This window comes from Vreelandella neptunia (genome assembly GCF_022489065.1).
Classification (GTDB): Bacteria; Pseudomonadota; Gammaproteobacteria; order Pseudomonadales; family Halomonadaceae; genus Vreelandella; species Vreelandella neptunia_A.
Map to the genome: position 1 here is coordinate 1 of NZ_JAKVTW010000004.1, position 115,343 is coordinate 115,343.

At 52.8% G+C, this 115,343-nt stretch carries 105 protein-coding genes and 1 other RNA gene (1 of these 106 running past the window's edge); 62 read left to right on the top strand and 44 right to left on the bottom strand.

Going from position 1 to position 115,343, the window contains the following annotated elements:
* Window positions 1-119: 119 nt before the first annotated feature.
* Window positions 120-1,145, top strand: a complete 1,026-nt coding sequence (locus tag MLE19_RS07690; protein WP_240717602.1) for an aspartate carbamoyltransferase — start codon at window positions 120-122, stop codon at window positions 1,143-1,145.
* A 37-nt stretch (window positions 1,146-1,182) separates the two neighbouring features.
* Here MLE19_RS07690 and ruvX read toward each other — a convergent pair whose 3' ends face one another.
* The 4 genes from ruvX to MLE19_RS07710 form a co-directional block, all read right to left on the bottom strand.
* Window positions 1,183-1,638: a Holliday junction resolvase RuvX gene (ruvX, locus tag MLE19_RS07695; protein WP_240717603.1), complete on the bottom strand. Its 456-nt coding sequence runs from the start codon at window positions 1,636-1,638 to the stop codon at window positions 1,183-1,185.
* A complete protein-coding gene (locus MLE19_RS07700) occupies window positions 1,638-2,195 on the bottom strand; it encodes a YqgE/AlgH family protein (RefSeq protein ID WP_240717604.1) in 558 nt (185 codons plus the stop codon). The genes ruvX and MLE19_RS07700 overlap by 1 nt, the downstream gene beginning before the upstream one ends.
* A gap of 73 nt (window positions 2,196-2,268) precedes the next feature.
* The gene (gene gshB, locus MLE19_RS07705) at window positions 2,269-3,225 is read right to left on the bottom strand and encodes a glutathione synthase (RefSeq protein WP_240717605.1); all 957 of its coding nucleotides are present in this window, start codon (window positions 3,223-3,225) and stop codon (window positions 2,269-2,271) included.
* A 77-nt stretch (window positions 3,226-3,302) separates the two neighbouring features.
* Entirely contained in the window at window positions 3,303-3,995 is a 693-nt protein-coding gene (locus MLE19_RS07710) for a CvfB family protein (protein WP_240717606.1), read from the bottom strand.
* A 172-nt stretch (window positions 3,996-4,167) separates the two neighbouring features.
* Here MLE19_RS07710 and MLE19_RS07715 point away from each other — a divergent pair, with 172 nt between their 5' ends.
* Together MLE19_RS07715 and MLE19_RS07720 are read left to right on the top strand one after the other, a co-directional pair.
* On the top strand, window positions 4,168-5,796 hold the full coding sequence (locus MLE19_RS07715) for a sodium:solute symporter (RefSeq protein ID WP_240717607.1): 1,629 nt from the start codon (window positions 4,168-4,170) through the stop codon (window positions 5,794-5,796).
* A complete protein-coding gene (locus MLE19_RS07720; protein ID WP_240717608.1) occupies window positions 5,789-6,304 on the top strand; it encodes a hypothetical protein in 516 nt (171 codons plus the stop codon). Before MLE19_RS07715 ends, MLE19_RS07720 begins: the two co-directional genes overlap by 8 nt.
* Window positions 6,305-6,346: 42 nt before the next feature.
* Here the strand turns inward: MLE19_RS07720 and MLE19_RS07725 are convergent, their stop codons facing one another.
* From MLE19_RS07725 to MLE19_RS07735, 3 genes are read right to left on the bottom strand one after another with little or no spacing between them, the layout of a single operon-like run.
* Window positions 6,347-7,102 (bottom strand): 16S rRNA (uracil(1498)-N(3))-methyltransferase, encoded by a 756-nt coding sequence (locus tag MLE19_RS07725; protein ID WP_240717609.1) that lies wholly within the window; start codon window positions 7,100-7,102, stop codon window positions 6,347-6,349.
* Window positions 7,103-7,105: 3 nt separating this feature from the next.
* A complete protein-coding gene (gene secB, locus MLE19_RS07730) occupies window positions 7,106-7,615 on the bottom strand; it encodes a protein-export chaperone SecB (protein ID WP_240717610.1) in 510 nt (169 codons plus the stop codon).
* 41 nt (window positions 7,616-7,656) lie between these two features.
* The gene (locus MLE19_RS07735) at window positions 7,657-8,079 is read right to left on the bottom strand and encodes a rhodanese-like domain-containing protein (protein WP_240717611.1); all 423 of its coding nucleotides are present in this window, start codon (window positions 8,077-8,079) and stop codon (window positions 7,657-7,659) included.
* 202 nt (window positions 8,080-8,281) lie between these two features.
* Between MLE19_RS07735 and gpmI the strand changes: the two genes are divergently transcribed.
* From gpmI to MLE19_RS07750, 3 genes are all read left to right on the top strand, one after another.
* Window positions 8,282-9,859: a 2,3-bisphosphoglycerate-independent phosphoglycerate mutase gene (gpmI, locus tag MLE19_RS07740; protein WP_240717612.1), complete on the top strand. Its 1,578-nt coding sequence runs from the start codon at window positions 8,282-8,284 to the stop codon at window positions 9,857-9,859.
* A 5-nt stretch (window positions 9,860-9,864) separates the two neighbouring features.
* Window positions 9,865-11,001 carry a murein hydrolase activator EnvC family protein gene (locus MLE19_RS07745; RefSeq protein ID WP_240717613.1) on the top strand — a complete coding sequence of 379 codons (1,137 nt, stop codon included), beginning with the start codon at window positions 9,865-9,867 and terminating at the stop codon, window positions 10,999-11,001.
* Between the two features lie 98 nt (window positions 11,002-11,099).
* Window positions 11,100-12,395, top strand: coding sequence for a S41 family peptidase (locus tag MLE19_RS07750; RefSeq protein WP_276322378.1), 1,296 nt, complete (start codon window positions 11,100-11,102; stop codon window positions 12,393-12,395).
* Here MLE19_RS07750 and MLE19_RS07755 read toward each other — a convergent pair.
* The 4 genes from MLE19_RS07755 to MLE19_RS07770 form a co-directional block, all read right to left on the bottom strand.
* Window positions 12,392-13,639: a UbiH/UbiF/VisC/COQ6 family ubiquinone biosynthesis hydroxylase gene (locus MLE19_RS07755; RefSeq protein ID WP_240717614.1), complete on the bottom strand. Its 1,248-nt coding sequence runs from the start codon at window positions 13,637-13,639 to the stop codon at window positions 12,392-12,394. The two genes, MLE19_RS07750 and MLE19_RS07755, sit on opposite strands and share 4 nt — an antisense overlap.
* 50 nt (window positions 13,640-13,689) lie before the next feature.
* Window positions 13,690-14,931: a 2-octaprenyl-6-methoxyphenyl hydroxylase gene (ubiH, locus tag MLE19_RS07760; protein ID WP_240717615.1), complete on the bottom strand. Its 1,242-nt coding sequence runs from the start codon at window positions 14,929-14,931 to the stop codon at window positions 13,690-13,692.
* A 93-nt stretch (window positions 14,932-15,024) separates the two neighbouring features.
* Window positions 15,025-16,365 (bottom strand): Xaa-Pro aminopeptidase, encoded by a 1,341-nt coding sequence (gene pepP / locus MLE19_RS07765; protein WP_240717616.1) that lies wholly within the window; start codon window positions 16,363-16,365, stop codon window positions 15,025-15,027.
* Window positions 16,366-16,390: 25 nt separating this feature from the next.
* Window positions 16,391-16,969 carry a UPF0149 family protein gene (locus MLE19_RS07770; protein ID WP_240717617.1) on the bottom strand — a complete coding sequence of 193 codons (579 nt, stop codon included), beginning with the start codon at window positions 16,967-16,969 and terminating at the stop codon, window positions 16,391-16,393.
* Window positions 16,970-17,160: 191 nt separating this feature from the next.
* Here MLE19_RS07770 and MLE19_RS07775 point away from each other — a divergent pair, with 191 nt between their 5' ends.
* The 3 genes from MLE19_RS07775 (at window position 17,161) to MLE19_RS07785 (ending at window position 18,381) form a co-directional block, all read left to right on the top strand.
* A complete protein-coding gene (locus MLE19_RS07775) occupies window positions 17,161-17,460 on the top strand; it encodes a cell division protein ZapA (RefSeq protein ID WP_240717618.1) in 300 nt (99 codons plus the stop codon).
* Between the two features lie 73 nt (window positions 17,461-17,533).
* A non-coding RNA gene (gene ssrS / locus MLE19_RS07780) (6S RNA) lies at window positions 17,534-17,716 on the top strand.
* 53 nt (window positions 17,717-17,769) lie between these two features.
* The gene (locus MLE19_RS07785; protein WP_240717619.1) at window positions 17,770-18,381 is read left to right on the top strand and encodes a 5-formyltetrahydrofolate cyclo-ligase; all 612 of its coding nucleotides are present in this window, start codon (window positions 17,770-17,772) and stop codon (window positions 18,379-18,381) included.
* 441 nt (window positions 18,382-18,822) lie between these two features.
* Here MLE19_RS07785 and ilvA read toward each other — a convergent pair whose 3' ends face one another.
* The gene (gene ilvA, locus MLE19_RS07790) at window positions 18,823-20,337 is read right to left on the bottom strand and encodes a threonine ammonia-lyase, biosynthetic (RefSeq protein ID WP_240717620.1); all 1,515 of its coding nucleotides are present in this window, start codon (window positions 20,335-20,337) and stop codon (window positions 18,823-18,825) included.
* Between the two features lie 119 nt (window positions 20,338-20,456).
* On the opposite strand from ilvA, the gene rpiA reads away from it, so the two are divergent.
* Complete coding sequence (rpiA, locus tag MLE19_RS07795) at window positions 20,457-21,128, top strand: ribose-5-phosphate isomerase RpiA (protein ID WP_240717621.1); 672 nt, start codon at window positions 20,457-20,459, stop codon at window positions 21,126-21,128.
* Between the two features lie 27 nt (window positions 21,129-21,155).
* Here rpiA and waaA read toward each other — a convergent pair whose 3' ends face one another.
* From waaA to MLE19_RS07810, 3 genes are read right to left on the bottom strand one after another with little or no spacing between them, the layout of a single operon-like run.
* Window positions 21,156-22,448 (bottom strand): lipid IV(A) 3-deoxy-D-manno-octulosonic acid transferase, encoded by a 1,293-nt coding sequence (gene waaA, locus MLE19_RS07800; RefSeq protein ID WP_240717622.1) that lies wholly within the window; start codon window positions 22,446-22,448, stop codon window positions 21,156-21,158.
* A complete protein-coding gene (gene hldE, locus MLE19_RS07805; RefSeq protein WP_240717623.1) occupies window positions 22,448-23,878 on the bottom strand; it encodes a bifunctional D-glycero-beta-D-manno-heptose-7-phosphate kinase/D-glycero-beta-D-manno-heptose 1-phosphate adenylyltransferase HldE in 1,431 nt (476 codons plus the stop codon). The genes waaA and hldE overlap by 1 nt, the downstream gene beginning before the upstream one ends.
* Window positions 23,868-24,965 carry a glycosyltransferase family 9 protein gene (locus MLE19_RS07810; RefSeq protein ID WP_240717624.1) on the bottom strand — a complete coding sequence of 366 codons (1,098 nt, stop codon included), beginning with the start codon at window positions 24,963-24,965 and terminating at the stop codon, window positions 23,868-23,870. The genes hldE and MLE19_RS07810 overlap by 11 nt, the downstream gene beginning before the upstream one ends.
* On the opposite strand from MLE19_RS07810, the gene MLE19_RS07815 reads away from it, so the two are divergent.
* Window positions 24,964-25,704, top strand: coding sequence for a 3-deoxy-D-manno-octulosonic acid kinase (locus MLE19_RS07815; protein WP_240717625.1), 741 nt, complete (start codon window positions 24,964-24,966; stop codon window positions 25,702-25,704). The two genes, MLE19_RS07810 and MLE19_RS07815, sit on opposite strands and share 2 nt — an antisense overlap.
* Here the strand turns inward: MLE19_RS07815 and MLE19_RS07820 are convergent.
* Both MLE19_RS07820 and MLE19_RS07825 read right to left on the bottom strand, forming a co-directional pair.
* A complete protein-coding gene (locus tag MLE19_RS07820; protein ID WP_240717626.1) occupies window positions 25,682-26,665 on the bottom strand; it encodes a glycosyltransferase family 90 protein in 984 nt (327 codons plus the stop codon). The genes MLE19_RS07815 and MLE19_RS07820 overlap by 23 nt on opposite strands.
* 17 nt (window positions 26,666-26,682) lie before the next feature.
* Complete coding sequence (locus MLE19_RS07825; protein ID WP_240717627.1) at window positions 26,683-27,711, bottom strand: glycosyltransferase family 4 protein; 1,029 nt, start codon at window positions 27,709-27,711, stop codon at window positions 26,683-26,685.
* A gap of 86 nt (window positions 27,712-27,797) precedes the next feature.
* On the opposite strand from MLE19_RS07825, the gene MLE19_RS07830 reads away from it, so the two are divergent.
* From MLE19_RS07830 to MLE19_RS07845, 4 genes are read left to right on the top strand one after another with little or no spacing between them, the layout of a single operon-like run.
* Window positions 27,798-28,550 (top strand): glycosyltransferase family 2 protein, encoded by a 753-nt coding sequence (locus MLE19_RS07830; RefSeq protein ID WP_240717628.1) that lies wholly within the window; start codon window positions 27,798-27,800, stop codon window positions 28,548-28,550.
* 31 nt (window positions 28,551-28,581) lie between these two features.
* Window positions 28,582-29,757 (top strand): glycosyltransferase family 4 protein, encoded by a 1,176-nt coding sequence (locus MLE19_RS07835; RefSeq protein ID WP_240717629.1) that lies wholly within the window; start codon window positions 28,582-28,584, stop codon window positions 29,755-29,757.
* The gene (locus MLE19_RS07840; protein ID WP_240717630.1) at window positions 29,721-30,440 is read left to right on the top strand and encodes a YrbL family protein; all 720 of its coding nucleotides are present in this window, start codon (window positions 29,721-29,723) and stop codon (window positions 30,438-30,440) included. Before MLE19_RS07835 ends, MLE19_RS07840 begins: the two co-directional genes overlap by 37 nt.
* 24 nt (window positions 30,441-30,464) lie before the next feature.
* Window positions 30,465-32,108: a sulfatase-like hydrolase/transferase gene (locus MLE19_RS07845; RefSeq protein ID WP_240717631.1), complete on the top strand. Its 1,644-nt coding sequence runs from the start codon at window positions 30,465-30,467 to the stop codon at window positions 32,106-32,108.
* Here MLE19_RS07845 and waaF read toward each other — a convergent pair.
* Entirely contained in the window at window positions 32,098-33,141 is a 1,044-nt protein-coding gene (gene waaF / locus MLE19_RS07850) for a lipopolysaccharide heptosyltransferase II (protein ID WP_240717632.1), read from the bottom strand. The two genes, MLE19_RS07845 and waaF, sit on opposite strands and share 11 nt — an antisense overlap.
* Window positions 33,134-34,090, bottom strand: a complete 957-nt coding sequence (gene rfaD, locus MLE19_RS07855) for an ADP-glyceromanno-heptose 6-epimerase (protein ID WP_240717633.1) — start codon at window positions 34,088-34,090, stop codon at window positions 33,134-33,136. Before rfaD ends, waaF begins: the two co-directional genes overlap by 8 nt.
* A gap of 109 nt (window positions 34,091-34,199) precedes the next feature.
* Between rfaD and glyQ the strand changes: the two genes are divergently transcribed.
* From glyQ to gmhB, 3 genes are all read left to right on the top strand, one after another.
* Window positions 34,200-35,171 carry a glycine--tRNA ligase subunit alpha gene (gene glyQ / locus MLE19_RS07860; RefSeq protein WP_240717634.1) on the top strand — a complete coding sequence of 324 codons (972 nt, stop codon included), beginning with the start codon at window positions 34,200-34,202 and terminating at the stop codon, window positions 35,169-35,171.
* Window positions 35,171-37,237 carry a glycine--tRNA ligase subunit beta gene (glyS, locus tag MLE19_RS07865; RefSeq protein WP_240717635.1) on the top strand — a complete coding sequence of 689 codons (2,067 nt, stop codon included), beginning with the start codon at window positions 35,171-35,173 and terminating at the stop codon, window positions 37,235-37,237. Before glyQ ends, glyS begins: the two co-directional genes overlap by 1 nt.
* 173 nt (window positions 37,238-37,410) lie before the next feature.
* Window positions 37,411-37,959, top strand: a complete 549-nt coding sequence (gene gmhB, locus MLE19_RS07870) for a D-glycero-beta-D-manno-heptose 1,7-bisphosphate 7-phosphatase (RefSeq protein ID WP_240717636.1) — start codon at window positions 37,411-37,413, stop codon at window positions 37,957-37,959.
* A gap of 187 nt (window positions 37,960-38,146) precedes the next feature.
* Here the strand turns inward: gmhB and gyrB are convergent, their stop codons facing one another.
* From gyrB to dnaA, 4 genes are all read right to left on the bottom strand, one after another.
* Entirely contained in the window at window positions 38,147-40,567 is a 2,421-nt protein-coding gene (gene gyrB, locus MLE19_RS07875; protein WP_240717637.1) for a DNA topoisomerase (ATP-hydrolyzing) subunit B, read from the bottom strand.
* Window positions 40,568-40,672: 105 nt separating this feature from the next.
* Window positions 40,673-41,776 carry a DNA replication/repair protein RecF gene (recF, locus tag MLE19_RS07880; protein ID WP_240717638.1) on the bottom strand — a complete coding sequence of 368 codons (1,104 nt, stop codon included), beginning with the start codon at window positions 41,774-41,776 and terminating at the stop codon, window positions 40,673-40,675.
* Between the two features lie 129 nt (window positions 41,777-41,905).
* Entirely contained in the window at window positions 41,906-43,009 is a 1,104-nt protein-coding gene (gene dnaN, locus MLE19_RS07885) for a DNA polymerase III subunit beta (RefSeq protein WP_240717639.1), read from the bottom strand.
* A 60-nt stretch (window positions 43,010-43,069) separates the two neighbouring features.
* Window positions 43,070-44,536, bottom strand: coding sequence for a chromosomal replication initiator protein DnaA (gene dnaA / locus MLE19_RS07890; protein WP_240717640.1), 1,467 nt, complete (start codon window positions 44,534-44,536; stop codon window positions 43,070-43,072).
* Window positions 44,537-45,069: 533 nt separating this feature from the next.
* Between dnaA and rpmH the strand changes: the two genes are divergently transcribed.
* From rpmH to mnmE, 4 genes are all read left to right on the top strand, one after another.
* Window positions 45,070-45,204 carry a 50S ribosomal protein L34 gene (gene rpmH, locus MLE19_RS07895; protein ID WP_008959105.1) on the top strand — a complete coding sequence of 45 codons (135 nt, stop codon included), beginning with the start codon at window positions 45,070-45,072 and terminating at the stop codon, window positions 45,202-45,204.
* A gap of 13 nt (window positions 45,205-45,217) precedes the next feature.
* Window positions 45,218-45,610 (top strand): ribonuclease P protein component, encoded by a 393-nt coding sequence (gene rnpA, locus MLE19_RS07900; RefSeq protein WP_240717641.1) that lies wholly within the window; start codon window positions 45,218-45,220, stop codon window positions 45,608-45,610.
* Between the two features lie 121 nt (window positions 45,611-45,731).
* Window positions 45,732-47,423 carry a membrane protein insertase YidC gene (yidC, locus tag MLE19_RS07905; RefSeq protein ID WP_240717642.1) on the top strand — a complete coding sequence of 564 codons (1,692 nt, stop codon included), beginning with the start codon at window positions 45,732-45,734 and terminating at the stop codon, window positions 47,421-47,423.
* A gap of 152 nt (window positions 47,424-47,575) precedes the next feature.
* A complete protein-coding gene (gene mnmE, locus MLE19_RS07910) occupies window positions 47,576-48,946 on the top strand; it encodes a tRNA uridine-5-carboxymethylaminomethyl(34) synthesis GTPase MnmE (protein ID WP_240717643.1) in 1,371 nt (456 codons plus the stop codon).
* A gap of 21 nt (window positions 48,947-48,967) precedes the next feature.
* Here mnmE and MLE19_RS07915 read toward each other — a convergent pair whose 3' ends face one another.
* The 4 genes from MLE19_RS07915 to rdgB form a co-directional block, all read right to left on the bottom strand.
* Window positions 48,968-49,813: a 23S rRNA (adenine(2030)-N(6))-methyltransferase RlmJ gene (locus MLE19_RS07915; RefSeq protein ID WP_240717644.1), complete on the bottom strand. Its 846-nt coding sequence runs from the start codon at window positions 49,811-49,813 to the stop codon at window positions 48,968-48,970.
* Window positions 49,814-49,908: 95 nt separating this feature from the next.
* Window positions 49,909-50,583: an OmpA family protein gene (locus MLE19_RS07920; RefSeq protein ID WP_240717645.1), complete on the bottom strand. Its 675-nt coding sequence runs from the start codon at window positions 50,581-50,583 to the stop codon at window positions 49,909-49,911.
* A 47-nt stretch (window positions 50,584-50,630) separates the two neighbouring features.
* Complete coding sequence (gene hemW / locus MLE19_RS07925) at window positions 50,631-51,815, bottom strand: radical SAM family heme chaperone HemW (protein WP_240717646.1); 1,185 nt, start codon at window positions 51,813-51,815, stop codon at window positions 50,631-50,633.
* Window positions 51,808-52,416 carry an RdgB/HAM1 family non-canonical purine NTP pyrophosphatase gene (gene rdgB, locus MLE19_RS07930; protein ID WP_240717647.1) on the bottom strand — a complete coding sequence of 203 codons (609 nt, stop codon included), beginning with the start codon at window positions 52,414-52,416 and terminating at the stop codon, window positions 51,808-51,810. Before rdgB ends, hemW begins: the two co-directional genes overlap by 8 nt.
* Window positions 52,417-52,691: 275 nt before the next feature.
* Between rdgB and MLE19_RS07935 the strand changes: the two genes are divergently transcribed.
* Window positions 52,692-53,384 carry a LuxR C-terminal-related transcriptional regulator gene (locus MLE19_RS07935; RefSeq protein WP_240717648.1) on the top strand — a complete coding sequence of 231 codons (693 nt, stop codon included), beginning with the start codon at window positions 52,692-52,694 and terminating at the stop codon, window positions 53,382-53,384.
* Between the two features lie 115 nt (window positions 53,385-53,499).
* Here the strand turns inward: MLE19_RS07935 and MLE19_RS07940 are convergent, their stop codons facing one another.
* From MLE19_RS07940 to MLE19_RS07960, 5 genes are all read right to left on the bottom strand, one after another.
* Window positions 53,500-53,769, bottom strand: coding sequence for a hypothetical protein (locus MLE19_RS07940; protein ID WP_240717649.1), 270 nt, complete (start codon window positions 53,767-53,769; stop codon window positions 53,500-53,502).
* Window positions 53,770-53,940: 171 nt separating this feature from the next.
* The gene (gene hemL / locus MLE19_RS07945; protein ID WP_240717650.1) at window positions 53,941-55,221 is read right to left on the bottom strand and encodes a glutamate-1-semialdehyde 2,1-aminomutase; all 1,281 of its coding nucleotides are present in this window, start codon (window positions 55,219-55,221) and stop codon (window positions 53,941-53,943) included.
* A gap of 36 nt (window positions 55,222-55,257) precedes the next feature.
* Complete coding sequence (gene thiD, locus MLE19_RS07950) at window positions 55,258-56,067, bottom strand: bifunctional hydroxymethylpyrimidine kinase/phosphomethylpyrimidine kinase (RefSeq protein WP_240717651.1); 810 nt, start codon at window positions 56,065-56,067, stop codon at window positions 55,258-55,260.
* Entirely contained in the window at window positions 56,067-56,498 is a 432-nt protein-coding gene (hemJ, locus tag MLE19_RS07955; RefSeq protein ID WP_240717652.1) for a protoporphyrinogen oxidase HemJ, read from the bottom strand. Before hemJ ends, thiD begins: the two co-directional genes overlap by 1 nt.
* A gap of 9 nt (window positions 56,499-56,507) precedes the next feature.
* The gene (locus tag MLE19_RS07960) at window positions 56,508-58,328 is read right to left on the bottom strand and encodes a chloride channel protein (RefSeq protein WP_240717653.1); all 1,821 of its coding nucleotides are present in this window, start codon (window positions 58,326-58,328) and stop codon (window positions 56,508-56,510) included.
* A 144-nt stretch (window positions 58,329-58,472) separates the two neighbouring features.
* On the opposite strand from MLE19_RS07960, the gene argC reads away from it, so the two are divergent.
* The 19 genes from argC (at window position 58,473) to mgtE (ending at window position 76,409) form a co-directional block, all read left to right on the top strand.
* Complete coding sequence (gene argC / locus MLE19_RS07965) at window positions 58,473-59,507, top strand: N-acetyl-gamma-glutamyl-phosphate reductase (protein WP_240717654.1); 1,035 nt, start codon at window positions 58,473-58,475, stop codon at window positions 59,505-59,507.
* Window positions 59,508-59,848: 341 nt separating this feature from the next.
* Entirely contained in the window at window positions 59,849-60,202 is a 354-nt protein-coding gene (gene erpA / locus MLE19_RS07970) for an iron-sulfur cluster insertion protein ErpA (RefSeq protein WP_240717655.1), read from the top strand.
* Between the two features lie 147 nt (window positions 60,203-60,349).
* The gene (locus tag MLE19_RS07975) at window positions 60,350-61,126 is read left to right on the top strand and encodes a transporter substrate-binding domain-containing protein (RefSeq protein ID WP_240717656.1); all 777 of its coding nucleotides are present in this window, start codon (window positions 60,350-60,352) and stop codon (window positions 61,124-61,126) included.
* A gap of 116 nt (window positions 61,127-61,242) precedes the next feature.
* Window positions 61,243-61,914: an amino acid ABC transporter permease gene (locus MLE19_RS07980; protein WP_240717657.1), complete on the top strand. Its 672-nt coding sequence runs from the start codon at window positions 61,243-61,245 to the stop codon at window positions 61,912-61,914.
* 23 nt (window positions 61,915-61,937) lie between these two features.
* On the top strand, window positions 61,938-62,696 hold the full coding sequence (locus MLE19_RS07985) for an amino acid ABC transporter ATP-binding protein (RefSeq protein ID WP_425356802.1): 759 nt from the start codon (window positions 61,938-61,940) through the stop codon (window positions 62,694-62,696).
* Between the two features lie 594 nt (window positions 62,697-63,290).
* Window positions 63,291-65,195 (top strand): tRNA uridine-5-carboxymethylaminomethyl(34) synthesis enzyme MnmG, encoded by a 1,905-nt coding sequence (gene mnmG / locus MLE19_RS07990; RefSeq protein ID WP_240717658.1) that lies wholly within the window; start codon window positions 63,291-63,293, stop codon window positions 65,193-65,195.
* A complete protein-coding gene (gene rsmG, locus MLE19_RS07995; protein WP_240717659.1) occupies window positions 65,192-65,854 on the top strand; it encodes a 16S rRNA (guanine(527)-N(7))-methyltransferase RsmG in 663 nt (220 codons plus the stop codon). Before mnmG ends, rsmG begins: the two co-directional genes overlap by 4 nt.
* 4 nt (window positions 65,855-65,858) lie before the next feature.
* Window positions 65,859-66,626 (top strand): ParA family protein, encoded by a 768-nt coding sequence (locus MLE19_RS08000; RefSeq protein WP_240717660.1) that lies wholly within the window; start codon window positions 65,859-65,861, stop codon window positions 66,624-66,626.
* Between the two features lie 15 nt (window positions 66,627-66,641).
* Window positions 66,642-67,571 carry a ParB/RepB/Spo0J family partition protein gene (locus MLE19_RS08005; protein ID WP_240717661.1) on the top strand — a complete coding sequence of 310 codons (930 nt, stop codon included), beginning with the start codon at window positions 66,642-66,644 and terminating at the stop codon, window positions 67,569-67,571.
* A 231-nt stretch (window positions 67,572-67,802) separates the two neighbouring features.
* On the top strand, window positions 67,803-68,198 hold the full coding sequence (locus MLE19_RS08010) for an ATP synthase subunit I (protein ID WP_240717662.1): 396 nt from the start codon (window positions 67,803-67,805) through the stop codon (window positions 68,196-68,198).
* 12 nt (window positions 68,199-68,210) lie between these two features.
* Window positions 68,211-69,038, top strand: coding sequence for a F0F1 ATP synthase subunit A (gene atpB / locus MLE19_RS08015; RefSeq protein WP_240717663.1), 828 nt, complete (start codon window positions 68,211-68,213; stop codon window positions 69,036-69,038).
* A 64-nt stretch (window positions 69,039-69,102) separates the two neighbouring features.
* A complete protein-coding gene (gene atpE, locus MLE19_RS08020; protein WP_007112217.1) occupies window positions 69,103-69,330 on the top strand; it encodes a F0F1 ATP synthase subunit C in 228 nt (75 codons plus the stop codon).
* Window positions 69,331-69,407: 77 nt separating this feature from the next.
* Complete coding sequence (locus tag MLE19_RS08025; protein WP_240717664.1) at window positions 69,408-69,878, top strand: F0F1 ATP synthase subunit B; 471 nt, start codon at window positions 69,408-69,410, stop codon at window positions 69,876-69,878.
* A gap of 11 nt (window positions 69,879-69,889) precedes the next feature.
* A complete protein-coding gene (locus MLE19_RS08030) occupies window positions 69,890-70,426 on the top strand; it encodes a F0F1 ATP synthase subunit delta (protein WP_240717665.1) in 537 nt (178 codons plus the stop codon).
* Window positions 70,427-70,442: 16 nt separating this feature from the next.
* Window positions 70,443-71,987 carry a F0F1 ATP synthase subunit alpha gene (gene atpA / locus MLE19_RS08035; RefSeq protein ID WP_240717666.1) on the top strand — a complete coding sequence of 515 codons (1,545 nt, stop codon included), beginning with the start codon at window positions 70,443-70,445 and terminating at the stop codon, window positions 71,985-71,987.
* Between the two features lie 65 nt (window positions 71,988-72,052).
* On the top strand, window positions 72,053-72,940 hold the full coding sequence (atpG, locus tag MLE19_RS08040; RefSeq protein WP_240717667.1) for a F0F1 ATP synthase subunit gamma: 888 nt from the start codon (window positions 72,053-72,055) through the stop codon (window positions 72,938-72,940).
* Between the two features lie 73 nt (window positions 72,941-73,013).
* Window positions 73,014-74,393: a F0F1 ATP synthase subunit beta gene (atpD, locus tag MLE19_RS08045; RefSeq protein ID WP_240717668.1), complete on the top strand. Its 1,380-nt coding sequence runs from the start codon at window positions 73,014-73,016 to the stop codon at window positions 74,391-74,393.
* A 24-nt stretch (window positions 74,394-74,417) separates the two neighbouring features.
* Window positions 74,418-74,846, top strand: coding sequence for a F0F1 ATP synthase subunit epsilon (locus MLE19_RS08050; protein ID WP_008959070.1), 429 nt, complete (start codon window positions 74,418-74,420; stop codon window positions 74,844-74,846).
* Window positions 74,847-75,032: 186 nt separating this feature from the next.
* A complete protein-coding gene (gene mgtE / locus MLE19_RS08055) occupies window positions 75,033-76,409 on the top strand; it encodes a magnesium transporter (RefSeq protein ID WP_008959069.1) in 1,377 nt (458 codons plus the stop codon).
* A gap of 38 nt (window positions 76,410-76,447) precedes the next feature.
* Here the strand turns inward: mgtE and MLE19_RS08060 are convergent, their stop codons facing one another.
* Window positions 76,448-77,641, bottom strand: a complete 1,194-nt coding sequence (locus MLE19_RS08060; protein WP_008959068.1) for a cation diffusion facilitator family transporter — start codon at window positions 77,639-77,641, stop codon at window positions 76,448-76,450.
* Window positions 77,642-77,857: 216 nt separating this feature from the next.
* On the opposite strand from MLE19_RS08060, the gene MLE19_RS08065 reads away from it, so the two are divergent.
* From MLE19_RS08065 to glmS, 4 genes are all read left to right on the top strand, one after another.
* Window positions 77,858-78,658: an undecaprenyl-diphosphate phosphatase gene (locus MLE19_RS08065; protein ID WP_240717669.1), complete on the top strand. Its 801-nt coding sequence runs from the start codon at window positions 77,858-77,860 to the stop codon at window positions 78,656-78,658.
* 41 nt (window positions 78,659-78,699) lie between these two features.
* Window positions 78,700-79,842, top strand: coding sequence for an FAD:protein FMN transferase (locus MLE19_RS08070; protein WP_240717670.1), 1,143 nt, complete (start codon window positions 78,700-78,702; stop codon window positions 79,840-79,842).
* 1 nt (window position 79,843) lies between these two features.
* Window positions 79,844-81,214, top strand: a complete 1,371-nt coding sequence (gene glmU / locus MLE19_RS08075) for a bifunctional UDP-N-acetylglucosamine diphosphorylase/glucosamine-1-phosphate N-acetyltransferase GlmU (RefSeq protein WP_240717671.1) — start codon at window positions 79,844-79,846, stop codon at window positions 81,212-81,214.
* Between the two features lie 146 nt (window positions 81,215-81,360).
* Window positions 81,361-83,202: a glutamine--fructose-6-phosphate transaminase (isomerizing) gene (glmS, locus tag MLE19_RS08080; RefSeq protein ID WP_240717672.1), complete on the top strand. Its 1,842-nt coding sequence runs from the start codon at window positions 81,361-81,363 to the stop codon at window positions 83,200-83,202.
* Between the two features lie 106 nt (window positions 83,203-83,308).
* Here glmS and MLE19_RS08085 read toward each other — a convergent pair whose 3' ends face one another.
* The 3 genes from MLE19_RS08085 to MLE19_RS08095 all read right to left on the bottom strand — a co-directional run bounded on the left by MLE19_RS08085 (window position 83,309) and on the right by MLE19_RS08095 (window position 87,406).
* A complete protein-coding gene (locus MLE19_RS08085; RefSeq protein WP_240717673.1) occupies window positions 83,309-84,487 on the bottom strand; it encodes a fumarylacetoacetate hydrolase family protein in 1,179 nt (392 codons plus the stop codon).
* 3 nt (window positions 84,488-84,490) lie between these two features.
* Window positions 84,491-86,068 carry an aldehyde dehydrogenase (NADP(+)) gene (locus MLE19_RS08090; RefSeq protein ID WP_240717674.1) on the bottom strand — a complete coding sequence of 526 codons (1,578 nt, stop codon included), beginning with the start codon at window positions 86,066-86,068 and terminating at the stop codon, window positions 84,491-84,493.
* Between the two features lie 135 nt (window positions 86,069-86,203).
* Window positions 86,204-87,406 carry an ROK family transcriptional regulator gene (locus MLE19_RS08095; protein ID WP_240717675.1) on the bottom strand — a complete coding sequence of 401 codons (1,203 nt, stop codon included), beginning with the start codon at window positions 87,404-87,406 and terminating at the stop codon, window positions 86,204-86,206.
* A 243-nt stretch (window positions 87,407-87,649) separates the two neighbouring features.
* On the opposite strand from MLE19_RS08095, the gene MLE19_RS08100 reads away from it, so the two are divergent.
* From MLE19_RS08100 to nhaD, 14 genes are all read left to right on the top strand, one after another.
* On the top strand, window positions 87,650-88,420 hold the full coding sequence (locus MLE19_RS08100; protein ID WP_240717676.1) for an SDR family NAD(P)-dependent oxidoreductase: 771 nt from the start codon (window positions 87,650-87,652) through the stop codon (window positions 88,418-88,420).
* Window positions 88,421-88,458: 38 nt separating this feature from the next.
* Entirely contained in the window at window positions 88,459-89,781 is a 1,323-nt protein-coding gene (locus MLE19_RS08105; RefSeq protein WP_240717677.1) for an ABC transporter substrate-binding protein, read from the top strand.
* 79 nt (window positions 89,782-89,860) lie between these two features.
* Complete coding sequence (locus MLE19_RS08110) at window positions 89,861-90,793, top strand: carbohydrate ABC transporter permease (RefSeq protein WP_240717678.1); 933 nt, start codon at window positions 89,861-89,863, stop codon at window positions 90,791-90,793.
* The gene (locus MLE19_RS08115) at window positions 90,790-91,614 is read left to right on the top strand and encodes a carbohydrate ABC transporter permease (RefSeq protein WP_240717679.1); all 825 of its coding nucleotides are present in this window, start codon (window positions 90,790-90,792) and stop codon (window positions 91,612-91,614) included. The genes MLE19_RS08110 and MLE19_RS08115 overlap by 4 nt, the downstream gene beginning before the upstream one ends.
* 17 nt (window positions 91,615-91,631) lie before the next feature.
* A complete protein-coding gene (locus MLE19_RS08120; RefSeq protein WP_240717680.1) occupies window positions 91,632-93,239 on the top strand; it encodes a glycoside hydrolase family 43 protein in 1,608 nt (535 codons plus the stop codon).
* A 56-nt stretch (window positions 93,240-93,295) separates the two neighbouring features.
* Window positions 93,296-94,315, top strand: a complete 1,020-nt coding sequence (locus MLE19_RS08125; RefSeq protein ID WP_240717681.1) for an ABC transporter ATP-binding protein — start codon at window positions 93,296-93,298, stop codon at window positions 94,313-94,315.
* A 25-nt stretch (window positions 94,316-94,340) separates the two neighbouring features.
* Window positions 94,341-95,225, top strand: a complete 885-nt coding sequence (locus tag MLE19_RS08130; protein WP_240717682.1) for an aldose 1-epimerase — start codon at window positions 94,341-94,343, stop codon at window positions 95,223-95,225.
* 189 nt (window positions 95,226-95,414) lie between these two features.
* Window positions 95,415-96,716 carry a maltoporin gene (locus tag MLE19_RS08135; protein WP_240717683.1) on the top strand — a complete coding sequence of 434 codons (1,302 nt, stop codon included), beginning with the start codon at window positions 95,415-95,417 and terminating at the stop codon, window positions 96,714-96,716.
* A gap of 81 nt (window positions 96,717-96,797) precedes the next feature.
* Window positions 96,798-98,204, top strand: a complete 1,407-nt coding sequence (locus MLE19_RS08140; protein WP_240717684.1) for a sugar porter family MFS transporter — start codon at window positions 96,798-96,800, stop codon at window positions 98,202-98,204.
* 149 nt (window positions 98,205-98,353) lie between these two features.
* Window positions 98,354-99,496 carry an endo-1,4-beta-xylanase gene (locus MLE19_RS08145; RefSeq protein WP_240717685.1) on the top strand — a complete coding sequence of 381 codons (1,143 nt, stop codon included), beginning with the start codon at window positions 98,354-98,356 and terminating at the stop codon, window positions 99,494-99,496.
* A gap of 97 nt (window positions 99,497-99,593) precedes the next feature.
* Window positions 99,594-101,963 carry a glycoside hydrolase family 3 N-terminal domain-containing protein gene (locus MLE19_RS08150; RefSeq protein ID WP_240717686.1) on the top strand — a complete coding sequence of 790 codons (2,370 nt, stop codon included), beginning with the start codon at window positions 99,594-99,596 and terminating at the stop codon, window positions 101,961-101,963.
* A gap of 56 nt (window positions 101,964-102,019) precedes the next feature.
* The gene (locus MLE19_RS08155; RefSeq protein WP_240717687.1) at window positions 102,020-103,819 is read left to right on the top strand and encodes an IlvD/Edd family dehydratase; all 1,800 of its coding nucleotides are present in this window, start codon (window positions 102,020-102,022) and stop codon (window positions 103,817-103,819) included.
* Between the two features lie 224 nt (window positions 103,820-104,043).
* Complete coding sequence (locus tag MLE19_RS08160) at window positions 104,044-104,937, top strand: SMP-30/gluconolactonase/LRE family protein (protein ID WP_240717688.1); 894 nt, start codon at window positions 104,044-104,046, stop codon at window positions 104,935-104,937.
* Window positions 104,938-105,061: 124 nt separating this feature from the next.
* On the top strand, window positions 105,062-106,528 hold the full coding sequence (nhaD, locus tag MLE19_RS08165; RefSeq protein WP_240717689.1) for a sodium:proton antiporter NhaD: 1,467 nt from the start codon (window positions 105,062-105,064) through the stop codon (window positions 106,526-106,528).
* A gap of 108 nt (window positions 106,529-106,636) precedes the next feature.
* Here the strand turns inward: nhaD and MLE19_RS08170 are convergent, their stop codons facing one another.
* The 8 genes from MLE19_RS08170 to MLE19_RS08205 form a co-directional block, all read right to left on the bottom strand.
* On the bottom strand, window positions 106,637-107,236 hold the full coding sequence (locus MLE19_RS08170; protein WP_008959062.1) for a CBS domain-containing protein: 600 nt from the start codon (window positions 107,234-107,236) through the stop codon (window positions 106,637-106,639).
* Window positions 107,237-107,367: 131 nt separating this feature from the next.
* Complete coding sequence (locus tag MLE19_RS08175) at window positions 107,368-108,753, bottom strand: ATP-binding protein (protein ID WP_008959061.1); 1,386 nt, start codon at window positions 108,751-108,753, stop codon at window positions 107,368-107,370.
* Window positions 108,750-109,424 (bottom strand): response regulator transcription factor, encoded by a 675-nt coding sequence (locus tag MLE19_RS08180; RefSeq protein ID WP_240717690.1) that lies wholly within the window; start codon window positions 109,422-109,424, stop codon window positions 108,750-108,752. Before MLE19_RS08180 ends, MLE19_RS08175 begins: the two co-directional genes overlap by 4 nt.
* Before the next feature lie 11 nt (window positions 109,425-109,435).
* Entirely contained in the window at window positions 109,436-110,101 is a 666-nt protein-coding gene (locus MLE19_RS08185; RefSeq protein WP_240717691.1) for a hypothetical protein, read from the bottom strand.
* Window positions 110,098-110,940, bottom strand: coding sequence for an SDR family oxidoreductase (locus tag MLE19_RS08190; protein WP_240717692.1), 843 nt, complete (start codon window positions 110,938-110,940; stop codon window positions 110,098-110,100). Before MLE19_RS08190 ends, MLE19_RS08185 begins: the two co-directional genes overlap by 4 nt.
* Window positions 110,927-111,619 (bottom strand): TenA family transcriptional regulator, encoded by a 693-nt coding sequence (locus MLE19_RS08195; protein WP_240717693.1) that lies wholly within the window; start codon window positions 111,617-111,619, stop codon window positions 110,927-110,929. The genes MLE19_RS08190 and MLE19_RS08195 overlap by 14 nt, the downstream gene beginning before the upstream one ends.
* On the bottom strand, window positions 111,616-113,076 hold the full coding sequence (locus MLE19_RS08200) for an AMP-binding protein (protein WP_240717694.1): 1,461 nt from the start codon (window positions 113,074-113,076) through the stop codon (window positions 111,616-111,618). Before MLE19_RS08200 ends, MLE19_RS08195 begins: the two co-directional genes overlap by 4 nt.
* Window positions 113,060-113,701, bottom strand: coding sequence for a thermostable hemolysin (locus MLE19_RS08205; RefSeq protein WP_240717695.1), 642 nt, complete (start codon window positions 113,699-113,701; stop codon window positions 113,060-113,062). Before MLE19_RS08205 ends, MLE19_RS08200 begins: the two co-directional genes overlap by 17 nt.
* 114 nt (window positions 113,702-113,815) lie before the next feature.
* Here MLE19_RS08205 and MLE19_RS08210 point away from each other — a divergent pair, with 114 nt between their 5' ends.
* Complete coding sequence (locus MLE19_RS08210) at window positions 113,816-114,751, top strand: GNAT family N-acetyltransferase (RefSeq protein WP_240717696.1); 936 nt, start codon at window positions 113,816-113,818, stop codon at window positions 114,749-114,751.
* 184 nt (window positions 114,752-114,935) lie between these two features.
* Window positions 114,936-115,343 carry the beginning of a c-type cytochrome gene (locus tag MLE19_RS08215; RefSeq protein ID WP_101145479.1) on the top strand. The gene runs 456 nt beyond the window's last position, so only the first 408 of its 864 coding nucleotides appear in the window; the start codon lies at window positions 114,936-114,938; its stop codon lies off the right edge, out of view.

Genomic DNA, 115,343 nt, shown 5'->3' on the forward strand with positions numbered 1-115,343 from the left:
TTTGTAGAAAAATTACAAATCACCCACCTTCGCGGAATGAAACCCCTTCGGCACCAGCCTGATTGACGGTTACACTAGCGTTATCTACCGCTCTTTCCACTACTGTGCCGAGGATCGCCATGAGCCACCACTTGTTAACCGTCGACTCATTAAACCGCGAAAGCGTAGACCACTTACTGCGGGTCGCTGCGCGCATGGAGCCGATTGCTCAGCGACGCCAGGTAACGCGAGTATTAGAAGGAGCGGTACTCGGTAATCTATTTTTTGAAGCCAGTACCCGAACACGGGTTAGCTTCAATGCTGCCTTTTGCCGTTTGGGTGGCAGCGTATGCGACACCACCGGTTTTACCTTCTCTTCTATGGCTAAGGGTGAGTCGCTCTACGACACCAGCCGCGTTATGAGTGGTTACTGCGACGCGATTGTCATGCGTCACCCTGACCAGGGTTCGGTAGCTGAGTTTGCCGCCGCGACCAATGTACCGGTGATTAATGGTGGCGATGGGCCAGGGGAGCATCCAAGCCAGGCACTGCTTGACCTTTATACGATTGATAAAGAGTTTCAGCGTTTAGGCAAATCGCTGACGGGTGCGCATATCTTACTCACCGGCGACTTGAAGTACGGGCGTACCGTGCATTCTTTAATTAAGCTGTTGTCACTTTATGATCCGCTGCGCATTACCCTGGTATCACCGCCAGGACTTGAGATGCCTTCCAAGCTGATTGACTTAGTGGCGTCTCGTGGCCACCGCATTGAGCAGCGCGAATCACTGGCCAGCGACTTTGCCGATTTAGATGTTGTGTACACCACGCGCATTCAGAAAGAGCGCTTTACCGACGAGATGAATGAGAGCTTTCAGGGGCTCTCCGATGACTTTATGGTCAATCGTGATTTTCTCGATCATCGCTGCAGTCAAAGCACGATTGTGATGCACCCGCTGCCCAGGGATAGCCGCCCCGGCGCCAATGACTTAAACGTAGACCTTAACGGCGACCCGCGTCTGGCGATTTTCCGCCAAACCGATAACGGTATCCCCATGCGAATGGCGATTTTCGCAACGTTATTAGATGTCGACAAATTGATCGAGCAAGATTTGCGCCCGGTGCGCTGGTACGTTCCAAGCCAAACGGGCACGCTGGATCGTTAAAGCTTAAGAACTTAAGAAGAGCATTTAAAGATATCGGTTATAGGGATAGACGCCCGCCAGGTAAACCTTCCTGGTGGGCAAACCAGCCTTCAAGAATAAGAATGGCCGCAATACCATCAACACTATCTTGACGATAATTACCTTTGTGACCAGCTTCTCGGGCGATCATTTTCGCCTCCCGCGTGGTGCCACGCTCATCGACCATTTCGCATGGGTGGCCAAAACGACCATGCAATCGATTGCCAAACTTGCGCGCTCGAGTGCTCATCTCTGACTCGCTACCATCCATGTTAAGCGGCAGCCCCACTACTAATAAATCCGGCTGCCACTCGTTAAGTAACCGTGTCACAACATTCCAATCAGGAATCCCATCTCGCGCTGTCAGCGGAGTGAGCTCGCGTGCGCTGCGCAGTAGCTCGTTGCCTACCGCGATACCAATGCGCCGAGTGCCGTAGTCAAAGGCCAGGATTAGACGCTGCCCCGCCTCGGCCATTAAGCGTGCCCCGCATCTCGGGTCATCAAATTAAGATCAACGCCGAGTAAACCCGCCGCTGCCGTTAACCGTTCTACCGGGGGGGTATTGAAGAGTACGTGACTCTGAGCCTCTACCGTTAGCCAGCTATTCTCTTTCAGCTCTTCTTCTAGCTGACCCACTTCCCAGCCTGCACAGCCCAGGCAAACTAAAAAGTGCTCTGGCCCCTCGCCGTTCGCGAAAGCCTGCAAAATATCCAGTGATGTGGTGAGCGCGATGCCATCTTCCACCTGGATACTAGAGTCCCACTGCTGGCTATCGCCAACATGCAGAATGAAGCCGCGATCTTTATGCATGGGACCGCCGTAATAGACCGGCGCATTACGGTGCGGACTTGTTTCACCGCCCAGCTCTAGCTGATCAAACAGGGCTTCAAGGGTGATCTCTAACGGTCGGTTAGTAATCACCCCCATGCACCCGTTGTTATCGTGATCGCAAAGATAGATCAGACTAGCGGCGAAATTAGGGTCATCTAAATGCGGCATGGCCATTAGAAAGTGATGTTTCAAACTTTGCATGCGTCTCCCACTGCCTGCTGGCATTTCAGCAAGCGTAGCGTAATGAGTGTAATTATAAGGCGTAGGGGCGCGCTTATGCTAAGCGGCGCTCAATAGCATCCAGCAGTAACCCGGCGATATTCGTGCCGCGCTGGTCATCAATTTCACGTACACAGGTGGGGCTAGTGACATTGATTTCAGTAATATAATCACCGATCACATCAAGACCCACGAACATTAGGCCCTTTTCACGAATCATCGGCTGTACCTGCTGAATAAGCCAATGATCACGCTCGGTAAGCTCGCGACTCACGCCCCGCCCTCCGGCAGCCAAATTACCGCGGGTCTCACCCGCCGAAGGAATTCGCGCCAGCCCAAAGGGAACGGGCTCACCGTCGACCAACAGAATACGCGTATCGCCATCCTTGATTTCTGGCAGGTAGCGCTGGGCCATGATTTGCCGCTGGCCGCGTAATGAAAGCTGCTCAATCACCGCGCCAATATTGCGACCTTCTGGGCCTATATGAAAAATACCGGTGCCACCCATACCATCCAGCGGCTTGAAGATCACATCGCCGTGTTCAGCGTGGAAGGCGCGCAAAACGTCGTCGCGGCTCGCGACGATTGTAGGTGCACAGCATTGGGGGAACTGCTGGGCAAACAGTTTTTCATTACACTGCAACAGCGCCGCCGTTGGATTAACGATCAGCACGCCTTCCCGCTCGGCAAAGCCCAGCAGATGCACAGCGTTAATAAACTCTGCATCGACCGGCGGGTCTTTGCGCATCAACACCACATCAAGCTCTACTAACGGGCGCGCCGAGGGTTCGCCTAGGTCGTACCAGTGATTGGGATCACGGTGTACCGTTAACGGTCGCATACGGGCATAGGCTTGCCCCGCGTTCAAGAAAAGATCTTCCTGCTCCATATAATGCAGGGTATAGCCACGCTCCTGGGCGGCCCATAGCATGGCCATGGTGGTATCTTTCTTGTAAGCGATGTCATTGATGGGATCCATCACAACGCCGAGGTGCAGATTTGATTGGCTCATTAGGGGCACTATCCAAACATGAACAATAAGCCCCCAGTATGCCGCACTGCCCGCTAGGCTCCAACTGCACCAGCTAACTACTCGCTCAGCGCACCAGGCACCAAGCGGATAGCATCAGGCTCCAGGGTGATCAACTGCTGTTTGTAAAGCCGCCCAATGGCTTGTTTATAGGCGCTTTTACTCACTCCTAAGCGAGCTTTAACTTCATGAGCTGGGCTTTTATCGCCCAGTGCCAAATAACCGCCGCTTTCACGTAATGCCTGGAGTATCTTGTCGCCAACCACATCGAGGCGGGCAGCACCTGGCGGCAGTAGAGAGATGTTCAGACGCCCATCTTCACGACGCTCCCTGACATAACCCTTAACGGACTGACCACGGCGCAGCGGCTGAGTGACGTCGTCTTGATAAATGAGCCCCCAATAGCGGTGGTTAACCACTACCTTCATTCCCAAATCAGTTCGCTCCGCCACCACCACAGCGACCTCATCACCTTTTTCCAAGGCCCAGGCGTCATCGGTCAAAAAGCGATCCAGCTTCATCGTGGCCACTGGCCGACCCTGGTCATCGCTATACAGCATGACCAATACACGCTTGCCAGCATCAGGGCGAAAATGCTGCTCACTAAAAGGCAGCAATACATCTTTGGGCTGCCCCCACTGCAAAAAAGCCCCCACGTTATTGACCGCCGTGACCGTTAGGTACGCCACTTCTCCCAACTGGGCAGATGCATCGCTGGCGGATCGCGGGGATGAGTGTGACTCACGTACCATGGGTAACGTCCTTCAAGAAATATAGATCAACATTATGGTGCCTAGGGAGCGCAGGGCAAAGCAGGATGGCGTTTTTTAGTAGCTGAAAGCATGCTCACCACCTAATAAAGCAAACAGAGCATAACCTGCTACTATCAAAACATTAGCCATAATTAGGCGCGGGGGAGCGAACATGGAAGGGTTCACGCTTTTTGATACGGTAGTGTTGATTGGTTATATCAGCTTAATTGCCTGGATCGGTTCGCGATTCGGAAAAGATCAGCACAATCCAGAGGACTATTTTTTAGGCGGTCGCAAAATCCCTGGCTGGGCGATTGGCCTTTCGGTAATGGCAACACAAGCCAGCGCGATTACGTTTATTGGCGCACCGGGCTGGGGCTTTGAGGGTGGCCTTGAGCGGCTGGTAACGTTTATCAATGTGCCCCTGGCTATGATCGTGTTGATCTTGGTATTGGTGCCTATTTTCCATCGCGCCGGTATTTATAGTATTTACGAGTTGCTAGAGCGCCGCTTCGGCCCAGCCACACGCACCCTGAGCGCTCTACTGTTCCTTGTGGCGCGGGGCTTGGCTACCGGCGTGGTGCTTTATGCACCGGCGCTAGTGCTTGCAGTGGTCACCGGTTGGAGCGTTAACCTCACCATTATTATTATGGCGGTGTTAGCCATCAGTTATACCGTAATGGGTGGTATCAGCGCGGTGATTTGGACCGATGTGGTGCAGATGTTCGTACTCTGGCTAGGCGCCTTGTTAAGCATCTTCTTTTTGGTGACCAGCCTACCTGGCGGTTGGGGTGATGTATTCAGCTTTGGCGCCGCCAGCGGGATGTTCAATGCCATCGATCTGTCCTTCGACCCCAGCGTAACTTACTCGCTATGGGCCGGGCTTTTCGGCGGCTTTTTCCTCCATGTAGCCTACTTTGGCACCGATCAGAGCCAAATTCAGCGAGTGCTCTCCAGCCCTTCAGTGCTCGATGCCCAGCGCTCGCTGTTGATTGGCGGCTATCTGCTAATTCCCCAGATGCTGCTGTTTCTATTTATTGGCGTTATCTTGGCCACCTACTATCAACAGCATGGGCTAACGCCTCCCGAGGATCTCAATGAGTTACTGCCACGCTATGTTGTCAGCGCGTTCCCCTCAGGGATGGCCGGGCTGGTAATTGCCGGGGTGTTTGCGGCGGCGATGTCGAGTCTCGACTCGGCGCTTAACTCGCTGTCAGCGGTGACCGTGCGCGATTTTTATAGCCGCTATATCAAACCCAATGCCAGCGATGCGCATTACTTAAAAGCGTCACGCGTGGCCACCGTTTTCTGGGGGCTTTATGCCACGCTATTCGCCTTCTTTGCAGGCAATCTTGGCCCGGTGATTGAAGCGGTTAACCAAATCGGTTCGTGGTTTTATGGGGCTCTGCTCGGCACCTTTTTACTAGCAATTTTCAGCCACCGCTCCAATGCCCGAGGGGCGATGGCCGGACTGATTACCGGCATGCTCTCCGTTTGGGCCGTCTCTGCACTACTCGATATTTCCTGGCTATATAACAACACCGTCGGTGTAGCGGTTTCGATGAGTGTTGGCTATCTCGTTAGCCTTACAGCGCCCGCGCCCAGCCACGATCAGTTAAGCGATGTAATGATGTCCGAAGCAGCGCCTGATATGCAGGCAGTATTGGCCGCCAGAGCCGATAATGCCCAAGCGATTGGCAAAGAGGCGCGCTTGACGCGTCGACGCTGTATCGGTCTATTCGCTTGGTTTTGCATTATGCTGGGAATGCTAGCACTGCTACAGGGTTGGGCGAATGGTTAAGCGCTTAGCACTTACACGGCGGATTGACGAAGACGCGGCCAAACGGCGGCTACAGCGCCTCGGCGCCAATGCCTGCGAGCCTGCCTGGGTTGGTCTTTGGGCAGCGGCACTGGGAATGCCTGGTGGGGCCACTGGTGCTTGGCTGCTGTGCACAAAAGAGATGCGCCGAGCGCTGCTGCTAGTGGGAGCTGAGCTACCTTTCAACGCCCAAGAACCCCGTACAGGTGTTCATATTGATAGCGGCTTGCCGCCAACGCCAGAAGCACTTAAGCGGCTGTGGCTGTGGGAGCGGATGGCAACACCGCGCCATTGGCGAATTCAGGTTCAGGATAGCGTGCCAACACCGTTATGGCTGCCCTGCTGGCTGGGCTATGCACCCGGCCGACAGCATCGCCTGCTAGTGATCAGTGGCCTATCGGGTGAACCGCTACCGATGCTCAAATCCATGGTATTAAAGGGGCTTCTGCAAGCACATCAAAAACAACAGCTCTCAGAAGTGAGCGAGTAACAATATAGCTCTGTATAGAAGGATGTTAACGATAGTAAGTACTTACAAATCGCCAAAGTGGTGCTGCAACAAGGAGAGCGCCACCACCGGAGCAGTTTCGGTACGCAGAACGCGCGGGCCGAGGGTTAGCGGCGTAAAATCAGCGGTTTGAGCAGCGGCGATATCTGTCTCGCTTAAACCACCTTCTGGGCCTATCAGCAGCGCTACCGAAGCCGGGCGGTCTTGGCGATTAAAGGCATTACCGGTCGCCAGATGCAGCATCAGGCGCAGCGGTTCATGCCGCTCTTCTAACCATGCCTGAAGTGTTATGGGAGAATGTACTGGCGGCACGACAGCCCGGCCACTCTGCTCACAGGCGCTGGCAGCTACCGCCTGCCAGTGCGCCAGCTTTTTATCTTCACGGTCGCCTTTTAACCGCACATCGCCACGCTCGGTGTAGAGCGGTGTAATGGCCGCAACGCCCAATTCGACGGCCTTTTGAATGGCGTAATCCATTCGGTCGCCTTTAGAGATAGCTTGGCCCAAATGAACGGCTAGCGGCGACTCGCCGCTGCCCGTCCATATTGACTCAACATGCGCCACTGTCTGCTTGCGACCTACCTCCACCAAGCGGACACCTGCCTCAATCCCTTGGCCATCAAACAGCACCAGCGGCGTGCCTTCACCCATGCGCAGTACGCGAGTGATATGACGGGCCGGGCCTTCAGGTAATACCACGTCACTGCCCGCTGCCAAAGAAGCAGGCACATAGAAACGCGGCATTTTGCCATGTTGGGCGTACCAATCAGCAGCACTCATTACTTAGTGAGTGTTCTCTGCTGCTTGCTGTGCCTGCTGAGCTTCGCGCTGCTTACGCTGAGCGTACATCGCTTCGAAATTAACCGGCGCCAGCATCAACGGCGGGAAACCACCGCGATTAACTAGATTATCTACGCACTCACGGGCATAGGGGAACAGCAGGTTAGGGCAGAATGCACCTAGAGTTTGTTCCAGCTGTGCGCCTTCGATACCGGCAATACGGAACAGACCAGCCTGCTCGACTTCGGCCAGGAAAGAGGTTGTGCCCGTTTCGTTATCGTTCACCTGAGCGGTCACTTTGACCACGACTTCGTACTGGTCGTCAGCAATTTTGGTGCTGGTGGTGTTCAGATCCAAATTCACCTTGGGCTTAAACGACTGCTTAAACACTGAGGGCGAATTAGGCGCTTCAAACGAAATGTCTTTTACATAAATGCGCTGCAGTGAAAATTTAAGCTGCGGCTTTTCATCTGCTGCGGCGCCAGCCTGCGGGGTGTTGTTATCTTCCGCCATGAGAAAACTCCTAATTATTTATTAAGTAAATATAGCAATGCTTACTTTTTAACCACCGGAAGGCCATCGCCTTGCCACTGCGCCATACCGCCTCTCAACTTGTAAGCGCGCTCAAAGCCTGCTTTGGCGAGTTTGGCCTGTGCGGCACCAGAACTCTGTCCGTGCTTGCATACCACAATGATCGGCTGGGCTTTCACTTTTTCCAGTTCGTTCATGCGGCTATCGAGGTTGCTTTGCGGAATATTGCGTGCCCCAGCAATATGCCCGGCTTTGAAATCCTTGCTTTCACGGATATCCAGCACCACCGCATCTTCGCGGTTAATAAGCTGAGTGGCCTGCGAGGCGGTCAGTGCATTTGTAGAGGCGCTGCGCGTTTCATAAACAATCCACGCGATTAGCACCAGCAAAAATGCCCCAACCAGCAGGGGGTGGTTCTGTACGAATTCGAACACCTGATCGATCATCGCGAACACAATCTCTTGGTCAATGCAGAAAAAAGCGGCCTAACCGCTGCCAAAACGCGACAAGTATACACGTCAGATAGCTTCCCGCGCAGGCCTAACTCATGACGCCTGGCAGTTGCCTGCGTTATGATGCCCCAAGCGTGCGCCCATCGCGACCCCGAATTATTGAGTCGTTCGGCTTGCCAATCTTAACGAGGTTTTTATGGATACTTCTCGTACCCCGCGCCCAGTGGCGCTGATTATTCTCGACGGCTACGGCCACAACCCCGATAGCAACCATAATGCGGTGGCCGCTGCCCATAAACCGGTGATAGATAAATTATGGGAAAACCGCCCCCACGCTTTCGTTCACACCGATGGCCTTAACGTGGGTCTCCCTGAAGGACAGATGGGCAACTCGGAAGTCGGCCATATGAATATTGGCGCCGGACGTATCGTTTATCAGGATTTCACACGTATTAGCAAGGCGATTAAAGACGGCGACCTGGATGTGAATGAAAACCTCACCCAGCCGATTGACGAAGCCGTCGCTAACGGCCGCCCAGTGCAATTACTGGGCCTGCTCTCCCCGGGCGGCGTGCACAGCCATGAAGACCACTTTATTGCCATGGCAGAGCTGGCCGCACGCCGGGGCGCGCAGCGTATTTTTATTCACGCCTTTCTTGATGGCCGCGATATGCCACCCCAAAGCGCCCTGGCCTCGATAGAGCGCGTCAATGCTCGCCTGGCCGAGCTGGTAGGCGCTGATAACGGTTTTGTAGCCTCCATTATTGGCCGCTTCTACGCCATGGATCGTGACAATCGCTGGGAACGCGTTGAGCAAGCGTACCGGCTGCTGACCGAGGGACACGCAGAGTATTACGCCTCCAGCGCAGAAACCGCCCTGCGTGACGCCTACCAGCGGGGCGAAACTGATGAATTTGTGGCGGCCAGCAGCATACCGCAGAAGGATGGCACCAAAGAGCACGCGGTTACCCTCCAGGATGGCGATGCGGCGATTTTCCTTAATTTCCGCTCTGATCGCGCCAGGGAACTAACCCGTGCCTTTGCTGAACCAGATTTTAAAGACTTCGAACGTCGCGCTTGCCCCAAGCTTGCGGGAGAAGGCCTAGTGATGATGACCCGATACGCCGCTGACATTCCTGCGCCAGCCGCCTTCCCGCCGTCGGATCTAAACGACACGCTCGGTGAGGTAGTGGCTAAACGCGGCCTAAAACAGCTGCGTATTGCCGAAACCGAGAAGTACCCTCACGTCACGTTCTTCTTTTCGGGCGGCAATGAAGCCGCGTATGAGGGCGAAGAGCGCATCCTCGTGCCCTCCCCGCGCGACGTTCGCACCTACGACGAAAAACCTGAAATGAGCGCGTTTGAAATTACTGACAAGCTCGTCGACGCCATCGATGGCGGCAGCTTTGATCTTATCGTCTGCAACTACGCCAACGGGGACATGGTCGGTCATACCGGTGACTTTGACGCCGCAGTTAAGGCCATCGAAACCGTCGATACCTGTGTCGGCCGTGTGGTCGACGCCATTGAGCGCGCTGGGGGTGCCTGCTTGATTACCGCCGATCATGGTAATGCAGAACAGATGGTGCATCCTGAAACAGGCGCTCCGCAAACGGCTCACACGACGTTTGTAGTGCCCCTCATCTATGTCGGCGAGCGTGCTGCCACGCTTAATGAAGGCAAGCTATGCGACCTGGCTCCCACGCTGCTGACCATGATGGATCAGGAACAGCCCGAGGCGATGACGGGTAAATCACTGATTCATTACAAGTAGTGACCATGCGGCCATGGTTAGCTCTGACACTGCTGCTGGCGTTAAGTTATACGCCAGCGGGCGTTGCTCAGCAGGATGAAGGGACGGCGCGCCAGCAATTGGATGCGATTGGTCAAGAGATCGAATCCGTTGCGCAATCCCTCAGCGCCACTGGCGAGGCACGCGATAGCGCCGAGCGGGAGCTTCAGCAAGTTGAAACAAAGCTTGCCGAAACCCACCAGCGATTAGATACCCTGCAAGCTGAGCGCCGCCAGCTAAACGATGAAACGACCCAACTACGCCAGCACCGAGACAGGCTGGAAAGTGAACGAACCGATCAATACGCAGCGCTGGGCCAACAGCTCTCAGCACTATACCGTTTGGGCCCAACACCGCAGCTCAAACTGCTGCTTAACCAGGGAGACCCTGCTGAGCTTGATCGTATGCAGGCGTATATGAACCGGTTAACGGAAGCGCGTAATCGCCGCCTCACCGCCATCGCCCGCCTCGATACGGCGCTTGCTAATACCCAAAATGAGCTAAGCGAGCGACAGACCCGACTCGATAGCTTGGCCGAGGAGCTAGAAGAGCAGAGTGAATTGCTCGCTCAGCGCACCACCGAACGGCGTGGCGTTATCTCCAACCTGGATGACCGCTACGGCAGTGAGGAGGAGCGGCTCGCCGACCTCAATCAGAGCCGCGAAGAAGCCGAACGCGTGCTGCGCAATATTCAAGCTGAAATGGCAAAACTTGCCGAACCTACGCCTACTACGCATATTGTCAGTACCCAAGGTGATTTACCTTGGCCGGTACAGGGCTCGATCAGCAGCGATTTCCACTATCGCGACGGCGTGCACTATAACGGTATCGTGATTCAAGCTAGCGCAGGCACTCCTGTCACTGCCGTGCATACTGGCCGAGTGGTATTTGCCGACTGGATGCGCGGTTTTGGCAACCTGCTGATTATCGATCACGGCGACCAGATCATGACGCTGCATGCCCACTTGCAGCAGTTCAGCGTCAGGCTTGGTCAACAGGTTAGTGGGGGTGATGAAATCGGTCGCGTAGGGAATAGTGGTGGTCAGACCCGCGCAGCGCTCTACTTTGAAGTTCGCCGCGGCGGCGAACCAATTAATCCGCAGCGTTGGATTGCGCGCCGCTGACGGGATAAGCTGCACTACTATTAATGTCTCAACCGTATTAACCGTTTCAACTACAGGGTGGCACGCAATGTCGCTACCTATCGCCTTGCGGAGTCTGCATGACGCTATCTGTTACCGTGGTATCGGCCCCCGCCAAGCGCTTCTTGGCCACCCTGCTGCCGATGGCTTTACTGGCGGCCCCGCTGCCACTGCTCGCTCAGCCATCTGGCAGTAGTGATGCGCTGCCATTAGAAGAGATTCAAACGTTCGCCGAGGTTTTCGAGCGCATCAAGCGTGCGTATGTAGAAGATGTCGATGACCGTACGCTGCTGCGCAATGCCATGCGTGGCATGCTTAGCGAGCTGGATCCGCACTCCGCCTATCTAGATGAAGAAGAGTACCAAAGCTTAAGAGAATCAACGCAGGGTGAATTTGGTGGCATCGGTATCGAAGTAGGCACCGAAAATGGCCAACTGATGGTAATTACGCCGATTGATGACACCCCCGCTTCACGCGCCGGGTTGCTGTCGCGGGATGTGATTGTTGCCATTGATGGCACCCCTACCGACAGTATGTCCTTGCAAGAAGCCGTGACCCTGATGCGTGGAGAGCCGAACACAGAGCTGCGTATCAGCATACTGCGTTCAGGTGAAGATTCGCCGCGTGAATTTATCCTGACCCGTGAAGTCATTCGCAGTGAGAGCGTTAAGCATGAGCTGCTTGAGCCCGGTTACGGCTACCTGCGCGTCAGCCAATTTCAGTCACGTACACCTGATCAGGCTCGCGAGGCACTTGAGCGAATGGCCCGTGAGCAACCCTTGGAAGGGTTGATACTCGATTTACGTAATAACCCAGGAGGGGTATTGCAAGCCGCCGTGGGGATTGCCGATCTGTTCCTGGATGAAGGGCTGATCGTGTATACCGAGGGGCGCTTGTCGGATACCGAGATGTCGTTCTCCGCTTCACCAACCACACCCGCCGGCGATGTACCGCTGGTCGTGTTGATCAACGGCGGCAGTGCCTCAGCGGCAGAAATTGTTGCTGGCGCGCTGCAAGATCAACGCCGCGGCGTGATTATGGGCACCGATAGTTTTGGCAAAGGGTCAGTGCAGCAGATTATGCCGTTAGGCAATGGTGAAGGACTCAAGCTCACCACGGCGCTCTACTACACCCCCAACGGGCGATCGATTCAAGCACAAGGCATTGAGCCCGATGTAGAAGTAGTGCGCGGGCGCTTAGAAGTCGCCGAAAGCCGCCGTGAAATTCGCGAAGCCGACCTTGAGGGGCACCTCAGCGCCCAACAGGCGCCTCGTGATCGCCAGGAGATGGCAGAACGGCTGCTCGACGATTACCAGCTCAGCGAAGCGCTCAATCTACTCAAAGCGCTTAATGTGGTCGACCGTCGTCGCCGTTAACGACAACTAAGAGGCAGGCGGCCGCGCTCTCCGGTCGCCTGTCGCATTACTACCCGCTTCAATGGCACCAGCTGATTCATGCCGCTCATACCCAGGTTTCGCGCCAGTGTTAGCGCCGGGTCATGACTGCCAAACAGTACTTTAAAGCCCTTCATTAACCCCAGCATGGCACTGTTATCAAAACGCCGACGACGCTCATAGCGCCTCAAGGTGCTTAGCTCGCCCCAGGGCGCGCCGCGCTGCCAAGCCTGCACCACCTCTTCAGCCAATACGGCAGCATCCATTAGCCCTAAATTAACGCCCTGACCCGCCAGGGGATGAATACTGTGGGCAGCATCGCCCACCAGAGCAAAATGCGACTGAACATAGTGGCGGGCATGTCGCTGTACTAACGGGAATCGATGCGCCTTATCGCAGACCGTCACCTCGCCTAAGCGGTAACCAAATGCCTCACCAAGCGCATCTCCCAAGCCTTGCTGAGACAGTTCACTCAACTGCTTTGCATGCTCAGCAGTGGTCGACCATACGATTGAGCAGTAACGATCATCGCCTTCAACTGTTAAGGGCAGAAACGCCAGCGGGCGCCCATCGATAAATGCTTGCCGTGCTATACCGCCATGGGCTTTCGCACACTGCACCGTTGTTACGACGGCATCTTGCTGCATATCGTCGCTAGCCACCTCAATACCGGCCATTTCGCGCAGCACAGAGTGGGCACCATCGGCCGCGATGATTAATGGCGCATGTAGCTGGCGCCCATCGTCAAGTATCAGCCAGCTGCCACTGTTCCGCTCCAGCGCCTCAAGCCGCACACCAAAAAACGGTGTGACGTTAGGATGATCAAACACTTGGTTGTTCAGTGCGGCCAGCGTGATCGTGTTCTCAACAATATGGCCGAGCACAGCCACTCCCGCCTCATCCGCCGAGAAAGCGATCTCTCCACTCCCTTCGGCATCCCATACCTGCATACCTCTATAGGGCGTTACCCGTGTTTTCTGCATAGCGGGCCAGGCACCCAAATGCGTCAGCAGGCGTTGAGAGACAGGCGTCAGCGCGCTTACCCGAGGGGTGGGCAGCTTCTTAGTGGCTTTATCAAGGCTGAGCGGCGCCGGCTGAGCCTCCACAAGCGCTACCTGCATACCCGCTTGCGCTAGTAGCGCGCATAGCGCAGTGCCGACCATACCGCCGCCGACAATCACTGCCTCAAAATTTTCCACCGACGCTGTCGCTGATGATGAGTCCATATCCAAAGCGTTCCTGTTTTAGTGGCAAATAGCTGTAGGGGCAAATAGCGTTAGCGTTCCAGGCCCATGGCGCGGCGAGCGAGACTTCGACGCAGCGGCCCAACCAGATTCAGGCCAATTAATCCGGCGGCGCGGGCATGAGGCAGCAGCGGGAAGGAGAGCCCAAACAGCCGCACTAGGCCGTCGCTAAAGCGAATCACGTTGGCGCGATCTTGGGAGCGCTGCTTCTCAAACGCTTGCAGTGTGCTCATATCGCCCAGCGGTAGCCTGGCATGCTCACCCTGCTCCAGCGCTTCGACAAGATCCATTACCCCACGTAAGGCCAGGTTAAACCCCTGCCCTGCGACGGGATGTAAGGCGTGAGCAGCGTTACCTAACACCGCCAGTCCTGGCCGCACCGGCTCTTCTGCGGTGACCAGCGAAAGCGGATAGGCGTGACGGGTGCCGACCTGTGTAAACCGCCCCACTCGATCGCCAAACGCCTGCTGTAACTGCAGCAGAAACTCACGCTCGGAAAGCGCCATACGCGCTTGTTCACTGCCACTCGGGTGCGTCCATATCAGCTCCATGGCCTGGCCCGGTAGTGGTAACAGCGCCATTGGCCCTTGTGCCGTAAAGCGTTCGTAAGCCACCCCACGATGGGGCTGGCTCACGCCTACATGCGCGATAAGCGCTGTTTGTTCGTATGATTCACGGCGACTGCCAATCCCTAGCTGCTCTTTAAGTCCTGAGCGCCCGCCATCGGCCAATACCGTTAGTCCTGCGGTTATCTGGCTACCATCTGAGAGGGTTAGATGATGTCCGTTCGCCACAGGCGTCAGTTGCTCAACCTTGGCTGGGCAGTGCCACTCCAGCGGTAATTGGGCAAGGCGCCGATGCAGCACTCGGCCCATCCAGGCATTGGGGATGACGTGGCCAAGGGCTTCCACTCCCAGCTCGTCAGCACTCAGCCGCGTCGCGCCTAAGCGGCCGCGCTCACTAATATGAATGCGCTTGATAGGCGTCGCCTCATCACGCATCGCTTCCCACACACCTAACTGTTGAAAGCGATGAGCGGAACCTTCAGCAATCGCACTGGCCCGCGCATCAAAACTGGGTTGCCAGGCACTTTCTAATGATTGCTTTGTTAATGGCGATGACTCTATGACCGCTACCCGCCAACCGTAACGCCCAATCAGCGGCGCAAGAGCACAACCTAAACTAGCGCCTACTAAGCCACCGCCCACAATCACAATGTCGTGAGTTAGCGCTCGACCAGCCGTTTGACTCGCCGCCTGTTGAGACCCTTGCATCGGCTTCCCCCTATTGATAGCGCCGCACCTTTAAAACAACTAATAATTCGTAACGTAATTTACATAAAGACTGTTAAGGATATTCAGAACTGGTTACTTTTTAGCCATTAGTGCCTCAATATCAGCAATCTCTTTGGGCACATCCGTAGTTAGTACTTCATGCCCTTCAGTAGTAACAACTACGTTGTCTTCAATACGAATACCAATACCGCGAAACGCGTCAGGAATATCCTCATCGCTAGGGATATAAAGACCGGGCTCGACAGTGAGTACCATGCCAGCGACCAGTGGCCGTGGCGTTTGCTCATCTAACCGATAGGTACCGACATCGTGTACATCCAGCCCTAACCAGTGTGATGTCGAGTGCAGGTAGAAGCGCCGATAACTCTCATCATCAATGCGCGCCTGAACATCGCCTTCCAGTAGGCCAAGCTCAATCAGCCCAGTGGTTAGATCGTGCACCACGCCCTGATGGATATCAGTGAGAGTAGCTCCCGGCTGGACGGCGCTAACAGCGCGTTGCTGGGCATTGAGCACTACTTGGTAGAGCGCCCGCTGGGCATCACTAAACCGCCCAGACACCGGGAATGTGCGAGTGATATCACCGGCATACAGCTCAAACTCGGCACCCGCATCAATCAGTACCAAGCCCTCTTCGCTCAACAGCGCGCTGTTTTCAATATAGTGCAGTACGCAGGCGTTAGCACCGCTCCCCACAATCGTACTGTAGGCGGGGCCACTGGCACCTTGCCAGACAAACTCATGCTCTAATTCAGCCTGTAACTGGAATTCACTAAGCCCAGGGCGAGATACCCGCATGGCACGCAGGTGAGCATGGGCAGATATCAGTGCTGCATGCCGGAGCAGAGCAATTTCGGCATCACTTTTGATCAGCCGCATGACATGAATCAAGGGGCTAATATCCAGCCAGCCTTTGAGCGCTGGCCGCCCGCGACGAAGCCCCGCCTTAGCATCGTTTAAGGCCTCTTCGGCGACGGCTACTGCATCGATATTATCCAGCGGTAAGTAGAGCAATTCGCGCCCAGCAAGTAGCGCGGTTAACTGTTCATCGCGTTCGGCGTTTTCAAACGCCTGATCAATACCGTGTTCAGTCACCACGCCCGCCGCACCCAGCCGCCGGCCGGTCCATGCTTCCATGGTGGGATCACGATCTTGACAGAACACCACGCTTTCACCGTCAGCCCGCCCTGGAAGCAGTACCAGCAGCGCATCGGGTTCGCGAATGCCGGTCAGGTAATAAAAATCACTGTTCTGGCGGAAGGCAAATTCGCTGTCACGCGAACGGATCATAAGACCCGCGCCGGGAAGCACCACTGCAGCGCTCTCCGGCAGTTGTGCCATCAAGGCGTCACGGCGCTGGCGAAACTCGGCCACGCTGATTGCAGGGGGACGAGGTAACATCTCGGACAACATAGCGGCTCCTGTGAAAGCAGTACGATTAGTGAACGGGCGCGTCGGTTTGTTCGACTTGCGGCATGCCTGGGTGCTGCTCGGTATACAGCAGCATAGCGGCCATGCGGGCATGCTCGGTCAGCGCGAACAGGTCATTTTCGTTTTCAGGGCTATCGTCAATATCAGTATCGATCCGACCTAACCCTTCGAGGTCACTGATCGCTTCGCGAAGCGCTTGGGACCACCGCTCACGCAGCTCGTTGTCAGCCACTTCATCGACCACTTCGATAAAACCTAACGTCCACTCTTTAAGGCCTTGCGCTTGCTCGCCTAAGGAAAACAGCTCATCAGGTAGCAGCGGCGTATAGTCCAAGTCGCTGGCGCTGAGTGCTTCCACCGTTTGCCGCCGCCAGCCTAATAGCCGCTCAGCACTTGCCTGATCGCGGGGCTGTTCAACGCCTAAACTCTGGCAGACTTCATCCAACCAGTGCTCTGCGCTCACATCGCGTAGCGCCAGCAACGCACATAGGCGACCATCCAAAAAAGCCGGTGACTGCATGCTGCCATGCAGTAGAAAAATATCCGCCACATCAGAGAAATCCTGATGCTCATCAATCAATGACATAATAGTTAGTAACCTCGTATTCACTCGCTGTACTGGGTGTATGAGCGACAGTGTGTGTAATTGGAAAGCGTGCTGCTGGCACCCACGCGTTGACCGCGCACAAGCGCCTCTCTTATAGTGAGCGACACCTTTCTTCCTATGCTGTGATGTTAACGCATTGGGCCCCCTGCTGGCCCGTGCTGGAGTCTTTGATGAGCAATGCCAAGCGGCCAACCAAAGAGATAACCCTGTTAGGGCGCGGCTATATCATTGCCTGCGACACGGGCGAAGAAGCCAAGCTTGAGCGCGCCGCCCGCTACTTGGACCGCGCCATGCAGGGTATTAACGCCCAAAGCAGCGTCCTGGGTAGCGAGCGAGTGGCCATCATGGCAGCCCTCAATATCGCCCACGAGCTGCTTGAAGCCATGGATGAGCACCGCGCGGGTGAAGAGAACCTGAACCGTTTAAATGATCGCCTTGAACGTGCATTGGCCAAAACACGCCAGACCTAACGCATTGCCTGAAAGCCCTGCAAACGTTTAACCCGACACTTTGGCATTGGCGGCCGCTCTGTTAGGATGGCGGAGTTCTCTGGGGTGTACGCCAGTCGTTATAGTCCCTCGAGCCTATGCGTAATACCCTGGGGGCCAAATGCTAGCCAGACCCGTGTGCATGTCCGTGCGTCGGAAAGCCTGACGGTCTGGCTGCGGCCACCCACCTGAACCAGTAGGTTCAGGGCCAGAATGACAGCGGCACTCTGGAGAACACCCCTCTATTGGGGAGTGCGTATGAGGGAACATGTAGCATAAGAGAACGTATGCATGGAAAGCCTCCATCACGATAGTGACAAGCGTGCGCTTCGCCGCTTTTTACGTCACCAACGCCAAGCCCTTTCTCAGCATGAGCAGCGCCTTGCGGCCAACCACTTGTGCCAGCACCTCAAAACCCTGCCTGAAATCCATCGCGCACGACGTGTAAGCCTTTACCTGCCCATCAATGGTGAAATTGACCCAATGCCGCTGCTTCCTTGGCTGCGCAAACGAAAGGTCGAGGTCTATTTACCTGTGCTACGTCCTTTCAGCATGAATACTCTTTGGTTTGTCACCTATCGGCCCGATACCCCGATGGTCAAAAACCGCTTTGGTATTTGGGAGCCCGATTTACGCTTTAGCGCTCAGCGGCAAAATCGCCTGCCAGCCTGGGCCTTAGACACCCTAATAGTGCCGCTAGTGGGATTTGATGCTAACGCTAACCGCATGGGCATGGGGGGCGGGTTCTATGACCGCAGCTTAGCGTTTATGCATCACCCCGGCCCAAAGCCTAGCTTGATTGGCGTCGCTCATGCCTGTCAGCAGGTGGTTTCTCTACCTGTGGAGCCATGGGATGTGCCCTTACAAGCGGTGGTCAGTGACCAAGGCTGCGTGCGTCGCTAATAACCGCCCATGAAAAAGGGCTGATCTTTTAAGGATCAACCCTCTCACTGATAGCTGTCACCCGGGTTAACAGCGTTATAGCAGCTCGTTGTTGGAATTAACTCCCCGACAACGCCTGCGCATAACCGGTGGCGAGTACCCCCAATGCAAACACCACCATCAACGCCATTACCATATCAGGCTTCTTACGCCGCATGCCGCTTCTCCAACACCTTTATCGTTACCGAATGTGTTAAATCTGCCACTCTTTGCTGTCACCAGCAGAATGGCAGATTTGATTAATTTCGCTCACGACTATAGGGCTATATGGGCACGGCTGACAACTGCTTAAACAACATTTTTTAACCTCTTTCAAAACCATTTAGTAACGTTATGTTACTAGCAGCTCTGACGTTTAGGGTAAGCAAACACTTACATACCAATATTGCTCGCAAAAACCAACTAGGCCATGAACAGTCGATAGGCCGGGTTGTCGCTTTCGCGCCAGTAACGGTAGCCAATAGCGTCCAGATACTCTGCTACATGGGTGCGATCCCCGTTAGGCACTTGCATACCCACTAGCACTCGGCCATAGGCAGCGCCATGGTTGCGATAGTGAAACAGCGAAATATTCCAGTCGTGGGGCAGTTGGGTCAAAAAGTTCATCAGTGCACCCGGGCGCTCCGGAAACTCAAAGCGATACACTTCCTCTTCAAAGCGCTCACTGGGACGACCACCGCTTAAGTGACGAATATGTAGCTTTGCTAACTCATTATCGGTCAGGTCTTCCACCTGGTAGCCGCCTTCCCGCAGTTTTTCTATTACGGCTAAGCGATCTTCACCGCCAGGCTTCACCTGAATACCTACATAAATATGTGCTTCACTGCTATCGGCATAGCGGTAGCTAAATTCAGTCACCATGCGCTTACCTAGCGTGCGGCAAAACTTTTTAAAGCTGCCGGGTTTCTCGGCGATAGTTACCGCCAGAATTGCTTCACGCTGCTCACCGAGCTCAGTACGTTCGGCAATATGCTGTAAGCGATCAAAATTGGTATTCGCGCCTGAGTTAATACATAGCAGCGTCTCGCCTTCGGCACCGGTCTGCTGCACGTACTTTTTAAGCCCCGCCAGCGAGAGCGCGCCTGAGGTTTCCGCTACCGCACGTGTATCCTCGAAAATATCTTTTACTGCAGCGCACATTTCATCGGTATTAACGGTGATAACGCCATCAATCAGGTCTTTGACCAGTGAAAACGGCACTTCGCCAATTTGCGCTACCGCCACGCCTTCCGCAAATACGCCCACTTGGTCGAGAATTACTCGCTCGCCTGCTTCCAGAGCCGCTTTTAGGCAAGCACTGTCTTCGGCTTCGACGCCAATCACTTTAATATCTGGACGCAGGTACTTCACATAGGCCGCCACACCTGCGATTAAGCCACCTCCGCCAACGGGCACGAAGATGGCATCCAAGCGCCCAGCGTGTTGACGTAAAATTTCCACGCCGATAGTGCCTTGGCCCGCCACCACATCGATATCGTCAAACGGCGGAATGTAAGTGTAGCCGTGCTCTTTAATTAACTCTTGAGCATGCTCGGCAGCGGCGGCAAAAGCGTCGCCTTTGAGGATGACCTTAGCCCCCCGGGCGCGTACCGCCTGCACTTTGATATCGGGGGTAATACGCGGCATCACGATGACCGCTTTGACACCCATCAGCTTGGCGGCCATGGCCAGCCCTTGGGCATGGTTTCCGGCGGAGGCGGCAATCACGCCTTTGTCTTTTTGCGCTTGGGTGAGCTGCGCCATTTTGTTGTAAGCACCGCGGATTTTGAACGAAAACACCGGCTGCAGATCTTCGCGCTTAATCAAAATTTGGTTGTTGAAACGACGCGACAAAAAGGGTGCAGGGGAAATCGGGGTCTCACAAGCGGCTTCATATACGCGGGCTTGGAGGATCTTTTTGACGGTTGCTTCGAGCATGCGGGTATCCCAAGGGAAGAACGTGAGCAGAAAAACCTTTATTGGTAGCAGATTACGCCTAGCGGCGTCTAGACCGCTATACTAGCGCCACTAACTCACCTCTGACTCTCAGGCTTGCTATGAACCAGGATGAATTAAAGGCCGCCGTGGCGGACGCCGCCATTGCAGAAATTAAATCTCAGTTGGAAAAGGATACCATCTTAGGCATCGGCACCGGCTCCACGGCCAACCTGTTTATCGATCGGCTAGGGCCTTTGCGCGACCGCTTTAAAGGCGCGGTGGCTAGCTCTCAAGCGAGCGCGGAGCGCCTAAAGAAACTGGGCATTGAGGTGTTTGAGCTTAACAGCGTTGGCACAGTTCCTTTTTATATCGATGGTGCAGACGAAGTAAATGCTAACTTACATATGATTAAAGGCGGTGGCGCCGCGCTGACCCGCGAAAAAATCGTGGCTGCCTGCGCCGAGCGTTTTATCTGCATCGCCGATGGCTCAAAGTTCGTGCCTAAACTAGGTAACTTTCCGCTACCGGTAGAAGTGATACCGATGGCACGCTCCTATGTTGCTCGCGAGCTTGTCGCCCTGGGCGCTGACCCGGTTTATCGCCAAGGAGTCGTCACCGACAACGGCAATCAAATTATCGACTGCTATGAATTTATGATTAACGACCCGGTGGCCATGGAAGCGCGCATCAACGCTATCGTCGGCGTTGTTACCAACGGGCTGTTTGCCGCCCGCGGCGCCGATGTTCTACTGCTGGGCAATGAAGATGGCGTAGAGCGGTATAGCGCTTGAATAAAGAGCCTTCGATAGAGGCACAGATTAACGAGGCAGCAACAACTCCAATCCCCTTATAGTGCGAGCCAGCGCGCCTTTTTGTGTCTCAATCACCGCGCGTCCAGCGCGCCCAGCCTGTTGGGCGCGCTCAGGGTTAGCAAGATAGTCTGCCACGGCGTCTGTCAGGGCATCCGGGCTATCGACTAAAGTTAGCGCACCCGCCGTTACCAGCGGTTCAGCCACGTCGTCAAAGTTCTCAATTGAAGGCCCGCTTAGTACTGGCCTGCCTAACGCTGCCGGCTCAAGCATATTGTGTCCGCCTAGCGGCACCAGGCTACCCCCTACAAAGGCCACACGACCTGCTGCATACAGCGTTGCCAGCTCACCGAGCGTATCCCCCAGGTAAACCTGGGTTTGCGCCGTCACGGGCTGCTGTTGGCTACGACGGCTGAGTGCCCAGCCTTCTGTTTGGCAAAGCTTAGCTACTTCTTCAAAGCGCTGAGGATGGCGAGGCACCAGTACCAGCAATACATTCGAATAGCGCTTAAGTAGCTGACGATGGGCTTGCAGTATCAATGCCTCTTCGCCATCTCGTGTGGAGCCTGCTACCCACACCGGACGCTCTCCCCACTTTTGAAGTAAATACTCACCCTCTTCAAGGGCCTTATTTTGGCTAGCCATTTCAAATTTCAGCGAGCCAACTATGCGGATAGTATCCATACTGCAACCCAGGGCATGAAAGCGTTGGGCGTCTGCCGGCGATTTTGCGGCTAGCCAGCTAATCTCGTTGAGCGTGCTGGCCATTAGTGGTCGCAGGCGTTGGTAACGCTCGAAGGCTCGGGGCGATAAGCGGCCATTGACTACCGCAACCGGCACTCTCTGCTGTCGGCAGGCGTGGATCACGTTGGGCCACAGCTCGGTTTCAAACAAGATCATTAGTTTGGGTTGAACGCTACGTACAAATCGTTTGGCAGCACCGGGAAAATCCAGCGGTAGAAAACGATGGGCAAGCCTTGCTTGATCGTCTGGGGATTGCTCGCTAATGAGCTTTAGGGACTGCTGTGCACCGGTAGCCGTCATGGTGGTGAGCAGCAGGCTATACGTGGGATAGCACTTTAATAGTTTCTCAATCAGCGGCCGAGCAGCACGCACTTCACCTACCGAAGCACAGTGCAGCCAAATACGCGGCGCGGGAGGCAGCGGTTCAAGGCGTAACCCCAGCCGCTGAAGGCGTGAGTAAGTGGGTACTTGCTCTCGCCAGATACGCCATCCAATCAGCGGTGATAGTGCATATAGCACCGCTGAGTAGGCCAGCCGTGGCCAAGCGGGAGAGGCCATTATCGCTCGCGATCTAAAATTGAGCTAATCATCGCTGAGGTCGAAACGCCGTCTTCAAAACCCAGTACTTTAACTTCACCACCATTGGCCATAACAGCCGCGCCCCCGGCGATGTCTTCAGGCCGATAGTCTCCCCCTTTGACCAAGATATCCGGTAATATCGCTTCGATCAGCGCTTGAGGGGTGTCGTCACTAAATGGCACTACCCAATCGACCGCCCCTAACCCCGCCAATACCTGCATACGCCGGTTTAAGGGATTAATCGGTCGCTTGGGGCCTTTCAGGCGACCAATGGAGGCGTCGTCGTTAACCGCGACAATTAAACGATCGCCCAGGCGCTTAGCCTGCTCGAGATAAGCCACATGACCAGCATGCAGAATATCAAAACAGCCGTTGGTCATTACCACCCGCTCACCGCGAAGCTGGGCGGCCCTGACGGCCTCGACCAGCACGGCAGGCTCAATGACCCCAAACTCGGCCAATTTATCGCCGTGCAGCGCAGTGTAGAGCTCGGCGATGGAGAGCGTGGCCGTGCCCGGCTTGGCCACTACCAGCCCAGCCCCCAAATTGGCCAACATCATCGCTTCGGGAAAGGCGTGACCCGCCGCTAGCGCTAGCCCCATTAAGCCGATAACGGTATCGCCCGCCCCTGTTACATCAAAAACTTCCTGAGCCCGAGTAGGCAAATGCAGCGGTGCATGCCCTTCGCGAATCAGCGTTATGCCCTTTTCACTGCGAGTAATCAGCAATGCTTCAAGCTCCAACTCAGCGCGTAGCGCTTCGCCCCGGCGGGATAACTCATCGTCGGACGCGCAATGGCCAACCACTGCTTCAAATTCAGTCAGGTTGGGAGTGATTAAACTTGCCCCACGATATTTACTGAAATCCTGCCCTTTCGGATCGATCAGCACCCGTTTGCCCTGGGCTCTTGCGTTGGCGATCAGGTTCTCGACTTGGTTCAGCGTGCCTTTGCCGTAGTCGGAAAGGATCACTACGTCGCAGTCGGGGAGCGCCTTTTCTACCTGAGTCACCAGCTCACTGGTATCGACACTGTCCAGGCGCTGCTCGAAATCCAGGCGCAGTAATTGCTGGTTACGGCTCATTACGCGTAGTTTAGTGATCGTTGGTATCTCAGAGCTACGCTGAAAGTGAGTACTTACACCTGATGCGTTCAAGCTGGCTTGAAGGATCTGCGCATTTTCGTCATCCCCAATCACACCTGCCAGAACCGCATGGCCACCCAAGGAGGTAATGTTCAATGCCACATTGGCCGCCCCGCCTGGACGATCTTCAACATCTTCCACGCGCACCACTGGCACGGGCGCTTCAGGAGAAATGCGCGAAGTACCACCATGCCAGTAGCGATCAAGCATGACATCGCCCACCACTAGCACGCGGGCATGTTCTAACGCGGTTAAATCAATCTTCATCGATGCTCCCTGCGCTGGCGGCAGAGTCGGTATGCGCCAGCAGTGTATCCAGTTTAGCGATAACGTCGTCTGCTTTAATCAGCATCATGGCGCTGGGGTGACGCACCCGCTGGCCCCAGCTCACCTCATCTACTGACTTATGCAGATAGGTACGAACCGCGTCGGGGTAGGCGTTGACCGCAAACTCACGCCATAAATAAGGCGCGGCACGCTGGGGATTGGTCGACGCGTAAAGGCCCAATGCAGGCGTTCCCATGGCATTGGCCATATGGATAGGGCCGGTGTCTGGCGCTATCACCGCTTGGGCTTGATCGATCAGCGCTAATACTCCTTTCAGCGAGGTGCCGCCAATGGCGTTAATCACACTGGCTGGCTGGCAGAGTGCTTCAATTTGATCGCCGATTTCTCGCTCCAGAGCACTGCCACCACCGGTCAGCACGCTTTTGAGGCCGTACTGCACCCATGCGTGTTCAATGACGCTGGCGTAGCCCTCTACCGACCAGTTGCGAAAATTACGCAGCCGGACGTTACTGCACGGGTTAACCACCAGGTAAGGGGCGTTACCGCTAATCACCTGGGCTTCGTTACGCGCCGTTTCAGTGACGGGCAGATTCCACTCCAAATGATCGTCCTTCACCCCGAGCACCCGGGCGAAGTCCATGAAGGACTCCAACACATGGGCATTGGGGTGGGGCGCAAGCTGATGCTGGGTGAACCAGTGCTGAGCATCTTTGGCACGTGCTTTGTCGTAGCCCACGCGTACCTTGGCTTTAAGTCCAAGTGACAGCACACTGGCACGAATGGCCTGCTGCATGTGCAGCAGTACATCGAAGCGCGTATCGGCAAGCTGCCGCCAGAGCGCGCGCATACCGGCAACCCCAGTCGCTTTGTCGTAAACAACAAACTCGACCCCGGAAAGCCCCGCCAGTAGACTGTGCTCCCCCTTGCCGATAATCCAGGTAATGCGCGCATCGGGCCACTGGCGCTGCAACGCCCGTACCGTGGGCACGAGATTGCACACGTCTCCTAGGGCGGAGAGGCGCAAAATGGCAATGTGGTTAGGCTGAACAGGCAGAGAGGGCTTCATGCGCTTAGCGGCACTCCGGCAGAAAAATGAGCTGATTTTACATGATGCAGACAGTTTATGTGACGCACCGGGAACACACCAAATGGATCCTGTTCTGTTCACTGCCCAATACTGGCGTGAGCGCGGATTAATTGTGGGCTCAGCGCCAGGCCGGGGCAGCAGTCTTTTTTTGCAGGCCACACCAACCGAGCAGTGGGTGCTACGGCCCTATCGGCGGGGTGGCATGGTGGCCAAGTTAAGTGAAAAACGCTACTTATGGACAGGCGCTGAGCGTACCCGCGCTTTTAGTGAGCTGCGCTTAACCGCCACGCTTTTTGAGCAAGGGCTGCCGGTGCCCCGCCCCGTCGCAAGCTGTGTTACCCGCTACGGGTTTACGTATGAAGCCGCGTTAATCACGGTGCGTATTGCCGACGCTAAGGCGCTCGCTGAGCTACTGGTCAATGACTTGGCTGATGAAGCGTTGTTGCAGCGTGTAGGCGTGATGATCCGACGCTTTCATCAAGCGGGTCTAGATCATGTCGACCTGAACGCGCGAAATATTCTGGTCGACGCCAGGGGGACGCCTTGGTTAATCGACCTTGATCGCTGCCACCTTCGTGGGGCAGGAAAATGGCAGGAAGAAAATCTGAAAAGGTTGGAAAAATCGTTAAAAAAATTTATTAATCAGCATTCTCAGGCAGCCATGCGCTCTATTCGTGAAGGTTATGAAAAGGTCATTACCACAGGTCTAGTTCAATAGGCTCGCACTGCCCGGTTTTTTCCAAATATTTTTGTAGTACTAATAAACCGATCAGATGCTCTTGGCGTTTATCTTTAAAAGTATTCACGTAAGCATTGGCATTTTTTACAATGCTATTCGCTTCGTCAGGGTGTTTAACATAGTATTTTACTTTCTTCTCTAAGTCTGAGTAATCATCGGCTAATTCAACATAATGCTGGCCCGGCACCAAGGAGCCCTCCATAAACCAAGTTTCAAATTTAGGCCGCGTCATAAAGCATAGTGAATTAGAACTCATAATCCATTTTAAATTTGTAGCTACATCATTACCTTCAATACTTAAAATGAACTTGTATGTGAGCTGTTCTGATATACTCATTACTCCACGGTGCCATGGTTGATCTGTAAAATTAGGATGACTATCACCCACGTTACACAGCGGATTATCATAAAATTGTCTTACAAAAGCCTGTCGATGCGGGCGATGACAAGCACCCCGCCAAACTAACTGGTTTTTTTTCTGCGCAAACGGTATTGAATCATTTACGAAAAAGTAATGCCGTATTCGATTGAGCTTTAACAAAATAGAATTCGCATTATGCTCAGAGATAGGTCGGCTTTTCAACAATGTTGGATGCTCAGGTACGCTACGAATATCACCTGGAAGATAGAAAAAATTGTACTTCGGATCAAAAGCGAGCAGATACTTCTTCATATCTATGTAATAGGCCCAACTTTTCTCGCGTACAAACTCCGCAATGGATTGCGCTTCTGAAGGTAACAACGTTGAAGACGAAAGCTTATTGTAATAATTCACTCGGCGAGCAATTTCTTTTCGCTTTTCATCATCTTGCTCGTAAATCTCTTGAAATAGCGAGGCTTTTTGAGTGAGATAGAACTGCCTTGGCAAGCCAATCTCAGCAATACCCTGAAGATAAAACTTAACCTTGTGGCGATTTTTTTTCCATTTATCAGCTAACAAAAGTGGCTCCACACACGCTAGTTGGCAAGGGAATGGTAAACATCACAGTATTTTTGCGCCATTAAATGCGGGCTGAATAACGTTAAACGATGATGAGCGTTTTCAGCTAGAGCGGCCCTATACTCTTTAGACTCTGCTAATTGAATAACAGCATCACGTAACGCGATGGCATCGCCAGTTTCTATCAATAACCCTGTCTCTTCATGGCTGATCAGATCAGGTATGCCTCCCACTCGAGTAGCCACGATCGGGACTTTAGCCTGCATAACATCAAGCAGTACCGAACCTAACCCTTCATTTCGTGACGGAAATGCAAAAAGATCCAACCCTGAAATAAAATCGCCAATGTTGGGCTCGAACCCTGCCCACACTACATTAGCTAAATGCTGACTTTCTTGTCGCAGCACATTTTCATCTTCTCCCTGGCCAAAGAAGACAAACAGCAGATTTGGATGACTTTTTTGTAATTGAGAAGCTGCATCTAAAATCACGCGCTGTCCTTTGTGACGATCCACCAACGCGCCAATATGACCCACAATAAAACGATCAGCATACCTTGATCTAAAATCCCTAGTCACTTGATTATCGGGTATAAAATTAGACATGGCACTAGGAATGACCGGTATGTCGTATTGAGTCCAATGCATCAATTGTTGCTGAATAATTGATGAAATAGCGACACAGCAGTCAGCATCCCCGTAAAAAAGACGATTAGCCCACTTATCCTTAATTATTGTATCAACGCGTCGCGTTACCACATAAGGCGTTCGATATAAGCGCTTATGCAACCATGCCCAATGAACTGCTTTAGCTTCGTGTGCGTGTACCACAGAAGCTTTACCAGCCCGCACATGCCCTGCCAGTTGATGATTAGCATCAACCAGCCTGAGATTAGCAACGTCCTCTAGCTTGTCGCGTAACGGGGAATCGTGGCGGCACACCAACGTTTGCGCAGCAACTAGATTTTCTAACGACTGGATAAGCAATGCCGTTTGACGTTCACCACCCCGGAAGCCTTTGGCCAAATTGACATGGATGATGTGCAATAGCGCCTCACTGAAGATTTTGTAAAAATAAAAACGCTACAATAGCACTCTTGATCTATTCTCTCACACTCACAGGATCATCACTTATGCCTACAGGCGTTAGCGTTGTTATTATCACTCGAAATGCTGCCTCAACGTTACAAAATACGCTGGATGCTGTGCAGTGTTTTGAAAACGTGGTGATTTACGATAACGGCTCCACCGATGATACCTTCCGTATTGCGGCGAAATATCCTAACGTTTCACTACATCAAGGTGATTTTCTTGGCTTCGGGCCTACCAAACGTTATGCCGTTTCATTAGCCAAGCATGATTGGATACTCTCACTTGATGCCGACGAAGCACCTTCCCCAGAACTCATCGACTCAATCACAAAGTGGATTAACGACGCATCACCTAGCGACCTAGGTGAGATCTTGCGCGAAAACTGGATGATGGATCAGCCAGTTCGTTACTCTGGATGGGGTAATGACTGGCTAATTCGGCTATTCGATCGTCGCCGTCATAATTTCAACAATGCCATGGTTCACGAAACTATACCCGTGAGCAATATTAGCCGTGTACAACGCTTATCGGGTACTATAAAGCATACCGCCGTGACAGATTTGTCGCAGTTTCTAGAAAAAATTAATCGTTACTCAAACATTCGTGCTGAATCTGGAAGGCTAAAGCAGTACTCAGTTCCGGCCATTTTTTTCAAAGCAGTTTTTGCTTTTCTGCGAACATATTTCTTTCAGCAGGGCTGGCGCGATGGCTGGAGAGGGTTAGTAATAGCAGTGTCGAATGCCAATGGTGTATTTTGGAAATATATGAAAAATTTCTTGAAGACCCACTATTGAATTTCAAAAACTTCTGACAACAGGTTTTATCATGGAAGACATACCGACGGCAGTTATTGCCATCCGAAACTTGAATAAGACGACTGGCGCAGCAAGGATTGCTCTGCAACAAATTTCAATTTTAAAAAGCATGGGGTATCGCGTAACCGTCATATGTGAAAAAGTTAATAAAAAAACAATTATGTCCTATGGTGCGGATTTAAAAATTATTAAAAAAATTCCGCTAACTAGCTATATAAGACGACTATGGTTTAGCAGACGTGCTAATGCATGGTGTCAACATAACAAACCCTCTCTTATCATCAGTCATGGTGATATGGAAAGTGCAAATATAATTTTTATGCACAATTGCGTTGATTTCGCACAAGAAGTAATTTACCCAAACTCAGCTCAACAAAAAAATAGTGTTTCTAAAATACATAACAGAATTTTAAGAAAAAGTAACTACCAGAAGGTCATTGCTAACTCTCAGTTAATGACTAATGATTTAACTACTCGTTACGCCATTCCAGCTTCCAAAATAAGCGTATTTTACCCAGGCTTTGATTCAAACCAATTTAATGACTCTAAAAAATCAATATTTAGGCAAAAAAAGCGAGATGAGCTTGGCATTAAAAAAGAAGAAAAGCTCATTGGCTTAATTACTTCCGGTGATTTCAAAAAAAGAAATTTAGACTTATTCATTGAAATCGCGCGAGATTTAGTAAAAGAAAACAACATTTTGTATCGCTTTTTAGTTATTGGACAGGGAGAGATAGATACATATAAAGAAAAAACAGTTCGTCTAGGTGTAGACCAATATTTTATATGGAAAAAAACGGTTCCTGAGGTAGAGCAATACTATGCTGCGTTAGATCTCTTTGTTTTGCCTGCACATATCGAAGAGTTTGGTTGTGTTATATTAGAAGCGATGGCATGTTCCACATTGACGCTGGTATCTGAACGTGTAGGTGCTGGAGAGCTGCTCAAGGACGGGTTAGAAGATTTAATTGTAAACGGTTATATTTCAGAGCAGTGGGCGATAAAAATTGAGAGCCTCATGCTGAAAGACAATACAATTATACACAGCCAACTAGTCGAAACGGCGAGTCATTACACTTACGAGTATCAATATCAAACGCTAAAATCGTTAATTTCAGAACACCTCAAAGAAAATATCAAGGATGATATATGCAAACCTCATTTAGAGAAATCAAAAAACAAATAAAGAGTAGTGAAAAAATAATTTTGAACGATAGTAGTATTTTATCCTATGGTTCAAATCGAGTCTGTTATTTAGATGAGTCCAATCCTTCAAAAATAATTAAAGTTGCTAGGCACCCTGAAAGCTGGAAAAAAGATCATCGACAGAGCTTTTCTGAGTGGTATGTATCAAAATCTATTGCTTCTACTAATTCTGATTGTTTAATTAGTCAATGTCAAAGCTGGGTAAGAACGAACAAAGGACCTGGATTAGTTGTCGAAAGAATTGTTGACGACCATGGCCAGTCTATTACTTTGCGCAAGCTTTTATTTAGAAGAGAACTCAACGTTGAGCGTGCCTTGTTGTTAGTAGAAAAAATCATTTATAATTTTTCTGTTAATGGTGTTCCGGCATCTGATTTTAATATAGATAATTTTGTCATTGAGGGTGAGCACGCTAATAATAAGCTGGTTATGATTGATGGTTTCTCTCCAAAAAAAATCAATCTAAAAACATGGTTACTTTTGCATAGTAAAATATTGTCGAATCGCTATACCAAGCGGAAGTGGCGCCAAACAAAAACTAGATTTACCTACTGTGCGCAAAAAGTTTATGCTGGTGATTATAATTTTGCCGCAGCCATGCCTCTGAGTGGTGCTTCAAAAGGATCGCCAAGCATCAAACCGTCATGCTCTAATATTAATTAACTCGTCTTATAATGTAGGCTAAATATGAATCCTCGTGCTATTCGAAAAATAGCGATCATCACTATTGGCCTCTGCCTAGGCTATACCGCTACGGTGCTGACCCGCCTGCCTTGGTGGACGCTATTTTTTGTAGCAGCCGTGTGGATTGGTGTGGGCTTGAAGCTGCGCTGGGGCCACCCGGCTAACGCTCGTTACCGTAAAATGTGGCCTTGGTCGCTGTTGCCGCTGAGCCTATGGGGTGTTTACGTTTACCTAGCAGATAGTTTCGGCATCGTCGATCTAGGCGCGGTGTTTTTTCATCTTCAAGCAGGCATGGCCGAGCACGGTGGCGCCGGTAAGATGATTACCGCTGTGCTTTATACGCTAATCATGATTGGAGTGCTGGCAGCGGTAACGTGGCTATCACGTCACGACCAGCGCTGGCGGTTAGCTGAACGCTTTTTCGCTATTCTGCTACTGGCGAGCAATCCGCTACTGTTTGGCCTGGGTCAACGCAGCGCTGCGATAGTCACAGATGATGGCGCATGGCTGGATCGTCGCTATAAGACACCTCCTACTGAGGAACTGAGAGACGCCCCCAACTTGCTTCTCTTGTATCTAGAAAGCATTGAGCGTACTTACTCCAACGATCTGTTCGGGGATGCCTACGCCCATCTTAATACGCTGGGTGAACGAGGAGCGGTGTTTGAGGGTGTTCGTCAGATGGATAACACTGGTTGGACAATGGCGGGCATGATTGCCAGCCAATGTGGCGTGCCGCTGATGCCAGCTGGACTTCTCCACGACAGCCAGTTTGACCCTCTGTCCAAGGTGGTTCCGGGGGTTGACTGCCTGGGGGACATACTCGCCTCACAGGGTTACCGTCTGAGCTATTTGGGCGGTGCCAGTACTCAGTTTGCTGGTAAAGGTCTGTTCTACCGTGGCCACCAATTCAATACGGTAAAAGGGCGTGAAGATTTAGAACCCCTGTTAGAGGATCCTGAGTATGTGAATAGCTGGGGCCTTTATGACGACACCCTTTATGATATTACTGCAGACGAAATTCGTCGCCTGAATCAAGAAGATAACGGCCCATGGGGGGTGGTTAGCCTTAACCTAGCAGGCCATGCACCTAACGGTTATCCCTCTCAATCGTGTATGGATCGGCAAGGCGAGTTTGATGGTCAGGATATTCTTTACTCGGTGGAGTGCTCTACGTGGCTGGCCAGGGACTTAATTGAGCGCTTAGAAAGCGAGGGTCTTCTCGATAATACTCTTGTTGTTGTGCTCAGCGACCATCTGACAATGCGGGTTTCGGTGTGGGATCAATTGACGGCGTTAGACCGCGATAACACGCTGATTATGTTGGGTGAAGATATCCAGCCACAGCGCATTCGCCGGGACGCCACCATGGTGGATGTTTTCCCCACTCTGTTGGATGCGCTAGGGTTCCGCTTAGAGGGCAATCGTGCCGGGCTAGGCACGTCTCTGTTCAGCGATAATAATACGCTGGTAGAGGCTCACGGCATTGAGGTGCTTAATGAGCGCTTGCGGGAAGAGACGGCACTACAGCATCGCCTTTGGGAAGGCATTGCACCCCAGCGCCGAGAGTCTGACGTGCCCACGTCTCAAGAGCAAACAGTAGAAACACCTGCCGACCTAGCAGATGAAATTGAGCTCACCCATTAGCTATCAGGGTCTCCCGTTGATGAGCAGCGTGTATCTGTTGGTAAACCTGATCAACGCTCAGATGGTTGAGGCAGTTGGTATGCCCCAGTGGGCACGTCCGCTGAAAACAGGGGGAGCAGGAGAGCGCCAGATAATGAATGACCGCATTATCCGTCAGCGGCGGTGTGTAGGCCGGCGATGAAGAGCCGTACAGCGCATGAATGCGTACCCCAACCGCGGCGGCCACATGCATCAAACCCGAGTCATTAGTGACTACTTGCTGACAATCTGCCAGCAAATCAACGGCATCGGCCAACTGCGTTTTACCGCACAAGTTATGCGCATGGGAAAGGCCGTGGGTGATCTCTTCTCCCGCCGGATCATCCTTTGCCCCGCCCAACACGCGTACCTCAAAACCATCTTCTACCAGACGTTTGGCTAACGTATGAAAATAACTAATCGGCCACTGCTTGGCGGGGCCGTACTCAGCGCCGGGCATCATGCCAATAGCTATGCGCGATGAAAGTGAATGCGTCAGCCGTAAATTAACAAGATTATCTCGGTCAATCTGCAGGCGGGGTTTAGGTAGTGCAAAATCACCGCTAGTCGCTTCTTCAAGGGGTAAACCCAGCGACACAAAACGCTTTACCGTTTGATCGAGCACCTGCTTATCGAGCTTACGACGCTCCTTAAGAAGGCCATATCGATGCTCGCCTATGAAACCGACTCGCTCAGGGATACGTGCCATAAAGGGCACCAGTGCCGCCTTCCACGAACGGGGTAGCACAATGGCACGGTCAAAACGTCCGCGTAGACGCGCTGCTAGTTCGCGACGGCTAGCCAAGCCAAACTCACCGTGGCCAACCGCCAGCGGCAGCACCTCATCCACCTCGGGCATACGTTCCAAAATAGGCTGTGACCATGCCGGTGCCACCACACCAATCGTGGCGCTTGGCTGGCGGGCTTTTAAGGTCATAAACAGGCTTTGAGCCATGACCATATCGCCGACCCACGAAGGGCCAATCACCAGCAAACGCTGAGCTGAGTTAGCCATTTAGCCACCCCAAGTAGGCCTTCACCCCTTGAGCCACAGTTTTAAACTCCACATCGCAGCCACTCTCGCGTAACTGGCTAATATCGGCACGGGTATAACTCTGATAACGCCCTTTCAACTCTTCTGGGAAAGCAATGTAGTCGATCTCACCTTTAGCGTAGAAATCGATGACAGACTCGCCAATCGCTTTAAACGGCTCAGCGCGACCAGTGCCAAGATTAAAGATACCTGACTTGTCAGGATGGTCTAAAAACCAAAGATTTACATCGACCACATCACCAACATAAACGAAATCGCGGCTCTGCATACCCGCTTCATAACCCCCGTAAGCGCCAAATAGCTTCAGGGTTTCGCCATTACGAATTTGCAGATGATTGTGGTATGCCACGCTGGCCATCTTGCCCTTATGCTGTTCACGCGGGCCATACACATTGAAATAGCGAAAACCCACCACCTGAGTCGTTAATTCATTCCAACGCGAACGCACATGCTGATCAAACAGCAGCTTTGAGTAACCGTATACGTTGAGTGGCTTTTCACACTCGGGTACCTCTTTAAATACTTCGCTGCCGCCATAGGTGGCAGCTGACGAGGCGTATAGAAAGGGAATGCCCTGCTGCTCACAGTAGTTAAGCAGCACTTTGGAGTATTCAAAGTTATTTTCCATCATGTAGTGGCCATCCCATTCGGTAGTATCCGAGCAGGCGCCTTCGTGAAAAATCGCTTCAATCCTGGGTAAATCGACGCTTTCGCCCTTGAGAGCTGCTTTTACCCTGGCAAGGAAATCATCTTTATCCAGATAATCCGCCAGCGTGCAGTCAGCTAAGTTGACGAATTTGGTGCCATCACGCAGGTCATCGACCACCATTACATCGTTTCGACCACGGGCGTTCAGTGCTTTAACTAAGTTGGCGCCGATAAAACCGGCACCGCCTGTTACGACAATCATGCTGTTCTCCTTACCTAAAGCGGCTTGTTGGCATACTTGCCTATAACCCATCTGCCTAGGATTGTATACTTGACGCCTTATGAATTCATGGCCAACGGTGCTTTCCGCGATGAGTGTCTCGACAAACCAATCGACACCCGATGTGTCGACCTTTCAGGGCTTGATCCTTGCTCTGCAGCAGTACTGGGCAGAACAGGGCTGTGTCATCCTTCAGCCGCTCGATATGGAAGTCGGCGCGGGCACCTTCCACCCCGCCACCTTCCTGCGGGCAATTGGTCCCGAAACCTGGAACGCTGCCTATGTGCAACCTTCCCGCCGCCCTACTGACGGCCGCTATGGCGAAAACCCTAACCGCCTACAGCACTACTACCAGTTCCAGGTAGTGATGAAGCCATCGCCGAGCAACCTTCAGGATCTTTATCTTGGATCGCTTAAACGCCTCGGACTTGATCCGCTGATTCACGACGTTCGCTTTGTCGAAGATAACTGGGAATCCCCTACCCTGGGCGCCTGGGGCCTAGGCTGGGAAATCTGGTTAAACGGCATGGAAGTCACCCAGTTTACCTACTTCCAGCAAGCCGGGGGTATAGAATGCTACCCGGTCACCGGCGAACTGACCTATGGACTTGAGCGTATCGCCATGTACTTGCAGGACGTCGACAGTGTTTATGACCTCGTTTGGGCCATTGCCCCCGATGGCAGCAAAGTTTCTTACGGCGACGTCTATCTGCAAAACGAGCGCGAACAGTCTGCCTACAATTTCGAACATGCCGATGTGGATCAGCTGTTCGGCGCTTTTGACCACCAGGAACAAGAGTGCGGCAAACTGCTCGCTGCCAGCCTACCGCTGCCCGCCTACGAGCAAGTATTGAAAGCATCGCATACGTTCAACCTGCTGGATGCTCGCCACGCTATTTCGGTCACCGAGCGTCAGCGCTTCATTCTGCGCGTTCGTACCATGGCCCGCGATGTAGCCACCGCCTACTTTGAGTCGCGTAAAGCAGAAGGTTTCCCTATGGCGCCAGAAAATCTTCGCCGGGAACTGTTACAAGAGCTACTCGCCGACCAGGGAGACGACTAATGGCTGTAAATACCCTTTTACTGGAACTCGGTGCAGAAGAGCTTCCTCCCACGGCTCTGGACGCGCTTTCCGATGCATTTGCCGCAGGCATTGAGAAAGGCCTGCAAGAAGCCGATGTTCCCTTCGCCAGTGTTACCGCGTTTGCGACACCACGACGTTTAGCCGTACAAGTGCGTGAGCTTGCCGATAAACAGCCTGACCGCGACGTTGAGCGCCGTGGCCCAGCGCTGGCGGCTGCCTTTAAAGATGGCGTTGCCACTAAAGCGGCGGAAGGCTTCGCACGCTCCTGTGGCGTCAGCGTCGATGAGCTGATTCATCTGGAAACCGACAAAGGTACCTGGCTAGGTTTTCGAGAACAGCAGCAAGGTGAGTCTATTCAATCACTGCTGCCTGAAATTATCCGCAAATCAATCAGTACACTCCCCGTACCTAAAAACATGCGCTGGGGTGCTTCACGAATTGAGTTTTCACGTCCAGTGCACTGGCTGGTAGCACTTTACGGTAGCGACGTCGTGGCCGCTGAGGCGCTAGGCCTAGAGGCTAGCTGCACTACCTACGGTCACCGTTTCCACGCGCCTGATGCAATTCAACTGGCCCACGCCGATGAGTATGTAGCCGCCCTGGAAAATGCCTATGTGTTGGTGGACCGGGAGCAACGGCGTGAGCGCATACGTGAACAGGTATTAGCAGAGGCTGAAGTGCAGGAGGCCAATGCGGTTATCGACGAAGCCCTGCTGGTAGAAGTGAGCGGTTTGGTGGAGTGGCCGGTCGCCCTTACAGGCAGCTTTGATGAGCGCTTTCTGGAAGTCCCAGCCGAGTGCCTAATCTCCTCAATGAAGGCTAACCAGAAATATTTTCACCTGCTGGACGACGCTGGCAAGCTGAAGCCGCTGTTTATCACCATTGCCAATATCGACAGCGCTGACCCCGACCAGGTCATTGCCGGTAACGAGAAAGTCATTCGCCCTCGCTTAGCCGATGCGGCATTTTTCTATGATACCGACCGCAAGCGTACGCTCGCTTCGCGCATTCCACAGTTGGAAAGTGTCGTATTCCAGCAACAGCTTGGCACCCTGGCTGATAAAGCCCGCCGCAGTACGGTTATTGCGACCTTTATCGCCGAGCAGATCAACGGCGATGTGGCTCACGCCCAGCGCGCCGTAGCGCTTGCCAAATGCGACCTTGTGACCGAGATGGTGCTCGAGTTCCCTGAACTTCAAGGCATTATGGGGCGCTACTACGCCGAGCAGGATGGCGAACCTACAGAGGTTGCTCAAGCCCTTGAAGAGCAGTACTTACCACGCTTTGCTAGCGATGCAATTCCGCAAACTGCCACAGGCAAAGCGTTAGCTTTAGCTGACCGGCTGGATACCCTGGTAGGCATTTTCGGCATTGGTCAGCGCCCTACCGGTGCAAAAGATCCGTTCGCGCTGCGTCGCGCCTCGATTGGTGTGCTCAACATTCTGGTCAAAGGTGAGCTCCACCTTGATCTACGCGAGCTGCTTAAGGTTGCCGCGGATCAGCATCAGGGCTTACCTAAGGCTGATGGTCTAGTTGAGGATGTGCTCACTTACATGTTGGATCGCTTCCGCGCCTGGGGCCAGGAAGAGGGAATTAGCGCTGAAATGTACCTTGCGGTACATGCACGTCCGGTTACTAACCCCCTCGACTTCGCTCGTCGCCTTCGTGCTGTTAAAGCGTTTGCTCAGCGTGATGAAGCAGCTGCACTGGCTGCCGCTAATAAGCGGGTTTCCAACATCTTGGTCAAGCAGGAACACGACGGCAGCACCCAGGTCGATCAAAACTTGTTACAGGAAGATGCCGAGCGAGCGCTGTTCGACGCGGTGACAGCTAGCCAATCGCAGGTGGCTCCGCTATTTGCCGCAGGTGAGTATCAGCAGGCACTCGACTCGCTTGCTACGTTGCGTGAGCCGGTCGACACCTTTTTTGATCAAGTGATGGTCATGGCTGACGACCCGGCTATTCAGCGCAATCGGTTAGCGCTTCTTGCCAGCCTTCAGGCACTGTTCTTAGAAGTCGCTGATATTTCGCTACTCCCGCAGTAGTCTTCGCTTGATGACTCGCAACTTAAGCCTAACCCTTAACGGGTTGGGCTTTTTTATTGTTTAGGGCTGGGCATGTGTTTCACGTGAAACACTTTAGCGAGACCCGGGTAAGATAGTCGTTAAAATAGCGGGCAAAAAGCGTTGGTCGCTGCAACCGTAACAATAGGATCTCTATGCTAAGTGCCGATAAACTTGTCATTCTGGATCGAGACGGTGTCATCAACCATGACTCCGATAACTACATCAAATCCCTTAATGAGTGGGTGCCCTACCCCTCTTCAATCAAAGCCATTGCCCGCCTCACCCGCGCGGGATACTTTGTTGCAGTCGCAACAAACCAATCGGGCATTGCCCGTGGCTATTATGATGAAAAAACCCTCCATGCTATGCATGAACAATTAATAACGTTAGTAGAAGCGGAAGGTGGCCATATTGCCCATATTGCTTACTGCCCTCATGGGCCAGATGATAAGTGCCAATGCCGTAAACCGTTGCCCGGAATGCTTCAAGAAATCCAGCACCAGGTGAATCTAGAAAGCTTAATAGGAAGCTGGATGGTGGGTGATAGTTTGAGAGACCTGCAGGCGGGCAAGGCAGTAGGTTGCAAAACAGCGCTGGTTAGAACTGGCAAAGGAAGTAAAACTGAACAAAAAGGCGCTGGCCTTGAAAAGACCATGGTCTTTGATGATTTAGCTCAATTTGTTGATTGGTTAATTGAGTAATGACACGGTAACGATATATAGGCATGTAATCCTAGCTGGCCGATTACCTGACAGCTAGAAGCTTTGTGCTTGCCCTAAATAAAAGCGCCGCTATGAATAGTTTCATAGCGGCGCTTATCATTCTTACCATTATGCCATTAAGACTTATTAAGGTGTTTCACGTGAAACACTTTAAATGCAGCCTGACTTACACATCCAAATTCGCCACCAGAGCATTGGTCTCAATAAAGTCGCGGCGCGGTTCAACATCGTCCCCCATCAGGGTGTTGAACATCATATCGGCACCCACGGCATCTTCGATTGTGACGCGCAACATACGGCGACTGTCGGGATCCATTGTAGTATCCCAGAGCTGATCCGGGTTCATTTCACCCAGGCCCTTATAGCGCTGTACAGACAGACCACGCTGGCCTTCTTGCATTAGCCAGGCCAGCACTTCGGAGAAGTGCGACACAGGCTTCTGACGCTCGCCACGGGCGATAAAGGCGCCCTCTTCAAGGAACCCTTCCAGTGTTTCGCCTAATTCAGCAATGCCTCGATAGTCGGCACTTTCGAAGAAGTCGAGTCCCCAGGTGTACTCAGTGGTAACACCGTGGGCCACCAGCGCTACGGTAGGCAAGAAAAGCCCACGCTCAGAGTCTTCTTGAAGATGGAAGTGGTAACGCGGCCCACCTTCATAGGCGACCATGTCGTCCATGGTCTTCTGCAGCTCATCAATCCAATTCTGCATAGTGACGCGATCTTTCAGACTCGCCTCACCTTTTAACGCAGACGTATGGATGATTTGCTTGAGCACTTCATTGGGATAAACCCGCGATAAACGATCGATCCGTTTCATCACATTGCGATACTGGTTCACCAGCGTTTCAAGCTGAGAACCCGAGATACCCGGTGCATTGGCATTTACATGTAAACCAGCGCCATCCAGGGCCGTGGTGGTCAAGTAGTCCACCATCGCCTGCTCATCTTTCAGATAAAGCTCTTGCTTACCGCGCTTTATTTTATACAGCGGGGGTTGAGCAATAAAGATATGCCCGCGCTCGATCAGCTCTGGCATTTGGCGGAAGAAGAAGGTCAATAGCAGCGTACGAATATGGGAGCCATCGACGTCCGCATCGGTCATGATAATAACCGAATGGTAACGAAGCTTATCGGGGTTAAACTCCTCACGGCCGATGCCGCAACCGAGCGCGGTGATTAAGGTGCCCACTTCCGCTGAAGAGAGCATTTTATCGAAACGCGCTTTTTCAACGTTAAGAATCTTACCTTTAAGCGGCAAAATAGCCTGGGTACGACGATCTCGACCCTGTTTGGCACTCCCCCCTGCCGAATCACCCTCCACCAAGTAGAGTTCTGACCGGCTTGGATCTTTTTCCTGGCAATCAGCTAGCTTGCCCGGCAAACCTGCAATATCCAGAGCACCTTTACGGCGTGTCATATCCCGCGCTTTACGTGCTGCTTCTCGGGCACGCGCGGCGTCAAGCATCTTATTAACGATCGCTTTTGCTTCGTTAGGTTTTTCAATCAAATACTCGGAGAATAGGCGGCTCATTTCTTGCTCAACGGCCGTCTTCACCTCACTGGATACCAGTTTGTCTTTGGTTTGAGACGAGAATTTAGGGTCCGGCACTTTAACTGAAATAATAGCCGTTAGCCCCTCACGCGCATCATCCCCCGTGGTATTCACCTTGGCTTTTTTCAGCAGGTTTTCCGCTTCAATATAGTTATTGAGCGTACGGGTCAGGCCTGCGCGGAAGCCCGCCAAATGCGCCCCGCCATCACGCTGGGGGATATTGTTGGTGTAGCAGAAAATATTCTCAGTGAAGGCTTCACTCCACTGCATGGCCACCTCAACTTCAACGCCATCTTCACGGATAGCGTTAAAGTGGAACACCGGGTTAATGACACTTTTATTGGTGTTCAGGTGATCAACAAAGGCTTTTAAGCCACCTTCATAGTGAAATAACTCTTCTTTACCGCTACGCTCATCCAACAAGCGGATAGCCACACCGGAATTCAGGAAGGAGAGTTCCCTCAACCGTTTCGCTAAAATATCAAAATGGAATTCGATATTGCCAAACGTTTCTGGAGAGGGACGGAAATGTACCCGCGTTCCGCTTTTTTCAGTTTTGCCCACGACACCTAGCGGCGCCTGAGGCACGCCGTGGTGGTACATCTGCTCAAACACTTCACCCTGGCGCCAAATCGTTAAACGCAGTTCAGCGGAAAGTGCATTGACGACCGAAACACCGACACCGTGTAAGCCACCGGAAACTTTGTAGGAGTTATCATCAAATTTACCGCCTGCGTGCAGTACCGTCATGATAACTTCAGCAGCGGAAACACCCTCCCCTTCATGAAGCTCAGTGGGAACGCCACGGCCGTTATCGCTAACGGTGACCGACTCATCCGGGTGGATGACAACGCGAATTTCGCTGCAATGTCCAGCCAACGCCTCGTCGATGGAGTTATCCACCAACTCGAAGACCATGTGGTGCAGCCCTGTACCGTCGTCGGTGTCTCCAATATACATACCTGGACGCTTACGCACAGCGTCCAGTCCCTTGAGCACCTTGATGCTTGATGAATCGTAAGCCTGCTCGCTCATTGACCACTCCGTCGTGAAGTCTGTCTCATTCCGTATCGCCTAACCTACTCGCTTAGCTCGGCTAATTAGCTTCACCGAGCTAGCTGCTGCATTAACTGTATCGTACTAATCGTCTGGCATTAATTTGCTTAACCCATGTTCGGCATGTTTCACGTGAAACATCTTCACCGAAGTATTAGTACGCCAGGCATTTCTTAACGCTGTAGGTTCGACGCTGGTAATAAATGCTTGGCACTGCATATCTTCAAGTAATTCGCAAAACTGATGGCGATTTCGCTCATCCAGCTCGGCTGGCAAATCATCGATCAGATAAATACAGTGCCGCTGTGCCGTTCTTTCCAGAAACCGCCCCTGGGCGAGTTTTAAGGCGCTCACTACTAACTTTTGCTGGCCTCTGGAAAGCACTTCTACAGCAGGCTGTTTGTTAACCCTAATGCGTAAATCTGCACGCTGCGGGCCTTGTTGAGTAAAACCCATTTGCTGGTCAGTATTTCGGCTATCGTGTAAAACTGCCGAAAGGGAGCGCTCTTTATCCCACCCCCTTGCGTAATGAAGCGACAAGCCGGGCAAAGGAAGTAGCACCTTAAGCGTTTCTTCAAAAACTGGCAAAAAATCGCTGAACCAAGCACGACGGAATATATCCATCTGCTCCCCCCAGTTGGCCAGCTCCTGCTCCCACACCACCATTTCCTGAGGATGTATTCTACCACGCCTGAGCAGTGCATTCCGATGTTTCAACGCACGGCGAGCTCGTTTCCATATTCCCAAAAAGTCATGTTTCACGTGAAACACTCCCCAATCAAGAAACTCACGTCGCCCAGCTGGTGATCCTTCAAGTAGTCGAAAAGCATCAGGGTTGATCAATTGGAGGGGCATAGTTTCAACAAGCTCGGCCAAACGAGCATTTTTATCACCCTTCAAACGCAGCTCAAGCTCTCTCTGAGCACGCAAGCGACGCACGCCCAGGGTAACCTCCGGCTCACCGCTTAAGTGCCCGTACAGGGTCATATGGGGCTCATCGGCTTGAATCGCGTGCTTTAACTGGCGGGTGCGAAACGAGCGCCCCATTCCCAGAATGTGCACACCTTCTAGAAGACTGGTTTTACCGCTGCCATTGGCACCACTAATAACGTTAATTCGAGAAGAGGGCGTCATTTCAACAGGCTGTAAGTTACGTAAACCCTGGAAGTTAAGCAGTGTCAGGCTCATCCAATTATCACCACTTAAAAGAGTTCAAAAAACGAAGCATCGTTCCAAACGCGTTAGCGGCGTTTCTGTTCCCAGAAACGCCGCTAACGTAGCGTGGCTTATATATAAACTGTGGCAATGGAAAAACGTTTATAGGCGCATAGGCATAACAACGTAAAGGGCATCACCACCGCCAGGCTCTTCAAGCAGAGCACTACTATTGGGATCGGCCAACGTAATCTGCACACGCTCTTCATTAAGCACCGTTAGTACATCAACCAAGTAGCCAACGTTAAAACCGACTTCCATTGAACCACCGTTGTACTCAACGGCGATATTCTCTTCAGCTTCTTCCTGTTCTGGATTGTTGGCCATTACCTTAAGGTTGTTCTCCTCAAGATAAAGACGCACACCGCGATACTTTTCATTCGAGAGGATGGCCGTACGTGAAAGCACTTGGCGCAGCTCTGCACGCTCAGCAATCAGTACTTTATCCCCATTGCGCGGCACGACACGCTCATAGTCAGGAAACTTACCGTCGATTAACTTGGAGGTGAACGTAAAATCGCCAGTGTGGGCGCGCACATGGCTTGAACCCAACGTCAGGCTGACAGGTTCATCACTGTCATCCAGCAAGCGTGATAGTTCAAGGATACCTTTACGCGGCACAATGAGCTTTTGAGACTGGCTAACAGTCACGTCGATTGGGCGCGAGCACATCGCCAAACGGTGACCGTCAGTGGCGACCGTGCGCAGCAAATTGCTCTGGATTTCCAGTAGCATACCATTCAGGTAATAACGCACATCTTGCTGCGCCATGGCAAACGAGGTCGCTTCAATCAGGTGCTTTAGAGTACCGCGGGGTACGCTAATTTCCTGACTGCCATCCGCATCTTCGATATTGGGAAATTCGGCGACCGGAAGAGTCGACAGCGTAAAGCGTGAACGACCACTGCGAAGTACGGCGCGCCCCTCTTCAACGGCCAGTTGAATGTCGGACTGATCTGGCAGTGATTTACAAATATCCATCAGCTTACGTGCGGGCACAGTCGCGGAACCCGCCTGATCAACTTGACTGGCCACGGTGCGACCCACGAGCTCTACTTCTAAGTCAGTGCCGGTGAGCGACACCTGGTCTCCCTCTACTTGAATCAGTACATTAGAAAGGACTGGCAGCGTTTGGCGACGCTCAACAACACCAGCGACCAGAGTCAGCGGACGTAGCAGCGCCTCTCGGGAAATCGAAAATTTCATCAATACTCCGGTTCTATATCCTGAAAGACCTGCGCATAACAGGCCCGACCCATGGGATGATTAACTGGTTAACAGGCGCAGTAAATTCTTGTAATCCTCACGAATATCCGCGCTCTCTTCCTGCAATGATTTCACTTTCCGGCAAGCATGCAACACCGTTGTATGGTCTCGCCCTCCAAAGGCATCGCCAATCTCAGGTAAGCTGTGATTGGTGAGCTCCTTAGCAAGCGCCATCGCCACCTGACGAGGGCGGGCAACTGAGCGTGACCGGCGCTTCGAAAGCAGATCCGCCACCTTAATCTTGTAATATTCAGCGACCGTACGCTGAATATTATCTACCCCTACCTGCTTATCCTGAAGCGCTAACAGATCTTTTAGAGACTCACGAATAAAGTCTTGGGTAATCGTTTTACCCATGAAGTGTGAATCAGCAATGACCTTTTTCAGCGCACCTTCCAATTCGCGAACGTTGGAACGAATTTTTTGCGCAATGAAGAAAGCCGCATCGTGAGGCAAATCGACCTTAGCTTGGTCGGCCTTTTTCATCAAGATAGCGACGCGGGTTTCAAGCTCCGGCGGCTCAATCGCTACCGTGAGGCCCCAACCAAAGCGTGATTTAAGTCGCTCTTCTACCCCACTGATCTCTTTAGGATAGCGATCAGAGGTGAGGATCATCTGCTGCCCGCCTTCCAAGAGTGCATTGAAGGTATGAAAAAACTCCTCTTGAGAGCGCTCTTTTCCAGCAAAAAACTGAATATCATCAATAAGTAACGCATCAACACTGCGATAAAAACGCTTAAAATCATTAATCGCATTAAGCTGGAGCGCTTTAACCATATCGGCGACAAACCGCTCTGAGTGCAGGTATACCACCCGGGCGTTTTCACGCCGGGTTGCCAATGCGTTCCCCACCGCATGCATTAAGTGGGTTTTACCAAGGCCAACACCACCGTATAAAAACAAAGGGTTATAAGCACCGCCAGGATTTTCAGACACCTGGCGGGAGGCAGCGCGAGCCAATTGGTTCGATTTACCTTCTACAAACGTATCGAAAGTAAAATTCGGATTAAGCCCGCTGCCATGTTTCAGACTGCCTTCTACCTGTACCTGACGTTCATTATTACGTCGGCTTGGCGTTTCATCACGCAGCCTATCGATTTCGCGCTCATCGGCAATATCGCCGCGTGGCGGCGTATGTACCGCAGGCGATGCTGGCCGCGACGGTGAAGCGGATACAGGATTACCCAAATCACGATGCTGAGGGGCCTGGGTGGCCAAGCGGCGACTACCCACCGTCAGGCTTACCTTTGGCGGTTTGGCCGGTGCGAGTTCACGCATCAGCTCACTAATCCGCTTGGCATACTTATCGCTCACCCAATCGCGCACAAAGCGATTCGGCGCCAATAAGCGCAGCTCGTTGGACTCTCCTTCCTCTGCCTGCAGCGGGCGTATCCAGGTATTGAACTGCTGTGAATTCAGCTCATCCTGCAGGTTGTCCAGGCACTGTTGCCAAAGCGTCAGTGACACTCATCTCACCATCGGTTGAAAACGGCCGACCATTGTAGCGCCCAAAGCCTCGGTTATCCACACGGGTTTACCCCTCAATATTGGCCTGTGGACAACTTACAATGAGCCTATGGGAAAACCTTGTGGAGGGACGGGGACAATTGTTAAATAGGCGTCTTATAAACGGGTTAATCACATCTAGCCAACACCTTGTGGACGGCTTATACGGAACTTACACACAGATTTTTTATTATTATAGGCCATTGAAAAATAATAATTAAAACCACTTATCCACAAATAGTATCCCCACTATTAATAACAACAGATTTAGAACTACCTATTAGTAATAATAGTGACTTTATTAATTGCTACTCTCACCGTATCAAGCACGCTGACTGAGGCGTGATAACGCTTTTATGCAAGGAAAAATTGCACCCAGCAGAGGAAGTCTCTACAATTTCCGGTCTTGAATTGAATCTCCCCGGCTAGTTCCTCACTGGACCGGGCTTTTTGGAATTCACTTTCCGTCCTAAACCACGTGGGAATAACGAGTTATGAAACGCACTTTTCAACCTAGCGTTCTCAAGCGCAAGCGCGCGCATGGCTTCCGTGCTCGTATGGCAACCAAAAACGGTCGCGCCGTCCTCGCACGTCGCCGTGCCAAGGGCCGCAAGCGTCTGAGCGCCTGATCTCGGATTGCGTGTGCCGCAGCAAGGCTTTCCCCGGCAATTACGGTTATTAAATGCTGGGGATTTCAGTCACGTGTTTGATCAAGCAGACCTTAAATTGCATGGCAAAGGTATGATGGCGTTAGTCCGCCTAAGTACTCGGGGGCATCCCCGCCTTGGATTAGTGGTCAGCAAAAAAAATGTCAAGCGCGCCGTAGATCGCAACCGTTTCAAGCGTCTCGTTCGAGAATCCGTCCGTCTTCGCCAAGATCACTTACCCTCTGTGGATATAGTGGTGCTTGCTCGGCGCGGCGTTCAGGATATCGATAACGACACCCTACATCGCCAGTTACACGGCATGTGGAAGCGACTTCAGCGTGACGCACAGGCGGTGATCGCAGCACCAACGCCTGAGCGGGACACGTGACCTTTGGTGCACACCTCGCCGCTCGACCTCGGCCTGCCGCCTGGCAGGCTTTCGTGTGTCAAGAGTCGAGTAAATGACACTGCGCCATTAGCATGTTCACCACCCAGCGGGCAGAACCCTCATGGACGTAAAACGACTTTTATTACTGATTCCACTAGCCGTACTTGCGTATCTGCTAGTCGTCCAGTGGAATCAGGATTACGGGCAGCCGAATTACGATTCAGTGCCTGAGACGACTCAACGCAGCAACGCCGCTCCTCCCAGCGATATGGAGGATGGCGAAGGCGGCTTAGCGGTACCGAGCTCATCTACACAGCAAGATGCGGTAGGTGAAGGTATTCCTGACGATAGCGAAAGCGAGACGTCGAGCCGCGATTTCATAGCCGTGACTACCGATGTTCTTGATGTGCGCATTGATCCACACGGTGGCGATATTGTTTATGCTGCATTACCGCAGCACAAACTTTCCCTCGACTCAGAGCGTAACTATGTCCTGCTGTCAGATAACAGTAGCCGCAGCTACGTGGCCCGTTCAGGCCTCCAGCTTGATGGCCAAGCAAGCCGTATTGCGTTTACGCCCGAAAATTCAGAGTATCGTTTAGGCGATAATGACGACGAGCTAAGCGTTGATCTAACCGCCGATGTAAATGGCGTTGAGGTGATTAAGCGCCTTACTTTTGAACGTGGCAGCTACGCGGTCAATGTCAATTACTACCTAGCCAATAACACTGATGCGCCTATTAGCGCGCGCTTTATTGGTCAGTTGGCACGTGACAATAGCCCTGACCCCTCCAGCGGTGTATCAATGGGGATGAACTCCTACCTAGGGGCTGCTTACTCAACGCCGGATGCGCGCTACGAGAAGATCGACTTTGATGACATTCAAGGTAGTAACTTTGAAAACCGTGAAGCACAAGGGGGCTGGATTGCCATTATTCAGCACTACTTTGTCTCGGCATGGGCACCTCAGCAGGACCAGCAGAATCTTTACTACGTCACGACGGATTCAAGCAACCGTAACGTCGTAGCCTTTGCTGGCCCTACCAGTTCTGTTGCCGCAGAAGGCGAAGCTACGTTAGGTGCTACCCTCTACATGGGTCCTAAAGTACAAGACTACCTAGAGCAAGTAGCACCGAATCTACGTTTAACCGTCGATTACGGCTGGCTATGGTTTATCGCTAACCCGCTTTTCTGGCTACTGGATAAAATCCACGATGTCGTCGGTAACTGGGGCTGGTCAATCGTTCTGCTAACCGTACTGGTTAAGACCGTGCTGTTCCCACTTTCAGCCAAAGCGTACAAGTCCATGGCACGGATGCGTAAGCTTGGACCTGAAATGCAGCGTCTGAAAGAGATGTATGGTGACGACCGGCAAAAAATGTCACAAGAGATGATGAAGTTCTACCAGAAGGAGAAGATCAATCCACTGGGGGGCTGTCTACCTATTGTGATTCAGATGCCCGTTTTCATCGCCCTGTACTGGATGCTGCTGGAATCGGTTGAACTGCGTCATGCGCCGTTTATGTTCTGGATTCAAGATCTATCGGTGAAGGATCCACTCTTCATCTTGCCAATACTGATGGGTATTTCGATGTTCGTTCAGCAGATGTTGAACCCGACGCCTCCGGATCCAATGCAGGCGAAGATTATGAAGATGCTACCCATCATCTTTACCTTCTTCTTCCTGTGGTTCCCAGCCGGTCTGGTCATCTACTGGGTGGTCAACAACATCATTTCGGTGGCGCAGCAGTACTACATTACGCGCAAAATCGAAAACGATCCGAACGTCGGTAAAGGGTTAAAAACTAAGTAGGTAAAAGCTTAGCAGTTAAAAACCCAGCAATCCGCCGTTTTAATTAGCGCCTTCAGACCCCCGCCTTGAGCGGGGGTCTGGCGTTTTAAGGCCGAAAAATTCACACTAGGTCGATCCATTTCGTTACCTGCCAATTTAAAAAGAGATTCACCATGGCCGAACGCCTTTATACGCCTGACACCATTGCGGCATTGGCAACGCCACCCGGTCGGGGCGGTGTGGGTATTATCCGCGTCTCTGGCCCTACTTGCCGCGAGATCGCTCAAGCCATGGTTGGGCATTGCCCTGCCCCGCGTTACGCTCACTATGGCCCCTTCCAGGGCGCTGAAGGCAGCCTTGATGAAGGCATTGCTGTTTTCTTTAATGGCCCTCACTCGTTTACCGGCGAAGACGTTCTGGAGCTCCAAGGGCATGGCGGTCCGATTATCATGGATATGCTGCTTGAGCGCTGTGTGGCATTGGGAGCCCGCTTGGCGCGGCCGGGTGAATTTTCCGAGCGCGCTTTTTTAAACGACAAGCTTGATCTGGCCCAGGCCGAAGCGATTGCGGATTTAATCGATGCAACGTCACGTTCAGCGGCAGAAAACGCCGTGCGCTCGCTGCAAGGGGAGTTTTCAAAGCGCGTATCAGCGCTGGTAGAGCGGCTGATTGAACTACGCGTCTATGTTGAAGCGGCGATCGACTTCCCTGAAGAAGAGATCGACTTTCTTGCCGATGGCCATGTTGCGCAGCACTTAAACAGTGTCCAGCAAGCGTTAGGCGATGTGCGTCAAGCGGCAGGCCAAGGGGCATTGCTGCGCGAAGGGATGAACGTGGTCATTGCAGGACGCCCCAATGCGGGTAAATCCAGCCTATTGAATGCCCTGACAGAACAAGATACCGCCATTGTGACCGAGATCGCTGGCACCACCCGGGACGTGCTGCGTGAACACATTCATATCGACGGTATGCCGTTGCATATTATCGACACCGCCGGGCTGCGCGATACGCCCGATGCAGTTGAGAAGATTGGTGTCGCTCGTGCATGGGTAGAGATAGAAAAAGCTGATCGTGTCTTACTATTGGTAGATGCAAGCACCACTGCGTCCACTGACCCCATGACCATCTGGCCCGAGTTTGTTGCTCGCCTTCCTGATCAAAGCCGCTTAACCCTGGTGCGCAATAAGATCGATACCAGTGCTGAACCGGCGGGCATTGATTTATCCACAACCACGCCCATCGTCAGGCTATCGGCAAAAACCGGCACGGGTGTGGATAACTTAAAAGCGCATCTAAAAGATGTGATGGGCTTTGCTGCCACCACTGAGGGTCGCTTCTCTGCCCGTCGACGGCATCTGGACGCCTTAGACCGTGCAATGGCTGCCCTGGATACAGGCCGAGCTCAGCTCGATGGCTACGGCGCAGGAGAGCTGCTTGCGGAAGATCTTCGCGACGCCCAACAGGCTTTGGGAGAGATCACCGGCGAATTCAGTGCCGATGATTTACTGGGTGAGATCTTTGGCAGCTTTTGTATCGGTAAATGATAGCGCGACTCTTTCCAACAACTACTCCCTCACCCACCACTCCGCCTGATAGCGGGTATCGGTGCCGAGCAGCGGTGTGATTTCTTCCATCGCTGCGGCAATGCGCTGATCCAGACCCCAAGGAGGATTAATCACTAACATACCGCTGCCGAACATGCCGTGGGCCTGCTCACCAGGTTCGCGCAGCAGCAGTTCACTGCGCCATATTTTGCGTACGCCGCTCTCTTTTAAGGCGGTTAATAGCGTGAGATGGTGGTCAGAAGGCAGTAACGGGTACCAAATCAATACCACACCATGGCGCGCTTTCTCATGGGTGTAAACGACGGTATCGGCAACTTCCTGGTACTCCACCTTGCGCTCATAGCTGGGGTCAATGAGTACGCATATGCGGGGCGTTATGGCAGGCAGCATAGCCTCAAGTCCCGCCAGTCCGTCACCAAACACGCGTTGCGCCCGAGGCGATAAACCTTGGGCGCTTAATTGCTCGTGCTCACCTGGGTGCAGTTCAAATAGTCTCAGTTGATCTTGCTCACGCAGCGAGTGGCTCAACCACCAAGGAGAACCAGGGTAATGCGTCAATGACGCCGGTGCCTTTTGAGCACTTGTTAATGCCTCTTTCCAGGCGTTTAGCAACGGATCATTCAATCCCGCACGGGCCTGCCACAGTGGCCAAATGCCCTCGCGATACTCTTGCAAGCGCTGAGTCTCAGGAGCCTCAAGCGGATATAGCCCTCTACCAGCATGAGTATCCACATATGTAATAGCGGTTTTTTTACGTAATAAGTAGTCAATCACCGCATAAAGCGTCAGATGTTTATGCACATCGGCAAAATTACCGGCATGGTAGGCATGTTGGTAAGACAGCATAGAGACTCATCGACAGTTATATGAAAAAAGCCCGCTATGTGAGCATAGCGGGCTTTAAGCGGCAATAGCCAGGTTAACCTAATAGTGTATTAGGCTTAGCCCTGACCATTTCCTGTTGGGGTTAAGGTAATTTCTACACGGCGGTTCTGGGCACGGCCCTGCTCATTGTCGTTGCTCGCGACCGGCTGAGTGGCGCCATAGCCAGAGGTGTTAAGGCGCGACGATGAAACACCGTTCTGTGTTAAATAACCACCCACAGCTTGGGCACGGCGCTCAGACAGTTGCTGGTTATAACTGGCCTGGCCAGTGCTATCGGTATGACCTGCGATGTTAACGCGAGTATCTTGGTACTCGGTGAGCACGCTAGCGACTTCATTGAGGGAACTACGTGCTTCGCTCGTCAGATCGGCAGAATCAAAACCAAAGGTAACGCCACTGGGCATATTGAGCACAATGTCGTCGCCACGGCGATCGATCTCAATACGTGAGCCCTGCAAGTTCTCACGTAGCTGCTGCTCTTGGCGATCCATATAGACACCAATGCCCGCACCGGCTGCTGCACCTACGGCCGCACCAATCAGCGCACGGTCGCGGCGGCTGGTACTACCATCGCCAGACAGAGCACCTGCAGCAGCCCCCACAGCGGCCCCAATACCAGAACCCATCGCGGTGCTAGAGCGTTGCGTTTGGCCACCGTAAGGATCCGATGTGGCGCAACCTGCTACTAAAATAGCGGCTGCCAGCGGTGTCAGTAGTCGAGAAATACGCATCACTCACTCCTTGTTTATGTTCGAAACATCTTTTTATTCATTACTGGTCAATCTTCACTAATTAAAGCCAGCAACTCATTCAAGAATAATAGACCTTGAGGCGATGCACGCAGCTTTTCAGGCATTTGCATCAAAAGTCCTTTTTTCTCGGCGGTTTGTAAACGCATCAGTAACATATCAGAAGAGAGCCCGGTATTGGCTTTCCATGTCTCCAGCGTCACACCCTCAATGAGTCGCAAAGCGTTCATAGCGAACTCCAACGGCAGCTCATACGCTTTTATCACCTGCTTACCGGCTATAAAGCCTCGCAGGTCATCCATGCGTTTTAAATAAGCATCCGGCTGGCGGGTTTTCCAACGCCGCTCAATGCGCCACTCACCGTTTTGGTCAATATGGCTTAACTTGCCATGGGCACCCGCACCAATCCCAAGATAATCACCAAACTGCCAGTAGTTAAGGTTATGCCGACTTTGCTGGTCAGTAGTGGCGTAGGCTGAAATTTCGTAGTGCTTAAATCCAGCCTTCTCCAAAAGCTGATGACCGCTGTCCTGGATATCCCAGAGTGCTTCTTCTTCAGGCAACGTCGGTGGATGGGAGTGAAAGGCCGTATTCGGCTCAAGGGTAAGCTGATACCAGGAGAGATGCTCCGGCGCTAATGACAACGCTTGAGCAATATCGTCCATTGCCAGTTGAGGTGTCTGACCGGGCAAGCCGTGCATTAAATCAATATTAATGTTGGTAAAGCCCGCCTGACGCGCTTGGGCTACCGCAGTGATCGCTTCATCGCCACTGTGAATACGCCCTAGCGCATGCAACTGGTCGGGCTGAAAACTTTGAATACCCAGCGAAAGGCGATTAATGCCAGCGTTTCGGTAGCCAATGAAACGTGCCTGCTCCGTAGTACCAGGATTGGCCTCTAAGGTAATCTCAATACCGTTAGCAAAAGGCAAACGGGCTTCAATCTCGCTCAGTAAACGGTCATAAAATGCAGGCGACAGCAGGCTGGGTGTTCCACCGCCAATAAAGATGGTTTGAATTTCGCGGCCAGCCGCCAGGACAAGATCGCTATCCAGGTCTTGTAACAAAGCCTTAAGATAAGCGGATTCAGGCAAATCGCGAGGCGTAAAGCCGTGTGTCCCCGGCTCATGGGAATTAAAGTCACAATATGGGCATTTGCGTACACACCAGGGCGTGTGGATATAAAGAGATAGCGGCGGCAGCGTATCAGCCATGCGCCACCTTCAATAGCTCCACCAATCCTTGCAACGCACGTCCACGGTGACTAAGGCGGTTTTTGCTTTCACTGGGCAGCTCGGCAACACTCATTCCCTGATCCGGTAGCCAGAAAAGTGGATCGTAGCCAAACCCCTCTTTCCCCCTCGGATGGGCGAGAATCTCGCCTTCCCAACTGCGCTGCACAATCACCGGTACAGGGTCTTTGGGGTGTCGCAAATAAACGAGTACACACCAATAGCGGCCACTGCGCTGCCCTTCGGCGTAGTCACTTAACGCAGCTAATAACGTTTCGTTATTTTTCTCATCGCTTTTAGGTTCACCACCATAGCGTGCGGAGTAAATGCCCGGAGCACCTTGCAGTGCATCCACCTCAAGACCGGAATCGTCTGCTAAGGCAGGTAACCCACTGATAAGGCTAGCTTCTCGGGCTTTTAATAACGCATTTTCGACAAATGTTAATCCTGTTTCTTCGACTTCAGTAACGCCAAAGTCCGCCTGAGGACGCACATCGAAGCCTAGTGGCGACAGTAATTGATTGAATTCTCGTAACTTTCCAGCATTCCCGCTCGCTAGGACAAGGGTATTAACTGATGCCATGACACGCACTCCAAACAGTAGAGCATCAGTTTACGCGCTCATCGAACGTATCAAAAGCCAGCAAAATGTTACTCAACGTATCTTCAGGATAAATCCATAGCCTAAAAAAATAAAATATTTCCTTTCTTTTCAATAAATTATGGTTTCGTCTAGATTTTGAAATTTTTCTTCATTACTTTATCCATTATTTTGATAACATAACTTTACAAATTGTGCCTTATAAGCAACACTACAAATATCACTTGCTGACTCTTTCTTTATATGAGGATTATTTAATGTCGCAAGAAAAACCTACTGGATCGGTATATATCATTACCGAAAAAAGCTCGCAGGTTCAGCTATTTGCTGAATATTTAAGCGATCATACTGGCTGCCCAATACATATTCACTCACCTAGTATACCGCTACCTTCCTCTGTAACTGGTAGCGCATTAATCCTCATTGATAGTGATCATATCGGTGTTGATGCCTTACCGGCATGGCAAGAAAAATTGCCACAAGCGATGGCAAAAGTGCCATTAGCTGCTATCAATATCAGTGATATGGATCATGCTTTGGAAGCCCTTTCATGCGCTCAATTAAAAGGGGTTTTTTATCGCAACGAAAGTCTTGAGGTTATTTGCAAAGGTATTCACGCTTTATTAGGCGGCCAGCTGTGGATGTCTAGAGATTTGATGGCTCGTTTAATCATTTTTTATCGCAAATACCAAAGTAATGCTTTTCGTCCTGCTTGTGGGCTAACCAATAGAGAAATGGAAATTATTTCCCTGTTGAGCACAGGTTCATCAAATCAACAAATTGCTGAAAAATTGTTTGTTAGTGAACACACTGTAAAATCACATTTATACAATATTTTTCGTAAAATTAATGTTCATAACCGTATTCAAGCTCTTAACTGGATTCATCAAAATTTAGGGCCAATTTTACCTAACATTGAAACTGCTCGTAGCCTGCAGTCAAAACATTAAAAAATTATTAATAGTAAAAAAAACAATGACCAAATAACCATTAACTTGTTATTTATTTAATATAAAGTAAAGCCACCCCCCATCCTTTAGGGTGGCTTTGAATTATAAATAATTATTAATTAATCATCAGCGTTAATGTACCTCCAGCCCCCTGAGTAGATGAATGCGACCGGTTGCTACCTTTTTGAATATCGACTTCTAATCGCTCGTCATCGCTTAACAGTTTCACGCTGCCTTCAAGCTCAGTACCGGTAAAAGTGTACTCCGCAGGTACGGTGCCACTCTCCTCAACGTGCTCGGTGGTTTCGCCTTCGTGGGTAATCCGCCAATGGGCAGAAAACTCTGCGCCTGGCGAACCGCTCATGGTGATATGGATCTGGGTCATGTCCTGCTCCTGAGGCGTCTGTGCAGCTAGTGGGAAGCAAGCTGCCAATCCCACTGCGCAAATCATGTATCGCAAGCCGTTGTTCGTACCATAGATATGGATTTCAGCTAACCGAAGAGCCGCTCTAAGGGAGCGGCTCTTGCAGTATAGCGGGCTTTACGTTACTTGCCGTTACATGACGGCAAAGGCTTTTTCGGCTGCATCCAGCGTGAACTGAATATCTTCCGGCGTATGGGCGCTAGACATAAAACCCGCCTCAAAAGCAGAAGGCGCCAAGTAAACGCCGTGATCAAGCATCGAACCAAAGAAGCGCCGGAAAGCATCCGGATTGCAGGCTGTGGCTTGGGCAAAGTTATCCACACGGCTTTGTGAGGTGAAGAAGAGCCCAAACATGCCGCCTGCGGACTGCGTTATCATCGGCACTCGTGCAGCATTAGCTCGCTCTTGAAGGCCTGTACACAGAGTATTGACCCGCTGAGTGAGCGCATCATGGAAACCTGGCACACGAAGCTTTGTGAGTAGCGCAACACCCGCCGCCATGGCCAGCGGATTACCCGACAAGGTGCCTGCTTGGTAAACCGGTCCTAGGGGTGAAATATTTTGCATAATATCGCGCTTACCACCAAACGCGCCCACCGGCATACCGCCGCCAACAATCTTACCCAGGCAGGTTAAATCGGGGGTGATACCGTAGTGTGCCTGAGCACCACCTAAGGCAACGCGAAAACCGGTCATCACTTCGTCAAAAATCAATAGGCTGCCGTACTCGTTACATACCCGACGCAGCGTTTCCAGGAAGCCCGGCTGTGGCGGTATACAGTTCATATTGCCAGCAACGGGCTCAACGATGATGCAAGCAATCTGATCACCGATTTCGCTAAAACACGCTTCAACCCTTTCAGGATCGTTAAATGAGAGTGTAATGGTGTGCTCAGCCAGCGAAGCAGGTACGCCCGGGGAGCTGGGCTCACCGTGAGTGAGTGCCCCAGAACCCGCTTTTACCAGCAGAGAGTCAGAGTGGCCGTGGTAGTTACCTTCAAACTTAACGATCTTATCGCGACCAGTGCTACCTCGGGCCAAACGAATTGCGGACATAGTCGCTTCGGTACCCGAGCTGGTCATACGTACCATATCCATGGAAGGGATCATCTCGCAGATCAAATCCGCCATGGTGGTTTCGACAGCGGTAGGGGTACCAAACGACAGGCCATTATCTAACCGTGCTCGTACGGCAGCCAATACGTCTTGGTCCGCATGCCCAGTGATCATTGGTCCCCAGGAACCCACATAATCCACGTACCGATTACCTTCAACGTCGAATAGAAAGGCGCCCTGGGCTCGCTCCATAAAGACGGGCGGGCGGTGCAAGCCTTTAAACGCTCGAACGGGTGAATTTACCCCCCCCGGAATATGGCGACTGGCAAGGTCAAACAGTTCAGCTGATGTGGTCATGGCATCCTCTCGGTCAATGGCGTATAGAAGATAGGATTAAAAACGGACAGCCCGTGAAAAGCGGTTGGGCAAGCACTGGCCACTAGGCGGCTGAAACCCCTGAGACAGGCTCTGCCAAGTAAAGTGCTGCGCCTGTTCGCACGCTGTTGGTAAGCGCTCACCAACAGCCAAACGTGCCGCAATGGCTGCTGCGAGCGTGCAACCTGAACCATGAAACAGTTCGGGCAAACGTGGCCACTGCCATTGGCGAGTGGTGTCAGGTGAGTGCAAGGTGTGAACGACTTGCTCATCGTTGCCGGGCAATGGTTCATCAGTGGCAGTCACTAAAATGGCTTGGCATCCTTGTGACATCAGCTCTACCGCGCGGGCCGTATCGTCGAAAGCCGTAACGATGTCAGGCGTCAATTGGCACAGCTCAGCACGATTGGGCGTTAAAATATCCACAAGCGGTAGCAAACGATCAATATAGAGCTTACGCAAAGCGGGTGTGGATAACTCAGTTCCACCGCCGGCTTTAAATACCGGATCCGCTACCACGGGAATGCCTGGAAAACGGCGAATAATTTGTTCCGCTGCGCGCAGCGTGTCTTCATCGGCGAGCAAGCCAATTTTAATCGCCGCCACCTGCATCTCGCCAAGCACTTCAGCCATTTGGCGCATCGCGTTAGCGTCTGCAGGGATCACACGCGTCACGTTATGGCAATTCTGAACCGTTAGCGCAGTGGGGATCGTTACCGCCCAGCCGCCACAGCCAGCAATGGCTTCGCTATCAGCAATGATACCCGCACCGCCGGTCGGGTCGTGACCAGAAAGTACCAACACCACGGGAGGAAGAGGCTGGCGCATCAAAAGGGCTTCACAACGGCGAGTAGAATAATAGCCACCAGCGCAATCACCGGTGCTTCGTTAAACCAGCGGAAAAACACGTGCCCTTTGGTACAACGGTCTTGGGCAAACTGCTTCAAATAGATCAAACAAACGTGATGATAGGCAATCAGCAAGACTACTAGCGCAAGCTTGGCGTGCATCCACCCCTGGCTAAACCATTCAGGCACTAGGTAGAGCATCCAACCACCAAAAATCAGTACTGCAATCATCGATGGCGTCATGATACCGCGGTAGAGTTTGCGCTCCATGGTTTTGAAATAAGCGATCGCTTGTTCATCGCCATTATCCCTGGCAGTAGCATGGTAGACATACAGCCGTGGTAAATAGAACAGCGCGGCGAACCAGGTCACCACTGCCATTAAGTGAATAGCCTTCACCCATAGGTACATTGTCGCTCCTTAAACTGATGAATCCTTCTCTCGTGAATCACTGTCACGGAGATCGGCGCCACGGGGATCCGAGTAGTGATAATAACGCTCGATAGCGCCACGGGTGATAATACCTGAAATACGCTGCTGCTTAGGGCGATAGCCGTGTACCACATAGAGCGCGCCCAAGGCATCATCCTGAAGCTTTAAGAATGCCTCGGAAAGCGTCGCCTGTAAGCCAATCGGCGCTAGCTCCAAACGCTGACCAGGAATTTCCAATAGATCTATTAATTCATCCTCGGGCGGCTCCTTGCCCTGCAGCGCCTCGTCGTGCTCAAGCAGCCAACGCGCCAATTCAGCAGCTTTAAGCGCCAGCACTGGTTTGTTCTCACTTGAACGCTCAATCACTAACCAAACCGGATTCGTTTCTAGTAATACCCGTGCCCGATCTGGTGTGATCATTCGCTCAGTGCGCACTAACTGTCGCTCCATCACCGCTGGTACTGAAACCCGCGAGAGTGCCTGCATCAATGGCTGCTGAAGCGGGTGTAGCCCATAGCGAACCGTGCTGATAAAAAAACCTTCACAGCCGGTTAACTGCCGCGAGGTTAAACAAGCAACCACTACCGCCAACATTCCGGGAAGCATGATACTCGGCGTATGGGTTAACTCCAAAAGTGCCATCAGCGCAGCCAGTGGCGCCTGTAGCACCGCCCCCATCATCGCGGCCATACCTAGCATCGCGTAAATCCCTGGGTCGGCGGCTTTGTCTGGCCAAAACCAACCCCCCAGTAAACCAAACAGTGCGCCTGTGGCTGCCCCCACTACGAGCACCGGGCCAATAATGCCGATAGGAACGCCCCCAGCAACAGTTAGCGCCGTAATCAGCAGTTTGGCAATCATCAGCGCCAGCAGTACTTTAATTTCCAACTGATTGTTGAGTGCCGCTGCCACACTGTCATAGCCGATCCCCTGAACCTGGGGAAACCACCAAGCGACGGCGCCCGTCGTGACCCCTACTAACCCAAGGCGCACCCAAAGTGGCCACGCTATAATGCGCTGACTGCGTGAAATATGGATAAACAGCCCGGCCAGTAAGCCAATCACCAATCCCGTCAGTACGATCCACGGTAGATTGATTAACGACCCTAAAGCCACTTCAGGGATACGGAAGGCAGGTTCATTGCCATAGGCCAATTGAGCCACCAGCGCCCCCATGGTGGAGGCCAGAATGACGGGCATAAAGCTCATCAAGGTGTACTCCATCATCACCACTTCCATGGCAAAGATGACACCCGCAATAGGCGTATTAAAAGAGGCGGAAATAGCTGCTGCGGTACCGCATGCAACCAGCACTCTTAAACTATTATTGGGCAAGCGCATCTGCTGGCCGAGCCCACTGGCCGCGGCTGCTCCCAAGTGAATTGCCGGGCCCTCACGACCTGCAGAGAGGCCCCCTAGCACCACCACCACCCCGACCCACCACTGATTTAACCAGTTGCGTAACGGAAAGCGGCCCTGATGGTAGGTGAGCCGCTCAATCACATGGCCAACACCAAGTTTGCGAGCTGCCGGTTTTTGCCGATACAACAGCACGCCCACCAGCGTCACTGCCAGCATAGGTAACAGGGCACGTAGCCAGGGCCGCATACTTTCAAACGCCTCAGGGTTACCATCTGTCATATAAAGCGAGGCCCCAACTTCCAATAGCAGCCGAAACGCCACCATCACAGCGCCCGTAATGATCCCCGACACAAGCCCCAGCAAACAGAGCTGCGGAAGGGCGTCGACATTAGCCAACTGTCGACGAAAACTCTCTAAGGTAAAATCCGATCGGGAAAAACGCGCCACAGCGACCTTCCTTGTTTTTGTCTTAATACTCTTGTCTATTTATCCTCTTGTGTATCATAGCCCGATACACTTCGACAGCCCGCAGCAATCCGCTTAGGCTGTTATCGAAACTAATTTGCAACAGTTCTACGCAAGGAGCTCTTTGTGATTAAGGTCGGCATTGTTGGTGGTACCGGGTATACCGGGGTTGAACTACTACGGCTACTCGCCCAGCACCCTCACGTCAATGTAGCCGCCATTACCTCGCGCTCGGAAACAGGCGTCAAGGTGTGCGATATGTACCCCAACCTGCGCGGCCATTACGACACGCTGGCGTTTAGTGAACCGGATGCCAAGCAGCTTGGCGCCATGGATGTGGTCTTTTTCGCCACACCTCACGGCGTTGCCCATGCGCTTGCTGGTGAACTGCTCGAAAACGGTACACGAGTGATCGACCTCTCGGCTGACTTCCGTTTGCGCGATGCCGACGAGTGGAGCCGCTGGTACGACCAAGCCCACGGTGCCCCTGAATTGTTACAAGAAGCGGTATATGGGCTGCCGGAAATGCATCGGGACAAGATCAAAAACGCGCGTTTAATCGCCGTGCCCGGCTGTTACCCCACCGCCGTCCAACTCGGTTATTTACCACTTTTGGAAGCGGGTTTAATCGACCCAAGCCAACTGATTGCCGACTGCAAATCAGGCGTTACCGGGGCAGGCCGCGGGGCCAAAGTAGGCTCACTGCTTGCTGAAGCCAGCGAATCAATGAAAGCCTATGGCGCGAGCGGCCACCGCCACCTGCCGGAAATTAGTCAGGGTCTTAGGGATATTCAGCACTCCGCGGTGGGGTTAACCTTTGTGCCCCACTTAACGCCGATGATTCGTGGCATTCATGCCACGCTCTACGGCCAGCTAACCGCTGAGCCCGGCGATCTACAGGCACTGTTCGAGCAGCGCTACGCCAACGAGCCCTTCGTTGATGTGATGCCAGCAGGGAGTCACCCTGAGACACGCAGTGTCAAAGGTATCAACACCTGCCGCCTGGCTGTCCATCGCCCCGGCAATGGCAATACCGTCGTTGTGTTGTCGGTGATCGATAACCTGGTCAAAGGCGCTTCGGGCCAAGCAATCCAAAATCTCAACCTGATGTTCGGCTTTGACGAGAACACAGGACTCACCGCCCCTGCGCTGATGCCTTAAACCAAACAAACACTAGTATGCAGAGGGTACCTCAAAAGGTTTCTTTACCAAGGCAGTTAACGTGATGCGAGGGCAGGTTGGAGCGAGGGTCTTTTTCCAGGGCCGGAATAATGTTCCCGACAATTCCGGCATTTCCGCCATCCATGGCGGTCAGATGTCGAAAGTAGCGCCCATGGACGGGTTCACAGCGCCCTCGCGGAAACCTGCCCTCGCCAGCTAAGGGCTGCAAGCTAAGCTTCACCTAACTAATTCCCAGCAATAGTTGACCAATTTGCTGGGAATTACCCATAATCACCCCCCAATGCCGATTTATTCGTTCTTTAAGCTCGCGGGAGGTACCCATGAGCGGTGCAGAAGCCTTTGTTCCGACCCCACTACTGCTATCTGACAGTGCGCGCAAACGCATTAATGCGCTGATAGCAGAAGAAAATAATCCATCCCTTAAACTGCGGGTCTACGTGACCGGTGGCGGCTGTTCGGGTTTTCAGTACGGCTTCGACTTTGCAGACAATGTTGCCGAAGATGACACCGTCATTGAATTTGGAAAGGCAGCCTTGGTGGTTGACCCCCTCTCTTACCAATATTTGGTAGGCTCCACCGTTGACTACGAAGAGGGCCTGGCGGGCGCGCGTTTTCGTGTTCAAAACCCCAACGCCACCACTACCTGCGGCTGCGGCGCCTCCTTTATGGTCTAAACAGCGTTGGCCCACAACGCTCCCCGTGACTTGACGCCCTGGCGGTTTCTCGCCAAGGTTGATAGGTCAATAACGGCTTAAAGGGTTTTCAAACGATGTAAATCGCTTTGAAAACTGTACACAGCCACATAAAGCACGGGGAAACTTATGAAAGTCGTATTACCAACCAGTCTAACTAAAACTACCTTAGCGCTCGCACTGGGGTTAGGCAGTGCCACTGCCGCCATGGCCCAAACGCCATCGGTGAACGTGGTCACTGACCCAAGCTTTGTGCCGTTTGAAATGATGGATCAAGAAACCGGCGAAATGGTCGGCTTCGATATGGATATCATTAACGAAGTCGCCGAACGTGCAGGCTTTGAAGTCAATCTCACCACGATGGAATTCGCCGGCATTATTCCTGCCGTGCAAACCGGTAGCCAAGAGATCGCTATTGCCGGGACCACCATCACCGAAGAACGCGCTGAAATCGTCGACTTCTCCGATCCTTACTACGACTCTGGCTTGAAAATCATTGTTCGCGCCGATAACGATGACGTTGAAAGCATCGAAGACCTCGCTGACCTCTCTATTGCCACGCGCATTGGTTCCACCAGCTACGATTTTCTACAACAAGAACTCGGTGAAGACGCCGATATCACCCCCTTCCCGGCCATGAGCGATATGTATATGGCACTACTGGGCCGTAACGTCGATGCCGTTTTCTACGATGCGCCTAACGTTTCCTACTTCGCGCAAACCCGCGGTGAAGGACGTACAAAAGTCGTCGGACCGCTATACGAAGGCCAACAGTACGGCATCGTTTTTCATAAAGGCAGCGAATGGGTAGAGCCTACCAATGAAGCGCTCGCAGCGATGAAAGAAGACGGTACTTACGATGAGATTTACACCAAATGGTTTGGTGAATCCTCCAGCGAAGAGTGAGTATAAAAACTCACTGACAGCATAACGTCATGACAGGGCCGGGTGGCCACAACCCCCGGCCCTGCTGCGTTTCTTATGTGCTTTTTCATCTGCATTTTTGATTCAGGAGTCTACGCGTGGACGTCAATTTTCAATTTGATTGGTCGGCAGCGTTTGGGTCTATCCCTTACCTGCTGCCAGGTATTCCCTGGACGCTGCTTATCTCGTTTGGCGGTCTCGCCATCGGTTTTTTTATCGGAATTTTCTTTGGGTTACTACGGATTAGCCGCCTACGCTGGCTACGCTGGCCAGCTATTTTTTACATTGAGGTATTTCGTGGCACGCCCATACTGGTTCAAGTACTGTTTATCTTTTACGGCCTGCCACAACTGCTAGGGGGCCCGATCAACCCCTTGGTTGCGGGTATCGCGGCAATTGCAGTCAACTCTGGTGCTTATATATCTGAAATCGTTCGCGGCGGCGTGCAGTCGATAGAGCGTGGTCAAGGCGAAGCATCCCTCTCTCTTGGTCTCTCACGTACTCAAGCGTTTCGTTACGTTATCTGGCCTCAAGCGTTTCGGCGCATGATTCCCTCCCTGGGTAATCAGGGCATTATCAGTATCAAAGACACCTCGCTGTTTTCAGTCATTGGCGTGGGAGAATTGGTGCGTCAGGGACAAATCTATATCTCCACTACCTTCACAGCCCTGGAAGTCTATTTCATGGTCGCATTGATGTATCTGGCGATCACCTGGACTCTCTCAATCATCCTTCGCCAGCTTGAGATCCGAGGCTTGGCCGGACAATAAGGACGCGCGCAATGAGCGATACAATGAACGACGCAACGCACCCCATTGTGCGTATGCAGCAGCTCCATAAACATTTTGGCAGCCTGCACGTACTCAACGACATCGATATCGAAATTGTGCCCGGTGAAGTCGTCGTGATTATTGGTGCCAGTGGTTCAGGTAAATCAACGCTGATTCGCTGTATTAACGGTTTGGAAGAGTTCCAATCGGGCAGCCTGGTGGTCGATAACAACGAACTACTGCCCCATGGGAAGAGTACCCAAGCACTGCAAACCATCCGTACCGAAGTGGGCATGGTGTTTCAGCAATTCAATCTTTTTCCCCATCTCAGTGTGATCGATAACGTTACCCTGGCACCGATGAAAGTGCGTGGTTTAAGCCGGGACGACGCGGTCAGCAACGCCAAGCGGCTGCTCGACCGAGTGGGTATTGCTGACCAAGCGGATAAGTACCCTAGCCAGCTCTCAGGCGGCCAACAGCAGCGTGTGGCACTGGCCCGCGCCTTGGCGATGGAACCCCGCCTAATGCTGTTCGACGAGCCCACATCGGCGCTAGATCCGGAAATGATCGGTGAAGTGCTGGATGCCATGCGCGAGTTGGCCAAAGAAGGCATGACGATGGTGATAGTTACCCATGAGATGGGCTTCGCTCGTGAGGTTGCTGATCGGGTTATTTTTATCCATAAAGGCGAGATTACCGAGCAGGGTCATCCCGAGAAACTCTTCGATTCACCGCAAAATGAACGTACGCAATCCTTCTTAGCGCGCGTACTCAAACATTAAATTGAGCCTTCTTTAAGCGTCAAATTACTCCCGAACTAGCGCTAAATTGCGCTTTATTGATGGCCTGTCGACATGACAGGCCATTTTTTTGCCTGTGGATAAACTTTTTTTATGTTGATTGATTTTATGACTGGAAAGCCTATCAGGCGAGTCTCTTAGCGTTAGCTCCACACCAAGTTGGGGTTGTTCATAGGTGCGGTAACAACACAGGTACTGGACGGTGGATAAGAGGTGCTTAACTAACTCTGTGGATAAAGCGCTATTCCATCCACAGGCTTACCACCCCTTCTACCCAGGCACTCCCGCGTTCAAACATGTAGAAGTCAACAATATAAGAGTATGAAATTAAAAGGGATAATTCGCTTATACACAGAAATTGTCCACACTAGTAGTTACAACATTTACAGAACTTCTCTTATTTTATATTTATGTTGTTATTAATAGAGGCTGTTTAACGATTCAGGGTGTGGAAAAACCTGACGGTTACCCACAGGGGGTTTATACTTGCCGCCTCATTGATCTAAGGTGGCTGCGTCTAGAACCAACAGCACTGGCCACAACATCCGTGCCGATGGGCACAAGACGAGGTGTCTTTTGAATTACCCCGACCGCTTTGATGTGATTGTCATCGGCGGTGGCCATGCGGGAACTGAAGCCGCATTGGCCTCTGCTCGCATGGGCTGTCAGACCCTGCTGCTCACCCACAACATCGAAACCCTGGGCCAAATGTCGTGTAATCCCGCCATTGGCGGCATTGGCAAAAGCCACCTGGTTAAAGAAATCGATGCCTTGGGCGGCGCCATGGGGCTTGCCACGGATCTAGGTGGCATCCAATTTCGTGTGCTCAATGCCCGCAAAGGGCCTGCCGTCCGAGCCACCCGTGCCCAGGCTGATCGTATCCGCTACAAAGCGGCGATCCGCGGAATGTTGGAAAACCAACCCAACCTAACGATTTTTCAGCAGGCCGCTGGCGATCTGATTGTGGATAACGACACTGTGCGTGGGGTCGTTACGGAAACCGGCATTCGCTTTCATGCGGACAGCGTCGTGCTGTGCACCGGCACATTTTTAGGTGGCGTGATTCACATTGGTTTGGATCAAAGCAAAGGTGGCCGAGCAGGCGATCCGCCTTCCAATGCGTTAGCAGAAAGACTCCGCGCATTGCCGTTTCGCGTTGATCGCCTAAAAACCGGCACACCGCCGCGTATTAATGCCAAAACTGTTGATTTTTCTCAGATGGAAGAGCAGCCCGGCGATAGCCCAACGCCGGTTATGTCCTACCTGGGATCGCGGGAAATGCATCCTCAGCAAGTGAGTTGCCATATTGCGCACACCAATCAGCAGACTCACGATCTGATTCTGGCCAACCTTGATCGCTCGCCAATGTATTCCGGTGTCATCGAAGGGGTTGGGCCGCGTTACTGCCCATCGATTGAAGACAAAGTGCATCGCTTCGCCGATAAATCCAGCCACCAGGTGTTTATTGAACCCGAAGGCTTGGATACTCATGAGCTCTACCCCAACGGCATCTCGACCTCGCTGCCGTTTGACGTGCAGATTCAAGTAGTGCGCTCCATCAAAGGTCTGGAAAACGCCCATATCACCCGGCCTGGCTACGCCATTGAGTACGACTTTTTTGATCCGCGGGATTTAAAACACTCGCTGGAAACAAAATTTATCCACAACCTGTTTTTTGCCGGCCAGATCAATGGCACCACCGGTTATGAAGAAGCCGGTGCTCAAGGGTTGCTCGCAGGCCTTAATGCCGCCCGCCGTTCACAGGAGCTCGACGCCTGGTATCCCCGCCGCGATGAAGCCTATCTCGGTGTGCTGGTCGATGACCTGATTACCATGGGCACAAAAGAGCCCTACCGGATGTTTACCTCTCGGGCGGAGTACCGTCTGCTGCTGCGTGAAGACAACGCGGATCTGCGTTTAACGGAAGCGGGCCGAAAATTAGGCCTTGTTAACGACACGCGCTGGTCAGCGTTTAGCCAGAAACGCGAGGCTATCGAACAAGAGAGCGCGCGGTTAAGCACCCTGTGGATACAACCGGGAAGTCCTGCGGCTAAACAAGTGGCCGAAAAAACCGGCGCACCGCTTACTCGCGAGTATTGCCTGAGTGATCTGCTTAAACGCCCTGAACTGAATTACAGCGATTTGGCCAATCTGCCCGGAATTGAGGGCACCCTTGTCACCGATCCAGCCGTCGCCGAGCAGGTACAGATTCAGGCTAAATATCAAGGCTATATCGATCGCCAGCAGCATGAGATCGACAAGCTCAAACGTCATGAAGCCACGCCGCTGCCTGCGGAGCTGGATTATTTGAAAGTGGAAGGTTTGTCTAACGAAATTCGCCAGAAGCTGGCTGAAGCGCGGCCGGAAACGCTTGCTCATGCGGCGCGGATTTCAGGCGTTACCCCGGCGGCCGTCTCTATTTTGCTGGTTCATCTGAAAAAGCGCCGGTTGGTAGCCGCAGCAGAGGTGGTTAACGGATGAGTTCGTTGAACCCACTGTTGAAAACGCTACCTGCAAGCGTTGCACCACGGCTCGATCAAGGGCTTAGCCAGTTAGGCATCGCCGTTGACGAACATCAACGCGAGCAGCTGCTAGGCTTATTGGCACTGTTGCACAAGTGGAACCGGGCTTATAACCTCACAGCCGTGCGCGACGTTAACGATATGGTCTCGCGACATGTGCTGGATAGCGCTGTTGTGCTGCCCTATGTGCAAGGGCCGCGGCTGCTGGATGTTGGCGCTGGCCCGGGTTTGCCCGGTATAGTACTGGCCATATTGGCGCCCGAGCTTGATGTGACGCTGCTGGACAGCAATGGCAAAAAAGTGCGTTTTCAGCGTCAGGCGGTGATGGAGCTCGGCCTTAAAAACGTATCTCCTGTTCAGGCACGGGTGGAAGAGTTTGAGAACGACGCTTTCGATCAGGTGATTTCTAGAGCGTTTGCCAGCTTGGTCGATTTCGTGACCCTGACTCGCCAGTTACCCGGCGCCGAAGGCCAGTGGCTAGCCATGAAAGGTCCAGGAGCAGACGAGGAGTTACGCGATCTGCCCCCTGGTATTCGTTTACACCAACGTCACCTGCTGGAAGTACCCTTTGAAGCGGCCCAGCGGCAGCTATTGATTCTGACCCCAGGAAGGAGTTGAGTAAGTGAGCCAGATCATTGCCCTGACCAACCAAAAAGGCGGCGTGGGCAAGACCACCTCAGCCGTTAACCTGGCGGCCAGTCTCGCAGCACTCGATCGTCGCGTACTGCTGGTGGATATTGACCCCCAAGGCCATGCCAGCATGGGAAGTGGCATCGACAAATATGAGCTCGATAAAAGCGTGCTTGACGTTCTGCTGGGTGAAGCAACGGCAGCTGAAACCATCGTTAAGAAGCTAGCGGTAAAGTACGACGTACTGCCCGGCAATGGTGATCTTACCGCCGCAGAGGTCGAGCTGTTAGATCGCGATAAAAGCGAGAGCTGCTTAACCACGGCACTTGCTTCGGTCTCCAGTGACTACGATGTGGTGCTTATCGACTGCCCGCCCTCGTTGAATATGCTTACCGTGAATGCATTAACTGCGTCTGACAGTGTGTTGATTCCTCTGCAGTGTGAGTTCTACGCATTAGAAGGGTTATCGGCACTGCTCGATACCGTTGAGCAGATTAAGCAGAATGTGAATCCTGACCTTGCGATTGCGGGCATTTTGCGCACCATGTACGACAAACGCACCAGCTTAACGCGGGAAGTGGATAAGCAGCTACGTGACTATTTTGGCGACATGCTGCTGAAAACGACCATTCCGCGCAACGTAAAAGTTGCCGAAGCGCCGAGTCACGGGTTACCCGTTACGCAGTATGCTCGGTTCTCCCGGGGTAGCCAGGCCTATCGTGTGTTGGCGAAAGAGATAATTCGTCGCCTAGCGTTATAAAATGAGGAAAAGCGAATGACGCGTAAACCCGCGCTGGGACGTGGCCTGGATGCCCTGATTGGTGCCGGTGCCCGTCGCCGTGACAGTTTAGGACTTGCCGGTAGCGGTACTCCTTTGGAGCTTTCCGATGCAGCGCGCAGCGCCGCGGGCGAAGACGTTACTGAGGATCGCCTTGAACGCCTTCCGTTAGGGCAACTAACGCGGGGGAAATATCAACCGCGGCGCGATATACAACCCGAAGCGTTAGAAGAGCTGGCAGATTCCATTCGTGCCCAGGGCGTTATGCAGCCCATCGTGGTTCGCCCTATTGGCGTGGATCGCTACGAGATTATTGCCGGTGAGCGTCGCTGGCGTGCCGCCCAGCTCGCTGAGCTGGATGTGATTCCAGCGGTCATTCGTGAAGTTAGTGACGAAGTCGCATTGGCACTGGCGCTGATCGAAAACATTCAGCGTGAAAACCTCAACGCCATCGAGGAAGCCATGGCGCTCAAGCGCCTGGGCGAAGAGTTTGAGCTAACTCAGCAGCAGATTGCCGATGCAGTGGGTAAGTCGCGCACTCAGGTCGCCAATCTATTGCGTCTGCTGGCGCTGGACCCTGAAGTACAAACCTTGCTCGAACGTGGCGATCTGGATATGGGCCATGCGCGGGCGTTGCTGACGTTAAATAGCGCCCAGCAAAGGCAAGTGGCCCATGAAGTGGTCAACAACGATATGACCGTTCGTGCAACCGAAGCGCTGGTGAAAAAAGTACAGACCAGTCAAACCTCGATCAAAGCGCCTAGTCGCCAAAATAAACAGCCCGATGTGGCCAAGCTTGAAACGCATCTTGGCGAGCTGCTCGGTGCGCCCGTCTCCATAGATCATGGCCAAAAAGGCAAAGGTAAATTAACAATACGTTATACGAGCCTTGAAGAGCTGGACGGCATCTTAAATCATATTAAATAGCAGGCTATTCAATATCGCGTAAGAAGTGACCATGTTTTCCCTCTTTGGTCGCAAATCGGCCCTTTAGCGGGCAAAATCGGTGCGACTTCGGTTGAAGGTGTGATAGCGCTTCCCTATAATCGCGCAAGATTTGTGCAGGTTGCCTGTGTTTGTCTAGGAATACGTTTGTCGATGTAGGGCGATTTTTATTTAACAGCTGGGTATTTATTCCGAGAGCTATTTCAGAAAGCTATGCAGCGATACGAAACCCAGCGGCGAAGAGCCTATATCGTTCGACTTACCATTGCGCAGTTGATCGTTACATTAGTGGGCATGGTGCTTGGTTACATGCTCGGACAGTCGGAAGGTTTGCTATCTGTATTGCTGGGCGCCTTGGTAGCACTTTTGCCCCAGGCATTTTTTATTCAACGAATGGGTATTTTTCACGCCAAACGACGAACACGAGGAGCTATTCACTTATTTCGTGCTGAAGCAGGCAAGTTTGGTTTGACGGTGGCACTGTTTGTTGCAGTGTTTGTCGTAGCGCCCCCCTCAAACCCCGCTTTATTTTTTTACGCTTACGTCGCGGTTGTTCTAACGCATTGGCTCACGCCCTGGTTAATGCCTAGAGATCGCACAACTAATTGAGGTGACACATCCATGGCCGCAGGAAACGAAGTCTCTTCGACTTACTATATCCAGCACCACTTGCAGAACCTGACCTTTGGTAACCACCCCGTCAACGGCTGGTCACTGGCTAACACTGCAGAAGAAGCACGCGAAATGGGCTTCTGGGCCATTCACCTAGACACTATGGGCTGGTCCATCGCCATGGGCCTGCTGTTTATCTGGGTTTTTCGTAAAGCAGGTAAAATGGCCACCACGGGCGTGCCCGGTGGGCTACAAAATGCGGTTGAAATGGTGGTCGAGTTTATTGAAAACCTGACTCGCGCTACTTTCCATGGCAAAAACCCGATGATTGCGCCATTAGCATTGACGCTCTTCGTGTGGATTTTGCTGATGAACACGCTGAAAATCATCCCGGTGGACTATTTCCCTGTGCTGTTCGCCAAGCTTGGCGTCGATTACATGAAAATTGTCCCGACCACTGACCCCAATGCCACACTGGGTATGGCACTGGGTGTGTTTGGTCTGATTATTTATTACAGCATCAAGGTGAAAGGCATCGGTGGCTTTGCCAAAGAGCTATCGTTGACCCCGTTTAATCACTGGGCGTTGATCCCTTTCAACCTAGTACTCGAAATTATTGGCTTACTTGTGAAGCCTCTGGGCCTCGGTCTGCGTCTCTTCGGTAACATGTTTGCTGGGGAAGTGATCTTCATTCTGATCGCGTTGCTGCCGTTCTGGGCTATTTGGCTATTGGATGTGCCGTGGGCCATCTTCCACATCTTGGTGGTCACTCTGCAGGCCTTCATTTTTACAACCCTGTCGGTTGTATATCTGAGCGCTGCACACGAACACCATTAACCTAGCAATAACGTTTTCATTAACCCTCAACCCTTAACCAAAACTTAAACTCAGGAGCTTCATCATGGAAATGGTTTATCTTTCAGCTGCCATCATCATCGGTCTGGGCGCACTGGCTACCGGCATTGGCTTCGCTCTATTGGGCGGCAAACTGCTTGAGTCAACTGCACGTCAGCCTGAACTGGGTGACCAACTGCAAACCAAAACCTTCATCATGGCCGGCCTGCTTGACGCCGTTCCGATGATCGGTGTTGGTATTGCGATGTACCTGATTTTCGTTGTTGCCGGTTAATGACAGCTTAGCCGAGCGGCTTACCGCTCGGTTCTGTTTTACTCCGGTCGCCACGAACTTGTCAGAGGTACGTTCCTGTGAATATCAACATGACGCTAATCGGGCAGACGATCGCCTTCGCGATCTTTGTCTGGTTTTGCATAAAGTATGTGTGGCCTCCGATCAGCAACGCGCTTCATGAGCGTCAGAAGAAAATTGCTGATGGCTTGGACGCAGCTAGTCGCGCTAACCGTGATCTTGAGCTTGCTCAAGAGCGCGCTGAGCAGATGCTGCGTGAAAGCAAGGAGCAAGCTTCGCAAATTCTTGAGCAGGCCAACAAGCGCTCTGCCCAGATGATTGAAGAAGCCCGCGAGCAAGCCCGTGCCGAAGGCGAACGCCTTGTAGCCAGCGCACGTTCAGAGATTGAGCAAGAAGTGAACCGTGCAAAAGACGAGCTTCGCGCCCAAGTCTCTTACCTCGCTGTTATGGGTGCCGAGCGTGTTCTTGAAGCGTCGGTCGACGAACAAGCACATCGCAAGTTACTCGATGAGCTTGCTGCTGAACTGTAAGGAGGTGAATCATGGCGGAATTACTGACCGTCGCTCGTCCTTACGCTAAAGCAGCGTTTGAATACGCGCGTGATCATGATGCGCTTGATAGCTGGTCACAGGCGCTGAGCTTTTTAAGCTTTGCGGTTGCTGACAGCGATGTTCGTCGTTTGCTAGGCAGTCCAAAACTTGAGAACGAGCAAAAAGTATCTCTGTTGGCCGATATGACACCAGGCGAGCAAGACGAAGCTTTACGTCGTTTTTTAGATGTTTTGGCAGACCAAGGTCGTTTGATGTCACTGAAATCAATCGCTGAGCAGTTTGAGCACCTACGTGCCGAACACGAGCAGCGGGTTGAAGTGAACGTCACCTCTGCTTACAAGTTAGATAGTAAGCAGAAGACCAAGCTCGCAAACGCGCTCAAGAAACGTCTGAATCGCGAAATCTCCATTACTACTCAGGTGGACAAGTCGCTTATCGGCGGTGTCATCCTGCGTGCTGGCGACACCGTTATTGACGGGTCGGTACGTGGTCGATTGAACCGCCTTTCCGAAGCGCTAACCGCTTGAGTCTGAGGGACATGGCATGCAGCAACTGAATCCTTCCGAGATCAGCGACATCATCAAGCAGCGAATTGAAAAGCTTGACGTCGCATCCGAAGCCCGTAATCAGGGCACCATCGTCACTGTTTCCGACGGTATCGTGAAAATTCACGGCCTCGAAGACGCGATGTTTGGTGAAATGATTGAATTCCCCAACAGCATTTTTGGCATGGTACTTAACCTGGAGCGCGACTCCGTAGGTGCCGTCGTGCTGGGTGACTACCTGCAGCTTGAAGAGGGCATGACCGCTAAGTGTACCGGTCGTATTCTCGAAGTGCCGGTAGGCCCTGAGCTGATTGGTCGCGTTGTCGATGCGCTGGGTAACCCCATCGATGGCAAAGGCGATATCGACGCTAAAATGACCGACGCCGTAGAGAAAGTGGCGCCGGGCGTTATTACCCGTCAATCCGTTGATGAACCGATTCAAACCGGTCTGAAATCGATCGACGCCATGGTGCCGATTGGCCGTGGTCAGCGTGAGCTGATCATCGGTGACCGCCAGATTGGTAAGTCCGCCATTGCCATTGATGCGATCATCAACCAGAAAGGCAAAGGCGTGACCTGTGTTTACGTTGCCATTGGTCAGAAGCAGTCGACCATTGCTAACGTGGTACGCAAGCTCGAAGAGCACGGCGCCATGGAACACACCATCGTCGTCGCCGCTGGCGCTGCCGATCCGGCACCGATGCAGTTCCTGGCACCTTATGCTGGCTGCACCATGGGTGAATACTTCCGCGACCGCGGCGAGAACTCCCTGATTGTGTATGACGACCTTTCAAAGCAAGCGGTAGCGTACCGTCAGGTATCGCTGTTGCTGCGTCGTCCGCCAGGTCGTGAAGCTTACCCCGGTGACGTGTTCTATCTCCACTCGCGTCTACTTGAGCGTGCTGCGCGCGTTAACGTCGACTACGTTGAGAAGTTCACCAACGGTGAAGTGAAAGGCAAAACCGGTTCCTTAACCGCGCTGCCGATCATCGAAACCCAGGGTGGCGACGTGTCTGCATTCGTTCCGACCAACGTGATTTCGATCACCGATGGTCAGATCTTCCTGGAAACCAACCTGTTTAACTCGGGTATTCGTCCGGCGATTAACGCAGGCCTGTCGGTTTCTCGTGTGGGTGGTTCGGCGCAGACCAAAATCATCAAAAAGCTCGGCGGTAGTGTCCGTTTGGCATTGGCTCAGTATCGTGAATTGGCGGCTTTCTCGCAGTTCGCGTCTGATCTTGATGAAGCCACGCGTAAGCAGCTTGAGCACGGTCAGCGTGTGACTGAGCTGATGAAGCAGAACCAGTACTCGCCGATGTCGATCGCTGAAATGGCGCTGTCGCTGTATGCCGCCAACGAAGGCTTCCTGGATGATGTCGAAGTAAACAAAGTGTTGGACTTCGAGCGTGCCTTGCACGACTACATGAAGTCTGAGCACGCTGATCTGCTCGACAAGATCAACCAGAGCGGCGACTACAACGGTGAGATTCAAGACAGCTTGAAGTCGGGTCTCGAGAAGTTCAAGGCGACTCAGAGCTGGTAATGTCTGGCCCGCCTGCGGGCGGGTTTGCATGCTTTCTGAGAGCCACGAACGAAGGGTAGATCGCTATGGCAGCTGCAAAAGAGATACGCACCCAGATCGGGAGCATTAAAAATACGCAGAAGATCACCAGCGCCATGGAAATGGTGGCTGCATCGAAAATGCGTAAAGCGCAAGATCTGATGAGAGCTAGTCAGCCTTACGCTAAGCAGATCCGTAACGTCGTTGGCCACATTGCCGACGCGAACCCCGAGTACACGCACGACTATATGGTCGAGCGTAGCGAGGTTAAGCGCGTTGGTTACATTGTGGTCTCCACTGACCGTGGTCTGTGCGGTGGCTTGAACCACAACCTCTTCAAAGCCTTACTCAAACAGGCCAGCGAGTGGAAGAAGCAGGGCGCAGAGCAGGATTTTTGTGCCCTGGGCGCTAAGGCCAGCACCTTTTTCCGCAATTACGGTGGCAATTTGGTGGCGGCGAAGAGTGGTTTAGGCGAAGCCCCGACCGTTGAAGGGTTGATTGGCAGTATTAAGGTCATGCTCGAAGCGTACGATGAAGGACGTCTCGACCGGCTATACGTGGTGCACAACGAGTTTGTGAACACCATGACCCAAAAGCCAGTGGTTCGTCAGCTTCTTCCCCTGTCGCCTGATATAGGCGCAGACGCTGAGCAAGACGACGAAAACGCCCGTCCCGGAAGCTGGGACTACCTGTATGAACCGGATGCCAAGGCGTTGCTCGATAGCCTGTTGGTTCGTTTCATCGAATCGCAGGTGTATCAGGCGGTAGTGGAAAACGGCGCTTGTGAACAAGCCGCCCGAATGATCGCTATGAAAAGTGCCACTGACAACGCAGGCGGCCTGATCGACGATCTGGAGATGGTCTACAACAAGGCCCGTCAGGCCGCCATCACCCAGGAAATTTCTGAGATCGTCGGCGGCGCTGCTGCCGTATAACGCCTAGGGAGCCGACGTTTTTAGCGGCTCCCGGCAGACAGGTTTCATTTGCAGGTTTTAGAGAGGAACCAAGATGAGCGGACGTATCGTACAAATCATCGGCGCGGTGATTGACGTAGAGTTTCCGCGGGACTCTGTGCCCAAGGTCTACGACGCGCTGAAGGTCTCCGATGTTGAGACTATCCTCGAAGTCCAGCAGCAGCTGGGCGACGGCGTGGTGCGCACCATCGCCATGGGCTCCACTGAGGGCTTGAAGCGTGGCATGGAAACGACCAGCACAGGTGCCGCGATTTCCGTACCGGTAGGTAAGGAAACGCTGGGCCGTATCATGAACGTACTCGGCGAGCCGATCGACGAAGCGGGACCGATCGGCGAGCAAGAGCGTATGCCGATTCACCGTAAAGCACCGAGCTATGCTGACCAAGCAGCCTCTAACGAGCTGCTGGAAACCGGCATCAAGGTTATCGACTTGGTCTGCCCATTTGCTAAGGGTGGTAAAGTTGGCCTGTTCGGCGGCGCCGGTGTCGGTAAAACCGTTAACATGATGGAGCTTATCCGCAACATCGCCACCGAACACAGCGGCTACTCTGTATTCGCCGGTGTGGGTGAGCGTACGCGTGAGGGTAACGACTTCTATCATGAAATGACCGAGTCCAACGTTATCGATAAGGTATCGCTGGTTTACGGTCAGATGAACGAGCCGCCGGGTAACCGTCTGCGCGTAGCACTAACTGGCCTAACCATCGCTGAGAAATTCCGTGATGAAGGCCGCGATGTTCTGCTGTTCGTCGATAACATCTACCGCTACACCTTGGCGGGTACCGAAGTATCGGCCCTGCTTGGCCGTATGCCGTCAGCGGTAGGTTATCAGCCAACGCTGGCTGAAGAGATGGGCGTTCTGCAGGAGCGTATTACCTCGACGAAAACCGGTTCAATCACTTCCGTACAGGCCGTATACGTGCCCGCGGATGACTTGACCGATCCGTCGCCGGCGACCACCTTCTCCCACCTGGATGCGACCGTGGTACTGGCGCGTTCTATCGCCGAACTGGGTATCTACCCGGCGATCGATCCGCTCGACTCCACCTCACGTCAGCTGGATCCGTTGGTTGTCGGTGAAGAGCACTATGCCACCGCTCGCGGTGTGCAGAACGTTCTTCAGCGCTATAAAGAGCTTAAGGATATCATCGCCATTCTAGGTATGGATGAGCTGTCTGATGAAGACAAGCTAGCCGTATCTCGGGCCCGTAAAATCCAGCGCTTCTTGTCGCAGCCGTTCTTCGTAGCTGAGGTGTTCACTGGTTCACCAGGCAAGTATGTGTCGCTGAAAGACACCATCAGTGGCTTCCAGGGCATTTTGGCTGGTGAATACGACGAATTGCCGGAACAGGCCTTCTACATGGTCGGTTCAATCGACGAAGCCGTCGAGAAAGCCAACCAGATGAAGAAGTAATCCCGTCCATGAGGGGGATTCGCTATGGCGAATAGCTTTACTTGCAATATCGTCAGCGCTGAAGCATCCATCTTCTCAGGTACCGTTGAGCAGGTGATTGCTTCCGGGGTGATGGGTGATCTGGGCGTTTTGCCAGGTCACGCTCCGCTGCTGACTGAGCTTCAGCCGGGTCCGGTTCGCGTGATCTATGATGGTGGCGCAGAAGAGAACTTCTACGTCACTGGCGGCTTCATGGAAGTCCAGCCGGACGTGGTAACGATACTGGCGGATGCTGCATCACGGGCCAGCGACCTCAATGAGGCTGCTGCCGAAGAAGCGCGTCAGCAAGCGCTGAAAGCCTTTAACGATAAGTCATCGGAGCTTGATTATACTCGAGCGGCCGCTGAACTTGCCGAAGCCGTTGCTCAGCTGCGAACGATTCAGCAGCTGCGTAAAAAGGCGGGTAAAGGCTAATACCCACGCGTTTGGCGTGGTACAGCGCCCCTTAAGCCCGTTATCAGGGTTTAAGGGGCGTTTTTTTGTTGGGTAGTAAGGATAGTAATATAAGTAAGTATGATGAGTTAGGTAATGGATTTTGTAATGGATTAAGTAATGGATTAAGTCGGCAGCACGACGTTTGTCAGTGTGAAGGAGAGAGCCATGGCACTTAACGATGAAAGCCTACAGCAATTAAAAGCCGAACTACTCGACGAGTTGGCCAAGGAAGTGCCTAGTAAATCGGTGCTCTCTTTGCGTTTGGCCGAAACCCGCTCAGCGGATATCGGTGAAGTGCTCGAAGAGATGATCGAAGATGACGAAGAGCTGCCTGCGGCGCTCGCTCTGCTGGATATCCTCTCTGCCGAACGGGCAGCCAATGTGCTGGGCTATCTGCCCGGTGAGAGCCAGCTTGAGGTAGTCGGGGAGCTGGACGATAGCCAGGTACTCAAGCTGCTCGAAGAGATGGGCTCGGACGAACGTGCCGACCTGTTTAATCTACTCAGTGAAGACCGCCGTGAAGCATTGCTGCGTCGCATGGCTCACCGCGAGCGGGAAGACCTAAAGCGGCTTGCCAGCTACGAAGAGGGCACCGCAGGCGCCATCATGACCTCTGACTATGTGTCCATAGCCAGTGGCATGACGGTGTCGCAAGCGATGATGCGGGTACGCCAGACCGCGCCCGATGCAGAGACGGTCTATCAGCTCTATATCCTGGATAGTGACGGTGAGCTGATTGGTACCATGTCATTACGCCAATTGATGGTGGCGCGTCCTGGAGCCATCGTCGATGACATCATGATCAAAGATGTTATCAGCACGCGGGTCGATAACGCTCAGGAAGACGTCGCGCGTATTGTGGCGAAGTACGACCTGTTAGCGCTGCCGGTGATTGATGCCGATGATCGTATGGTCGGCATTGTGACCCACGATGATGCCATGGATGTCGCCGAATCCGAGGCCACCGAAGATTTCCACAAAGGCATGTCGATCGGCCAACTGGAGGACGGCGTTAGCCGTGTAAAGCTTTGGAGCCTTTACCGTAAGCGGGTGTTTTGGCTGGTATTGCTGGTTTTTGCCAACCTGTTTTCGGGTGCCGGGATTGCCTATTTTGAAGAGACTATTGCCGCCCAGGTAGCGCTGGTATTCTTTTTACCGCTGTTGATCGGGAGTGGCGGTAATGCGGGTGCTCAAGCGGCTACGTTGATGGTACGTGGTATGGCAACTGGCGATGTAGGCGTTAAAGATTGGGGAAAATTACTCGGCCGAGAACTTCTTGTTGCAGGGGCGTTAGGTATCACCATGGCCATTGCGGTGACACCAATAGGCATCATGCGCGGCGGCGAAGCTCTAGCGATGGTGGTCGCGCTCAGCATGGTCACCATTGTTCTGTTCGGCAGCCTGCTGGGGATGTGCCTGCCGTTCGTGCTAGAGCGCTTTAAGGTTGACCCTGCCACGGCCTCAGCACCGCTAGTGACCACGCTTATTGATGCTTCGGGGGTAGTGATCTACTTCAGCATCGCCACTTTGCTACTCTCTTAAAAAACTGCTCACATAAGCACAGTGTAAGGATCTAGAGGTTAGCGCATAGAGCTACTTGCGGCGCGGGTGATAAACAGCACTTCGACGTGACCCAGCCACTCGATATCGCTGGCCAGTGCCTTCAACTGGCTAGCGAGGCACTGAGGCGGTTGATGCACTGCATCAGCAATAATCAGCGATACCGAGACCTTATCGTCCAGGTAGTGCAACTGCAGCTCGTTTAGCGTTCGCCAGACTGGGTGCTTATACCAGCGGGCATCTAGCGCGGCCTCTACTTCAGGTCGCAGCGGAAGGCCGGGAAGGCGGCTGGGATCGCCCGCACCGGCGTCGTCTTCGGGGTCAACGTGGAAGATCACATCGGTTAACGCAGGGAATTCGTGGCGCAGGCGGCGGCTGACTTCGTTACCGATCTCATGGGCTTCGGAGACGGTGATTTTGGGTCCTACCACCACGTGTAGATCAACCATGACCCAGCCCGCCGACTGGCGGGTGCGCAGATCATGAACGCTATCCACACCCGGAACGCTGCAGGCCACGTCGTGCATCTGATCCTGAACATCCACCGGCAGCGCGGTATCGACCAGCTCGCGGGCCGATTCCCACAGCAAGTCCAGGCCTACCTTACCGACCAATAAGCCCACGATGATAGCAGCGACAGCATCCAGCCAGCCCAAGCCAAACTGAGCGCCTACCAGGGCTACCAGCACCACGGCGGTGGATAAGGCATCGCTGCGCGAGTGCCAGGCATTGGCTTCGAGCAATTTTGACTTTACCCGCTTAGCCACTCGCATGGTGTAGCGAAAAATCCACTCCTTACTGAGCAGCGCAATCACCGTGATGACAATCGCCAGCATACCAGGCGCGTTAACGGCAGTACCGCTAAACAGGCGATCCAGGCTCGACCAGGCAATACCGCCAGCCACGAAGATCAGCACACTTCCCAGCAATAGGGTGGTCAGGGTTTCGATTCGGCCGTGGCCGTAGTGGTGGTCTTTATCGGGCTCCTGGCGGCCGTAATGAATGGCTGCCAGGACAAAACCATCGGTGACTAAATCCGATAGGGAGTGAATGCCGTCGGCGATCAACGCCGCTGAGCCGACCATAAAACCAATGGTGACTTTAACGACACTCAACAGGGCGTCCAGCCATGCACCGATGTAGGTGACACGCTTGGCTTCTTGGCTAAGTCGCGCTTGATCGTGAACCACTGGCGTTTCAACGGTCTGAGTCATGGGTACCTTGCAAGGAAGCACGCATTCAATAGATGCCCATTGTAGCGCACTCCTTATATCCTCTATAGCGTCCACTGCCTTTGGATGGTGAAACAGCACTTTTCAGTGGTTGTAGTGATTAACGTCAGCAAGGCAATGGCGGACAAAGAATTAGCGGATGTGTATCCTTAAGCGTCCTTACAAACGAACACATTAATTTTACTAACAGGGTTTCCTATGGATTGGCTCCAAGTGGTGGTGTTAGCGGTTGTTCAGGGAATTTCAGAATTTTTACCCGTTTCGAGCTCTGCGCACCTGATTTTGGTGCCAGTACTGACAGACTGGCAGGATCAAGGGTTAGCGTTTGACGTCGCGCTGCATTTGGGCAGTCTCTCCGCGGTAATCATCTATTTCAGGCAGGAAATTTGGCAAATGATTATCAGTAGCCTGGCCGCCATCGGTGGAAAAGGCGTCAACGAGGATGCGCGGCTTGCCTTTTGGGTCACATTGGCCACCATCCCAGTGGGTATTGTTGGCTTATTGCTACACGATGTTATTTCTCACTATATGCGCTCAACGCTGATTATCGGCTTCAGTTTAATTGGTTTCGGTCTATTGTTGGGGTATGCCGATTGGCGCAAGCAGGGAACGCGCAGCGAGTATCAACTGCGTTTAAAGGATGTGCTCATTATTGGCGGCGCCCAGGCGCTGGCGCTAATCCCCGGCACATCGCGTTCAGGTATCACTATCACAGCGGCGCTAATGGTAGGTATGAGCCGGGAAGGGGCTGCGCGCTTCTCGTTCTTGCTGTCGATTCCGGTCATTGTGTTGGCCGGGGGTTTGGAAGCCATAGGCCTTTTTAACGCGCAACAGTCGGTCGACTGGGCTGCAATGCTGGTGGGTACTTTACTGTCAGGGGTAAGCGCTTATTTGTGTATTCACTACTTCCTGGTCGTTATTAAAAAATTGGGAATGCAGCCTTTTGTTATTTATCGCGTGCTGTTTGGCGCTTGGCTGCTGTGGTTTTTTCATTTTTAAGCGCTTCGTTTTAAGAGCGTTATTTCCAGGGCATGGCCGCTATGAAAAAGTCAGATAAGAAGGCGTTTGCAGTAAGTATCGGCAAGTGGGGACGTTTACTGGTAGTGCTAGGAGTGCTGGTCGCAGTGGCTGGCTGCTCAGAGAGTGATCGTCCGCTGGAACCTCCCGTTCGCTTTGAGGGAGATATCTTCGGCACCTTCTATCAGGTGACCATTATGGATCCCCTCACCCAGGGCGAGTCCCTTGAATTGGAAGAGGGGTTCAAAACTGAGCTGGAGAGCGTTGACCAGGCGATGTCCACCTACCGTGACGATGCTGAATTGATCGCCTTCAACGAAGCGCCTGTAGAGGAGTGGCAGCCGCTTTCCAATGAACTCATTGAGGTATTGGCAATAAGTCAGTCGGTGGCCGAAGCCAGCCACGGTGCTTTTGATGTTACCGTCGGCGATCTGGTTAATTTGTGGAGTTTTGGCCCTGGCGCACGGCCTGAAGAGGTGCCCGCTGACGATGTTCTGGCTGAACAGCTTGCTCAGGTCGGCTTTGATGCGGTGGAAGTCGATACGCAGAATATGCAGGCAAGGCGTACCCGCGATGTATTTGTCGACCTTTCCGGTGTGGCCAAAGGCCATGCCACTGATCGGGTGGCCGCTTACCTGGATCAGCAGGGCATGGAGCATTATCTGGTCAATCTCGGCGGCGACCTGATCGCCCGTGGCGTGCGCGATGAAGACGACCAGACACCTTGGCGAATTGGCATTGAAGTGCCCGAAGATGGCCAGCAGCGTGCTCAGCATATCATTCCGCTAGAGAGCATGTCGGTGGCTACTTCCGGTGATTATCGTAACTACTTTGAAGTGGATGGCCAACGCTTCTCGCACACTATTGATCCACGTACGGGTCGGCCCGTTACCCATCAACTTGCGTCTGTATCTGTTTTCCACCCCTCTAACGCTTGGGCGGATGCCTGGGCGACGGCGCTTCTGGTGGTGGGCGAACAAGATGCTATGCAGATGGCCATCGAGAATAATCTCAAAGTACTTTTGCTCGTTCGTGATGGTGAGCAGTGGCGCAGCATCGCCTCGCCCGAATTCGTTAACTATTTCGGTGAAACACTGGTTGATGAGCTGGGTATTGAACAGCTCCCAGCTCCGGCGCCCACCAACCAACCCGTAACAGGTGAATAACATGCAAGAACTGGATATCGTCATTCTCGCCGCGGGTAAAGGCACGCGTATGCGTTCTCAAATCCCTAAAGTACTGCATACCTTGGCGGGTAAGCCAATGGTGCAGCATGTATTGGATACTGCCTCCGGGCTGCAGCCTGATCGTACCCATGTCGTCATCGGCCATGGTGCAGAACAGCTACGCGAGGCGCTGGCCGACACTGTGGTGCAGTTTGCGGTGCAGGCCGAACAGAAAGGCACCGGTCACGCGGTGGCCCAAGCGCTTGAGCAGCTCGGTAGCGGCAAGGTGCTTATCCTCTATGGCGATGTCCCCCTGTTACAGCGTGATTCACTGAGGGAGCTGTTGGCCCAAGTGGATGAACAGCACATCGGGCTATTGACGGTGACGCTGGATGACCCCACCGGCTATGGTCGTATTGAGCGCAACGATGCAGGTGAGGCGGTGGCGATCGTTGAGCAAAAAGATGCCAACAGTGCCCAGCTTGAGATCACCGAATGCAATACCGGTATTATGGCCATGACCAGCGCTCAGTTAAAACGCTGGTTACCGCAGCTTTCCGCCGAGAATGCCCAGGGTGAGTACTACCTGACCGATGTGATCGCCATGGCCGCCGATGAAGGCATCAAGGTATGCACGGCCCAGCCAGCCACTGCGGTTGAAGTGGAAGGGGTTAATAATCGCGCACAAATGGCCCGCCTGGAACGTGCTTATCAGCAGCAGCTTGCCGATAAGCTGATGGCAGAGGGCGTGGCGCTTGCCGACCCCGCACGCTTGGATGTGCGCGGGCGTTTAACCTGCGGTCATGATGTCTTTATTGATGTGGGCTGCGTTTTTGAAGGCGACGTTGAGCTTGGTGAAGGCGTGCGTATTGGCCCTTACTGTGTGATTAAAAATAGCACCATTGGTGCCGAAAGCATGGTAGACACCCATAGTGTGATAGAGGGCACCGTGGCAGCGGGCCTGAACCAGATAGGCCCCTTTGCGCGGCTACGTCCAGGGACGCGGTTGGCGGTAAAAGCCAAGGTGGGCAATTTTGTTGAAACCAAAAATGCCGATGTCGGTGAGGGTAGTAAGATTAATCACCTAAGCTATGTAGGTGACGCACGCTTAGGCCGGGATGTGAACGTTGGTGCGGGCACGATTACCTGCAACTACGACGGTGCCAACAAACACCATACAGAGATTGGTGATAATGCCTTTATTGGCTCGAACACAGCCTTGGTCGCGCCTGTCTCGGTAGGCAAAGGCGCTACCGTAGGGGCAGGGTCGACAATTGCTAAAGACGTTACCGATTACGCCTTAGCCGTCACGCGTGGTCGCCAGCTAGAAAAAATCGACTGGCTGCGCCCCAGCAAGCGCACAGAGCCATAGTTCTGAAAATGGTGCTAAGGATCATTAAAAAGCCGTATTCATAATCAGTGGCCGTCGTTTTACCGTTCTGCGGATTGGTTGAGTAGAGTTTGTACGAAAAGTCGGCGAGCGGAAAGTGCTCTGGTTAATGACCTAGGAGAGTGATTATGTGTGGCATTGTTGCCGCCGTTGCCCAGCGCAACGTCCAAGAAATTCTATTAGAAGGTCTAAAACGCCTGGAGTATCGAGGCTATGATTCGGCCGGTATGACGGTGTTTAGCGATGGCGTGCTGACCCGCCGCCGGGCGCTCGGAAAAGTGGCGGCGCTAGCTGCGCAATTGGAAGCTTCCGCGCTACCGGGTTTTTCGGGCATTGCACACACCCGCTGGGCAACCCACGGCAAACCCTCTGAAGCCAATGCCCACCCGCATCATAGCGGCTCTCACATTGATGAAAACCAAGTGGCGGTGGTGCATAACGGGATTATTGAAAACTACGAGAATATAAAAGATAACTTGCAGCGCAACGGCTACGCGTTTAACTCCGAAACCGATACCGAAGTGATTGCCCACTTACTCTCCGAAAAGCTGAACGATGGCCTCACCCTGTTTGACGCGACGCAACAGATCGTTAACGGCTTAGGTGGCGCTTATGCCTTGGGCGTGATGAGCGCTAAAGAACCAGGTGTGGTGGTCGGTGCCCGCCAGGGCAGCCCACTGGTGGTGGGTGTGGGCATTAATGAAGCCTTTTTAGCCTCTGACCCGCTGGCACTACTGCCAGTGACGGATCGCTTTATTTATCTTGAAGAGGGCGACCTGGTTGAGCTACGCGAGCAGGGCGTTATTCGCATTGTGGATCGTCATGGTAACCAAGTTGAGCGTCCTATTCAGACCTTTGAGCACGGTGACGGTGCTGCCAGCAAAGGCGAATACCGTCATTACATGCTCAAGGAAATATTTGAGCAGCCGAAGGTGATCGAAGCGGCGTTGGAAGGGCGGCTGAGCGCCAAAAGCGTGCTGGTGGAGAGCTTTGGCCCCGATGCCCAAGCGCTTTTCCAGCGTACCCGCCAAGTGCATATTATCGCCTGCGGCACCAGCTACCACGCCGGGCTGGTGGCGCGTTACTGGCTAGAGCGTTACGCCGGTGTACCGGTTCAGGTAGAAGTGGCCTCTGAGTACCGTTATCGCCACCCAGTCGTGCCCGAAGGCACGCTGTTTGTCACTCTTTCTCAGTCGGGTGAAACGGCTGATACGCTGGCGGCGCTGCGTTTTGCGAAAACGCTCAACTATGTGGGCACATTGGCGATTTGCAACGTGCCCGGCAGCTCATTGGTGCGTGAGTCGGACATTACGCTGATGACACGCGCAGGCCCTGAAATAGGTGTGGCCTCCACCAAAGCCTTTACGACTCAGCTTGTGGCGTTAATGCTACTCACGCTTTCCGTGAGTAAAGCAAAAGGGCAAGCCGAATACCCAGATATCATCGCCGCACTGCGCACGCTGCCCGAGGTGTGCCAGCGAGTGCTGGCGCTGGACAGTCAGATCGAAGCGCTTTCCCAAGCATTTGCTGAAAAACATCATGCGCTCTTCTTGGGACGCGGCGCCCACTATCCGATTGCGCTGGAAGGGGCACTTAAGCTCAAAGAGATCTCCTATATTCATGCCGAAGCGTACCCTGCCGGGGAGTTAAAGCACGGTCCGCTGGCGCTGGTGGACAGCGAAATGCCGGTGATTTCGGTCGCCCCCAACGACGACCTGTTGGAAAAGCTTAAATCCAACCTTCAGGAAGTCCGCGCCCGCGGCGGCCAGTTGTTCGTGTTTGCCGACGAAAGTGTGGGTATGGATTCCCAGGAAGATATCCGTGTACTCACACTTCCCCACGTGCATGAAGCGCTGGCGCCGCTACTCTATACCCTGCCGTTACAACTGCTGAGTTACCACGTAGCCGTGCTTAAAGGCACAGATGTCGACCAGCCGCGTAACCTAGCTAAAAGCGTGACGGTAGAATAGCGGGCATATAAAGAAGAGTTAAGGAAGGATGAAATCAACGGCTAAATAAGGTGACCCTATATTTAGCCGTTTTATTATTTATCGAGCGTATTATCCGCGAGTATTCTTATTGGCTGGAACGCTTATTCGCGATGTGCTGTTGCCAACTTCGGATCCCAAAGGTCCAAGGTGCTAGTTGATCTGAATAATCAACATGGTTCACCAGTGCACCTAAAAATGGCGTAGAGATAGTTACACGATCACCAACATGGTGTGTAAAGCCTTGCCCTTCGCCATCACGATCTTGGATGGGTGAGAACATGGTGCCAAGGAAAAGCATGAAGCCATCAGGGTATTGATGGTGTGCGCCAACTGTTTGCTGAACTAGGTCGAGGGGATCACGGCTAATTTCTTCCATATCGCTTTGATCTTCAAGGAGAAAATCATCGTCTTTTCCTTCAATACGCAGTGATACTTGGGCTTGCCGCACCTCATCCAGCGTATAACGATCGTCAAATATACGGATAAATGGCCCGATAGCGCAGGAGGCGTTGTTGTCTTTCGCTTTACCTAACAAAAGTGCGCTACGTCCTTCTATATCGCGTAAGTTAACGTCATTACCCAGCGTGGCTCCTTTGGGATTACCTTGGGAATCTACCGCTAGCACGATTTCTGGCTCTGGGTTATTCCATTTTGAGGTGGAGTGTAAGCCCACGCGGCTGCCAAAACCAACCGCCGAGAGCGGTTGTGACTTGGTAAATACTTCTGCATCGGGGCCTAGCCCTACTTCCATGTATTGGGACCAAGCGTTTCGTGCTTGCAGCGTAGCTTTTAGCGTTGCGGCCTCCTCTGAACCTGGTTTAATGTGCGAGAGATCCTGGCCAATTAGTCCGTTGAGTTCCGTACGTAGCAGGCTGGCTTTGGCTGCATTACCGCCCGCTTGCTCTTCGATAACGCGTTCAAGCAAGCTAACCGCAAAGGTAACGCCGCAGGCTTTGATAGCTTGAATGTCGCAAGGTGCAAGGAGATAAGGAGCAACTGCTGGCTCTGCCATTGAGTTGTGCAGCAGAGTAGCGACCGTGCCTAAAGACTCGCCTTCCAAATTACGTGCGAAGTGACTGACGTCTTCACTGTCCAGCAGATCAGCCATGCAGTCCACTTGAGCAGAAATGTCGAAGACTTCTCCTGCTCGTATGACGACTAACGCGGGGCCTGGGATACCATCATCACGCCATACCCGCCCAACTAATAAAGCGTTATCAATATCTTGAGGAAGATACTCAGCGATATTAAGCGTTGTATTCAAGACTTATACCTCCCGCTTGCCATCAACCAGGCGAGATACCCCATAGGGGTTGCCGTCGTTCAATGCTTTTGGCAGTAAGCCTTCAGGCAACGCTTGGTAGCACACCGGGCGCAAAAAGCGGAAAATAGCTGCGCTGCCAACCGAGGTAGTGCGGGAATCAGACGTTGCCGGGAATGGGCCGCCGTGTACCATGGCGTGGCACACTTCTACGCCTGTCGGCCAGCCATTGGCCAGAATGCGCCCTGCTTTACGTTCCAGGATAGGCAGTAATTGTTGTGCCGCCGCCAAGTCACCATCGTCCATCTGGAGGGTTGCAGTGAGCTGGCCTTCAAGCTGCGCCGCGACGCGGGCAACTTCCGCAGTGTCGGCACACGCCACTACCAGCGAGGTAGAACCAAAGACTTCCTCTTGCAGCGTAGCGTCATTTAAGAACGCTTCCGCTTGGGTCACAAATAGCCCTGCTTGACACGGATGAGCGGTTTCGCCTGCTTGGCCACGCGCTACCTCAGTGACCTGCGCGTTTTGGGCGAGTTGCTTCACCCCTTGCTCATAGGCCTCATGCACGCCTGGTGTCAGCATGGTTTGCGCAGCACTTTCCTTCACAGCGCTGCCTGCAGCTTCAACAAAGGCATCCAGTTCTGGGCCTTGAACAGCAATCACCAAGCCGGGGCTAGTACAGAACTGCCCAGCCCCCATGTTGAGGGAAGCAATAAACCCTTCAGCAATTGCTTTGCCGCGTGCTTTCAGCGCTTCAGGCAACAAAAATACTGGGTTGATTGAACTCATCTCGGCGTAGACCGGAATCGGCTGGGGACGTGCTTGGGCTGTCGCCATCAGTGCGGTGCCGCCGCTGCGAGAGCCAGTAAAACCCACCGCCTGCATATGAGGGTTCGCCACCAAAGCTTGACCAATCTCACGGCCTGAACCGAACAGCAGAGAGAAAGTGCCTTCCGGTAAGCTGCACTTGGCAACCGCACGCTGAATAGCATGTCCCACCAATTCAGAAGTGCCCGGATGCGCTGAATGCCCTTTCACCACTACCGGGCAGCCAGCTGCCAAGGCAGAGGCAGTATCCCCACCGGCCACACTGAACGCTAGCGGGAAGTTACTGGCACCAAAAACGGCAACCGGGCCGAGAGGGATATGACGCTGACGCAAATCCGTACGCGGCAGCGGCTCACGATTCGGCAGTGCCGGATCGATACGTATATCCAGCCATTCGCCCGCGCGAACAACAGAAGCAAACAAACGCAGCTGGCCGCAGGTACGCCCACGTTCACCTTCTAAACGGGCGCGTGGCAAGCCAGTTTCTGCCATGGCACGTTCAATCAGCGTATCGCCAATCGCTTCAATTTCGGCCGCTATGGCTTCCAGGAAGGCTGCACGCTCCTCTAAGCTGGTTTCACGATATGCATTAAATGCGGTCTCGGCCAACTCACAAGCGCGCTCGACATCTTTTTTGCTGCCGCCCAGGTAAGCGGGTTCCAGGGTTACACCGGTGGCGGGGTTCACGGCATGAATAGCTGTTTGCTGACCGCTGATGGCCTGTTGGCCGATAAGTAATTTGCCTTCTAAAGTCATGCAACCTCCTGCTATGGGAAAAGAGAAAACAAAGGTACGTAGTGAATATCCTGCTCTACGCAACCAGTAAGTTCAATCTCTAAACTTATTGTTGGGTGACGACTTTAGTAGCAAAGCTGCAACAACAGGCTGGTTTTAAATTAATTCGCTAGAGCCATGAATAATATGAGCAAGGACTTGAGCCGCTGCACCACGAGCGGAGACAAACGTTGAATCCTCAATAATTCGTATCGGCACCCTATGGGAGTGGCTTGCTAAACGGTTCTGGTGCGCTTTAAAGTAATTGAGCGCTGGCTCCATTAGCGAAGAACCAAGCTGGGTAAGAGAACCACCCAGTACCAGCTCTGATGGGTTTAGAGCATGATGAACATTAAGCAATAAGATGCCTAACGCCTCGCCAGCTTGATGTATAACTGCTTGAACATTTGGCTCATTGAGCCGCGGAAGCAAGGCTTCAAGCAGGTCTTCTTCCTCTGAAACACCGAGCTTGGCGCGGATTGACCAACCACTTACCAACGTTTCAGCACAACCACGATTACCGCAATGGCAGTAGAGGCCGCCAGGCTGCATTATTGTATGCCCAATTTCCCCCGCTAAACCTTGGGTACCACGCCTTACCAATGGCGGATGGCTGCCTTCTACCATACCGCTACCAATACCTGTACCTGCGCTGATATAGGCGAGCGACTCAGGAATCTTCCCTGTTCTAAAGTAAATCTCCCCAAAAGCGGCAGATTTTGCCTCGTTGTCCATCAGCCAAATGCCATTGAAGGAAGGTAGATTGGCTTGTAGAAAATCCAAGAAGCGAACATCTTGCCAGCCAAGGTTGGGAGCTAAGCGAATAATAGGTTCCCCAGGCGCAACAGGACCAGGGAGCGCGACGCCAATACCCAAGGGGGTATATTTGGCTAGCTTGGCTGACTCCAACATGGCCTTTAATTGGGTGGCGAGCAACTCTGCTGTAGCTTCAGGCGTGGTGGGTGAAAGACGCACGTGGTGCGATGCAAGTACTTGGCCACTGAGTGCGCAAGCGACGATGCGTATTCCATGAACACCAACTTCGGCCCCCAGCATTAGGTAATGTTTATCGTTAAGATACAATGCTCTACCTGGCCTGCCGCCACTGCTTTTCTGCAGCTCACCTTCTTTCAACCAGCCTTGCTTAAGTAATGATTGAATGGCAGCGCCTACGGTCGCTTTGGTGAGGCGGGCTTTTACGGCTATATCTGCCCGGGTTACGCCTGGCTTGCGGCGCACCAGCTCAAGAATAGCGCTACGGTTTAGCCGCTTGAGAAAGTGCAGGTCACCTGCTTTATGTGAAGAGGATGGGGTAGGCATTTAAATCACAACATCCTTCGAGTTAGATGGTGCTGAAAATATACATAAGCGGCGCTTTTCCAAGCTAGTTTTTAGGTTAGCCTACCCTACCCTAATGCAGAAGCCGTTACCATCAACCCACAGCAGTGCTGCTGCGATGTTGTCGAGATAGTTTGGCCAAGGTTTAAACTAAGGTCTCATTGAGATTAGCTCTGTGGGTAGTCAGTATCCGTTAGTAAATAGAAAAAACTAAGTGGAGATGACATGAGTACTAGCGCAGCTGTTTACCCAAATATTGAGGGGCAGGTGGTTTTTATTACTGGCGGTGGTAGCGGTATCGGAGCTGCGTTGACAAGTGCTTTTCACAAGCAGGGGGCGAAAGTCGCTTTTGTCGATATTAATGATTCAGCAAGCCATGCGTTATTAGAAACCATCAAGGAAGATAGCGGTTCAGCGCCGCATTACTATCATTGCGATATTCGGGATGTAGCAGCGCTGCAAAACATTATTGCCGAGGTAGGCGCTACTTTAGGGCCAATCCAAACTTTGGTTAATAACGCGGCTAATGATGACCGACACTCCTGGCAGGATGTGGATGTTGCGTATTGGGATGAGCGCATGTCACTTAACTTGCGCCCTATGTTTTTTGCAGCACAAGCCGTAGCGCCGCAGATGATTGAAGCCGGTGGTGGTTCGATTATTAACTTTGGCTCAATCAGCGTTCGTATGGCACTAGGTGATCTTTCCTCTTATATGACAGCTAAAGCGGCTGCGCATGGTTTAACGCGCAGCCTCGCAAGAGACTTAGGTGTACACAATATTCGCGTGAACACCTTAGTACCAGGCTCGGTTATCACCGAGCGCCAACTCGAGAAGTGGATCGGGCCAGAAGACGAAAAAAACATTCAATCACACCAATGTTTGAAAATGCGTCTTGAAACTACGCATATAGCGCCACCTGTTCTGTTTTTAGCAAGTGCTGAAAGCAGCGCAATTACGGGGCAAGAACTATGCGTAGATGGGGGCTGGGGTTAACCAGCACAAACGCTCGTAATAAGAACCTAGAGGTGTTTATGTACGCACAAAACAATAAGCGACTTGCCATGCCTGCTTTTGAAAAACAAATTACAAAGAGGCTGTGGGCGAAGTCTTGCCTAGTGGCGGCGGTAGCACTCGCTTCTGGCCTAGGGTCATTCGCGGCTGCCGCAGATACCACGGTTAAGCTACTGCGCGTTGAAATCAGCGATGCTGAAAAACAGTACTACGACAATATCGTTGCCGAATACGAGGCCAATAACCCTGGGGTAGACGTTGTTTTTGAATATATAGCGAATGAAGCTTACAAAACACGCCTACCTACCCTCCTGCAATCCGACCAGCGGCCGGATATTTTCTATAGCTGGGGCGGCGAAGGGTTAAGAGACCAAGTGGAAGCAGGCTTCGTTCGAGATATTACCGCAGAGATGCAGGATGGCTGGCAAGACATCTACCCAGCATCCGCGGTAAGTGCCTTCACACTTAATGACCAGGTTTACGGCGCGCCGCTTTATGCCACTGTAGTAGGGCTTTGGGTGAATACCGCATTAACTGAGCAGGCGGGCGTGGAGCTTGAATCCCTCAATACATGGGATGGCCTGAAAGAGGCAGTTACAGCACTCCGTGCCAACGACATTACACCAATGGTTGTTGGTGGTAAGGATGGTTGGCCAATCCACTTCTACTGGGGCAGCTTAGCCACACGAATGGCGGGTGGCGAAGGTATTGATGCTGCTAAACAAGGCGAAAGTAGCGGCTTTGAGGAAGATGCATTTGTCCGTGCTGGTGAGCTGCTGCAATCACTTGTAGCGCTTGACCCCTTTCAGTCCGGCTTTATGGCGACCACCTACGAACGTGCTAGTGCCATGTTCGGTGACGGCGAGGCCGCCATGCACCTGATGGGCGACTGGGACTACATCCCTTCAAAAGAGCGCTCCGCAACCGGTGAAGGCGTGCCGGATGAAAATCTAGAGTTTGTACCATTTCCTAGCGTAGAAGGCGGCGCGGGTAACGACAACAGCTTTGGTGGTATGAACGGCTTTGCGGTAACGAAAGATGCCTCTGACGAAGCGGTTGATTTCTTGAAATTCCTGTTAAATGAAGAGAATCAACGCGAAGCAGCTCGTTTAGGCATTTTTGTAACAGTAGCTCACGGTTCAGAAGAAGAGCTACAAACGCCGTATGCCAAGAAAGTGGCGAGCATCCTAAGCGAGTCGAGCCATCATCAAGTGTTCCTTGATCAAGCGCTGGGTACGTCAGTTGGCGCCACTATCAACGACATTAGTGGCGACCTAGCACTCGGTGTTATTACGCCGGAAGATGCCGCCGCTCAAGTCGAAGAAGCTTGGCAGTTCCGCTAATTCCATCTCATTAATCGCCTGAACAGCACCAGCGTTAAACCGCTGGTGCAACCCCCTAAGCTGGGAATGGATGCATACCATGACAACGACGACCCGACCTGCAGTTCATAAGCGGGGGACGACAGATCGCATCAAGAAAAATCTAGTTAGTGGTAAGTTAGCGGCGGTATTGCTGTTATTACCGCCCGCTCTGATTGTTTTCTCGCTGTTCGTTATCCTGCCGTTGGTAGATGCTGCTTATTACAGTGGCTTCTCTTGGAACGGTTATGGAGCGCCTAGTGACTTTGTTGGCATGCAAAATTACGCGCGTCTGTTAGACCACTCGGTATTTCATACTGCATTATGGAATACCGCCAAGCTAATTATTGTCTCGATCGTTATTCAAATGCCGATAGCGTTAGGCTTGGCGCTGCTTGTTTATAAAAAGACGCCAACCAATACGCTGTTCCGGTTGGTGTTTTTCCTACCCTATATTTTAGCTGAAGTGGCAGCCGGTTTGATCTGGAGCTTTGTCTTTGACGGTGACTACGGCATTACAGCGTCAATTTTTCAATCCCTGGGTCAAGAGTCTGTTTATGTACTATCGGATAGTCAGTGGGCGTTCCCTGCGATTATGACCGTTATTGTATGGAAGTACTTTGGTTTCCATATGATGATCTACATTGCCGCACTGCAAGGTGTGCCTAAAGACCTGATTGAAGCTGCCAAGCTTGAAGGTGCTAAAACGCGCCAAATTGCCCTGTTTATACAAATACCGATGATTAAGCACGCCCTGGTGGTGAGCGGTTTCTTTGCCATTATCGGCTCGCTACAGATCTTTGACATCATTATCCCGATGACCAACGGTGGGCCGTCGAATAGCACCCATACCATTGTGACCTACCTATATACCTTCGGGCTTTCAAGGCTGAATATTGGCTTTGGTAGTGCGGCTGCGGTAGTGCTGTTTGTGTTGGCCATTGGTATTGCGTTCTTTTATCAGCGCGCAACAGGGAAGGAGAATAAGGCGTGAATAATACGACGCGAAATACGTTCCGTGTAATCTTTTTGATTTTAATTGCGGGTCTAGTGATTGCGCCTCTTCTTGCTTCGTTTTTCGGTGGTTTTAAGAGCAATGCGGAATTACGGATTAACCCTTTGTGGCTACCTACTAGCTGGAACCCGGAAAACTACGTTTCCATTTTCTTGGATGGAAGCTTCTGGCGTTATATGGGTAACTCCTTCTTTATCTCGTCCATGACGGTACTGCTTACCTTGATCGTTGGGGCGGCAGCAGCCTATGTGTTTGCGCAAATTAAGTTTTTAGGCTCCAAGATGATCCTAAGCTACCTACTGCTGGGGCTAATGTTTCCCTTTGCGGCGGCTATTTTGCCGCTGTTTATTAAGGTGCGTGATCTTGGGCTGCTGGATAGCTACTGGGCTGTCATTCTGCCGCAAACCGCCTTTGGGCTGTCGTTAGCGATACTGCTCTTTAAAGCATTTTTCGATCAGCTTCCTAAAGAGTTATTTGAAGCCGCGTACGTGGATGGTTGTAGCTATCTGCGTTTCTTTTGGTCGTTCACTTTGCCTTTATCAACCCCTATTTTGGCAACCGTGGGCGTGTTTGTATTCGTCCAAAGCTGGAACAACTTCCTGCTGCCATTGATCGTGCTAAACGACCGCTCTTTGTATACCTGGCCATTAGGGATGATGCAGTTCCAGGGGGAATACTTAACTGAGTGGAATATGATCCTTGCGTTTGTCACGCTTACCATTATTCCAGCGGTTATCTTCTTCCTGGCTGCCCAAAAATACATTGTGGCTGGGCTAACCGGTGGCTCTGTTAAGGGATAACGATTTAGGGGATAACTATGAAAGACGCTATTAAAAATCCTATTTTGCCGGGGTTTAATCCTGACCCTTCTATCTGCCGTGTAGGGGATGATTACTATATCGCCACTTCAACCTTTGAGTGGTACCCTGGCGTGCAGATTCACCACTCTAAAGATTTAGTGAATTGGCAATTAGTCACTCGTCCCTTAACTCGGGCAAGCCAGCTAGATATGCGCGGTAATCCCGACTCATGTGGTATTTGGGCACCGTGCTTAAGCTACGCCGATGGACTATTTTGGCTCATTTATACCGATATGAAACGGTATGAGGGTAACTTCAAGGATGGCCACAACTATTTAGTGACCGCCCCCTCAATGACTGGCCCTTGGAGTGACCCGGTTTATCTCAATTCCAGTGGTTTTGACCCTTCTTTGTTCCATGATGATGATGGTCGTAAGTGGTTGATTAACTTGCAGTGGGATTATCGTCAGCGCGAAGGGAGAGATCGTTTCGGCGGCATCCTGCTGCAAGAGTATGATGTTGAGCGCCAACAGCTTGTTGGACCTATCAATAATATCTTTGCGGGCACTAAATTAAAGCTAACCGAAGGGTCGCACCTTTATCGCCGTGATGGCTGGTACCACCTGCTGGTTGCAGAGGGCGGCACAGGCTACGACCACGCCGTGACCATGGCGCGCTCACGTCATATTGCAGGCCCCTATGAAGTACACCCGGAAAACCCGGTGCTGACTAGCAAGCACGATCCTGATTGCCCTCTGCAACGGGCAGGTCATGCGGATCTTGTGGAAACGCCGGATGGTGAAACCTTTATGGTTCACCTGTGTGGGCGGCCACTGCCGGGCACTCGCCGATCTCCACTGGGACGTGAAACGGCGATCCAGCGGGTGACGTGGGGCAGCGATGGATGGCTACGCCTAGCCGATGGCGGAATTACCCCCAGTCTGGAAATAGCCATGCCGGGCGTTGAATTTATTCCGCCAAATGAGGAGGAGGTGCATACCTTTGCCTCCGATGCGCTACCCATGGAGTTCCAATGGCTACGTACACCGCAACCCGAGCGGATTTTCTCGCTAACAGAGCGGCCCGGTTACTTGCGCCTATTTGGCCGCGAGTCGTTAGGCTCCTGGTTTGAGCAAGCGCTGGTAGCGCGCCGCCAAGACAGCATCTATTGCAGCGCTGAAACTGTTCTGTCGTTTGAGCCAGAAGACCTGCAACAGTTTGCAGGGCTTACTGCTTACTACAACCGTTTTAAGTTCCACTTCCTGGCGGTCACGTTAAACGATAACGGCCAGAAAGTGCTGAGCATTATGAGCTGTTGTGATGAGTGGCCAAGCGGCTCACTAACTATTAGTAATAGTGATGAAGTGATCCTGGCACCTGATTTACCCGTCAGCCTGGGACTGGATATTTATGAGAGTGAATTACAGTTCCGCTACCAACAGGGCGAAGCCGAATGGCAAATGCTAGGCCCAGTGCTGGATGCCGGCTTACTGTCTGATGAAGGCAGCGGGCGTGCACACGGTTATTTCACCGGCAACTTCCTCGGCATGGCAGCTTACGACATCAGTGGCCGCGGTACGCCAGCAGATTTTGCGGAGTTCCGCTATCGCCGCTTAAACGACTGAGATGTGTATTCATTACGCCATAACCACAAAAATACGTTTAAAGATGAGACCCAACAATGGCTAAAGTAACCCTAGTTGAAATTGAGAAAACGTTTCGTGGCAAGAGCACGGTCATTCCCAATCTCAACCTAGAGATAGAAGATGGCTCTTTTACTGTGCTGGTAGGCCCATCTGGTTGTGGCAAATCGACATTGCTGCGCATGATCGCAGGGCTTGAAACCGTTACGCGTGGGTCAATTAATATCGGTGGTAAAGATGTTACAACGGCAGAGCCTAGCGATCGCAACATTGCGATGGTGTTCCAATCTTATGCGCTTTACCCACATATGACTGTTGCAAAAAACATCGACTTTGGTATGCGTCTCTCCAAAGTGCCAGCGCCGGAAAGGGAAGCAAAAGTTGCCGAGGCTGCCAAACTGCTGAATCTGGAAGAGCTGTTAGAGCGTAAACCATCAGAGCTCTCTGGCGGGCAGCGACAACGGGTAGCGATTGGCCGAGCGATTGTACGTAACCCCGGCGTTTTCCTGTTTGATGAACCGCTCTCGAACCTGGATGCCTCGCTTCGTAACCGTATGCGCGTTGAGCTAGCCGAACTACACCATCGGCTTGATGCCACGATGATTTATGTTACCCACGACCAAGTGGAGGCCATGACCTTAGCTGACCGAATCGTGGTTATGAATGCCGGTCAGATTGAGCAGATCGGTGCGCCGATGGAGCTATATCAACGCCCTGAAACTCTGTTTGTGGCAGGCTTTATTGGCTCGCCCAAAATGAATCTGATCGAGGACGCCGTGGCGGAAAAATATGGTGCCGCTACCTTAGGTATTCGCCCGGAGCATATTGATGTTAGCCGTGAAAAAGGTGAGTGGAAAGGGCGTGTCCGCGTTATCGAAAAGCTAGGAGCGGACTCCTTTGCGTATGTAGATAGCGACGAAGTAGGAGCTATTACCGTGCGCCTGCCAGGGGATGCCGACTTCGTTTATGGCGATACGCTCCACCTCACCCCACAACACTCACTACTGCACTCTTTCGACCGCAATGGCAAGCGCTTGCCGGACATTACTACTGCCTAATAGCAAAGCCAAGAGAACCTCGATCATGACCGTTACGCTCAATAATGGACAGTTGCGCTTGGAAGTGAACCCCAGTGTAGGTGGCTCGGTAGTGCGTTTTGAAGCGCTGACTGAACATGGTGCCGTTGCGTTAATGCGCACAGGGCAAGCCACTGAGCGCGACCCCAACCAGTTGGCGATGTACCCATTGATTCCGTGGTCGAATCGCATCGCCGGGGGCGGGTTTCACTGGCAGGGTAATGATTACTCCTTTGCAGCAGAGCTAGCAGGGGAGCCGCTACCTATTCACGGGGATGGCTGGAAGCGTGAGTGGCAAATTCTGGAACAAACGGACAATACGCTCTGTTTGGGGCTGCGTTCTAACGAGCAGCCACCGTTCAACTACACAGCAGAGTTATGCTATTGCCTGAAAGGTAGCCAACTTGCTGTTTCCATTGAAGTAACGCATTTGGGCAAAACCCCAGCGCCTTACGGGCTGGGGCTGCACCCCTGGTTTGTACGTGCCGAGGGCACTCGTATTGAAGCCAGTGCCGAAGGCGTGTGGGAAGTGGATGCCGCACAACTACCCACTCGTTGGCGACACATTGCTACTGGCGAAGCATGGGATTTTGCTAAATCACGGCCCCTGCCTGTGGATAAGATCGACAACTTATTTACCGGCTGGGATGGTTATGCACGCCTGCACTTACCGCAAGAAGATGGTGCGTTAACCTTATTGGTAAACGCAGAACCTTCGGTCAGCCGTTACCTTGTGTTTTCACCAGATAAGAACGCCGATTTCTTCTGTTTTGAGCCGGTGGACCACGATGTTAACGCCCACCATTATGATGACCTCAGCGCCCACGGCTTGGTTGAATTAGCCGAAGGGGAAAAGCACACCTATCACTGCCTTTTTCACTGGATTAGTTGATACCAAGTAGACAATAAATAGTTCAATGATAATACTAAAGGAGGTGGCAGGCTAAAATATAATTTGTTAGTTTAGAGTTTTTATTAATTAACGGTCTTAATCATAATTATTATGGAAAAGGCTTTTAAAAATTAATGAAGAAAACGCTTAGTTGTCTTGTCAACAATCATAAAAAGAGAAGAGAAAATTATGAAAATGCTATCCAACGCAATCTCTAAAAACGTGCTGGGTGGAGCGCTATGTTTGGCTTCAGGGCTGTCGGCGGCGGCAGCTCCTGATATTGACTTTACAGGCTATGCACGTTCCGGTGTCGGCAATACTGCTGGCGGCGGCGACCAAGCGTGCTTTCAAGCTAATGGTGCAGGCGCTAAATACCGTTTAGGCAACGAGTGTGAAACTTATGCCGAGCTGGGCTTTGGCTCCACGCTTTATGAAGAAGGAGACAAGTCTTTTTACTTTAACAGTATGGTGGGCTACTTCTCCGACCAACTGAATGATTCAGAAGATACCAGTGTAGAAATGCGGCAGCTCTATGTACAAGGGGACAATATAGTAGAAGCGCTACCCGGTGCCTCTATTTGGGCAGGTAAGCGTTTTTATCGCCGACATGATGTCCATATGAACGACTTCTTTTATTGGGACTCCACAGGGCCGGGTGCCGGTATTGAAAATATTGATGTTGGCACTGGTAAGTTAAACTTAGCATGGATGCGCGCAACCGGTTCGGGTGACACCGAGTATCCTGATGCAGGTAATAGAATATCTAATGATACGTTAGATATTCGTTGGTCAGATATTCCGGTAAACACCGATGGTAAGCTGGTGTTAGGTTACAACTATGGCCGTGCACAACTAAATGATGCTCAAGAGCAGTTTTACGATGACAGTGAAGCCGAACGTGGCCACCTGTTTACCGCACAGCATGAGCAAAGCAACTGGTTTGGCGGTTCTAACAAGTTCGCTGTGCAGTATGGCACCGATGGCATTATCAACTCTGGTAACGGCCAAGGTCGTATGAATGCATTGCAATCGCCAGACCAACCCGGTGGCGATATGTTGCGTGTTATTAATCACGGTAATGTATGGCTCTCACCGGGCAAGGTGGATCTGCTCTACGCCGCCATTTACGAGAAAAAAGACTTCGATGATGACTCTGGCGCTACCTGGATGTCTGCGGGTGTTCGCCCTTCCTATTACTGGTCCGACAACTTAAGCACCGCCCTTGAGGTTGGTTATGACTACGTCGAGCCTGAAGTAGGCACTGATCGACGTCTTACTAAAGTCACTTTGGCGCAGCAATGGGCTGCTGGGCTGAGTGGTTTCGCACGCCCGGTGATTCGCACCTTTGTTACTTATGCTGACTGGAATGGTGATGCTTTTAATGCTGATCAATCTAGCCGTGCGATTGATGTTGGGAATGCTAGTGATGCCATCACTATTGATGACAGTGATGGAATGACGTTTGGTGTTCAGATGGACGTTTGGTTCTAGAGTGCTGTTGGGTTAAACAGCGTCGTAACTGTTTCCTCGTTTTGGCGCCTACTAATAGGCGCCCTTTTTTAGAGAAAAACAATGCAGAATAAACAACAGTTAAGTCAAACTTCTTATATTCTATTGATCTGCTGTATTGCGGCGATTGGTGGATTTTTATTCGGTTTTGACAGTGGCGTTATTAATGGCACCGTTGAAGGTCTGCAGGCCGCCTTTGAATCAAACAGTATAGGCACCGGCTTTAATGTTGCCTCTATGCTGCTAGGTTGTGCCGCCGGTGCATTTTTTGCCGGAAGGTTAGCCGACCATTTTGGCCGCCGCCTGCTGTTAATTGCGTCAGCGGTTTTCTTTATTGTAAGTGCCTGGGGTTCTGGTGTTTCCGGTAGCTCCTTTGAATTTGTTATTTATCGGATTCTAGGCGGTATTGCAGTGGGTGCTGCCAGTGTTATGACCCCTGCTTATATTAGCGAAATCGCCCCTTCTGCTTACCGTGGCCGCTTGGCAACGATTCAGCAAGTCGCCATTATTTCAGGCTTATTCTTTGCTTTTCTAAGTAACTATGTGCTGGCGAACATTACTGGTTCCGCGGCTGAAGAGTTATGGTTAGGTTTTGCCGCATGGCGCTGGATGTTCTGGATAGAGCTATTCCCGGCCATTGTCTTTTTTGTTGCCTTGCTGTTTATTCCTGAAAGCCCACGCTATTTGGTAAGCCGTGGCAAACAGCAAGATGCTGAAGAAGTACTCAACAAGCTGATGGATAAGCATGAAGTCAGTGACAAGATTGATGATATTAATGCAACGCTTGCCCACGATCATAAACCGCAACTTAGTGATGTATTAAACCGCGCAACCGGTAAAGTACACCGGATTGTTTGGGTAGGCATTGGCTTAGCAGTATTCCAGCAGCTAGTGGGTATTAACGTTGTCTTCTACTACGGTGCGGTATTGTGGCAGTCCGTTGGATTCTCAGAAGCTGATGCACTGTTAATTAACGTTATTTCCGGTGCTGTGAGTATTGGGGCGTGTTTAGTGGCGATTGCGCTGATTGATAAAATTGGGCGTAAACCGCTGCTGTGGGTTGGCTCGGTTGGTATGACCTTTACCTTGCTGTGCTTAGTGTATGCCTTCTCAACCGCTAGCCAAGTGAATGGTAGTTTGCAGCTGGGGGATGAAATGGGGGTATTCGCACTGCTGGCGGCAAATGCGTATGTATTCTTCTTTAATGTCTCTTGGGGGCCGGTCATGTGGGTCATGTTGGGCGAGATGTTCCCCAACCAAATGCGTGGTTCAGGGTTAGCTATTGCAGGGCTCTTCCAATGGTTAGCAAACTTCGCTATCACCATGACTTTCCCTATTATGCTGGCAGGTATTGGACTTTCCGGCGCCTATGCGTTCTATGCGATCTGTGCGTTGGTGTCAGTGTTCTTTGTACTCCGCTTTATAAAAGAAACCCGTGGAAAAGAACTAGAAGCAATGGTCTACGAGTAATGGCTTAAATTGTAAGCAGTCCCATTTTGGGATCTGTTTGTTAGGGCTGTTCTTGTTAAATCTTGTGCTTTTTATGTTAATCATAAAATTTTAAGTAAAAGCAAAGTAGTTGTTAAAAATAGCGTTCTAAAAACAAAAGGAGTAACAACATGCAAACAACACGACGTCGCTTTTTACAAGGTAGCATAGCCTTAGCTGGATTAGCGCAACTAAAAGGCATGGCGCTGGCAAATGCCTTGGAAATTACTGGGCTAAAAGACGTTTTTAAAGACGACTTTCTCATCGGGACGGCGATAAGCAACCGCACCCTGGAAACACAAGATGCCGAGCTTCTGGCGCTGATTGCCCAGGAATTTAATACCATCACGGCAGAAAACTGCATGAAATCCGGTGAAATTCAGCCTGCACAAGGCGAATGGAACTGGGAACTGGCAGACCGCTTTATGGCGTTTGGCCGTGAGAACAACATGACCATGGTGGGGCATGCGCTCGTTTGGCACTCTCAAACCCCTAGCGATTTATTCGTCAACGCAAGTGGCGAGCAAGTATCACGGGCGGAATTAGAGCGGCGTATGGTCACGCATATTTCCACGTTAATGGAGCGTTATCGTGGTCAAGTCCATATTTGGGATGTAGTTAACGAAGCAATTGATGAAGGTAAAGGGTGGCGGAATAGCCCCTGGTTTAATATTTTCGGTAATGCTGATTATATGGAACGTGCCTTCCAAATCGCCCATGAAGTAGACCCCAACGCCCAGCTACTTTACAACGATTACAATATGCATAACCCAGAGAAAAGAGCCTTCTTGGTGGATGTAATACGTGATTATAAGCAGCGGGGCATCCCAATTCATGGCGTTGGCTTACAAGGCCATGTAGGGCTGGATTTCCCGGACTTAGGTGAATTTGAGCGCAGCATTGTTTCCTACGCCGAACAGGGTATGCGGGTGCATATCACCGAATTAGAAGTGGACGTATTACCAGTAGCCTGGGATCACATTGGGGCAGAAATTTCAGATGAGTTTGAATATTCAGATGAACTGAACCCTTATGCCGATAAGCTACCTAGTGATATAGAGGCACGACTCACCGCTCGTTACGTAGAAGTGTTTGAGATGCTGCTACGCCATCGAGATAAGATTGACCGGGTAAGTACTTGGGGTACTTATGACGCAGAGTCATGGAAAAATGATTTCCCCGTAAAAGGGCGTACCAATTACCCGCTATTGTTTGATCGCCAACGCAAACCAAAAAATGCTTACCATGCACTTTCTAAGTTAAAAAGTCAGTAAGGAGTATTTTAAGTGAAGGCATCTCTGATTAAATTAAAGACCACAGTAGTTAATCAGAGGTCCTCTAATTTCTCCCCTCTTTTTATGGTGATTTTATATGAATGTTCCTTATAAAGATTCGAAAAATAGCATTAATGAACGCGTTGCAGATTTACTAGCACGTATGTCGAGAGAGGAGAAGTTAGCGCAGATTCATGCGCTGTGGTTGATTTTGGATGCCGAGGGGCAGCATCAGCTACGGCAAGATAGTTTTGCAGGTATTAAAAGTGAAGGTTGGCAGGCCCGCCTTGCAAATGGGCTTGGGCAAATCACCAGGCCGTTAGGGTCTCACGGGGTAGCGCCAAAAGACGGTGTTAAGGCGCTCAATTCGCTACAACGCTACTTGGTGGAAAACACTCGTTTAGGTATCCCCGCACTTCCTCATGAAGAGTGTTTAGTGGGGGTGATGTGTCGAGGCGGTACACTGTTTCCTGGGTCACTAAACAGTGGCGCAACGTGGCAACCGGAACTGGTGGAAGCCGCCGCCAATGCGATTGGCAAAGAAGCTCGGAGCATAGGCTGTCGTCAGGGGCTAGCCCCGGTGTTGGATGTTTCTCGCGATGTACGTTGGGGGCGAACGGAAGAAACCTTTGGTGAAGACCCATATCTAGTCGGCGTGATGGGAACGCGCTATGTGCGTGGGCTGCAAGGTGAGCAGCGTGACCTATTGGCGACGCTTAAACACTTTGTCGGCCACTCATTTAGTGAAGGTGCGCGCAACCATGCTCCGGTGCATGTTGGGGAGCGTGAGCTTAACGATGTGTTTTTGTTGCCTTTTGAAATGGCGATTAAACAGGCAAACGCAGGCAGCGTGATGCCTGCTTACCATGATATTGATGGCCAACCAGCACATAGCGATTATCGGTTAATGACCGAGTTGCTCCGCGATCAATGGGGCTTCGATGGGTTGCTCGTGGCTGACTACATTGGCGTGAGCCTGCTCTACCAACATCATGGGACAGCAAAAAATGCCCAAGATGCTGCGCATCAAGCGTTTATGGCTGGGTTGGACGTTGAACTGCCAGGGGACGACTGTGTAGGGAAGCTAGACCCCAACGACCAACACACCCTGCCCGACGCCATTTTAGATGCCTGCGTTACGCGGGTGTTAACTGAAAAGTTTCGGCTGGGACTGTTTGAACAGCCCTATACCGATGAAAACGCGATTAGCTTTCAGCAACCAGAAACGCTCTCCCTAGCGCGGCAAATCGCGAGCCAATCGTTGGTGTTGCTAGAAAATGATGGCATTTTGCCGCTTGCTGAAGATCAGCATCAAACCATTGCTGTGATTGGCCCCACCGCCGCCGACCCATTAGCGCATTTGAGTGGTTATAGTTTTCCGGTGCATGCACTACTTGAAGAGGCACAAGAGTCTGTTGCCCAAGTAGTCACTCCGTTACAGGTATTGCAGCAGCGTTACGGGGATAAGGTGGTATACGCCAAGGGTTGCGATATTCTCACATCTCCCCGCATGGGAACGGCAGTCTTCCCTGGTGATGTGGAAGATAGTGCATCGGTGCATGTTCCTTCTCCTGTTTGTTATGACGACTCTGCCATTGCTGACGCGGTAGCCTGCGCGCGACAGGCCGATATTGCGCTGCTCTGTTTAGGCGACCTGCCAGGGCTATTCCAAAGCGGTACTGTCGGTGAAGGCTCGGATACCGATACGCTGGCTCTGCCCGGTGTGCAACAAGCGCTTCTTGAGGCCGTGGTGGCCACAGGAACGCCGGTGGTAGTGATTCTCTCTGGTGGCAGACCCTACTCGCTGGGTGGCCTGGAGGAGCAAGTTAGCGCCTTTATGCTTTCCTTTAGCGGTGGTCAGGAAATTGGCAATGCCTTGGTCGATGTCCTGAGCGGCAAGGTAAACCCTTCAGGTCGTTTACCAATTTCTGTGCCGAAAAGTGCAGGCGCGATGCCATATTTTTACAATCATCACTTTAAAAGCAGCGGTACGCCGGTAGCACAAAGTTTTGGTGCTAAGTACCCATTTGGTTACGGTCTAGGGTATAGCCGCTTTGCTTACCGTGATTTGCACATTGCCACGGAAGAACTTGCCATTACCGACGAGCTGGTGGCACAGGTAACGGTAGAAAATACAAGCGGTGTTGATGGTGAAGAAGTCGTTCAGCTCTATGTACGCGATGTGCTCGCCAAACGCGTGCGCCCTACTAAAGAGCTAAAAGCTTTTTGTAAAGTAAAGGTGCCAGCTGGTGAGGTAGTGACAGTAACGTTTACCGTTCCAGTAGATATGCTCAACTATACCGACCAGCCATGGGAGCGCGTTGTTGAGCCGGGTGATTTTGAAATAGCCGTTGGCTCGTCTAGTCAGCATTTACCTCTGAAGGGGCATATTACTGTGCTGGGTAACAAACCGCGCGTATTGCCCAAAATGTGGAAAATGGAAAGTACTGCAACAGTTAATCCTTAATAAATTTAGATAGTAAATTTAGACTATAAACTTATATTTAATATAGAAGTGATCCAATGATAAAAGAGAAAATCACCTCCGAACAGCTGCGTTCACGCTACTGGTTCGATAACCCTGATCACCCCGGTACGACGGCGCTGTGCATTGAGCGCTATCTCAATTACGGCATCACGCTGGAGGAGTTGACCAGCGGTAAGCCGATTATTGGTATTTGCCAGTCGGGTTCGGATTTAACCCCGTGTAACCGCCACCATATTGATTTGGTCAAGCGGGTGAAAGACGGTATCCGCGCCGCAGGCGGCGTGCCGTTTGAATTTCCCATGCACCCGATTCATGAGAATGTTCGGCGGCCCACTGCGGCGCTGGACCGTAACCTTGCTTATCTGGGCATCGTCGAAGTATTGCACGGCTACCCGCTAGACGGCGTGGTATTAACCACCGGCTGCGATAAAACCACCCCGGCGGCCCTCATGGCCGCAGCAACGGTGAATATTCCCGCGATAGTGCTTTCCGGCGGGCCGATGCTCAACGGCTGGCGCGGCGCCGAGCGGGTGGGGTCAGGTACGATTATCTGGGAGCTACGCAAGCGCCTAGCAGCGGGCGATATCGACTACGCTGAGTTTCTTTCCCGCGCCAGCGATTCAGCCCCCTCGATTGGCCACTGCAATACCATGGGCACTGCTTCCACCATGAATTCCATGGCGGAAGTGCTGGGCATGAGCTTGCCCGGTTCGGCGGTGATTCCCGCGCCCTATAAAGAGCGCGCGATGGTGGCCTACGACACCGGCACGCGGATTGTCGATATGGTCTGGGAAGACCTGCGCCCGCTGGATATCCTGACCCGCGAAGCGTTTGAGAACGCCATCGTGGCGTGCTCGGCATTGGGCGGTTCATCCAATGCGCCGGTGCATATCAATGCGATTGCCCGCCATGCGGGTATCGAGATTAATAATGATGATTGGCAGCGCCTGGGCCATGAAATTCCGCTGCTGGCCAACGTGATGCCTGCTGGCGCTTTCCTATGCGAAGAGTTTCACCGTGCTGGCGGTGTGCCTGCGATTCTCCACGAGTTACAAATGGCGGGTAAGCTGCACGGCGATGCGCTGACGGTCAACGGCCGCTCGATAGGCGATAATCTACAGGGTCGCGAAACCCAGGACCCCGATGTGATTTGTCGCTACGGCGATCCGCTGGTCGAGCATGCGGGCTTCCTCAATCTCAAGGGCAACCTGTTCGACTCGGCGCTGATGAAAACCAGCGTGATCTCCCGGGATTTCCGCGAGCGCTTTCTGAATGATCCCAACGACCCGGAAGCCTTTGAAGGCAAGGTCGTGGTATTTGATGGCTCGGAGGATTACCACGCCCGCATTGATGACCCGGCGCTGAACATTGATGCCCGTACTATTCTGGTGATGCGCGGCGCAGGCCCGGTTGGCCACCCCGGCGGTGCCGAGGTCGTCAACATGCAGCCGCCAGAGGCGCTGATCAAACAGGGCATCGAATCGCTGCCGTGCCTGGGCGATGGCCGCCAGTCAGGCACCTCTGGCTCGCCGTCGATCCTTAATGCCTCCCCAGAAGCCGCTACCGGTGGCGGCCTGGCGCTGCTGGAAAGCGGTGACCGGCTGCGGGTCGATCTCAAGCGTGGCGAAGTACAGCTTTTGATTGAAGCCAGTGAACTGGACGCACGTCGCGAGCGCTTAGCTCAACAGGGTGGCTACCGCTACCCCGGCCACCAGACTCCTTGGCAGGAAATCCAACGCAGTATGGTCGAGCCGCTGGATCGCGGGATGACCCTGGAACCCGCCACCAAGTATCGCGATGTCGCTCGCCAGCATCCGCCGCGGGATAATCACTAAGTTACAAAATTATAGAAACGAGACTGCGGGAAAAAGCTTTGGCTGCTTGCCGTATGACCCGAACAACCCCAGGCGGGCCGCTGGTGCCTTTCGTCCTTGGAGGCTGCTTCACCACTTCTGATGGAGGAACCCTCCTGGGGATTGATTCGTATCATGCTAAATATTGCTTTTGAAGGGTTTGGTATCAACCTGACTCAACGTCTATTGCTCAGAAGGAGGAGTATATGGAACAAGGTAAAATCGAGGTGGCCGTTAAGCTGGATATGAGTCTCGGAGAGAGCCCGGTATGGTGTGTGGAAGATCAAGTTTTACACTGGGTTGATATTAATCAGGGACGAATCTATACCTGGAGTCCTAGTCGTAACGACACTCCTAAAGTAGTTACTTTAAAGGAAAAAATTGGCTGCTTAGTACTTGCAAAGTCAGGTCTGTTGGCCGCTATGGCATCGGGTATTGAGTATCTTCCTGAGGGGGGCCAGCCTAAGCGATTGCTCAGTAATCCAGAATGGGATGGACGACAAGAAAATCGGTTCAATGATGGTCGTTGTGATTCTGTCGGACGTTTTTGGGTCGGCACTATTGCCAATGATGAAGCAAGTTCAATAGCCTCTCTGTATTGCTTAGATAATGGTAAGTTGCAGAAGCGTTTATCTAACATCGGTATTTCTAACGGGCTTGCGTTTAGCCCCGATCAATGCTGGCTTTACCATACTGATTCACTAACACGCCGTATTTTGCGTTACCCGTTTGACGTAGCAACCGGTGAGTTAGGCCAAAGTGATGTGTTTGTGGATTTAGAGCAATTTGGCCTGCCGGGAGTGCCGGATGGGGCGGCGGTGGATGCTGACGGTTATTATTGGAGTGCATTATATGGCGGTGGCCGAATTGTACGATTTTCGCCTAGCGGTGAATTAGTGGAAGAGTACGCAATGCCTTGTCCACACCCAACTATGATTGCTTTTGGAGGAGATGATCTGCGTAGCTTGTACATTACATCAGCCACCCAGCATCTTCAGTCTGAAGACGATAAACAAGCCTACCCAGATGCGGGCAGCTTGTTTACTATGCGCGTTGTCACGCCAGGGCTGGTGGAACCTAGTGCGCAGTTCCAGAACTAGGAAATAGCCTACCTGAAACATCGTGAGTTATCGCTGCGTTGCCCTTAACACAATAGTTGCAGCATGTCGTTAGGGTGCTTATTATCGTGGCGGTCTTTCTCCCTCCTGATTGGATAATATCGCCATGAAACCACCAAACGTCCTCGCAACTCGGCATTACGCTAGCCGAGTCGCTTGGTTGTTGCTCGCCTGCTCGCTTTTTATCTTTCCTTCGCTCTCTTATGCCGCCGCCGGGCCACTGGACCTTACCCTCACGCTAACCGGTATCTCTTCTGTCGTGATCTTCGTGCTCGCCTATGCATTGGTGATGACTGAAGAGTTACTGCACATGCGTAAGTCTAAGCCTGTATTGGTCGCTGCAGGCCTTATCTGGGCGCTCGTCGCCTGGGTTTATGTGCAAGCGGGCATGCCGGAAGAGGCGCAAACCGCCTTCCGTGAAACGCTGCTTGAATACGCCGAGCTGCTACTGTTCCTGCTGGTCGCGATGACCTATATCAACGCCATGGAAGAGCGCCGTGTATTCGATGCGCTGCGCTCTTGGCTGGTGCGCAAAGGCTTCAGTTATCGCAGCCTATTCTGGATTACCGGCGTCATGGCGTTTGGTATTTCGGCGATCGCCAACAATATGACCACCGCCATGTTGATGTGTGCCGTGGTACTCAAAGTGGCTGAAGGTGATAAGAAATTTATCGGCCTTTGCTGCGTTAACGTGGTGGTGGCGTCTAACGCAGGCGGTGCCTTTAGCCCGTTTGGCGATATCACCACGTTGATGGTGTGGCAGGCGGGCCAAGTACCGTTTGAAGGCTTCTTCGCATTGTTGGTGCCGGCCGTGGTCAATTTCATGGTGCCTGCAGTGATCATGAATTTCTTCATTGCTAATCGCCAGCCGGCGGCGTTACAAGAGAATGTCTGGCTCAAGCGCGGCGCGCGGCGGATTATAGTGCTGTTTTTGATTACTGTGGCCATCTCCGTGCTGTGCCACTCGATCCTCTACTTACCACCTGCTATGGGCATGATGTTTGGTTTAGGCCTACTGCAGTTCTTTGGTTACTACCTGCGTCGCAGTTTGCCGCGTTCATTGGAACGCAAGCGCGAGCGCTATTCTCGCCGTGGCGATTGGAAGAAGCTTGAACAGCTCGGTAGCGTGGTGCCGTTTGATATTTTCAGCCGTATTGCGCGCTCCGAGTGGGACACGCTACTGTTCTTCTACGGGGTCGTGATGTGTGTCGGTGGCCTTGGCTTTATGGGCTACCTCAGCCTGCTTTCCGAAACGCTTTACGGTAGCTGGAACCCGGTGTGGGCTAACGTGGTGCTGGGGCTTATCTCGGCCGTTGTGGATAACATCCCGGTGATGTTCGCGGTACTTTCCATGGCCCCGGACATGACCGAGGGTAACTGGCTGTTGATTACCCTGACCGCAGGCGTGGGAGGCAGTTTGCTTTCGATGGGATCTGCTGCGGGCGTCGCCTTGATGGGGCAGGCGCGGGGGATCTATACCTTTGCCGTTCACCTTCGCTGGATGCCAGCCATTTTATTAGGCTATGCCGCTAGCATCGTTACCCACTTGTGGATTAACGCCTCAATGTTCTAGACAAAAAGAAGCTCTAGACAGAAAGCGCTCCTCAAAGGCGAACGCCCTTCACCGAGAAATCGGTGAAGGGCGTTTCTATTTAACCTAAAGGCTAGCCCTGCTGAAGCGTTATAGATCGTGACCGGTTACGACATGGCAGATGTCGGCAAAGCTTTTCGCCATCGGCACCGGATTGATCTCTTTGCCTACCGCCGTCTGTATATCGCTTGCTGAGATAATGCCGCGAATTCTAAGTTCGTGATTATCATTTTGCTCGGTGATCAGCAAATGCTGGTCGGTAACGGCTTCCATTGATAATACCAGGTCTTCGATGGTCAGCGATGCCAGTTGCGCGACAGGCATAGCGCTCAGCTTGTGCCATGGCGTCATGATCATTTCAGCGGTGACTTCTGCACGGGTCAGGTTACGCTGCTGCATGGCCAGGTTGATGCGCCGGGTACCGATCACTTCTTTCGACGTAATAACGCCGATACAGTGCGCCTGTTTATCCATGACGAACAACAGCCGTACACCGCCATGCCGCATCTTAAGGTGTGCCTCGTCGATAGGCGTATCGGCTTCAACCGACTGCGGCATTACCTGGGAAAAGTCGGTAAGCACCGTCATGGCAGGACTGGTGGGCAACAGCCGCCGTGGGGCAGGCATCGCCAAAAGAGGGGTTGAGCCTAGTTGAACTAATGGCTTAGGTGAAAAGGTTACTTGGTTCATCGGGGGACCTCCATGTGGAGAAAAGAGCGAGCCGTGGGTATCTGGCTCGCAGTGTGCCTCCACAGTTGCATGCAATTCTTATCACAACCTTAAGAGATTCATAAAACTCAGCTTAGGAAGCAAAGAAAAATTTATTGCTTTTCTGTACGTTGTAGAACAATACGTACGCGTAGCCCCCCGCTGGGCGCATCATCAAGTTGAAGAGTGCCGCCATGGCGAGTGACCAAACGCTCAACGATGGAAAGCCCTAACCCCGAACCCGCGCTGGGGCCTGCGCGCTGAAAGCGCTCGACCACTTTTTTGCGTTCATTGACCGGGATGCCGGGTCCCTGATCATCCACCATGAGCTGAAAGCCGTGTGGCGTCGTCGCCAGCGTGATGCTGATGGCGCTCTGGTTGGGCGAGTGCTGAATGGCATTACCGACCAGATTTTGTACCAAGGTTTCAATCGCGCCGGGCTCTTCTGTGATGGACCACTCCCCCTGCTCATCGGCGTTTAGCAGCAGTTGCTGTTGGCGTTCAGCGGCCAGCGGCGAAAGCTTGGCCAGGGTTTCCCGCACTTCACTGAGTAGGTTGGTGGCGCGGTACTCAGGTTGTGACTCTTCTTCAGGGTCCAGGCGCGCCAGCGTTAACAACTGGGTAACCAAGCGCGTGGCCCGGGCAACGCCGCCGCGCAGGTGGCTGAGCGCCTCCTGGCGATCTTCAAGATTATCGGCTGTCAGTGCGTTCTGGGCGTGTAGGTCAAGCACTGCTAAGGGGGTGCGTAACTCATGGGCGGCATCGGCAATGAAGCGCTTTTCGCGTACGCGCATGATGCGGATGCGCTCTAACAGCCGGTTAAGCGCGCCGGCGATGGTGTCCAACTCGTGGGGCAAGGGGCTAAGCGTCAAGGGCTGCAAATTGTGCGGATCACGACTGCGAATCTGCTCGGCCATGCGGGATAACGGTGCCAGTCCCCAGCCAATTGACCACCATAGCAGCGCGGAGAGGAGTGGCAGGCCGATCAGGTCGGGCAACAGCGTTCGGAGCGCTACCGCCCTGATCAGTTCCCCGCGAACGTCTTCGCGCTCGCTCACTACCACACGATTTGATGAGTCCGGCACTTCAAGCACATATACTCGCCAATCGTGCTCGTCCACGGTCAGCGTCGAGTAGCCGATAGGCTGTTGGGCAAGGGGGGCTTCAGGGGCCGTGGCAGAGCGCAGCAGCAGTTGCTCGTTTTCCCACAACTGAAAGGCCAGTTTGCTTTCGTAACGGTGGCCCGCAAAGCGCTTGTCGGACTGACGAGCGCGCTGCAAGGCGCTTTCCAGACTGTTTAGTAGCACATTGCGGTCAGCATCCGGCAGTGGTGCCTGTAACAACCCTTCCAGCAAGCGTGCATTCTGCGCCAGGCTGGCATCGTAAAGTTCTTCTATTTCATGGGCGGCATAACGGTAGCTGACAAAGCCGATTACCAGCATGCTTAGGCCAAATACCAGTAGCGCCAGTCCTAGGGTGCGTTGGCGAATAGACGTCATACGTCATCCTTTGGCTTATCCATCACATAGCCAATGCCGCGCACCGTGCGGATGACGTCGGTGAATAGCTTGCGTCGTAAATGGTGGATATGGACTTCAATGGCATTGCTCTCGACATCCTCGTCCCAGCCGTAGACCAAGCGGGTCAAGGTATCGCGGGTAAACACCCGGCCCGGGTGGCTCATAAACTCTTGCAGTAGCGTCAACTCGCGCCGCGACAAGCTCACATCTTGGTCTTGATAGCTGACGTTAAAGGTGTGCGGGTCCAGGCGGATACCACGACAGCTCAATATGCTGCTGATCTGGCCTTGGCTGCGGCGCAGCAAGGCGCGTAATCGGGCTTTAAGCTCAGCCACTTCAAACGGTTTGGTTAAATAATCATCGGCGCCAGCATCCAGCCCCGCGATGCGGTTATCCACCGCGTCGCGGGCCGTCAGTACTAAAATGGGCACCTGACTGCCGTGGCGCCTGACAGCGTTTAATACCGCCATGCCATCCATGCGCGGCAGCCCCAGGTCAAGAATCACCGCATCAAAGGGTTCTCCCTCTGTTAGCGCATTCAGCGCGGTAGTGCCGTCGCTCAGGTGATCCACCGTGTAGTGCTCGGGCTTTAACGCTAAGCGGATACCCGAGGCTAAGCTTGGGTCGTCTTCTACCAGCAAAATGCGCATAGGGATCCTTATTATTCGAGTTCTGACATTAACTGGCGAATGTCGTCACGGCGGCCATTATCCGCCAATTCACGTCCCGCCCGGGGTGGTGCTACTAGCGCATTTTCCAATGCCTGACGCGCTTCTGCATCGCGACCCTGTTCATGTAAATAGTCGCCCCAGAAATAGAGACTGTCGATCCCTTCGGGGTTAATCGCAAGGGCTCTTTGCAAATGCCATTCGGCTTTTTCTTCATCGCCAAAGCCGATCGGCCAGCCAGGCACCTGATAATAGAGCGCGCCTAAGCTGGTATAAGCCGATCCATCCAGCGCTAATGGGTCTAATGTCAGGGCGGTTTCAAACTCTGTTTTGGCCTGTTTAACAAGCCCTAACGCGCCTAAGCCGCCGCTAACGCCTGCCTCAGTAGAGCGAATAATGCCGGCCCAGATATGCAGTTCGGCGGCGTCCGGGTAGCGTTCGACGAGCTCTTCAGCCTGTTCGCCCAAGCGGCTGAAGGCTGCCGCCTGTTCATTTGGCGGCAGCGTATAGTTAATTTCCGCCCAACGCTGCTGTAGTTCGGCAAGCGATGCGGCGACAGTCGCGCTGTCGACCTCACTGGCAAACCCCTGAAGGCTTATCAAGCCAATGGCGCTAGCCAGTAGCGTGGTACGCAGCGTTTTGAAAGATAGCATGATCATGAGGAAGACTCCTTGGTGGCAACGAACCGGCGAATGACGGGCAGTTGGCTTAACAGGGCCCGGTCAACAGCGCCTGGCCATAGCATATTCAAGCGGGTAAAGAAGCGTTCTGGCAGGCCAATTTGTAGTTCCTCACGCTGCTGTTCCACGGCATTGATAATGGCCAGGGCAACGGCGTTAGGAGAATCGACGGTATTGCCCAGCGCCGCATTAAGCGCCTCGGTTTGAGGCGAGTTCATCGCGGTGCGGGTGGCCCGCGGAGCGATATACATCACCCGCACACGGGTATCGGCCAGCTCTCGGCGCAGCGCTTGGCTAAAACCGCGCAGGGCGAATTTGGTGGCGCAGTAAGTGACTTGGCCTGGGTAGCCCAGCCGCCCGAGCGTCGAACCAATGGTGATAATCGTCGCTCGGGGGCCAGCCATTAGCTGGGGAAGCAGCGCGCGGGTCAGTTGCAGGGTGGCGGTCAGATTAATCGCCACCAGCTGTTCGATATCACTGTCACTGGCAGTATCAAAAAATCCCTGTTGATTACTGCCAGCGGCATTAATCAACATATTGCAGCCTGCCTCTTGCGCAGCGCTGACTAAGCGGCTGCGATCACTCGCGTTGGTTAGATCAGCGCTAACGGCGGTGATGTGATTGGGAAAACGGTCGATTAACGAAGCCAGCGCGTCTTGTTGGCGACCACTTACCAGTAGGTGCGCGCCCCGCTGCGCCAGCGCTTCGGCCAGGGCCATACCAATACCGCCGCTGGCGCCGGTGATTAAAATCCGCTGGCCCGGCCATCCGCCGGGCAGCCTGTTTTTTCTAGGCCAACGCAGGCTAGGCAAGCGCATGACTAAGTTCCTCCACCGCGCGACCACCCTGACAGCGGGCTTCGATGCCTCTAAACATCGCCCCGTACAGGCGGTAGAACATATTGGCGCTATCAATCACCACGGCCAGATCGTCGGCACCTAGCTGATTGATCTGCTCTTCAAAAAAGGCCAAGTGACCAATATCCAGACTGCCGTGGGAGGTGAGGTAGCGCACGGCATTGTTGGGAAGCGAAAGGCTAACCTGTAAGCGTTCGGCGGCCTGGGTGGCAAGCGCGGTACTGGTACCTTCCAGCACCTGCACCATGCCGAAAAACGCCACTGGATTGCCGTGCTCTACGGCATCACGAATCCAGGCCACCATTAACCGAGTGGCGGGGTCTGGCAGGGCGGCAGCGGCGGCATCTGCATCCCCGCCCGCGGCGCAGATATCGTCCAGAATCCATTTTTCATGACCGTGCTCCTCTTCGATGTACTCCACCAGCGCCGTGCGTAACCAGTCGAGCCGGTCGGGCAGACGTGCGCCGCAGGCCATCATTAGCGGCACGGTGAAACGAACGTGATGATACGCCTGACCTAAAAAGGCGAGATACTCCTCTAGGGAAACATTGCCCGCCAGAGCGCGGGTCACGATGGGGGTGGTCAGCAACCAGTGACGAGCGTCTTGGGTAGCGTCTTGCAGCTGTTGGTAAGCGGTCATGGTGTTACTCCTTTGGGTGTGTCGGTCACGACGGCCCTTAGCCAGTGGCCATAGGCGGCTAGCAGGGTGTCGCGGCGTAGGCGGCCGTTGGCCGTGAGTTGTTGGTTGTGGGGCGTAAAGGGGGCGGCGCGCTGCCACTCATGCACTTGGGCGTAATCGGGTAGCGTGCGATTGACTGATTTGAGGGCAGCGTCTATTTGGGCATTGGTCATATGGGGCGTCGCGGGCACGATCAGCGCGCGGTTAGCGGGCAGGGCCTCGCCATACACCATGGCTTGGGCAATGGCAGGCTGCGTGCAGAGCTCGCCCTCTACCCATTGCGGGTTGACGTTACGGCCATAGGCGGTAATAAAGACTTCCCGCTGGCGGCCATTGAGCGCGATGGTGCCGTCTTGCCACTGGCCGGTATCCCCCGTGGCGTACCAATCGCCGCAAGGCGCTTCACCGACATAACCCAGCATCAAGGCGCCGCGAATATGCAGCTGGCCTTCGCGATCAATGCGGATCTGGGCGTGGCGCAGTGGGCGACCAACGCCGCAGCTTGGTTCGCCTGGGCGATTAAGACAGACCACCGAGGTGCCTTCGGATAAACCATAGCCTTCATAGACTGGCCATCCGCTACGCCGGGCCTGAGAGAGCAGTGTGTTGGCCACATGCGCGCCGCCTACTGCCACAAAGCGCAGACTATCTGGCGCCGTTGTGGACTCGCTGACCAACGCTTGAAGCAGTTGAGGCACCAAAATCATGCTGTTGGGTTGATAGCGCTCAATGGCATCAAGGGCGAGCCGAACATTAAAACCGCTGGCTCCCTGCCAACCTAACGTGGCCATCCCCGGTAAAATGCTGCAGGCACCCAGCCATAGCGGTAAATAAAGCCCACCGATATTTTCGAGAAGCGTGGAGAGGGGCAGCATGGCGAGATGGCGACTTATCGCGAGCGGTGCCACTACCTCCGTCAGGCTTTCGGTAACGGTCAGCAGCGCCGCATTATCCAAACACACGCCCTTGGGGGTGCCGCTGGTACCCGAGGTAAAGGTGATGCGCGTGGTGCCTGTGTGTAACGCAGGGAAATGATCAACCCGGCGCTGGGCAATGGATGCGTCGTGGGTGGCTTGAAAACCGTGGGGCTCCCCGCCATGCCCAACCCAGCTATCCAGGCCCGCTTGCTGAACCACGTGGCGGCGCTGCTGTTCGCTGAAAAAACCGGGAATAGGCACGGCCACACACGCTTCGGCCATCAGGGCTAAATCCCATAACGCCCACTCCAGCCCGTTATCCAGCGCTAATGCGACGCGCCGGGCATTAACGTCACGTAAGCGCTGGCGTCGTTGGGCGACGTGGTGAATGACGTCCGCATACGACAAAGTCTGTTCACCATCGCTAAGTGCGGTACGCTGTGGGGTTTGCTGGGCATGGTGGGCAAGCCGCGCCATTAGCGCATTAGGCAAGGCGAGCATGCAGTACCTCTTCACTATCTGTTTCTGTGGAGGCTGACTGAGCCTGGAGCGTGTGCATGGCGCTGCGCAGATCACCGGCCATCACCCATGGGCGATGCTGGTAATAGCGCCCCCAGAGGTGCGACGCTTCGCCCAGGCGGGTAGGGTCGGCAGGCGTGATAGGCTGAGGCTCAAAACCTAAACGACGCAGGCCGTTAGCGACCTCCGGTGTGGCCGTAAACAGCAGCCAGGCGATGCCCTCTGCCGCTAACTGGTGGGCTAAATAGATAAACAGCTGCCGCTGTAATCCAGGGCGCAGGCTGGCTAAATTACCGATTTCAGCAATGTCCTGACGGGCAAGTGACTGCTGGAACCGCTGCATGAGAACGTCTTCGGCCTGGCCATCCAGGTAGCGCTCTAAAAAGAGCGGCCCGCTGTTAGCAAGACGCAGACCCACCGCTGCCAGTGGTTGATCGGCTTGCCATAATCCAAACAAACGGGGCAAAAAATGCTGAATATGGGCGTTATGCTGTTGAGCAAAGCGTTGCTGGATCAGTTGCTGAAGCGCCGTTTTCTCCTGCCAATTGAGGGCTTCGTGCCAATCCAGCGATATCAGCGCAGTAGCAGGTGTGCTTAGGCGAGCCATCGGGTGATCTCCATCGTGTTTTCCGACACTCTGGGCGGGTTTACTTAACGAAAACTTAAGCAGGGATAAATATTTATCTCTGTGTTGACCGAGCAATGGAGAGGTAACGCATTGATGACCTCCTCGCAGGTAACGCCCCTTGAGACAGTGCAGTGTCCTCCCTCGCTACGTCGCGAGGCGCTGCTGCAGTTGGCGGCCGCTCATGATCCTGAGCAGCAAACCGCCCTGAGCGGGGCGGTAAAGGCAATGTACGATCTGCCAGACGAACAGTGGGGCGGGTTATGGATAAGCCTTGACGCGGGACGATTAACGGGCGCTATCTGGGTGCAGCCCTTGCCGATGAACATGGCCCAGCTGTGGTTACCCAAGGCCAAAGGCGCACATGCCCGCGCGCTGCTACATGCCGCCTATAGGTGGGTAAATAATCAGCCTATTCGCCTCTGCCATCTGACGCTTTCACCCCAGGCCGCTGAAACAGAAGTGCTGTTGCTAGAGCATGGCATGCAGCGCTTGGCCAACCTGGCGCATTTAACCGGCAGCAGTCACCGCCGTTTAGTAATGAAGGAAGCAAGGCCATTGTCACTGCAGCCATTTGGCGAGTTTTCGCAAACGCAACAGCTGGCCCTGTTGGCCGCCGTGGGGCACGATTCGCTGGATAGTCGCCCCTTGCGCGACGTACTCTCGGTGCAAGAGTTATTGACCGGGTTCCATCAACAGGATCCCCAGGCGCCACAGCACTGGTACACCGTCAATTATCAAGATGCCGTGGCGGGTGTTTTGCTGCTGGCGCCACGCCCGTCACTGGGCCGTTGGGAGCTTATGTTGATGGGGCTAGCGCCTGAATGGCGTGGGATTGGCTTGGGCCGCGCTCTATTGAATAGCGCCCTTGAGCTTGCCCAGCAGGCGGGTGTGCAAGAGGTGATGCTGGCGGTGGATGGCGTCAACCTACCGGCCAAACGGCTCTATCAGGAGGCTGGTTTTGTGCATTATGCACAGCAGCGTTTATTAGCGTGGAAAGGGGGTGGCGGAAGGAGTGAAGCACCTCAATAAGGCCTAAATAGCAGTCGTTGGTGGCATAGGCGCGCTTAGTAGCATTTTCTTGCGCTTTGCGTTGCCGTTATACTAGCCCCATACGCACGTCTTGGCGTCTCGTCGGTGCATCGTCGATTGTGGCGCTGCCGCGCACAGGGGTTAAGAACAAACGTTTGATGACAATACTCAAGAGGTGGTGAGAGTGAAAGCTAAGCTGATCATGAGCGGGCTGGTGGCCCTCGGCTTCATGGCGGGCACATCCAGTGTTTATGCCCAAGATGATGCCGCACGTGATGCGATTGCCGAGCGTTTAGCGCCGGTGGGTCAACTCTGTTTACAAGGCCAAGACTGTGGAACGGCAGCCGCACCTGCAGGTGATAGCGCCAGCAGTGGTGGTGATATCGACGGTGAAGGTATTTACGGCAACGTGTGTAGCGCCTGCCACGAATCCGGCGCTGCGGGTGCACCTATCCGCGGTGATGAAGAGGCTTGGGCTGAACGTACCGAACAAGGCTTCGCCACACTGTTAGATCACGCGATTAACGGTATTGGTGCCATGCCAGCGAAAGGCGGTAACGCCAGCCTTTCCGACGAAGAAGTGGAAGCAGCG

Excerpts from the sequence above, each read along its gene's own strand:
- MLE19_RS08185 (WP_240717691.1), bottom strand. The coding sequence starts at position 110,101 with ATGATCATGCTATCTTTCAAAACGCTGCGTACCACGCTACTGGCTAGC.
- hemW (WP_240717646.1), bottom strand. The coding sequence starts at position 51,815 with ATGGCTGATACGCTGCCGCCGCTATCTCTTTATATCCACACGCCCTGG.
- MLE19_RS07810 (WP_240717624.1), bottom strand. The coding sequence starts at position 24,965 with ATGAAGCCCTCTCTGCCTGTTCAGCCTAACCACATTGCCATTTTGCGC.
- mgtE (WP_008959069.1), top strand. The coding sequence starts at position 75,033 with ATGGCACTTAACGATGAAAGCCTACAGCAATTAAAAGCCGAACTACTC.
- waaF (WP_240717632.1), bottom strand. The coding sequence starts at position 33,141 with ATGGCTAACTCAGCTCAGCGTTTGCTGGTGATTGGCCCTTCGTGGGTC.
- MLE19_RS08050 (WP_008959070.1), top strand. The coding sequence starts at position 74,418 with ATGGCGAATAGCTTTACTTGCAATATCGTCAGCGCTGAAGCATCCATC.
- atpD (WP_240717668.1), top strand. The coding sequence starts at position 73,014 with ATGAGCGGACGTATCGTACAAATCATCGGCGCGGTGATTGACGTAGAG.
- MLE19_RS07840 (WP_240717630.1), top strand. The coding sequence starts at position 29,721 with ATGCAAACCTCATTTAGAGAAATCAAAAAACAAATAAAGAGTAGTGAA.
- MLE19_RS07815 (WP_240717625.1), top strand. The coding sequence starts at position 24,964 with ATGCGCTTAGCGGCACTCCGGCAGAAAAATGAGCTGATTTTACATGAT.
- MLE19_RS08010 (WP_240717662.1), top strand. The coding sequence starts at position 67,803 with ATGCAGCGATACGAAACCCAGCGGCGAAGAGCCTATATCGTTCGACTT.
- mnmE (WP_240717643.1), top strand. The coding sequence starts at position 47,576 with ATGGCCGAACGCCTTTATACGCCTGACACCATTGCGGCATTGGCAACG.
- atpB (WP_240717663.1), top strand. The coding sequence starts at position 68,211 with ATGGCCGCAGGAAACGAAGTCTCTTCGACTTACTATATCCAGCACCAC.
- MLE19_RS08170 (WP_008959062.1), bottom strand. The coding sequence starts at position 107,236 with ATGAACCAAGTAACCTTTTCACCTAAGCCATTAGTTCAACTAGGCTCA.
- MLE19_RS07975 (WP_240717656.1), top strand. The coding sequence starts at position 60,350 with ATGAAAGTCGTATTACCAACCAGTCTAACTAAAACTACCTTAGCGCTC.
- MLE19_RS07690 (WP_240717602.1), top strand. The coding sequence starts at position 120 with ATGAGCCACCACTTGTTAACCGTCGACTCATTAAACCGCGAAAGCGTA.
- MLE19_RS08190 (WP_240717692.1), bottom strand. The coding sequence starts at position 110,940 with ATGCGCTTGCCTAGCCTGCGTTGGCCTAGAAAAAACAGGCTGCCCGGC.
- MLE19_RS07985 (WP_425356802.1), top strand. The coding sequence starts at position 61,938 with ATGAACGACGCAACGCACCCCATTGTGCGTATGCAGCAGCTCCATAAA.
- atpE (WP_007112217.1), top strand. The coding sequence starts at position 69,103 with ATGGAAATGGTTTATCTTTCAGCTGCCATCATCATCGGTCTGGGCGCA.
- MLE19_RS07935 (WP_240717648.1), top strand. The coding sequence starts at position 52,692 with ATGTCGCAAGAAAAACCTACTGGATCGGTATATATCATTACCGAAAAA.
- MLE19_RS08130 (WP_240717682.1), top strand. The coding sequence starts at position 94,341 with ATGACCGTTACGCTCAATAATGGACAGTTGCGCTTGGAAGTGAACCCC.
- MLE19_RS07835 (WP_240717629.1), top strand. The coding sequence starts at position 28,582 with ATGGAAGACATACCGACGGCAGTTATTGCCATCCGAAACTTGAATAAG.
- MLE19_RS07725 (WP_240717609.1), bottom strand. The coding sequence starts at position 7,102 with ATGAGTGCTGCTGATTGGTACGCCCAACATGGCAAAATGCCGCGTTTC.
- MLE19_RS08180 (WP_240717690.1), bottom strand. The coding sequence starts at position 109,424 with ATGCGCATTTTGCTGGTAGAAGACGACCCAAGCTTAGCCTCGGGTATC.
- MLE19_RS07735 (WP_240717611.1), bottom strand. The coding sequence starts at position 8,079 with ATGATCGATCAGGTGTTCGAATTCGTACAGAACCACCCCCTGCTGGTT.
- rfaD (WP_240717633.1), bottom strand. The coding sequence starts at position 34,090 with ATGATTGTCGTAACAGGCGGTGCCGGTTTTATCGGCGCCAACTTAGTT.
- ilvA (WP_240717620.1), bottom strand. The coding sequence starts at position 20,337 with ATGCTCGAAGCAACCGTCAAAAAGATCCTCCAAGCCCGCGTATATGAA.
- rdgB (WP_240717647.1), bottom strand. The coding sequence starts at position 52,416 with ATGGCATCAGTTAATACCCTTGTCCTAGCGAGCGGGAATGCTGGAAAG.
- MLE19_RS08060 (WP_008959068.1), bottom strand. The coding sequence starts at position 77,641 with ATGACTCAGACCGTTGAAACGCCAGTGGTTCACGATCAAGCGCGACTT.
- MLE19_RS07920 (WP_240717645.1), bottom strand. The coding sequence starts at position 50,583 with ATGCGTATTTCTCGACTACTGACACCGCTGGCAGCCGCTATTTTAGTA.
- MLE19_RS07785 (WP_240717619.1), top strand. The coding sequence starts at position 17,770 with ATGGAAAGCCTCCATCACGATAGTGACAAGCGTGCGCTTCGCCGCTTT.
- waaA (WP_240717622.1), bottom strand. The coding sequence starts at position 22,448 with ATGGCCTCTCCCGCTTGGCCACGGCTGGCCTACTCAGCGGTGCTATAT.
- MLE19_RS08065 (WP_240717669.1), top strand. The coding sequence starts at position 77,858 with ATGGATTGGCTCCAAGTGGTGGTGTTAGCGGTTGTTCAGGGAATTTCA.
- dnaN (WP_240717639.1), bottom strand. The coding sequence starts at position 43,009 with ATGAAATTTTCGATTTCCCGAGAGGCGCTGCTACGTCCGCTGACTCTG.
- atpA (WP_240717666.1), top strand. The coding sequence starts at position 70,443 with ATGCAGCAACTGAATCCTTCCGAGATCAGCGACATCATCAAGCAGCGA.
- MLE19_RS08070 (WP_240717670.1), top strand. The coding sequence starts at position 78,700 with ATGAAAAAGTCAGATAAGAAGGCGTTTGCAGTAAGTATCGGCAAGTGG.
- MLE19_RS08175 (WP_008959061.1), bottom strand. The coding sequence starts at position 108,753 with ATGACGTCTATTCGCCAACGCACCCTAGGACTGGCGCTACTGGTATTT.
- MLE19_RS08095 (WP_240717675.1), bottom strand. The coding sequence starts at position 87,406 with ATGCCTACCCCATCCTCTTCACATAAAGCAGGTGACCTGCACTTTCTC.
- MLE19_RS07915 (WP_240717644.1), bottom strand. The coding sequence starts at position 49,813 with ATGCTGTCTTACCAACATGCCTACCATGCCGGTAATTTTGCCGATGTG.
- recF (WP_240717638.1), bottom strand. The coding sequence starts at position 41,776 with ATGAGCCTGACACTGCTTAACTTCCAGGGTTTACGTAACTTACAGCCT.
- MLE19_RS08160 (WP_240717688.1), top strand. The coding sequence starts at position 104,044 with ATGGAACAAGGTAAAATCGAGGTGGCCGTTAAGCTGGATATGAGTCTC.
- rpiA (WP_240717621.1), top strand. The coding sequence starts at position 20,457 with ATGAACCAGGATGAATTAAAGGCCGCCGTGGCGGACGCCGCCATTGCA.
- hldE (WP_240717623.1), bottom strand. The coding sequence starts at position 23,878 with ATGAAGATTGATTTAACCGCGTTAGAACATGCCCGCGTGCTAGTGGTG.
- secB (WP_240717610.1), bottom strand. The coding sequence starts at position 7,615 with ATGGCGGAAGATAACAACACCCCGCAGGCTGGCGCCGCAGCAGATGAA.
- MLE19_RS07745 (WP_240717613.1), top strand. The coding sequence starts at position 9,865 with ATGCGGCCATGGTTAGCTCTGACACTGCTGCTGGCGTTAAGTTATACG.
- glmU (WP_240717671.1), top strand. The coding sequence starts at position 79,844 with ATGCAAGAACTGGATATCGTCATTCTCGCCGCGGGTAAAGGCACGCGT.
- glyQ (WP_240717634.1), top strand. The coding sequence starts at position 34,200 with ATGAGTGTCTCGACAAACCAATCGACACCCGATGTGTCGACCTTTCAG.
- atpG (WP_240717667.1), top strand. The coding sequence starts at position 72,053 with ATGGCAGCTGCAAAAGAGATACGCACCCAGATCGGGAGCATTAAAAAT.
- MLE19_RS08205 (WP_240717695.1), bottom strand. The coding sequence starts at position 113,701 with ATGGCTCGCCTAAGCACACCTGCTACTGCGCTGATATCGCTGGATTGG.
- MLE19_RS07845 (WP_240717631.1), top strand. The coding sequence starts at position 30,465 with ATGAATCCTCGTGCTATTCGAAAAATAGCGATCATCACTATTGGCCTC.
- MLE19_RS07770 (WP_240717617.1), bottom strand. The coding sequence starts at position 16,969 with ATGTCATTGATTGATGAGCATCAGGATTTCTCTGATGTGGCGGATATT.
- MLE19_RS07755 (WP_240717614.1), bottom strand. The coding sequence starts at position 13,639 with ATGGACTCATCATCAGCGACAGCGTCGGTGGAAAATTTTGAGGCAGTG.
- MLE19_RS08030 (WP_240717665.1), top strand. The coding sequence starts at position 69,890 with ATGGCGGAATTACTGACCGTCGCTCGTCCTTACGCTAAAGCAGCGTTT.
- MLE19_RS07715 (WP_240717607.1), top strand. The coding sequence starts at position 4,168 with ATGGAAGGGTTCACGCTTTTTGATACGGTAGTGTTGATTGGTTATATC.
- thiD (WP_240717651.1), bottom strand. The coding sequence starts at position 56,067 with ATGCGCCAGCCTCTTCCTCCCGTGGTGTTGGTACTTTCTGGTCACGAC.
- MLE19_RS08125 (WP_240717681.1), top strand. The coding sequence starts at position 93,296 with ATGGCTAAAGTAACCCTAGTTGAAATTGAGAAAACGTTTCGTGGCAAG.
- gshB (WP_240717605.1), bottom strand. The coding sequence starts at position 3,225 with ATGAGCCAATCAAATCTGCACCTCGGCGTTGTGATGGATCCCATCAAT.
- ubiH (WP_240717615.1), bottom strand. The coding sequence starts at position 14,931 with ATGCAAGGGTCTCAACAGGCGGCGAGTCAAACGGCTGGTCGAGCGCTA.
- MLE19_RS08210 (WP_240717696.1), top strand. The coding sequence starts at position 113,816 with ATGACCTCCTCGCAGGTAACGCCCCTTGAGACAGTGCAGTGTCCTCCC.
- yidC (WP_240717642.1), top strand. The coding sequence starts at position 45,732 with ATGGACGTAAAACGACTTTTATTACTGATTCCACTAGCCGTACTTGCG.
- rsmG (WP_240717659.1), top strand. The coding sequence starts at position 65,192 with ATGAGTTCGTTGAACCCACTGTTGAAAACGCTACCTGCAAGCGTTGCA.
- gpmI (WP_240717612.1), top strand. The coding sequence starts at position 8,282 with ATGGATACTTCTCGTACCCCGCGCCCAGTGGCGCTGATTATTCTCGAC.
- MLE19_RS07775 (WP_240717618.1), top strand. The coding sequence starts at position 17,161 with ATGAGCAATGCCAAGCGGCCAACCAAAGAGATAACCCTGTTAGGGCGC.
- MLE19_RS07720 (WP_240717608.1), top strand. The coding sequence starts at position 5,789 with ATGGTTAAGCGCTTAGCACTTACACGGCGGATTGACGAAGACGCGGCC.
- MLE19_RS07700 (WP_240717604.1), bottom strand. The coding sequence starts at position 2,195 with ATGCAAAGTTTGAAACATCACTTTCTAATGGCCATGCCGCATTTAGAT.
- MLE19_RS08110 (WP_240717678.1), top strand. The coding sequence starts at position 89,861 with ATGACAACGACGACCCGACCTGCAGTTCATAAGCGGGGGACGACAGAT.
- glmS (WP_240717672.1), top strand. The coding sequence starts at position 81,361 with ATGTGTGGCATTGTTGCCGCCGTTGCCCAGCGCAACGTCCAAGAAATT.
- erpA (WP_240717655.1), top strand. The coding sequence starts at position 59,849 with ATGAGCGGTGCAGAAGCCTTTGTTCCGACCCCACTACTGCTATCTGAC.
- MLE19_RS08195 (WP_240717693.1), bottom strand. The coding sequence starts at position 111,619 with ATGACCGCTTACCAACAGCTGCAAGACGCTACCCAAGACGCTCGTCAC.
- MLE19_RS08140 (WP_240717684.1), top strand. The coding sequence starts at position 96,798 with ATGCAGAATAAACAACAGTTAAGTCAAACTTCTTATATTCTATTGATC.
- MLE19_RS08005 (WP_240717661.1), top strand. The coding sequence starts at position 66,642 with ATGACGCGTAAACCCGCGCTGGGACGTGGCCTGGATGCCCTGATTGGT.
- MLE19_RS08145 (WP_240717685.1), top strand. The coding sequence starts at position 98,354 with ATGCAAACAACACGACGTCGCTTTTTACAAGGTAGCATAGCCTTAGCT.
- nhaD (WP_240717689.1), top strand. The coding sequence starts at position 105,062 with ATGAAACCACCAAACGTCCTCGCAACTCGGCATTACGCTAGCCGAGTC.
- MLE19_RS08090 (WP_240717674.1), bottom strand. The coding sequence starts at position 86,068 with ATGACTTTAGAAGGCAAATTACTTATCGGCCAACAGGCCATCAGCGGT.
- pepP (WP_240717616.1), bottom strand. The coding sequence starts at position 16,365 with ATGTTGTCCGAGATGTTACCTCGTCCCCCTGCAATCAGCGTGGCCGAG.
- gyrB (WP_240717637.1), bottom strand. The coding sequence starts at position 40,567 with ATGAGCGAGCAGGCTTACGATTCATCAAGCATCAAGGTGCTCAAGGGA.
- hemL (WP_240717650.1), bottom strand. The coding sequence starts at position 55,221 with ATGACCACATCAGCTGAACTGTTTGACCTTGCCAGTCGCCATATTCCG.
- MLE19_RS08155 (WP_240717687.1), top strand. The coding sequence starts at position 102,020 with ATGATAAAAGAGAAAATCACCTCCGAACAGCTGCGTTCACGCTACTGG.
- MLE19_RS07750 (WP_276322378.1), top strand. The coding sequence starts at position 11,100 with ATGACGCTATCTGTTACCGTGGTATCGGCCCCCGCCAAGCGCTTCTTG.
- MLE19_RS08105 (WP_240717677.1), top strand. The coding sequence starts at position 88,459 with ATGTACGCACAAAACAATAAGCGACTTGCCATGCCTGCTTTTGAAAAA.
- rpmH (WP_008959105.1), top strand. The coding sequence starts at position 45,070 with ATGAAACGCACTTTTCAACCTAGCGTTCTCAAGCGCAAGCGCGCGCAT.
- hemJ (WP_240717652.1), bottom strand. The coding sequence starts at position 56,498 with ATGTACCTATGGGTGAAGGCTATTCACTTAATGGCAGTGGTGACCTGG.
- MLE19_RS07940 (WP_240717649.1), bottom strand. The coding sequence starts at position 53,769 with ATGACCCAGATCCATATCACCATGAGCGGTTCGCCAGGCGCAGAGTTT.
- MLE19_RS08100 (WP_240717676.1), top strand. The coding sequence starts at position 87,650 with ATGAGTACTAGCGCAGCTGTTTACCCAAATATTGAGGGGCAGGTGGTT.
- MLE19_RS07830 (WP_240717628.1), top strand. The coding sequence starts at position 27,798 with ATGCCTACAGGCGTTAGCGTTGTTATTATCACTCGAAATGCTGCCTCA.
- MLE19_RS07710 (WP_240717606.1), bottom strand. The coding sequence starts at position 3,995 with ATGGTACGTGAGTCACACTCATCCCCGCGATCCGCCAGCGATGCATCT.
- MLE19_RS08135 (WP_240717683.1), top strand. The coding sequence starts at position 95,415 with ATGAAAATGCTATCCAACGCAATCTCTAAAAACGTGCTGGGTGGAGCG.
- MLE19_RS08200 (WP_240717694.1), bottom strand. The coding sequence starts at position 113,076 with ATGCTCGCCTTGCCTAATGCGCTAATGGCGCGGCTTGCCCACCATGCC.
- MLE19_RS08120 (WP_240717680.1), top strand. The coding sequence starts at position 91,632 with ATGAAAGACGCTATTAAAAATCCTATTTTGCCGGGGTTTAATCCTGAC.
- ruvX (WP_240717603.1), bottom strand. The coding sequence starts at position 1,638 with ATGGCCGAGGCGGGGCAGCGTCTAATCCTGGCCTTTGACTACGGCACT.
- gmhB (WP_240717636.1), top strand. The coding sequence starts at position 37,411 with ATGCTAAGTGCCGATAAACTTGTCATTCTGGATCGAGACGGTGTCATC.
- MLE19_RS08150 (WP_240717686.1), top strand. The coding sequence starts at position 99,594 with ATGAATGTTCCTTATAAAGATTCGAAAAATAGCATTAATGAACGCGTT.
- glyS (WP_240717635.1), top strand. The coding sequence starts at position 35,171 with ATGGCTGTAAATACCCTTTTACTGGAACTCGGTGCAGAAGAGCTTCCT.